Origin of the sequence: Serratia sp. (in: enterobacteria), from assembly GCF_051654945.1 — a bacterium.
Lineage (GTDB): Bacteria > Pseudomonadota > Gammaproteobacteria > Enterobacterales > Enterobacteriaceae > Chania.
In genome coordinates this window covers 171,959-284,002 of sequence record NZ_JBOFZA010000081.1, presented here as the reverse complement: position 1 = coordinate 284,002, position 112,044 = coordinate 171,959, and the positions used below count along the sequence as shown (strand labels likewise).

Below are 112,044 nucleotides of genomic sequence, written 5' to 3'. Positions count from 1 at the left end.
CAACAACTCTTCACGCGGCGGTTATTACTACTACGACAACGTGGATCGGGCCAAAACCTGGGGGATGGAGCTGACGGCCGAGTACAACGGCTGGGCCGTTTCCCCTTATCTGAGCGGCAACCTCATCCGCCGTCAGTACCAAGGCCAGTCACTCACCACCTGGGATACCGGAGAACCGGCGGTCACAGGCCGCGTGGGGGCGAAACATACGCTGATCCATAACGCGGCGAACATGACCTCAGATCTGTTTATTCGTGCGGCCTCCAAAGCCAAAGACAGCACCGGCGCAACGGAGCTGCGCTACCCTGGCTGGGCAACGCTGAACCTGGCTTTCAATACCGAGTTTGGTCCGCAGGAGCAGTATCAAGTCAATCTCGCGCTCAATAACCTGACCAATAAACGCTACCGCACGGCCCATGAATCTATCCCCGCCGCGGGCTTCAACACCGCCGTCGGCTTTGCCTGGAATTTCTGATGAAAACGCTAATCTGTGGATTACTGCTGCTGAGCTGCTCATTCGGCTCATTGGCAGCCGAACGTCTGGTGGTGGCAGGTGGTTCGATCACCGAACTGATTTATGCCATGGGTGCTGGCCAACGCGTTGTCGGGGTGGATGAAACCACCACCTTCCCAGCGGAAACCGCCGCGCTGCCGCATATCGGCTACTGGCAGCAGTTGAGCAGCGAGGGCATTTTATCGCTGCGCCCAAGCAGCTTTATCACCTGGCAGGACGCAGGCCCGCACTTCGTGCTGGATCAGCTCCGCACGCAACAGGTCAAGGTGACTACGCTGCCGCGCATCCCTGCCACCGTAGAGCAGATGTACCAAAATATTCAAACGCTGGCGACAGCCCTCAATACCGTCGAGCAAGGGGATGCTCTGGTGCAAAACCTGCGCCAGCGGCTGGATAAGGTGAAGCAAAGCGCGGCGGCCAAAGCCAGCCCGGTCAAGGCGATGTTTATTCTGTCCGCTGGCGGTGGCACACCACAGGTGGCGGGGAAAGGGAGCGTAGCCGATGCCATTATGACGCTAGCCGGGGCACGCAACGTTGCGCAGCACTCGCAGTATATGAATTACGGTGCCGAATCGCTGATCGCCACCAACCCAGAGGTGATCATCGTGACGTCACAGATGACCGAGGGGGATCTCAATCGGCTCAGTGCCATTCCCGGACTCACCCGCACCGCCGCGTGGAAAAATCAGCGCATCGTCGTCATCGATCAGGCGTTAATTCTTGGAATGGGTCCACGCGTCGCCGATGCGGTGGAGAGCCTACATCGCCAGTTCTGGCCGCAATAAAGGAACTCGAAGTCATCACTATGTTGAAAAATAACCCTGAGCTGGATTTAACCCCGCATTTTGCGCTGGCAGGCAATCAACCGTTTAAAGATCGTCGTGCCATGATGCCGTTGCGCGGCGCGATCCCGGTAGAAAAAACGCTGCTGGCACAAACCTGGCAAAACGTGATTGGTCAGGCCACGCCCCTTCGCAAGCGTCTGGTGTATCTACACATTCCATTTTGTGCCACCCACTGCACCTTCTGCGGTTTTTATCAGAACCGTTTCGAAGAAGATCACTGCACGCGCTACACCGATGCGCTGCTGCGCGAAATCGACATGGAGGCGGACAGCCCGCTGCACCAGTCTGCACCGATCCATGCCGTCTATTTTGGCGGCGGGACACCTTCGGCGCTTTCCGCACGGGATCTGGCTCGCATCATCACCGCGCTGCGCGAACGCCTGCCGCTGGCCCCGGACTGTGAAATCACCATCGAAGGACGGGTGCTGAACTTTGATGATGAGCGGATTGACGCCTGCCTGGACGCTGGGGCCAACCGCTTTTCAATCGGCATTCAGTCGTTTAACAGCAAAATTCGCAAAAAAATGGCCCGCACCTCCGACGGCGCAAGCGCCATCGCGTTTATGGAGGGCTTGGTACGCCGTGACCGCGCCGCCGTGGTCTGCGATTTACTGTTCGGCTTACCCGGCCAGGATGCCAAACTTTGGGGTGAAGATCTGGCCATTGCCCGCGATATCGGCCTGGACGGCGTCGATCTCTACGCCCTCAATCTGCTGCCGAATACGCCGCTCGGCAAGGCGGTAGAAGCTGGCCGCACCACGGTGCCCTCACCTGCCGAACGGCGCGATCTCTATTTGCAGGGCTGCGACTTTATGGATCTGGCCGGCTGGCGCTGCATCAGCAACAGCCACTGGGCGCGCACCACGCGAGAGCGCAATTTGTACAACCTGCTGATCAAGCAAGGTGCAGACTGCCTGGCCTTCGGTTCCGGCGCGGGAGGGTCGGTCAACGGCTATTCCTGGATGATCGAGCGCAATCTCACCGCCTGGCATGACGCGATCGCGACGGGCAACAAGCCGCTGATGATGATGATGCGTACCTCTGGTGGCCGCAGCCAATGGCGCCATCCGCTACAGGCTGGCGTAGAAAACGCCCGCGTACCGCTGGACGAACTGACTCCGCATGCGCAACGGCTGAAGCCGCTGCTCGCACAGTGGCATCAGGCGGGCCTGACCCGCGACGCCTCAACCTGCCTGCGCCTGACCAATGAAGGGCGCTTCTGGGCAAGCAATATTTTGCAGTCTCTTGATGAACTGCTGCAACAACTGGACCTGCCGCCGATTGCGGTAGCAACACCCTAACAGGAGTAAATGATGAGTCATGTTTCTTTAGCGGATTTTCTCGCCACCGAGCCGGATGGCACGCTGGAAGCCATCGCCGGGCAGTATCAAACCACGCTGCTGGAGGTGATTAAACATTTGCCTGACCACACCCTGGTGGCTGGCGATAAGTTTGACACCGTTTGGGATGCCGTCTGTACCTGGGGCAAAGTGACCACGTTGGTGCATACCGCCGACGTCATTCTAGAGTTTTCCGGCGAGTTGCCTTCCGGTTTCCATCGCCACGGCTACTTCAACCTGCGTGGCAAACAGGGGATGACCGGCCATATCAAAGCGGAAAACTGCACGCACATCGCCCTGGTGGAACGCAAGTTTATGGGCATGGATACCGCCTCGATCCTGTTCTGCAATCAGGCCGGCTGCGCCATGTTCAAAATTTTCCTCGGCCGTGACGAACATCGTCAGTTGCTGGCAGAACAGCTTGATGCTTTCCGCACGCTGGCCGCCGCCCTCAAGGGGGAAACAGCATGAAGCCGTGGTTGATTTTTGGTGCTGGGGGCAAGGGAGTGGGGGCGCTGACTCTGGAACTTGCGCTAGCGGAACAGCGTCCGGTAGTTGCGGTGGTACGCAACCCCGATGCCGCAGCTCGCCTACGGGAGAGAGGCGTGCTGGTTTATCTCGGCGATGCTTGTGATGCTGACGTGGTCGCGAGTGCCTGCAAAGCCGCAGGTAGCGATGCGACGATCGTTTCATCCATGGGCGGCGCACAAGATTATCTGGCCCACCGGACGGTGATTGATACCGCGGAACAATGCGGGATTTCACGTATGATCCTCGTCACTTCACTTGGCTGTGGCGATGGCTGGCTGTTCTTATCGCCTCGCGCCAAAGCGGGGTTTGGTCAGGCAGTACGTGAAAAATCGCTGGCGGAGAGTTGGTTACAGACCAGTACGCTGGATCACGCGATCCTGCGCCCAGGCGGGTTGCTGAACGGTAATGCCACCGGCAACGCACAGCGTTTCCAAGGGCAGGAAGTTCATGGCTTTGTGATGCGCGCGGACGTTGCCGCGCACGTCCAGCAACTGGCGAAGGCCCCCACGCTCGGCCAGCAGGTTTACAGCCTGGTTGAACCAGGTCTTAAGCCCGCATAATCCCTCTTGGCTTAATGCTGAATAACCTATGGCAGACAGGCTGGTTCTCTGAACAGCCTGTTACTCTATCAGGTTCAGACATCTTTAATTCTCGCCCCGCGTAAATTACGCCAGACCCTACCTGTCAAAACTGCCAGCTATACATAATTCCGCAACTTGCTATCCTGACTTTAGTTTACAGCATCTTCAAAAGACTTGGCGGAAATAAAAATGGCAGGTTTAGAAACCAAGACTGACTTTAAGTTATTTACTCACAAGAATAATGCAAGTGAGATTTTCATCAAGCATATGGATATAATTGATGAAAATAATTTCATAGTCAAGTTTCGTATTTATCACAAGCATAAGAATTATGATGATGTCACCACGACACCAGAGTTAATAAATCCGATGTACTTACTTGAATGTTGCAGACAAGCAGAAACTTATATTGTTCACAAAGCTTTCTGCCTACCAACCTCCTTTCGATTCATCCTGAAATCATGGTGGTTATCACTTATCAAGGAAAATAACGAAAAGATAAAAAAGACTAACCACGATAGTATTACCATTCACATAAAATCAGTAAGCCCTATATCTACAAGTATAAAACTACGGAGCAATAGTTATCTTTTTATTATTAAAGTCGGTGAGGTACCTATTGGTGAAGCTGGTTTTAATGTAAGTTATATTCCAGGGGAGATTTACCTTAAATTAAGAGGGGGATTATCGAGCGATAATCGCCAAAAAGAAAATGAAAGTATTGCGCTACAAGCTAAAAGCTTGGGGTATAAATCACAGATAAACGCAATGATCTATAACCCTGTTTTTGAGAACAAGATATGCCAGGCAACATTACACATCTCAGAGGATAACACCACTTACAACGATCACTACCAGGATCATGTTACTGGTATAAATCTGGTTGAAGCGACAAAACAGTTCTGCTTTTACTATCTGTCAGAGGTGATACATAGTGACATCTCCGGTTTTTCCATTACTAATTTACACACGACGTTTGAGAAATATATTGAGAATAACTTACTCACTTTCTTAGTCATAGAAAACGTTAAAAGACATGATGATGGGAGGTACGAGTTTATTGTGAGTGTAATACAAGAGGGAAAATGTAAAGCACTCTGTGTAATAAAATTAGGAGGGCTATTAAAATGAACAAAATTGCTACAGAAATCACTGGCATTCTTTATAATGAAATTGGTATTACTGCGAATGATAACGCAATGAATACATCATTTCTTGATCTTGGTTTAGATTCAATCGCCTTAATAGAATTTCAGTTCGTTGTCGCGAAACACTATGGAATTGATGAAGGCGAACTCAATTTAATCATTGAGGATTCACTGGGTGTCTTAGAGCACAGACTGCTAAAATTGGATAAAGGAATAGGCGAATGCGCAATTCCGTTGTCATAACAGGGCTAGGAACCATTGGATCCGCAGGGCTTACGGTAAGCGAAAGCTGGGAAACGTTAAAGCAAGGAAAATGCACTGCACAATATGATAAAAGGCTCGAAGGCTTGGGAGTCTCTCTCTGTTGCCCCGTTTCTGATTTTCAACCCGAAAAATTTATCAGTAAGTCAATACTATGGAGAACGGATAAATTTATACATCTGGCATTGATTGCCGCTCATCAAGCAATAACTGACTCTGGGCTTCGGCTTGCGACAACTGACAAGAGTCGCATCGGTATTGTTCTTGGTAACTCACTCGCAGGGATATCCAGTATAGAAAAGGCATACAATGACGTGGCATCTGACGGATTCGGCTCAGTTCGTGCTGCGATAATACCAGCAAGCATGGCAAATATGGCTGCAGGGCATATTGCGATTCAATACGGCATCACTGGACCAACACTAACCATTGGCAGTGCTTGTGCATCAGGAGCAGATGCGATCGGCCTGGCTAAAAAGATGATTGAAAATAATGAATGTGACATTGTGATTGCTGGTGCTAGTGAAGCCCCCATCACCTCATTGATTATTTCATCCTTTGCCAGATTAGGTGCTTTATCAACGAATAATAATCCGCTTCACGCCTCCAGACCCTTCGATCAGGAAAGGGATGGGTTTGTCATTTCAGAAGGTGCTGGCTTGCTGGTTTTAGAAAATAAAGTACATGCAGAGGCAAGAAAAGCCGAAATTTATGCCGTCGTTTCCGGTTATGGAACATCAAATGATGCCTATCATGTTACCTCTCCAGATCCACAAGGTGCAGGATTAAAGCAAGCAATTACCAAGGCATTACGAGATGCCGCCTTAAGACCAGAGGAAATCGATTGTATTAATGCTCATGGTACATCGACACCATTAAACGATCGAATAGAAAGTAACGTCATTGATGATATATTTGGTAGAAATACCAAGGTTACGTCAACGAAGGGAGCCACGGGTCATTGCCTTGCTGCAGCTGGAGCTATAGAGGCCATCTTTTCAGTTCTCACGCTTAAAAATAATTTTATTCCTGGGGTTGTTGGCTTAGAACATATTGATAGTGAAATTAAAATATCGATAGTGGAGTCCTCGGGAGTAAATATTAAAATCAATTCAGTATTAAGCAACTCCATCGGCTTTGGTGGGCAAAATTCTTCTTTGGTTTTTCAAAAATACAATAAGGAACTCATATGAGCAATTTAAAAAAGATCAAACTATTTGCAATTGATAGTGATGGCGTATTACTAAATGACACCTATAGTCCCGCGATAAAAAACTTTGTCGAAAAACATAACACTCCTTATACCGCACTGATTGAGAGGCATGTTTGGGGTTCACCACAACTTACAGCTGGCCATAATCTCGCCCTCGCATGTAAATTGCCATTTTCTGGTGAGAAGACTATCGCAGACTTTTTCGAAGAGAGAGAAAAATATCTAAAAGATCATCCTGTTGCGGTTTTGAACAATATTGAAGGAACTCTGTCAATGTTAGCTTCCACAGGGGCAAAAATTGTTAGTTATGGTGGTCGTAACAAAGAATATAGCTTTGACAAATTTCTTGGAAATTATAGAGGCTACTTTGATAAAGAGGTTCCTTATGTCGATATTAATGCCTTTAGGCCAGGAGTGCATGAGATAGTAAAAGAAATATTCAACTATAATTATGATGAGGTTGTTTTTATTGATGATATTAACCGAGTGGCCGAGGTTTGCAAAGATTTCAATGCTGGATTTATCGGTATACCCGCCAGGATGGAGCATAACTTCCAGCTGGAAGAAATGAAAAACACCGGTGTTAAATTTAGCTTCGCCAACTTTAGTGACATCAGTTTAGAAACCGTTAACCAGCTCGATGAACTCATGACACTATCGAACCATTGGGATTAATTTAATATTTGCGGCCATCAGGTAATACAGGGTTAAAATGAACAGTAAGATACTCAATTTTTTATTACCAATCATATGTGGCCTGACCGCCGCAAATATGTACTACATCCAATCACTAGTCCCTGCCCTGACCGACAATTTGAATGTAAGTTATAAATTAGCCTCAATGATTTACACCTCATCACTCATTGGCAACGCCATATCGCTAATATTTATCGCTCCATTAGGGGATTTTATTAATAGAAAATCCATGATGTGTAAACTTTATATGCTGCTGGTACTGGCAACGTTATTATTCTATTTAAGCACAAATATATATGTTCTACTGGCTATAGCTTTTTTAATTGGCATCGGGGTTTCAGTAATCCCAATAATTATATCTTACCTAAGCACGAACAAAATATCCGGTATAAATTCCATCGGGAAAATCATGGCAGGTATTTTGTTAGGCGCGCTCTTATCTCGTTTTTTTGCCAGCACATTTGAAACTTTATGGGGCTGGAAGTCCATATACCTATTCGCCGCTGTCTGCATGCTACTCTCATTATTCTTTATTTTTATTTTCCTACCCGAAGACAGTGGAATAAAACCACAAAGAGACAAGTATATTAATGTCATCAAAGGTACATTCTCCCTGCTAATTTCAGACCAAAGAATAAGGCGCTATAGTTTCCTTGGCTTTATGGTTATGGCGGTTTTTGCCTCTTTCTGGAACAACATTTCCATATATCTTTATAAAAATTTCGAAATGAATCAGTTCAATATCGGTCTGTTCTCGTTAACTGGTGTTGCAGGAGCCTCAGCAGCGCTCGGTGCAAACAAGATTTTAAAAAGTATAAATTATAATAGTAAATTACTCTGTTTCCTATTGGCACTTTCATTCCTGTTACTTTGGTTCACCTCAGCCAACCTCATCGTATTGGCTGTAGGTGCTTTATTTCTTGATGCTTTTATTCAGTTAATACACGTCAATAATCAGATTAATATGTACAAATTTTGCAAAGGCAATGAGTCACGGGCAGCAAGTTGTTACATGACATTATTTACACTCGGTGGAGCCTGCGGGGCCAAGCTCTCTTCAGTTATCTATTTGACGTATGGCTGGGAGGGTCTCTGCATGCTCTGCATGGCTATAGCAATAATTTGCTTTATACCTAAAAATAATCAGCGAGATATCTTATGACCAATACACTAGCAACATCAGAAAATCGAGAACGCTTGAATTACTACCTCTCATTAATGACCGGAGACGAAAAGCATGCTCTTTCATCTATTTCAACATTAGATGTCATATGGGTTTTATATGAAAAAATATTAAACATATCTCCTGAACAGGTGGCAAGCGATCTTCGAGACAGATTTTTTCTCTCCAAAGGACATGGTCCAATGGCCCTATATGCTGTACTCGCACTTAAAGGGTTTATTTCCCCGGATATTTTAAACACCTATGGCGAATTCAATAGCGTTTTGGGCTACCACCCAGACAGGACAAAACTCTGTTGTATTGAAATATCGAGTGGTTCGCTGGGGCATGGTTTATCTATGGCTATTGGTTCATTATTGGCATTAAAAGCAAGAATGATATATGGCCCCTCACATTGGGTTTTGTTAGGTGACGCGGAATTAGATGAGGGATCCAACCATGAAGCAATCGTGTTTGCCGGACGAAAATTTTTGAATGATCTTAATGTTGTTGTCATCGATAATGACTCTTCAACATTAGGCTGGCCGGGAGGCATCGGGAATCGATTTAAAATTGAGGGTTGGGAGGTAAGCTATGTCGATGGCCGTGATCATCAAGCGCTGTATACGGCTTTTACAAAAAAACATCCTGCTAAACCCCATGCCATCATTGCCACAGTTGAAACCAAATCAGGTCACCCCAGAAGAATTACATCAGGAGTCTCATTATGAAAAAAGTAATCACTTGGGAACAGCGCTTTGCCGATATCAATATTATGAGGCAACGCTTTGCTGTAGTAATGTCTGAATTGATTGAATCTAATTCTAATGTAGTTCTCGTTTTAGCCGATATTACAGCTGAGCGATTTCAAGATGTTTCCAATCGTTTTCCAGATAGGGTAATTAATGTCGGCATTAGAGAACAACTCATGATAGATATGGTTAGTGGGATGGCTCTGGCTGGGTTACGGCCATTTGCTCATACTTTTGCCAGCTTTTTGATTGAAAGACCCTTTGAACAAATAAAAATTGCACTAAATCATCAAAACATTGGTGCCGTACTGGTCAGTGCTGGGGGATCCTATGATCTATCGGTGGATGGCAGAACACATCAGTCACCTGCTGATGTCGCCTTATTAAGTACTTTGGCAAACTGGAATATCTACATCCCAGGACATGCAGAAGAAGCAGAACGAGCTCTCAGGACCGTCGCAGAAGGTACGGGTTGTGATTATATCCGGCTGTCGACAGAGTGCAATCATCATCCTTACTGGAAAGGAGAAAAAAGTTTTATCACATTAAAAGAAGGAGAGTTAGGAACCGTTATCGCAGTTGGCCCAGTTGCAGATAAGGTCATTGCGGCAACCAAAAACCTAAATGTCACTATTCTATATGCGCCTTTTATTCGACCATTCGATAGTGAAACACTTCTGAAAACTTTATCGCTACCCTCTATTGCCATAGTCGAGCCTTATCTAGTCGGAACGTCGAGCAACCTAATTTCAGCAGCATTGATGCATATTCCACACAGGATCCTTTCGCTTGGGGTCGGATTGGAGGAGTTGAGGAAATTTGGTACGCCTGATGAACATATTCAACATCATGGATTGGATAAGGAAAACATACAAAATAAACTCGAACAATTTTTCAATAATCACAGCAGCTAAATAGATAAACTCCGTTGTAACAGGCGGAGAAAAAACCGCTATTATATCAGCCCTAACTTTGCAGCTTTGAATATTGCGTACTTAACCGTTGAAACCTCTAGTCGGCAAAGGATATTATCGACATGAAACCTGACTGTCCTCTCGCTAATTTCAAGTGCATCACCGATAATTTCATAAGTTTTCCCTAGCTTGAGTAAATTTAGAACCTCTTTTTCTCTCAGAGTAAAATTTATCGCATCATCGTGACTATTAATAGACTCAAAAAAAGTGAGAATGTCATACTGTATTTTAATTTTATTGGCTTGAAAAAAGTCAATAAAATCTTGTTCGCAGTTATCCAGGTAGATGTTGAAAAGAACCAGGTTGGAGTTGATATTGACGATAAACGTCGCTCCCATCTTGATGCCATACTTTATTGACATGGACTGCACATGAGCCGTGTTGATATCCTTAGAGTACCAAATAAACGGTATGACCTTATCTTTTGCCTTCAGCACAATTTCGCTGTTAACATCCAGTTTATTGCACAAAAAATCTTCTTCCCATGACCTCGGCAGGTTTGAGTAGACCCTGTTATTATGAAAGGTGCTAACAACAACCACAGAGTAATAGCCAACGCCAATATCACTAACATAAGCATCAAAAAATGCCTTTATTCTTTTATGATTTAGCATATCAAATATCCATTTTAACCATAAAAAACCTAAAGGCAGTGTAAACCCTTAATGGTGCAATTGACAGAACCCCATCACTCCGCTAATGCACGCATTACCTTGATCAAATCCGCTTTGCCTTCAAAACCAATCCCCGGCAGTTCAGGCATGACGATGTGGCCGTCTTCCACCTGTACCGAGTCCGGGAAGCCACCGTAAGGCTGGAACAGATCCGGGTAGCTTTCATTGCCCCCCAACCCCAGGCCAGCGGCAATATTCAGTGACATCTGGTGACCGCCGTGCGGAATACAGCGCGAGGCAGACCAACCGAACTGCTCAAGCACCTCCAGCGTGCGCAGATATTCCACCAGCCCGTAGGAAAGCGCGCAGTCAAATTGCAGGTAGTCCCGATCGGGGCGCATGCCACCGTAACGCAGCAGATTGCGGGCATCCTGGTGGGAAAACAGGTTCTCCCCGGTCGCCATTGGCCCCGGATAAAACTCCGCCAGCGCGGCCTGTAAGGCATAATCCAACGGATCGCCCACCTCTTCATACCAGAACAGCGGATACTCCCGCAGCATCTTGGCGTAGGCAATCCCGGTCTCCAGATCAAAGCGACCATTGGCATCCACGGCTAGCCGCGCCTCGTTGCCAATCTCTTGCAATACGGCCTCAATACGACGGCGATCTTCCTCCAGCGGCGCACCACCAATTTTCATTTTCACCACGTTGTAGCCGCGATCCAGATAGCTACGCATCTCCTGACGCAGCGCAGTGAGGTCTTTACCTGGATAGTAATAACCACCGGCTGCATAGACAAACACCCGTGGATTAGCCACCGTGCCCTTCATGTCCGCTAACAGGCGAAACAACGGCTTACCGGCAATTTTAGCGGTGGCATCCCAGATGGCCATATCTAACGTCCCCACGGCTACCGAACGCTCGCCATGGCCACCGGGCTTTTCATTGACCATCATCGCCTGCCAGACCCGGTGCGGATCGAGGTTGTCGCTCCGTTGATTGAGCAAATTCTCCGGTTCCGCCTGCAAAATGCGATCGCGGAAACGCTCACGGATCAGCCCCCCTTGCCCATACCGTCCGTTGGAGTTAAAGCCATAACCCACCACCCGGCGGCCATCGACCACGACATCGGTCACGACTGCGACCAGGCTGGTGGTCATCTTACTGAAATCGATATAGGCATTTCTGATCGGCGAAGCAATCGGCTTGGTGATTTCCACAACGTCGGTGATACGCATTGTTCTCTCCAGCAATCGTTATTTAACAGCGTTGAGCTGAGTGGTATTGATGCCTTTTATGCATTTTCATGCTGCTTGTTAGCCCCGATAGTAAGCGCGTAAAATCCCACTATCCAATGCGAAATAAGGATGGCTGTAATGCACAATCGGCATAACTTGGAACTGACCTGGCTGGAGGATTGCGTGGCGCTGGCCGCTACCCTCAATTTCTCCCAGGCCGCCGTGGCACGCTATGTCACCCAACCGGCATTTAGCCGTCGCATTCAGTCGCTTGAGGAATGGGTAGGCACGCCACTTTTCGAACGCAATCGGCGAAGGGTTGCTCTTACCAAGGCCGGTGAAGTTTTTTGCCGGCAGGCTCCCGAGCTGCTCAGAACGCTGTATGCGTTAAGGAACGAAACCCTGAATGCCACCGGACAGCATCAACCAGACGTCGTATTTGCAGCCACCCACGCCCTGTCGTTCTCTTTCTTTCCGGCGCTGTTGCGGCGTAATGAAAAGATGGCCAGATCGGGTTCTTTCAGGCTGCTTTCCGATACGTTAACAGCCTGTGAGGATCTGCTGGCCCGGGGTGAGGCGCAATTTTTGCTCTGCCATTATCACCCGCAGATGCAGATGGCTCTCGCACCGGAAAAATTTGTGAGTCTCCGCCTGGGAGAAGATCGGCTATTACCTTACAGCAAGGCATTACCCGGCTCATCGGCCCCTTTGTGGGAGATTGGGCAGGGAAAAGAATTCCCGTATCTGACGTTTAGCAATGACTCTGGGCTGGGGCGAATTATCGCCAACAGCGCGGCGGTCAACCGTGCCAAACGGGGGATGGCGGTGGTTTTCACTTCGGACTTGGCCGCCACGTTACTGGCTATGGTGGCGGCTGGAGATGGCGTGGCCTGGTTGCCGCAATCTCTGGCCGAAGCCGACGTTGAGAGCGGCAAGATTGTGGTCGCAGCCGACAATCCTGGCGACCTGTGCCTGCCGATAGAAATCCGGATCTACCGGCCAGCGAGTAAAATGGCCCCCTCCGTTGAGGCGCTATGGCAGCTATTTGCCGATGACGGCAACTCCCCTCACCCTAACCCTCGCCCTGTGGGAGAGGGTTAGGGTGAGGGAAATAATTATAAATTGCTCACGCGCTTATCCTTGGGATACTTCACCGTATAGGACAGCGTGAACTTCTGGGTCTGATTGGCTGGCAGATCCACCGCCCACTGCACGTTACCAGTGTCTTTATCGTAGCTGGCACCGTCATATTTCAGCCCATCGATGGTAATTGCCGAATCACGGCTCAGCGGCATCTGCTCCATCACCACCAGCTTAATCGGCTCCTTGCGGGTGTTTTTTATGCTAGTGGCAAACGAATACTGTTGGCTGACCGAATTGCCAAAGAACTCCGCCTTAGAGGTCAGCTGTTTTTCATTTTCACGGTTAACAATAATCTTCTTATCCCGGCCCAATGACAGATCCAGCGTCTCTTTGGCCTCGGCGATATTGATATACCCCTGGCCGACAAATGAACCCTCAAAGAAAATGCTGGATTTACCCGGCAACAAATTAAGCTTTTCCCAGTCCTTTAGCTGCACCTGCAAGAAGGCATCCGGTTCGATTTTCGGCACTACCACATAGCGATAATCGCCCTGAACCTCCACGTCTTTAATGGTGACCGAATGCCCTTTACCGTCAGAGGCAATGTTATATGGCAGAGAAATGTTAAAGCGGGTATTCACGCCGCCAGCGTCGGTGACGACATAATCGGACAGCGATTTTCTAGCCCGTGGCGCTACCGCCTCATCGGCTACTGCGCCATAGGCCATCTCGGCCACGGGAGCCGGTGCGGGGGCCGTTTTTGACATGGACATCGCCATCTTGGAACTTGAGTAGTCCTGATAGAAATCGAGATACCAAGGTTGCAACTGCGGCGCCTGCGCCCCTTCGCTTGGGTTGCCGCTGGAAAGCGTCAGGTTGACCTTATCCCAGTTGATGCCGCTATTTTGAAACACGTTGGCCTTATAGCTCAGCTTGACCGGCTGGGTAATGGTGTTTACCCGCACATCATAAGTCGGCACCCAGCCTGCATCCGGGATCACATAAGACAGCTTGACGTTGCTGGTCACCGCTTTCGGGGTATAGAACTTAACCACCACCTGATTCACCGCCTGGCCGGTTTTTTCCTGCGCTTCCGCCAGTTGGCTTTTCAGCTTTTCGATATTCTTGTCAATCGCGGCGATCTTCTCTTTGATCTCAATATCCGCCAGCAACACTTCGCTCATGCGGCGGCTTACCAGCTCAAGCATCTGATTAACCTGCTCAACGGAAGCGCCCTCTTTCTCCGAGCCCAACGCCCGGTTACTTTCCAGCACCGCCAACTGCGCCTGGATCACTTCCCGCTGCACGCTCAGTTTGCTTTGCTCACGGGTTTCATCGTCGATCTGCTTGGTCAATTGCTCGACTTCAGGCGACAAATTCTCGGTAAGAAAATCGCGTTTGATGCTGAAGGATTGCACGACCACGCCGTTATCGGCATCCAGCATCAGACTTTGTTCGTTCAGGCCGCTGGCAATGTTGGTAAAGACAATTTCGCTTTCCCCCGCTGGCAACGTCACTTTGCTGCTGTTGAATAGCTCGGCACCGCGAATAAAGACCGTTACATCATTCAGCGTCACGTTTTGCGCCTGCGCCAGGCCGGAACAGGCCAACAGCACCGATGCAGCCACCAGCGTGGTATTAAATCGAGGGAAGAAGATCATCGTCATTTATCCTTAAAGAGAGGTTCCGTGCAGAATATCGACGAATTATAGCATGCAGCCTTGCGGTAAAATTTCCGAAAAGCCCCCTACGTAAGGGGGCAAACAATCCAGGTGTTACCGCAGGTTCGGCGTGGAACCGCGTGCCGCGCGCCGTTGCTTCTCCAACTGCATGGCTTGCAGATCCGCAGGCCGGATCAGGGTTAGTGCCGCTGTTGGGCACACCTCCACACAGGCTGGTCCTGCTTCGCGCCCATGGCACAGATCGCATTTGTTCGCCTGAGCGTGTTGGTATGCTACACCATCGCTGCCGTAACCCTGATTGACCACCACCTCCATCGCGCCATAAGGGCAGGCCACCATGCAGGTCTTGCAGCCAATACAACGCGACTGCATTACCTGTACGCTGCCGTTCTGGTTATGGATCGCTTCGTTCGGGCAGGCGTTCAGGCACGGGGCATTCTCACACTGGCGGCACAGCATCGGTACGCTGACGCTATGGGTCTTCATCACCCGCAAGCGGGGATTGAAGTTCGCCGCCGTCATCGGCATTGGGTTATCCCCCAGGTGCGCCATCACGCAGGCAATCTCGCAGGTGCGGCAGCCAATACACTGTTTCATATCGGCAATGACAAACTGATTCATACCGTCTCTCCTTGAGCCACGTTAGAGCACGTTGAGGTAATAACCGATGCTTTCCGCCGCCTTACGCCCTTCGGCAATGGCAGTCACGATCAGATCGGCACCGCGCACGATATCACCACCGGCGAAGATCTTGCGGTTGCTGGTTTGGTACGGATACCCCGCAACCGTCGGAGCCACCACCCGCCCTTGCCTGTCCAGCATCACGTTATGTTCCGCCAACCAGCCCATACGATGCGGACTAAAGCCAAAAGCCATAATCACCGCATCCGCCGGAATAATATGCTCGGAACCCTCAACGGCAATCGCCTGCCGCCTGCCCTGGCTGTCGGGAGCTCCCATTTCGGTTCGCCGCATCTGAATGCCACTGACCTTGCCTTCCTCATCGATCACAATGCTGAGCGGTTGCAGGTTGAACATGAATTCTGCGCCCTCTTCCCGCGCATTTTTCACTTCCTTTTTCGACCCCGGCATACTCTTTTCATCGCGCCGATAGGCACAAATCACCTGTTCTGCACCGTGACGTAATGAAGTGCGGACACAGTCCATGGCGGTATCACCGCCCCCCAACACCACCACCCGCTTGCCCGCCATATTGACGTAAGGGCTTTGCGGATTCTCGGCATAGCCCATCAGTTGTTGGGTGTTGGCGATCAGGAATGGCAAAGCATCGTAGACCCCCGGTGCATCTTCATTTTCCAGGCCGGAACGCATCGATTTATAGGTCCCGACGCCCAGGAATAGCGCGTCATAATCATTCAGCAGCGTTTCCATCGAGATATCCTTGCCAATCTCGGTGTTCAACCGGAACTCCACGCCCATATCGCTGAAGATTTCACGCCTTCTGGCCATTACATCCTTGTTCAGCTTGAATGCCGGAATGCCGAAGGTCAGCAACCCGCCAATTTCCGGATAACGATCAAACACCACCGGTTTGATGCCATTACGCACCAAAATGTCGGCACAACCCAGCCCCGCCGGGCCTGCACCAATGATGGCTACGCGCTTGCCGCTGGCTTTCACCGCCGACATATCAGGCCGCCAACCCATCTCAAAGGCCGTTTCGGTGATATAGCGCTCGATATTGCCGATGGTGACGGCTCCCCCGTGCTCGTTGAGCGTACAGGATTGTTCGCACAACCGATCCTGTGGGCACACCCGCCCACAGACTTCCGGCAGGCTGCTGGTTTGGTGCGAGAGTTCCGCCGCCTCCCAGATGCGCCCCTGACTGGCCAGCTTGATCCACTGCGGGATCTGATTATGCAGCGGGCAAGTCCAGGCACAGATACTTTGCTTGCCACAGCTCAGACAACGTTCGGCCTGCTGCTGGATCTGCTGTTCATTGAAGGGTTGGTAGATTTCGGTAAAGCTGGTTTTGCGCAGTTCGAGTGGGATTTTGCTGGCTTCCAGACGAGGCGCCCGTGGCTGCTGTAACAGATTGCGGATCGGCTTGGCTTTCTTCTGGGCTTTCGCCCCTGGGTTTTGATTCGCGGCACTGCCAAACAGTTGGCTGTGATGGTCGCGCGCCGCCGCACTTAGCCGTTTTTCTCGCTGCTGATCCAGCAACGTCTGGTTGTCCACCAGGCTCAACGCATGAGTCGGACAGGCGCGCACGCAGGCAGGATCCTGGTTCAGATCGCTGCACAGATCGCATTTTTGTGCTTCGACCTTCTGATAGCTGTCTGCCAGGCGATGGTTGGCGGGCTGCACCGTTTCGGTGACCACCGTCATCATGCCAAACGGGCAGGCAACCGCACAGGCTTTGCAGCCAATGCATTTCTCCTGGCTGACCTGGATGCTGGCATCACTCTGTTCAATGGCCCCGGTCGGGCAAACATTGGCACAGGGCGCATCTTCGCAATGGTGGCAGAACACCGCCGTATTACCATTGATGCCCTGAATAACCTTCACCCGTGGGGTGAAATACTCGCGCTTGCTTGGGTATGCCCCTTGATGATGCGCGGTCACACAGGCGACCTCGCAACTCCGGCAGCCAATGCAGGCCTCTGATTCCGCAACGATAAATTGATTCATAGGTATCCTTCCCGAGCGGGCTGGCTAAAAAAACACGCTTTCGTTGACGTTATCTCCTTATCTTGGCTGGCGTAGGCAGGTGTCAGTAAGGTTATAACCATGTAAATATAGTGGTTATATTTGATCCATTTCCATGACATTCCTCATGAAAAGGGTGTAATGCGCCAATGCCGGGCTAACAGAGTAGGATCGCTGCATGAGATAGATAAGTTCCAGTTTCGTCTATGCTTATCAAAGATGAGATTTTGCTTCCAAGGTGGGCACGATGGCAGGAAAAATCACCGGTTTGAGAAGCCGCTATCCGCTGCATATCCAGATTGCCGTACTGTTTACCCTGCTGATTATTTCCATTGGCAGCGTGATCGTGCTTTTTAGCCATAGCCAGCTCTCCAAACTGACCGAGGCCAGCACCCAGCGGCAGTATCAAAAAACCGGTGAGGCGATCGCTGCGGAGCTCAATTCCGTTACCCGCAGTATGAAAATGTCGGTGAATATGCTGGCGCAGCTCCCCATAATTGCTGCCTCTACGCTCGAGCAACGCATGGCGTTTATTGGCCCGCTGGTCGAGATCCTCAAGCAAAATGACTACGCCAACGCGGTATACAGCGCTTACCCCAACGGCGACTTTTTTATACTGCGCCGCCTCTCCCCCAGCAACCGAGCATTATTTAATGCGCCGGAAAATGCCGTATGGCTGGTGCAAAGTAACCGTTTTCTCGGCACCACGCCGGAAACCCAGGCGTTCTATCTAGATACCAATCAGCAGGTCATTATGATGAAAACCGTGCCGTTTAACGGTTTGGATCCGCGCAAACGCACTTGGTATCAGTTAGCGATAAAAAACCAGCAATTAATCACTTCCCCACTCTATACCTTCAAAGGCACTGGTGAGACCGGCTTTACCTACAGTATCCAGACTCCAGATGACCACGCGGTGATCGGTCTGGACGTTTCGCTGGCTTCACTTTCGCTGTTTCTCAAGCAGAACCTACCGCAGGGCAGCCAAGCAGCGATTATCAACTCGGCCAGCGAAACCATCGCCAGCCTGCCTGCGCAAAACCTCAAAGATCATGACGGGCTGAGCAGCATTGCACAATTTCCCGTGTTGCAAACTTTGCTAACCTCCGATAATGGCAACGGCAACCTGTTTACCGCTCAAGGGCAAAGCTGGTTTGGCGCGGTCGTCAAGCTGAAAGGGCAAAGCAGTGGTTACCAACTGGTCATTGCCACCCCCTCGGCCTATCTGACCGCCGATGCCAACGCCATCCGCAACCGCTCAACCCTGATAGCCTTCGCATTGCTGCTACTCAGCCTGCCGTTGGTCTGGTATTTCTCCCTGCGTATTTCCCGGCCGCTGATCCGCCTGCGCCAGGATGCCGACGCCATCAGTAACCTGCATTTTGATGAGCGGGCGGAAGAACGCTCGGTGATTGAAGAAGTGGATGACCTGCATAAAGCCATGTCAAAAATGAAGCTGACGCTAAAGCAGTTTATCTCGATGGGTAGCCTGTTATCCGCCAAGGATAACTTCCCGCAGCAGATGCAAGGTTTGCTCAACGAAACCAGCGAGATAGCGGCCATGAGCGGCGGCATTATTTACCTGTCAGACAAAACGCCAGGCAACTTTTCCCCCATCGCCTGCAACTGGGCCGGCAAAGAGTCAGCCAGCTCGGAGGTGGCAACATTGCAATTTGATCCACAGTATCCCAACGAGTTCTGGCAAATCCTGGAGGGGAAAACCATTGCAGGAGTCTTTACCCGCGAGAATATCCCCAGCCAGTTACTCATGTTCTGCGATCGCCATTTGCCACTGCGCTACGTGGCTGTCCCGATGCAAACGCATGATCAACGGCTGATGGGTTTCTTACTGCTGTTTAAACCTGTTGAAGCAGGCTCGGAACACGGGCAAGCCAAGATACAGCTGATTAACGCCCTGGTGGGCAGCTTATCGGTCGCGATAGAGACACAATATCTGCTGCAAGAACAAAAGACGCTGATGGGATCGTTTATTCAGTTGATCGCCGGGGCAATCGACGCCAAGAGCGCCTATACCGGCGGCCATTGCCAGCGCGTACCGGTTATCACCAAGATGCTGGCCAAGGCGGCGGTGGAGGCCAAACAGGGGCCGTTCGCCGACTTTACCCTTTCCGCCAATGAGTGGGAGGAACTGCACACCGCCTGCTGGCTGCATGACTGCGGCAAAATCACCACGCCGGAAGCTATTGTGGATAAGGCCACCAAACTGGAAATGATTTACGACCGTATCCACGAAATCCGAATGCGCTTTGAGGTGCTGAAGCTGGAGAAAGAGATTAGCTACCTGCGCCAACCTGCTGCGGAACAACAAGAGCAACAGCTACGCAATGAGTTGCAGCAGTTGGACGAGGATTTCTATTTTATTGCCCAGTGTAATATCGGTGGTGAATTCCTCTCTGACAGCGCACTTGCGCGCATTCAGCAGATCGCGCAATACCAGTGGACCCGGACTCTGGATGATACCGCAGGCATAGCCTGGGAAGAATTGGCACGCAAAAATCGCCGTCCTGCCGTCACCTTGCCCGTTCAGGAGCCGCTGCTGGCGGATAAAGAGGAACATATCATCTATCGTGATGATAAAAGCCGTCTGCCGGAAAGCTATCACTTCAAACTCAAGGAGCCGGCTTTGCTCTATAACCACGGTGAAATTTATAACCTGGGTATTCGCAGAGGCACCTTGACCGATGAGGAGCGCTATAAGATTAATGAGCACATTATGCAGACTATCATCATGCTGGAAAAACTGCCGTTCCCACGCACTATGGCTAACGTGGCGGTGATTGCCGGTGGCCATCATGAACGGATGGATGGTAAAGGCTACCCTTACCAGTTGACCCACCAGCAGATGAGCATTCCGGTGCGTATGATGGCGATCGCCGACGTGTTTGAAGCCCTGACAGCGGCCGACCGGCCTTATAAACCGGGCAAGCGGCTATCCGAATCGCTCACTATTCTGGTTAGCATGGCGAATGAAAACCATCTGGACCGTGAGCTGTTGAGGCTGTTCCTGGAAGCTGGCATTTGGCGCGACTATGCGCAGAGCTACCTGCCGGCCGACAAGATAGACGACGTTGATATTACTGCGCTGTTACACAAGCTGGCCCCATTGAATGAGACTCCGGAGCCAAGCCCCTCACCCTAGCCCTCTCCCAAGGGAGAGGGAACCGATCGAGTGTGCTTGGAATGGTAGTGATCTACTTTGGATGAGGGACGATGGAATTTGCTGATGTGGCCTCCTTACATCCAAAAGAGCAAAGACTAACAGCTCCCTCTCCCTGTGGGAGGGAACCGATCGAGTGTGCTTGGAATGATAGTGATCTACTTTGGATGAGGGACGATGGAATTTGCTGATGTGGCCTCCTTACATCCAAAAGAGCAGAGACTAACAGCTCCCTCTCCCTGTGGGAGGGGACCGATCGAGTGTGCTTGGAATGGTAGTGATCTACTTTGGATGAGGGACGATGGAATATGCTGATGTGGCCTCCTTACGTCCAAAAGAGCAGAGACTAACAGCTCCCTCTCCCTGTGGGAGAGGGTTGGGGTGAGGGGGAAAACCGTTATTTTTTCTGACGTTGCGCCTCGAACCACACGCCACACTGGGAGAAGATCAGCGTATTGCGGTCTTTCACCAACACGTTATCACCGGGAACGCCTTCACTCCCCTGATCGGTGATGCCCGGCACGCTGACATCCTGATGCTGAATAATGACTCGCTGCACCGAAGGCGTGCTGATACCTAATGTCGGGAAATCAACATACGAATTGTCACCCGAGTTGTCTTCCACAAACTCCTGCGCCTCTACCGTGGTGGTGATCGCCCCTTGGTTGATCACCTGCTGTTCATGCCAGGTAAAACCGTCTGCTTTATAGTTGATGCTATTGCCGACCAACTGCTGCGCCTGTTTTTCATCCCAGCAACCCACGGTTTGGGTAGGAATGATCTTGGTCACGCTCCAGTTGCCGATGAGCGCCGGTGGGATCGGGGCTGGAGCATTTTGTGCCGCCCAGGCAGCAGGCAACGACAGCGCTAACAGCATGGCCAATGGCACGGCTTTTTTACTCAGGGCAAGAAATTGCATTGTATGGCTCCTTAACATGCGGCAAAGTTTGCGGCCGCATTTACCGACGTACTATGACTTTACCCAAGCTATTGGACTTTGAGCAAGCAGAGTTAACGCGGAATTAACGGCCACCAACGTTGTTGATCCTCCTGCTGTTGCCACTGCGCCTCTGCGCTGAGTGCCAGACGCCGATCGTCCAGGTAACGATATTCGCGGCGAGCCTCTTCCAACAGGCTGAAATCCAACTCTGCCTGTAAAATGCCCGGTTCACGTCCCAGGCCAGCAACCTCTCGCCCCAGCGGATCGACAACCAGGCTTTCGCCAGCAAACTGCATCCCACATCCATGCCCTGCGCGGTTGGCCATCGCGACAAACATCTGATTATCCTGAGCACGGGATAACAACGCGTTACGATGTACGTGACCGTAAGGATCCATATTGCCATCGGTAACCAACAACAGGTCGCAACCCATCAGGGCCAATGCTCTTGATGCTTCGGGGAATTCGATGTCGTAACAGATCAATAAACCGATACGCCTTCCACGCCACAGGCCACATACCAGGCGATCGCCCGCTTGGGCTTCGACGCGTTCGTTGGTCCATAAGTGGCTTTTGCGATAATGCAGATAGATGCCCTGCTCCGGCGTGATCAGCACCGAGCTGTTGAACAGGTGCCCGCCATCCTGCTCAAGAAAACCCACTGCGACGGCGATACCCGCACGCTGGCTTGCTGCCGCCACCTGAGCCAATTCCGGGCCTTGCAGCTGTAACGCATAGTCCGTATGGCCATTGGGATGGGTAAAGCCGGTAAGCTGTGTTTCTGGCAACACCAGCAGGTCAGTTTGGCCACGGCAACGATCAATCTGCGCCAGCACGGCGGCCAGGTTATGGGCAATATCCCCTTCACAGCAGGTAAATTGGGCCAAGGTTATCCGCATTAATGTCTCCTTTCTCAGTCGAACAGTGTTTTTACCTGTTTTAGCCACCGGCTGGCAAGCCACTGTGAGCGGAGACAATCAATTCTACTCCTCCGGGTGATAGCCATTGAAGTAGAGATTCAGCAGCACCGCCGCCACGGAAGACAGCAAAATGCCGCTATGCAGCAACGGTTGCAGGCTCACAGGCATCTGGGTAAAGAAATCGGCCGCCACGATCGGGATCATGCCAAGCCCCAGGCTGATGGCGACAATATAGGCGTTATAGCGATTGGTATTGAAGTTGACCCTGGTCAGGATCTTGATGCCGGTCGACAGCACCATGCCAAACATCACGATACCTGCGCCCCCCAGGACAAACTGCGGGATCGAGGCCACCAGAATCGACATTTTCGGGATCAGACCGAACAACACCAGTATCAGCCCTGCCATCACGCACACCCAGCGGCTGGACACCCGGGTAACGCTGACCAGTCCGATATTCTGGGAGAACGAGGTATGCGGAAAGGTGTTGAAAATGCCACCGATAATGGTTCCCATGCCGTCTACCCGCAGCCCACGGACCACATCCTGCTTGGTGGTTGGGCGGCCAACAATTTCCCCCAGCGCCATAAACATGCCCATCGATTCAATAAACACGATCAGCATGACGATCGTCAGGGTGATAATCGAAGCCGGATCAAAGGTAGGCCAACCGAAGGCAAACGGGCGCACAATGGCAAACCACGCGGCATCATCCAGGCCAGCAAAGCTGACCTCCCCCATCAGCAGCGCCACCACAAAACCGAAGCCAATCCCCAACAGCACCGAAATATTCGAGATAAAGCCTTTGCTAAAGCGGGTGATCAACAAAATAAAAATCAGCACCAGCAGCGAGACGCCAATATAGGCTGGATTGCCGTAGTCGGCATTACCCCTGCCCCCGGCGGCCCAATCAATGCCGACCCGAACGATGCTGAGGCCAATGGAGGTGATCACAATCCCCGTCACCAACGTGGGGAACAGCGGCATCAGGCGGCCCATTAGCGGTACCAGCAACGTGGTGACAATACCGGCAGCAATGGTGGCACCAAAGATGCCGGTCAGGCCGATTGCCGGATTGGCACCGATAGCCAACATTGGCGTCACGGCGGCGAAGGTGACGGACATAATGACGGGCAAGCGGATCCCGGCAAAGCGGCCAATGCCGATGCATTGCAATAGCGTGACCACGCCACAGCAGAACAGATCGGAACTGATCAGATAGGCAATCTGTGACTTATCCAGCCCCAGGCTACCGCCGATCATCAACGGAACGGCAACCGCCCCCGCATACATCACCAGCACATGCTGTAACCCCAGGGTAAAAAGATGGGCTATCGGCAGTATCTCTTCAACTTTATCAATCGGCTTTGCGGCAGTTGCCCCCTTTTCACCGGGCAAAGTGGTATTCAAGTTGGTCATAAAACCTTACTCCTGTACGGCCTTGGTCAGGTTGTCATACCTGATGGCTACGATTCGAGGGCTCAGCCTGATAACCCCCCTGATAATGGATGTACGGCACGAGTTCGGGGCATGCATATTGTGTGCAGAGTGGGCCATTCTCGGGAAATATTACGCAGGGGATGGTGTTAAATGCGAAAACCATCACAGAAGAGGTTTTATTTATTTCGATTTTCTTAACATGATACTGGGCAAAAAATAACATTCTTCGACGGCGATAGCGGTGCGATTGATAAAATTACCAATATGATTCGTCTCAATTTGAGATTTCATCACTCACCTCAGCCGACCAAGCGCTAACAACGACATGTTGCAATTTTGGCAAGCAAAGCTCGTCGCCGCGGGCTAATCCCTTGATCGCCTGTCATTAGCAGGTTTCTACCGCCCCTCCACGGCCTACTATCAAAAATAACGAGCCGATAACCCGCATGATCGCGGTCAATAATTAGCCCGTTAATGGTTTATTTGTGAGCAATAGCTGTATATATTGCCATCACTCAGAGGGAATGAGTCAGGTGTTCCAGCCACTCCATTACAGGGATAGACGTTCAATTGCTCTTTCAGAAACCATTTATGCTTATATTTTTTGCCCTATTGCTCGCTTGCTCATCCTTTTGCATGAGCTTTTCCGCTTCAGCCTATTCCGATCTGGCCTTTTTCCGCTCATCGCTGACGCAATACCAGGTCACTCAGTCTTATGCCGACCATAACAATACTCAGGAGCTGAAAAAGATCCTGGAGCATTATGACCGCTGGGAAGGCGTTCGTTATAAATTCGGGGGCAACTCGCGCAAAGGGATCGATTGTTCTGCCTATATGCAACGCGTGTTTCAAGATGAGTTCGCCGTCCATTTGCCACGCAGTACTGGCGAACAGATGAAGCTGGGCGCACGGGTAGCCAAAAGCCAGCTACACACCGGCGATCTGGTATTTTTCAAAACCTCTTCCCATCAGCGCCACGTCGGGGTTTATATTGGCGATGGTGAGTTCGTTCACGCCTCTACCAGCCAAGGGGTGACCGTTTCCAGCCTGGATAATCAATACTGGGGTGCACGTTACGAACTGGCCCGGCGTATCAATAGCCGCGGTGCGTAAAGCTGGCCGAACCGCCGGTTTCCACACCGGCGGCCAAACAGAGGATCACACCTTTTTGCGGTTGCGGCGCATATCGATAGCCACGGCGGCCACGATAATCATCCCTTTGATAATGTCCTGAATGTACGAATCCACGCCAATAAAGGTAAAACCGCTCTTGATCAGGCCGAGGATCACCGCGCCAATCAGCGTGCCGGTAATGCGCCCCACGCCCCCCATCAGGCTGCTGCCCCCGATCACCGCTGCGGCAATGGCATCCAGCTCATACGACACCCCCATGCTCGACTGCCCGCTACTGACCCGCGCCGCCAACACTACGCCCGCCAAACCGGCTAATCCCCCCGCAATGGTGTAGACCATCACCAGATACTTATTGACGTTGATCCCGGAAACCCTGGCCGAGGTCATGTTGCCGCCGATGGCATACACGTATTTGCCATAACGGGTATGCTTCAGGGCGATATGGAAAATCACCGCCACCACGACAAAGATAATCACCGGCATGGCGCCTTGGCCAATCGAGGTAAAACCATCCGACAGGAAGCTGACCGGATTACCTTTGGTGTAATACTGTGCCAAACCACGGGCGGAAACCATCATCCCCAAGGTAGCGATAAACGGCGGAATACCGGTGCGGGTGATCAAGAAGCCGTTGATAAATCCGCAAATTACCCCGACCCCAATCCCGGCCCCGATGGGGATCGCGGCAGGCAGATCCAGCAGACCTGGATACATAGGTGAGATACTTTCCGAGGTTTGCGCCAGGCTAGCCGCCACGACCGCAGTCAGGGCAATCAACGAGCCGGAAGAGAGATCGATACCGGTGGTAATAATGACCTGGGTGACGCCAACGGCGATGATGCCGATAATCGCCACCTGCAATACGATCAGCAGCAGGCGGTTCGGGTTAAGCAGGAACGACTGATCGCGCACATACCAACCCAGTATTTCAAAAATCAGCGCAATACCGATCATGACGATAAAAATACCGGTGTCTTTTGGCAGCTTGCCGCTGAAACCGGCAAACGGCGAAGCTTTGCCTGGCTGAGTGTCCACTTTTACGTTATTCATCGTGATTTACCTTTGCGTTATTCCGAGGCCAACGCCATGATTTTTTCCTGGTCAGCTTCGGCTTTATCCAGGATCCCCGTAATGCGTCCGGCATGCATCACCATGACGCGATCGCTCATGCCAAGTATTTCCGGCAGTTCCGACGAAACCAAAATAATGGCGACGCCACGGTGCGCCAATTCGCTGATCAAACGGTATATTTCTGCCTTGGCCCCCACATCGATACCGCGCGTAGGTTCGTCCAGGATCAGGATCTTCGGTTGCGCCAATAGCCAGCGGGCAATCAAAACCTTCTGCTGATTGCCGCCGCTGAGGTTATTGATAATCTGATCCATCGTTGGGGTTTTGATATTGAGCTTGTTAATTTGGTCCATGCAGTCTTTAGCCATCTGCGCCTGGCTGACGAAACCGTTTTTGCTGGTGTAGGCGGACAAGTTGACGATGCTCATGTTCTCCACCACCGACAGCACCAGAAACAGCCCGGATTTTTTGCGATCTTCGGTCAGGAATGCCAGCCCCTGCTCGATGGCTTTGGCAGGGGAGTCTATTTTTACCGGCAAACCTTCGATATAAATCTCCCCGCCCTCGGCCGGGTGCATGCCAAACAGGCTCTCCATCACTTCGCTGCGCCCTGCTCCTACCAGCCCGGCAACTCCGAGGATCTCGCCGCGCTTAACCGCAAAAGAGATATCGTGGAACCAGCCGCTGCGCCGTAACCCGGCCACGCGCAGCACCTCTTCGCCAATATTGTTATTGAACTTGGGGAACATCTGGGTCAGCTCGCGGCCCACCATCATGGTGATCAGCGACTGTTTGGTCAGGTTCTCGGTTTTATCACTGGCGATCGAGGCACCATCGCGAAAGATGCTCACCTCATCGGTGATGGCAAAGATCTCATCCATTTTGTGGCTGATGTAGATAATGCCTTTACCCTGCTGCTTCAATTCACGAATGATCGCGAACAGATGCACCACTTCCCCTTCCGTTAATGCCGAGGTCGGTTCATCCATAATCAATACATCGGCGTTATAAGACACCGCTTTAGCAATCTCCACCATCTGTTGGTTGGCGATACTTAGCGTTCCCAGTTGGGTTTCCGGGTCTAATTTAATCTTGAGGTGCGCCAACAGCTCGCGGGTCTTACGGTTTAGCTCCTCATGATTAACGAAGCCCAGTTTGGCGGGTTCACGCCCCAGCCAGATATTTTCTGCCACCGTCATATGGGGCACCAGGTTCAGCTCCTGGTGGATCATGGAGATCCCCGAGTGCAAGGCCGCCTGCGTATCGTTAAACGTTACCGGCTGCCCTTTGACTTTGATCGTACCGCCATCGGGGCGATAAATGCCGATCAGGCATTTCATCAGCGTCGATTTACCGGCGCCGTTTTCGCCCATTAATGCATGCACACTGCCCGGTTTGATCTTGAGCGACACGTTATCCAACGCCTTAACGCCCGGGAACTGCTTGCTGATGCCTTCCGCCTCCAGCACATAAGGATACATACTGCTCACCTCCGCCAATATCCTGCTGATAGGCCCCCGGCCATGCGGCAAGGGGCTGATTGAACCTTACTTTTTATTCTTGTCGGCGAAATCCTGATAATTGGCTTTGGTGATCAGTTGGTACGGGATCATGACGCTGCTTTCGACCTTCTCACCTTTCACCAGTTGAATGGCGGCTTGTACGGTACCTTCCCCCTGGCCTTTGGCATCCTGGAAGATGCTGAGGCTTAAATCGCCTTTCTTGATAAACTCCAGGGCATCTGGCGTGCCATCAATCCCCGCTACCAGCACCCCGGTTTTCTTCGCCTGTTTCAGCGCCAGAATGGCACCAATCGCCATCTCATCATTGTTGGAGGCAATGGCATCAATCTGCTGACCGGAGAGGATCCAATCGGTGGTCACGTCTACCGCCTCTTTGCGGAAAAACTTGGCGGTTTGCTTGTCGATGATATGAATATCCGGGTATTGGGCGGCCACTTCCTCGACGCCCTTGGTACGGTCACGGGTGGCTTCACTGGAAAGCTCGCCGAGCAGGATCATCACGTTACCCTTGCCGTTCATCAGCTTGGCCAACTCTTCCATCTGTAGCTTGCCCGCCAGTTTGGAGTCTGAGCCGACATAGGCCATACCGGCGGGCAGCGTGGCCTCTGGCCGACGGTTGACGAACACCAACGGGATATTGGCGCTTTGCGCCAGCTTGATCATCGGTTTCACGCCCTGGGTATCCACCGGGTTAAGGATGATGGCGTCGACCCCTTGGCTGACAAAATTCTCGATCTGTTGGATCTGCTGCGCGATATCGCCTTTGGCATCCTCAAACTGGCCGCTGACGTTACCTTCCTGCTTCATTTTGTTTTGCATGGACTGGCGCAGGATGGTCAGGAAGTTGTCATCAAAATAGGCCATCGACACGCCGATCTTGATATCTTTGGCTAACACCGAGGCTGGCAGCATGCACATCAGTAACGAGGTGACGATCAATTTCTTCAGCTTCATGGTTGGTACCCTTTTTCGTTAGAGTGAAGAGGCCTGTTGATTTGACGGCTAATGAAAAATATTTTTTACATTCAAACAACATACCGCTGGTTAATATCGGCTTAAAACCCTGATCCAGATCGCATCTCACTCGCTAAAACAGACGGCAAGATGCTTAACCACTGTAGTAAATAAGTGATAAAACAATAGATTGACATAGCTCCATGGCGTTACCTTGTACGCCTCACCACCAGCATCAAACGTTTATTTCAAAATTTAGACTATTGAAATTTTTTAACCCAAACAAGCGAAACGTGTGTTTTGGAATGAGCAAATAACAAAAATATGACAGGGATCTAACAAATGGATGCGAAATGACCACCATTCCCCCTCACCCCAACCCTCTCCCACAGTAAAATCAGGAGTTCCATGAGCATCTGTTTAAGGGAGAGGGAGCGGGTACGGTGTTGTGGGTAGGAATGGTGTCAGTCTGTAGCACTGCTGGGGTATAAGGCAGTGCGCCGTAGTCAGGATGTTGCACATGCGGTCCCCTCGCCCTCTGGGAGAGGGTTAGGGTGAGGGGAATACTAGTTTTGTTCTGAAACCAACACCGCCAGCGTGTCCGATTCCAAGGCACGGAAGAGGTGCGGCCGGTCAGCCGGGTAGCAAATATAATCCCCGGCATGCAGTTCGGCAGGCTCTTCCACCAATCCGACCAAGGCGCGACCTTGAGTGATAATGATATGTTCCACTGAGCCAAGCGGATGCGGGTGAGAAAGACGGTCGGCTCCTGGCTGGGTCGTCAACAGATAGATATCCCGCCGAGCGCCAGGCGGGCAGGTTGCCAGCAGCACCGCCGTATAGTTAGCCACCTCCGACACCACCGCAGCCCCCTCTCCACGCCGGATCACCTGAGTTTTACTTTGCTGCGGCTCCATCAAACGCGCAAAGGGGATATCCAGCGCCACACAAAGTGCCCACAACGTTTCCAGACTTGGGTTGCCATTCCCCGCTTCGAGTTGGGAAAGCGTTGATTTGGCAATCCCGGCGCGACGGGCAATTTCTGCCAAAGAGAGGCCGGTGCGCTGGCGTTCGCGCACCAGCGCTTCCGCAATGATATTGATGGGTTGTTTCATAGGCCGCGTAACTCACCTTATAACGAACGATCGTTCGACTTGTAAATCGAGATTGAAGTGTTCATTATAATAGACCAACCGTTCGTTTTGAAAAAGATAGTGAGAAAAATAGTATGGTGATAAACCGTTTCCCGGCGCTCGATAAGGGCGTGATCAAAGGGATCGCGCTGGTCTGCCTGGCGGACGGCATCGTGGGGATCTCCTATGGATCGCTGGCGACCGGCCTGGGTTTTGAGCTCTGGGTTCCGCTGATGCTGTCGTTGCTGGTGCTGGCGGGTGCCTCCGAATTTCTGTTTATCGGCATCGTTGCCAGCGGCGGTAGCCCTTTCGCGGCGGCGGCAGCCGGTTTATTGGTGAATGCCCGCCACCTGCCGTTCGGTATGGCCGTTAAAGAGGTGATCGAACGCAGCCGCTTTAAGCTTTTGGGCTGCCACATCATGAACGACGAAAGCGTGGTGTTCGGTATTTCCCAGCCAACGCTGGCCAAGAAAAAAGCCGCTTACTGGATTTGTGGGTTGGGGATCGCTGCCTGCTGGCCGTTGGGCGTGATTATTGGCGGCACCATCGGTAGCTTTATTCCGGATATCAATACCATCGGGTTGGATGCCGTGTTTCCAACCATTTTGCTGGCCTTGATAGTCGGCTCGTTGAAAAAGCTGCGCACCAGTATCTCTGCCTGCACCGGCACTTTGGTGGCCCTGGTTAGCGTGCCCTTTGTGCCTATTGGCATGCCGGTACTGTTCTCACTGTTGGGCTTACTGATTAGAAAGCGAGAAAAATAATGGACCACCAAACACTCATCATCATCGGCATCCTGATCCTGGCCAGCGGTACCTTTGCGTTTCGTTTCGCCGGTTTCCTGCTGGGCCGCAGCCTGAGCTTTTCCGACCGGATGCAGGGCTTGCTCGCCGACTCTGCCACCACGCTGCTGCTGGCCGTAGCGGTGATCGCAACGCTGTTCGAAGGGCAACACTTTGCCGGTTATGCCCGCTTAGGCGGCGTGGCTGTCGGAGCATTATTAGCCTGGCGGAAAACGCCGTTGATCGTTGTCTTGTTGGCAGCGGCAGCAGTTACGGCGTTGCTACGGGTAGCCGGTGTGGCATAACCCACTACTGGCCGGGTATGATGGCGGCTGACAGGTATGCGGTTTCGCCGGAGACTAGGTAGACATGGATAAGCTTGGCACTGTAGCCGTAGTTGGATTATTGATACTTTCCCCCTGGACAGCGCTACAGGCCATGACGCCAGTCGGGCCGGGTTTCACTCCAGACCGGCCAGCTTCGTTGTTTAACTGCCAGGTTCCGCTGATCAAGCTGTTGGCCAGTAGCAATCAGGCAATGATCCTGGCGGAGAAAGTGCCTGCTGATAAGCTGGAGATCACTATTGAGCCACGGGATCACGGCGTGCAGGCCATCCAGTTGTTTGATAGCCGCCAGCAAGCATCGCCGGATACACCGGGAGCCGGGCACCTCGGCTGGGTCATGTACGATCCGCACAGCGGCCAACTGCTGGATAACAGCGCCGATGAGCAGCATCCGCGGCAACTCACCTTTAGCCCGCAATACGGCAAACAATATCAGCAGTGTCTGCAGAAGGAGCAACGCTGCGCGGCCATTCTGGACCAGATGAAATTAGGGGCAATCATTGCCGACTCCCCCAAATATGTCGTACGTGGTAAGGGCCGGGCGTATTTTCACGTGGCCCCCACCGAGCAATGTGTCAATGAATCCCAGTTTGTGATCCCGAATGATAAGGTACAGGTGGTGGGCTTTGCCGCGTTTGAGCCGGTCGAGGGCGAGAAAAATGATTATCTGTTGGTCGGTTATGGCAATGCCTCCGGCTGGATAAACGTTGACCGTTTGGCCCCACTCGACGAGATTTGCCAAGATGCCCAAGCCAATGCCGAAGCTATGATGGCCAAAACCGCCTCCCCTGCGGCGAAATATCTGGTGAAGAGTAAGAAACTCTACTTCTACGACTCACCAGACCCGCTCTGCCAGGATGAAGGTGGGAAATTTATTGTCAGCGGTGATAACGTTGCCGCCAAGCAGAGTCAGGCCTATCAGCAATTTTTATTCGTCAGCTATATTCACCCCAAAACCGGTGATAAAACCGAAGGCTGGCTGAAGGCCGAGGGACTGGTTGCACGCTAATTCAAGCCCGAGCGATCGCCGAAGATCAAAAAACCCACCGGGCGGTGGGTTAAATAGCGCTGTTACTGCATCATGAAGCCAGTTCAAATAAATAGAGCGTGTAATCGACCTTGCTGGCGACATTGCCTGGCGTTGCACGCCCGGTACTAGAGAAACGGGCAGTAAAGTCGGTATATACCTCACCATTCATCACCGGGACAAACGCCGAGCTCACCAGTTGAGAATTGCTGCCTGCTTGCACAATATTATTTTGCTGGTCACGCAGCTGGATCTGCACGTTACCCGCCTCCGCCATATTGATCAGGCCGCCGGTTACGGTATCCACCGTGGCCCCCCCCTCAAAAAATACCAGAGCGTGGGTATATTGCTCCGAAATGCCTACAACACGGATGTCGAAACGGGTTGCCTGGGCCGTATCGCCAGGGTTTGCCAATGCTACTTCACTGACTGCACCAAGCTGCACATAGCCATTTTGCGTCTCGCTGCCATTCACACTAACGGTGGGGCCAGCACTCCGTGGGCGAGGGATAATCAGGCCACCATCTTCAATCTCCATGGTTTGGGCAACGACTTGTCCAACAAAATTAATGGTTCCGGTAACGGTATTATTCATGATAAATATCCTTATCTAATAAGAGAGCAGAGTGGGAGCTATTTCCCACCTTATTTAATTCGCAGTGTTGGTTCTGCTTAATCAAATATTACCCACTTAATGATAAGGATTCCTTCTGTTACCGTTGTGGGGTCAACGGCAGGACGGGGATAGCGTTCACCCCGCGAATGGTGCCACGCCAAATAAAATCGGCATGATACATCCGCGTTTCACCCGGGCTTTCCAAGCCCTGCTCAGACTCCATGGATTCTTCCTTCTCCTCTTCTGCCATCAGCCACGCCACCGCATCCAGGGCAAACTGTTCCACCGGCTGGGTAAAGGTGGTGAGGTTGTAGGAAGACCAGGCTGCCTGCGGAATATCATCATAGCCCGCCACACAAAGATCCTCTGGGATGCGCAAAGCAAAGCGATGGCGGGCCTCATCCATAAAACCGCAGGCCAACAGATCGGGTCGGTTATTACGAACCTTATATGCACGCCTGGGATTGTCTGGCGGGATATTGCGTGCTGAACGAGGCTGGACGCATCCGTTTAATACCGGGGAGGCACATCTACTACACGGTGGCCCGGTGCTGGCCGTCGCCCCCGGTGCCAAGGATGAGCTGATAAGGACTGCGCGGTTGTAAGCCCGCGTTTTGTATGGGGCCGAATCAGTGTCGGCTCCATACAGCCAGGCTTTCGTTGTGATTATTCACTCAGCCTTTGTTCTTCAACATCATATTTAACTACCACATCATTCTGGTATAGCCGTTCGGAATGCAACACCACCGGATCCTGCCCTTTGGTTGAGATATCACGCCAGATCTCATTCTGCCGGTAAATACGCTGTTGCCGACGGATAAATCGGTGGGATTTTTGGTAGACATGGTATTTAACCGTACGTGGGGCTGAACACAGCAGTTCACCTTCCAACTGATGCTCTGCAACGTTGAACACCAGTTGAAAACTATCCTGAGTCGGGTTATGCAACACCAGATCGATATAGTTGTAAAAAATGGCGGCTCCTGAGCCAAAAGGCAAGATCCGCCCTTCGTCCGGGAAGGGATCAAAACTGTGGTTTGCCCGTTCGATCACTACCAGCGGTGAGTGGATCGCCATCCAGTGGATTAAATTGCTTAGCTGACAAATACCACCGCCCACGCCGCTGCGCGCTTCGCCAAACGACAGCTCCATGCCTTCAACAAAACCACGCGCGCGGGTCGGTTTCCCCACCAGCTTACAAAACGAGAAATATTCACCCGGCCTGATAACAATCCCGCTGGTTGCCTCCACCGCCAGCCGCAAATTAATCACTTTATTATGCTGCAGGCCAATATCACTATTGCCCAACTTGCGGATAAGCTTCGAGGTGTGTTTGATAAAACGGTGATCCAGCCGCTGCTGCGGCCTTTTCTCATCGGCATACCGACGTGATGACCATTGCCACGCAAGATGACGCAAAACCCGCTTTTGCCGGACTCTCAACCAATAAAGCAGCGGGTGATATGATGATAAGGGCCTGCGCATAGCGTTAATCCATTAACTATTAGAAAAAACATTTGTTGCCCAATTTGTCGGGGTCGCGCATGTTCCACCGTAGGGGCGCCCGTTGAACAGTACCGTTCAGTATACCCGATTACAGGGTAAATCACTCTGCCTGGCCGTGTAAGCCGATGAGAACAGCTCGCGCTACAAATTAGCTTAGGCCGGGCACGGCCGAACCGGAGAAGTTGATCCGTGAATTGGCTAGTCGCGCGCCACGGCACAAGGAGGAATTGATGACTATTGCAGAATATCTCGAGCAAAAAGGGTTCAAGAAAGGCATTGAGGTAGGTCTTGAGCAAGGTATTGAGCAAGGCATCGAGAAAGGTGAACACGAGGCTGCTTTAAAGATAGCGAGTTCTATGCTGCGTAATGGCTTCGAGCACGCTATGGTGATACAGCTTACTGGTCTTTCAGCAGAAGACTTGGCGCAAATCAGCCATTGAACCTTCCGCTGTGGTTGAGCCATCAGTACACTCTGGCACGGGGCAAATCACTTAACCTGGTCGTATAAGCTGGTGACAATAACTCGCGCTTCATCGACCATACCTGCTGCGTTCCCTGGCCAGCAAACCACAGCTTGGCCCTGCCCGAATTATTGATCGAGTCCATCACCTGCATCAGCTTGTCACTGCCATTCCTTGGTTGATATTCATCGAACATGTCGAGTTGTGCGATACCCTGACTGAAAAAATCTTGCAGCATCACACCGCCTTTATCGAAACGATGACCGGGTTGCCAAATGGTATCCAGACAACGCATCGCGGCAGCAATAATATCGCGGGTGTCTTGCGTTGGCGTATTCAGCTTGATGCTGGCCGAATTGCCGTAATAGGCTTCGTGAGTGGCAAACGGACTGGTTTTGATCCAGGCGCTGACGTGCCGACAATACTGCCGTTCCGCCCTGAGCTTTTCCGCCGCCCGCGTGGCGTACAGGCAGATTGCCTGATGCATATGCTCATACTCGGTGATGCGCTCGCCAAAGCTGCGGCTGCTGATGATTTGTTGCTTGGTGGGCGCAAACTCTTCCAGTTCCAGGCAAGGCTCGCCGCGCAACTCACGCACCGTGCGTTCGATCACTACGCTAAAGCGTTTACGGATCATGGTGGTGTTAGCGTCGGCCAGTTGTAGCGCCGTTTCAACTCCCATCGCGTTCAGCTTTTTGGCTATCCGTCGCCCAATGCCCCAGACCTCTTCTACCGGTACCTTATTCATCAATTTACGCTGCCGCTCCAGGCTGGAAAGATCGACCACACCGCCGGTCTGCTCCCACTTTTTAGCAGCAAAGTTTGCCAGCTTGGCTAGCGTTTTGGTCTGGGCTATACCGACGCCGATCGTTAACCTCGTATCATCGAGCACTTTGTTGCGGATCTGCCGCCCAAACAGGGTCAGATCGCCACAATCAGGCACCGAGGAGAGATCGAGAAAACTTTCATCAATGGAGTACATCTCAATACGGGGAACCAGTGCTTCCAATGCCGTCATCACCCGGGCCGACATGTCGGCATACAGCTCGTAGTTGCTGCTAAAAGCCACGCCCCCCGCACGTTCTAACTGCTGCTTGACCTTGAAATATGGCCCAGTCATCGCCATCCCCAATGCCTTAGCCTCTTGGTTACGGGCCACCACACAGCCATCGTTATTAGATAGCACCACGACCGGACGACCACGCAGATCTGGCCGCCACAACATTTCACAGCTGGCATAAAAGCTGTTCACGTCGGCCAGCGCGTACATTATTTCAACCTCGTAATGGTCGACACCACCACGCCGACAATCTCAAAATCATCGGCATCATCACGGAGCGGAATGGGCTGGTATTTAGGGTTCATGGGTTCGAGCTGCCGAACTGGCCGCAGGCAGAGCCGCTTTACGGTGAACTCCCCTGCAATGCTGGCGATCACGATGTCGCCATGATCGGCCCCAATACTGCAATCAATCACCAGCATTGAGCCATCCATAATGCCCGCCTCCAGCATGCTTTCACCAGAGGCGTAGAGAAAGTAAGTGGCGTTCGGGTGGCTGATGCAATATTCGTTGAGATCGATCCTTGCATGAACATAGTCCTGTGCCGGGCTGGGGAAGCCGGCGGGTACCCGATCGGAAAACAGCGGCAGGTACAATTTTTCTGGTGTTGAAGTGGGAGCAAAGTGTTTCATAAGGCAAACCTTGATACTGTGTTTTTATACAGTATAGATATGCTCAATGACTGGGGGAAGAACGATTTTCACTGTGAATGATATCGGTATGATCGTTAAGGAAAGAAAGTCAGGTCAGGCTGCTCCCTGCGTAGGGGCGCGGCCTGCGCCCGCATGGATCCGCTCTACAAGTATCACAATGGGGCCAGGCCCTGGAGGATCTTGCCGAAGATCAGCACCGAGCGTGCATTGAGGTGGTTCAGTCCCAGTTTCTTCAGCGCGCTCAGTTTGTGCGAGAAGATGGTTTTCACCGACAGGTTGAGTTCCTGCGAAATACAGTACGGCGTTTTGCCCGTGGCCAGCGATCCCATGATGTTCATTTCCCGTCCCGTCAGGAAGGACAGATCCTTCAGATGGGCATGGCCCGCCTCAACACATGCTGCCAGGTTGGCGAGCGGCATCTTCTTGGATAGTACTCCCTGTGACCATAGGGTAATGTTTTCCAATGTCCTTTCGGAGGCGTTATCCATCAGCAACAGTGCCCGGGCGTCATGACGGCGGGTCCAGGTTAGCAGTTGGGTCAGCGTGTCGGCCCGCTCAACCGCCAATATCAGCGTGTCGTCGCAGGTTAGTACGGGAATGGCACCGAGGCCGTCAGCCTCATCCACAGGGATGTACGCGACGTTTTTATTAAGGCTTTGGAACAGGGCCTTTACGCCCAGGAGAAAGTAACTGTCATCGCTAGCAAGGTAAATCATCAGACACATCCTGTGAGAAAAATTATCGTATTATCGCGTCAATACCCGTAACCGGGTTTGGCATGGCAGCTCATGCCTGGCAATGCGTTACAGCATTACCTGCTGGGGATACCTGACAAATTGCTGCCCGTTATCCAGGTAGCAGGTGGTCTCATTGAGGTTTTTCACTCGGGCAAACAGCGCGATTTCATTGTCGACCTGCAACTTGAACATCAGATGCCGTTTATGGGTACTCACCGTTTTCACGCTACGGTGCAGGCGGCTAGCTATCTGCGTCACGCTGTAGCCCGCATGCAACAACCCAAACACCTGAAGTTCGGCCCCGGTCAACCGGCATGTCTCTGCGGAGAACACGGGCATGGTTGACGGTTGAGCAAGCAACGGGCTGATCACCTGTTTGCCGGCCAATACCGTTTCCAGCAGTTGACTCAGTTGGGCCTGTGGCGTCTGCAACGCGAGCACCGAGATACCAGGCTGGCGAGACAGGGTAATTAACTGATACTCCGGCAGTTCCTCAGTGATGACCACCAACGGCCGGTTTCCCCGGATATGCTGCAGCCACACCAGCCAGTCAACACCGTCGGCGATGTTGCGTTCATCATCGCTGATATCACTCACTACCAGGTCAGCCTGGGTCAGCCCGGGCAGGCGGCCCATATCGCTAAAGGAGTCTGCTGTTTGAAAGGTGAAACCCGGTAACTGCTCCGTGAGAAAACGCAACAGCCCCTCGCGGGCCAGCGGGCAGGCGTGCATCACGATGCCCTGCTTGCCAGCAGTCTTGGCGTGGAGTTTCATAACCGCACCTCGTCGGCCATCAACCGGCCGCCCAGCACCTGCAACTCGCCCCGGCTGACCATGTTGAGCTTGCCGAGCAGTGCCTGCTTGTGGGCGCTGATAGTACGAATATCCTTGTGCATCAACTGGGCCACCCGGCTGACGCTCTTGCCGGCCAGCAGCGCCTGGGCCACATTGCATTCCTGATTGGTCAGCCGGACGGGGTGGCACGCCACGTTATTGGGCACCAGATAATGGGCCAGGTCGGCCTCGTCAATCAGCCCTTTGAACACGGTATTGACCCCAAAGGCCAGTAGCAAATCAACCAGATGGGGCAGGTCCTTGCGCAGGTAGGCACCGATATGCACCTTGGTATTACAGCGCATCAGGAGGGCCAATTGCTGCAGCAGCGGCAACACCTCGGTGCGGTGGCTAATGGCACTCAGCAATACCGCATCAACCCGGTGGCACTGAACACTCTCAGATAACTGGTCCGTCTCGGTAATGCGTATCAGCGAGACGCGGTCGCCCAAGGTGGTACGCAGCATCTGCTGGATACCCAGCCAGGTGATGTCGTAGGGTTCCAGCACCAGAATATTGAGCACCGGAGCCCCGGTATTCTCCGTCAGAAAAGACATAGCATCGCTCTCTTTGCGGTTTCGGTTATCCAGGATAGCGGGACCTCCCTCCCCGCTACCTGGAGTCACAGGGTTACTGATAAGTGAAGTTGACCAGCACGCTGCTGGAGACCTGCCCGGCCTGCGCACCACCTGACGGTGTATACATGCGCGCTGCCAGCGGGAAAGTGGCCGTACCGGTGAGCGTATCGACGTTGGCGGTCATGGTACTGCCGGTGGACAGTATCGCACTGTGGTCCGCGTCCTTCGCCATCTGCACGGCCATATATGGCGCGGCGGTGGCTGCCGGTTCGGTATTGGCAAACAGCGTGGCGTCGGTACCGTCCGGCGTGCCGGTGTAGGTGGCCTTGACGGACGTGGTGCCTGCCGGGCAGTTGGTCAGGTTGAGGGTAAAGCTCTTCCAGTCACCAGCCTCGTTGGCATTCTGAAAGCGGGTCCGGCCCAGCGTTCCGAGGTTGACCTCTTGCCCTGCCACCAACACCGGGTTGACGGTACAGGATGAGGCGATGACCTTGCCGGTGATGGTGACATCGGCGGCTTCCACCTTCGTGCCCGGCAGGACAGCGAGGGCGGACAGCAACATGTTGAGGACAAAAACACGTTTAAACATATTTGGCTCTCCTGCCAGGAAATGACCGAATCAGTTGTAGGTGAAGTTCATCAGGACCACGGTGCTGATGTTGCCCACGGTGGCACTGCCTGGGGTGCTGTAAGGGCGGGCTTGCAAATCGAAGGTGGCGTTTTTACTAGCATCCACGTTCACCGTCATGGTGCTGCTTTTGCCCTTGTCGGCAATGGTACCGGAGCGGTTCTGCACCTGAACGGCGACGTTGGTGGCGTAGCCAGTGCCGGTGGTATTGGCGTACTTGTTGGCGTCTGCGCCATCGGCGGTACCGTCAAAGGTGGCCTTGACCGAGGTGGTTCCGGCCGGGCAGTTGCTGAGCGTCACATCGAAGGTCTTCCAAGTGCCATAGGAGGCGGCCAGGTTCAACGTGGCGGCGGTGACGTCGGGCATGGTGACCGTGTATGCCCCGCTGTTGTCGACAGTACAGGCAGCTGCGGTAACTTTACCGTTAATGGTAATAGTAGTATCCGCAGCATGAGCAGCCATAGAACAAAAGCCTACCACCAACGCAGCAATCAGTCCTTTAGCAAATTTATTCATTTTAGTGCTCCTTTGTATGTTTGTATGCGTAATTTATGGGTTGCTAACCCATGCCAGAAAAAAAACGGATGATTTTTTAAGTCAGTTATAAACTATAGTGGCGTAGGCAATAGCATTAACAGGCCCTGCTGGAACATCCGCCGTTAACGCATAATATCTGGCTGTCATTGGGTAATTAAAAGTTCCGTTTACGTTACCAACATTTATATAAGTCGACGGAGTGATCACGTTGCCATTTTGGTCCAACAGCTGAAAGCCGACATTGTCTGCGGTGCTGCTATTGGTATTTTTGAATACCGTATTATTACTACTCGCCATGGTTCCACTGAAGGACAATGAAAGATTGACTAATGAATCGCATTGCAACGGAATAGTAAATCCTTTATCACCCGTAGTGCTATTTATGATGTTCAAATTCGCCGTTGTAGTATCCTCCAAATTTACCGGAATGTTGGATTGTGTTACAGTGCAAGCCGGTGTTGTCGGTTGGATGATTAGAGTCGTTGCCAGATATAAAATGATATCAAGCGATCCATCAACACTAATATTACCTATAACTCCCGGTCCAAAAGTTCCAGCAGACCCAGGTATCGGGCCTGTTTTCACAAATTCAATTGTCACCGTACTAGCGGCATAAGAACCCGGCCACCGCCCAGTCCAGGTTCTTGAGCTTGGCCACCAAGAGTTAGGATAACCTGGCCAATTGGCATCTAATTTTCCACGGTATGATACCCCCGGGATGGAAGTTGGGTATAAATTGCCATTGGGTGTACCAACTCCAACAATTGTTGAAGTTTTATTCCCTGACCCCTTATCACACCCCCCCGATGTAAGAGGAAATGATACCGTGGTACTTGCCAAAATCGTGTTCAGCGGTACCGCAGGAGAAATATTAACCGTTGGAATGGCAGAAGTAAGATTAAACGTTAGTGGGCAAGTGGCCTTGGCAAAGGGCGCAATCATGAGCATCAATATACCCGACAACAAATGTTTCAGAGAAATGCGTTGCTCCCATCCCCGGCTGATTTTCACCATGTATTTAATATTCACTTTCATATTTCACTTTCCTTACTGCTCAAGTGCAGTGCCTTAACGGCACTGACCATTGATATTGATGATGCCGTTCACGTTCTGCGGCAGGCTGTAATTTACGTGGCACTGTTCATCCGGCCCACTGCCCCATTGCACCTTGAGCTGGCCGCTTTGCGCCAACCCGGTCAGATACACTTGGCCGTTGTCGCCGACGATAAAGCCCTCGGCATCCTTGCTACCGTTGGCCGACACGATGGCGCCGAACGGAACCGGTTTGCCGCCTGCATATAGCAGTGTCATCAACACCCGGTTGCCCACACTGGTCTGGTAACGCGCTCTCACCACCGCACCCCGCGTTGGCACCACCGTCTGAGTGGTGATGGCCACCTCGGTGTTGTCGGCGAAGCTCTCGGTATTGAGCGTGACGTCGTTCTTGCGGTACGGGCTGGCATACGGCACCACCGCGTAACCCCGGTAATCGGTCTTCACCCCTGTCTGCCCCTGAACACCGACGCTTTTTGCCCCCGGTGCCGCCACCAGTACCATGGTTTCACCCAGCGGTTGGCCGAACGTCACGCCGTTTTCATGGGCCAGAATGCCACCCTGCACGCCGTAGTTCAGGCGCTGGCTGTTGTTGTCATACGCGTAACCCCCGTTGACTTCTCCGTAGGTCGCCCGCCAGTCGGCATTGGCACTGCCACTGTTGCCCTGACCTTTCGTGCCATACCCTTCCTGCACGCTCCAGCTCAGGTTGTTGTCGTCCAGCACCGTCCCGCCCACGCTGACGCTGTGGGTGGTGTTGCCTTTCTTGCTGCTGTTGGCCATGTAGTTGACGTAGGTCGGGTGTTTGTCCCCGAACAGTTTGGTCAACGGTACGCTCACGTTGAGAGCAAACAGCTGGTCCTTGTCGTAGATACGCCCGCGGCTGCCCGACTCGGCGGTGCCGTAGGCCACCTGCGAGTTGCGGTTGTAGGTGTAGCTCAGGCCGTAGCTGATACCGTCCCACGAGTTATTGTAACTGGCGGTGTACGACTCCATGCGCCGGTCGGTATTCCAGTAATCCTCGCGTGCCGCGGTGATACCCACGTTGCCGCCGCCCTGCCACAAATCCTGTGACAGCGTCAGCTCCGCCCGGTTACGCCGGCGTTCCTGCAACGGATAACTGTTGCCGCTGGTGTAGGTGTCCAGCACTTCCTGCATGCCCCAGTAACCGTCGGTGGCATAGCGGTAGCCCGCCACCGAGAAGTTGGTACCGGTCTGCACAAAGTTCTTGCTGTAGCGCACCCGCCAGGACTGGCCGCTCTCTTTCTGCTGGTCTTTCTGTTTCGACCAGGCCTGCGTCACGTCCAGGGATAAGGCACCAAAGTCACCCAGGTTCTTGCCGACACCCGCCGCCATGGATTGGTACTTGCTACTGAACTGGCCGCCGCCGTAAATCGTGAACCCGGCCGGCAGGCCGTAAATCACCGTGGCTTCGCTCAGCGGGGTCTTGTCCACGCTGTTGTCGTAGGAGCGGTACACCCCGGTGGTGGCCGAATATTTCAGGCGTCCTTCACGCTGCAACACCGGCAACGACGCAAATGGAATGACCAGCAGTTGTTCGCTGCCGTCGGATTCCTTGATGGTGACGTTCAGGTCACCGGAGCCGCCGGTCGGGAACATGTCGGTGATTTCAAAACTGCCCGGTGACACATAAGTCTGGTAAATCACGTAGCCGTTCTGGCGGATGGTCACCTGCGCATTGGTGCGCGCGATACCCCGCACAATTGGCGCATAGCCGCGCAGGCTTTCCGGCAGCATGTCATCATCGGAGGCCAGTTGGGCTCCACGGAACGGAATGCTGTCAAACACGTCCGCCGCGGTGGAGGTGTCCCCAGCGGTGAACTGGCCTTTCAGCGCAATGATGTCGCGTTGGGCATAGGTGTAGACCGTGTCCCACTTGTCCTGGGTCTGGCCATTCTCACCGCTGTTGCTCGAACGGTTCCAGGTGGTGTAGTTGCGCAGGCGCCACGGGCCGATGTTGATGCCGGGGCGCAGGTTGACATACTGGTTGCTGCTGTCATTGCCGCGCCCGCTCTTGGCGTAGTTGTTGGCGCCGGTGACGCTGTAGTTCAACAGCGCGGCCGTAATGCCCTCATCCCACGACTTCGGATCAACCCAGCCACGGGCGGAGTTGTTCACCGCCGACTGCGGGAAGCTCAGCAACAGTTGCTGACGGGCAAAGCGGAAATCGCTGTTGGCCTGGGGAATGGCCGCCAGGTTGGCGCAGGCGGTGCCCGGCGCCCCCATCTCCGGGAATTTCTTGGTCAGCACCCCCCAGCCGGCGAGGTCGTTGACCGGGATACAGGGCAGCAGTGTGTCGCTGCCCTTGCCGTCCTTGCCCAGACGGAATTCCACGTTGCGGGTTTCCATCCGTTCGTTGTTGAGAAACACGTCCACGCGGTAGGTGCCGGGTAACTGGCCACCCTTGTCCTCAAACGAGGTCAGGTCGACGGCTTTCTGGCCGGGGGTGCCGAGTTCAAGCAGGGCGGGGTTGAAGTAGTCCCGCGCCTGGGCTGTCATCATGGTTCCGCTCAACAGCGCCACCTGGGCGGCCACAAAACAGGCCACCCGGCTCATGCGCACTCGGGGTTTATTATTATTATTGTTCATCCTTCACTACTCCTTGCGTGCGGGGGGAATGCTCTACCCGCTCCTGAATGTCCATGCTCCGCATCAACATGCTGTTAGTGCCCCGGGGTGTGCTCGGCCCCCGTACCGCCGTAATCGCTGATCAGTTTCCAGCTCACGCCACCACTCACATTGGCAGGCACGCTAAAGGTGGCCTGGCTCATCGGCAAGACGTAGGTGATGTCCTTGACCTCACGCCCGCCCACCTTGACCTGCTGGAAGTTCATGACGAACGGCGTCGAATTGGCGACGGTCAACTGAGTGCCACTCTGTGACCAGGTCAGCTTGCCGGTGACATCTTCGGGGGTACCTTTCAGGCCCTGCGGGCGGTAAATCAGCTTGATGCGGGTCTTGACCGCAATCTGCAGGGTGTTGGCCCCTTCTTTTTTGCTACCCGCCGGGATGGACTTGACGTTCAGCCAGTAGAGCGACTCGCGGTCTTCCGGCAGGCTGCCGCCGGTGCGCACGATACGCAGCAGGTTCTGCTGGTTACCGTCGAGGCGGAACAGCGGTGGCGTGACAATAAAGGGGGCTTTCTCAGCGCCACCGTTTTGGGTCTCCGCCCAGGACTGGATGAGATAGGGGTTGGTGTCAGTGTTGGTGACGCTCAGTGAAGCCTCCTTTTTGCCACCGTCGTAAATCAAACGGGTACCGCCAACAGTCACACCGCCGACGTTGGCCGCCTGTGCGAAGGTGCTGCTCAGCAATAAAGAAAGGCAAAGGACTTTAAATCCGGTATTCATGACAATTCCGTACTCCGAAAAAAGGCGGGCCGACCGGCGTCGGCCCGTAGAGGCAGCTTCCCGACCAGGACGTGGCGAGGAAGCGACAATCGATTAGTTGTAAACGATGGTGAAGTTGCTGGTGGAGTTCGCTGGACCTGCAGTCACAGGCAGTGAAGTCGCCAGGTAACGTGCAGTGAAGTCCAGGTTGTTGGTACCAGTGGTCAACGCGTAAGCTGAAGACGCGGCGAACAATGGCACGATAACTTGGGATTTATCCATCAACTGGATACCCACGTTAGTGGCCACGCCCGTTTCCTGAGTCAGCTGCAGGATGGTGTTGTCGTTGGCGTCTGCAGTGCCATCAAACTTCACTTTTGCAGAGGAGACGCTGGATGGGCAGTTGGTCAGTGCGATGGTGAACTTGGTCGGTGCAGCAGTCAGGTTACCGGTGGTGAACGCAGAACTGGCTACGGTGCCCAGAGTAACGGTCAGCGGGTTGCTCATGTTGTTGGTTACGGTGCAAGCATCGTCAGTGATAGCACCGACGAAGTTGATTTTACCGTCAGCCGCAAAGGCAGAAGAGGACAGAGCACCGGCAACCAGAGCAGCAACAATCAGATTCTTTTTCATACGAGTATTTCCCTTTTAAGATGCCTCCAAGGCATCAAGTTTGTGTTGATGCATATGCATCGTTTCCATGTACTACTTGTGGTCGGTTTGGACTACTGCCCCCTGGGATAAACGCTCTAATCAATACGAGCGCTATTTCTGAGGAGACATTTTGTACCAAAGTGTCTACTTTAATTTTTTATTCCGAAAAAAATTAATTAACAAGAATATTTAACCAAAAAATAAAATAATTTAAGATTAAAATTCCAAAAAAAGGGTTTGACAATGAGTATCTTGATAAGAATTTTCTTTGTTTGGGCAATTTTCAAGCGAAGAAATCAAGAGGGGTAAAAACCTAAAAATGCATATCACATTGATAAGTAATGTTTTTTAATGGACACAACGAGAGTTGCAAGTGGGGATTGACTTTATTAGGAAGATTCCACAAAATAAGCGTCAGTTTGGTACAGAATGTCTACTTTTAGATATTTAATTACAAATGATTGATTACCAGATTTCTTTAAACCTCAAGGCATTTGAAGCCGTATACAACACGGTATGTTGAATGTTACGGTGCCCCAGATAGTCCTGAATCAACCGCGTATCTACCCCTTTGTCTGCTAAAGCAAAGCCACAAGCATGCCGTAACATATGCGGGTGAGCATTAACATCCAGGCCCGCAACCTCGCTAAACTGGCGCATTAACTTATAAATCCTTTGGCGTGAAATTGGGTTACCTTTTCGTGAAAGAAATAACCAGTCGCTTTCTGAATTATTATATTTACCCCGGACTGACAACCATTTTCTCAAAGCCACCACCTCTACCTGATACAAAGGATGGTTCGTTGAGAAACCATTTTTCAGTCGATGAACATAAATATTGTTTCCTTTAAGATCGACATCTGAAAGTTTCCATGAATTTATCTCACTCACTCGACACCCATGAATGAAACACATGCGAATCAAGCAATAATCACGTTCTGGATTATTACCCAGCAGCGCTGCAGATAATAATCTTTCTACTTCGGAAGGTGTAAGATGTTTTCTTTCTGACATAAAAACTCCAACGAGGTTTTAAACTCCGGCACCCGTTCCATGCAGATAACCGAATAACTATAGAATACCCGGATTGAACCGAGATTTTATCCTGATTCCTGAGGATAGACACAAGACTAGTATAGGAATAAAAACGCAGGAGACAACTATAAATGTGATCGTCTCCTCGTAGAGGGGCCTGTAGCCGTTAATCCTTGTTTCTAATAAGGGAATCTCACTCAAGTGATAAAAAATATTTAAGCCATTACTTATCATATGGTTATAAGGAAACCAAGAGAGGTTAAAAAATTAACGGCATGCTGAGAATGAGGGGAATTCTTAAATTTTGTAAAAAATCTCTATCCATTCACCATAATGATACGCTTAAAAAACGCACATCACTTAGTTACTCGTTCAGCCTTGGTGAGTGTGTTGATGATCATTTTGAGTTTCTCATCATCTTTATCTCGGCTGTGCGTATAGGCGTAGATATCTATCAACTCATTATCCAGCCAAGGTAAGGTAGCACTGCGCAAAGCAAACTTTTTCTGGATCGTAGCAGTGAAGTATTCCGGTATAATGGTTAGCATTTCGCTATCTTCCAGACAATGGAAAATATTGAGCAAAGATGATGTCACATAGCGTATTTTTCTGCTAGCTAACATTTCATGAAAAATGATGGGCCAATAAGATACTCCTTCCTTTAAAGAAACCAATGCATGCTCTTCCGCCAGCCACTGTTCCGCTGTTAATGTATCCTCTACCCTTGGATGTTCGGCATTACATAGAGCGACGAATTTTGTGCTAAACAAAGGGGTACATGTCAATGAGTTATCACTTCTGATAGGCTGTCCTATATCAATATCACACTCTCTTGAAACCAGGGTGTTAACCCGTTGTTCTTCGGTAAGAGTTTTATTGTTAAACTCGATACAAACCCCCTCCAATAGACCTCCAGCCTGTAAAACCTTATCCATCAGGAAGTACTCAATTAAGGTATTCGATCTAATCCTGACTTTCCTGACATCGAGTTTTTTCCCTTCCCCTACCGTAAGAATGCGGTTGAATTCCTTTTCAATATTTTTATATTGCGGATAAAGTTCTTGAGCTATAGGTGTAGCTTTTAGTCCCTGTGCCGTTTTTATGAACAGGGGGTCATTGTAATACTGACGGATTTTGTTTAATGAATAACTTAATGTCGGAGCTGAGATACCAAGAGCGCGTGCAGCGGCTCCCATACTTTTAGTTTCAAATACCAAAATAAGCGTTTTTATTAAGTTGTAATCAAACCTATCAACGGCACCCATATAAAACCCCCGTAATTATCAATACCTTATAAGTGTACATTATGTTTTTAAAAATGCCATTTTTAATATCTTCTATTGTCTACTTTTCCCTGGAGGGATTTAATAGCTCCAACGAAACACCTGCTGAGAAAACGAAATGTCTAATCGTAAATTTATTACTAAAGAAGAACTTGAGAAAGTGCTTAGTGCCGTCGGCAGTGGCCTGAACGCCACCCGCGATCGCTGCATCATCACCATGTGCTACATTCACGGCTTCAGGGCTTCTGAGCTCTGCAACCTGAAGATAGCCGATGTGGATAGGGAGTCTGGGATTATTCACGTCAACCGGATGAAGAACGGCCTGTCTACGGTGCACCCACTGCAACCGAGGGAGTTAGAGTGCATTGAGGATTGGATGAAGGTGCGTGGTGGCTACCTTGGCGCAGAGGATCAACCTTTCTTGTTCCTGTCGCGCTTTGGCAACGAGCTGTCGAGAAAGCAGCTGTATAAAATGATACGTATTTATGGTGAGAAGGCGGGTTTGTCCGTCCAGCTGCATCCGCACATGCTGCGCCACTCCTGTGGCTATGCGCTGGCCGATGCAGGGAAAGATACGCGACTGATCCAGGATTATCTGGGGCATAAAAACATCATGCATACCGTGCTGTACACGGCGAGTAATCCTAAACGCTTTAACAGTATCACCATCTAACTCCCCGCTTAGCTACTTGGATGCAACTGCAGGTGCATCACGGTATCCCCTCCTTAAAATAACCAGCCCTGGTTCTACCAAGGCCAGTCAGCAATCAATCAAAGACGCCATTAATTACCGAGGCGACGATCGCCGTGCTTAGGGCCACCAGCACCAAATCATTACCCGCGATACGCCATTCATAGCCAGGATACGATGGCAGTTGCCCCAACATGGAAGCTGGCACCATTTTCTTGGCGATACCAGGAGGCAGCGGTTTACCCCGTGCCAGGTTCTTGGCGATGCCAGGAGGCAAAGACTGATACCCCGTCAATCCGTAGTTGATCGCGAGGGGCCGTACACGGTCATAATTGATACTCACGGTAACCAGATCGTCATGGCCACCTTTGTCTTTTTTGCCTTTGTCTGAGTTACCATTGCCGTGATTGTCTCCATTTTTGCCTGAATTCCCATGATTGCCTGAGTTTCCATGCCCGCCCCCGTTACCATTGCCTGGGTTGGCCATAACAGAAACTGAGGATAAAGACACAACAGCAATCAACGCGAGTGCGATGACCGATCTGCGACGTTTGCACATGTTAAATGACCTTTATGAAGGGTTACATGATGAATCTAGCCCTCTGCAAGCCACCGGGCAATAAGGATCCCTCCTATAATTGGTTTTATGGTAAGTTGATTCATGCGGCGTTAGTTGACGAGGTGACTAGGTGAAAATGATTGCGGGGACTCTTTTAGTCATTCTGCTGGCAGGATGCACTTCGGTTAGCGTTTCTGGCTCCGGCGGGAGTTCGGGGCGTTCAACGGCGACGATTGGCATCGGCTCCGGTACCATCCGTTGATGTGGGGATTTGGCAGACTCATGCTTTGCCGTGCAGATCGATAATCTCATACTCCCCGCCGATGATCGGTTTGAACAAAATTTTATAGCCGTCGCTATCGAAACCCGGCGCGGCAATCATTAGCTCTTTCGCTTCATCCAGGCTATCTACAGCCCCCAGCCACAACCAGTGGTGGATAACATGGTATTGCGCCATATCGATCCCCTGCTCCCGCAAGGCTATTGGACCATGCCACGGCCAGCACACTAATCGGCTTTGCTCTAACGCTGCAATCAGGCGCTGTTGATGATCTTCCAAGCTTTCTTTACCACAGCAAGCCCCTGCACAACGCTTGAGTGCCGAACGGAAACAAGCGCGACCCCGGCTTAGCGGCTCCAGACCTAATAGCCCATAGCAAAGCTGGTGCTGATCGGCGATAGACTGCAACGCTTGCAATGCCGCCCGCCGGTTGGCGAACAGCCCAAACAAGCCAGCGTGCCGTGCAAAATCCACCTCTTTGGCGTACACCACTTGGGGTTTATCGCCACTGAGTTGCAATGCGCACAGTTGCTTGTTGCGGCGCAGGCGCTTATTGAACAGCGGCTGCTGCTGTTTGATCAGCTGTGCCTCCAGCAGCAAGGCTCCGATTTCACCCGCCGTTCTGATGAAGGTGATACGCCTCGCCTGGCGCAGCATCGCGGCTTCATCTGGGGTACGCAAATGCGAAAGCACCCGGCTGCGAATGTTGACGCTTTTGCCGATGTAGAGCGGCATGGTTTCACTCTCGCCATGGAACACATATATACCAGGTAGCGAAGGTAACCCTGCTAACCACTGGCGCAGGTGTTCGGGGTATTGGTAAATGGCTTCCGCTTCAAATTCAAGCCTTGGTGCGGCGAAACGTCTGGTCAATCACACTCTCCATACTGATTTTTTATACAGTATAGCGATGTTAGGCGAGGGTTTGAAGGGGATTGTGGTCAATACTGCATCAGCGATCGTCCCCTCACCCTAGCCCTCTCCCAAAGGGCGAGGGGACAGTATGTGCTACATGTTGATACAGTGCCTGACGACGGTTGCGGATTAGCTCCCTCTCCCTGCGGAAAGGCTCATGTTGCCTACGATCTGTTCGGGGAGAGGGTTGGGTTGAGGGGCGGTGATTTTTGCGCAACGGCTAAAATATATTACAAATCAAAAGCATAAAAAAAGACCGAGTACGATTCCTATACTCGGTCTAGGGAAAGGGCTCTTGGGAGAGAGCCGTGCGCTAAAAGTTGGCATTTATGCAAGGTTTGTTCAACCGTGCTTTCTAAGAATAGTCCAAGGTGCCAGCTTTGCCACCCCAGCGCACACAGTGATAGTTACAAACTGAAATTAGTTACCTACATCCCGTCACCAGCCGTAAACTTTTGCATAACTATCGGATGGTTAGCTGATTAGTTTGCACACAGTTTTTCTGCTCTTTCGCGGAAAGGTTGCACACTCATTTTGTGGCCGGGATTGTTGGCATCATCCAACAGGATCACATCCAGCGATTGGGCACGCTGCTGCCCCGCTTTCACCTGTGCTTCTGCCGCTTCATTGAGCGGATACTGCATCAGGGTGCTGTTATTGAGCACAAACAAGGCTTCCCCTTTGCGGCATTGCAGCGTGACTTCTTCTTTGGTGAACGCCCACTGCTTGCCGTACTCAAACTTGGTGATGTTAACCAGCTTATCCGCCGCCAACGCGCTCGTTGCCGTTGCCAACAGCGCAATACCAACAATTACAGATTTCATTTTTTTGGCCTTAAGTTGCGATTTGATACGATTTTCCCGCAAGTTGGGGGCTTCCGGCAAGGCGCAATGTCATGCCGGCGCATAGGTTGCAAATAAACTCACCAACACCAGCACCGTTGCTCCCAAAGCCACCTCAAGCCAGCAGGCGATAACCAACCCGCGCTGCGCCAGATTGGGGGTGCTGCGCATTGCAGGGACGATAACGTAACGGTTGGCCAATGCTATCATCACCATCAACGCCACCAGCCCAGCTTTAACCAGCAGCAAACGCTGATAGGCGGAGTCGAGATCGACTGGCCAGTGGCCGAGAATGATCAGGCTGTTGATAATACCGGTTACGATCACCAGCACCACGGCAACATGGCCCCAGCGGGAGAAACGAATCAAGGTGGCGATCGCATCGCTACGCCACTGCGGTTGTGGCAGGTAACGCAGGCAAAGCAGCAAAGGTAACAGGCTGCCAAACCAATAGCCTGCGGCCAACAGGTGCAGCGCATGGTTAACGCGGTGTACGATCCCCAATGCGCCCGCATGCATCGCCGCATGGCCGATAAATGCCATGTTGACCAACAGCATTACCGAGCACAGGGTCAGCGCTTGCCCCCGCTTCGTCGCGGGCAGCAGCAAGGCTAGCAATGCCAGCAGGCAAAAGCCCAGATGCCAGCGCCAGGCCTCGCCAAAGGTGGTGCCCAACACCGCCCACCAAATGCTCAATTGCCAGGTATCCGCCCAGCCGTCGCCCATCAATCCGGCCTGAATGGCCAGCATCAGCACGGCGGTAAATGCAGAGGTCCAGGTCGCAGCGAGCAGCAGCGGGCGCAAATCGCGGGTGATGATCGGGGAGAGGCGCTGTGGCGACAGAACGGCGGTGAACAGGCTGACGCCAAACATCAGCATCACCGCCGCAAAGTGCACAAAGCGACACAGGACAAACAGGGTCGCCAGAGTCATACCTTAGTTTACGGTAAAGCTGTACTGGCCTTTGGTTTTATGCCCGTCCACGGAAACCACATGCCAGCTGACCTGGTATTTGCCCGCAGCCAGTTCACCTTCAATCGGTACGTTAATCTGGGTGTTGTTGCTTGGCTCCAGATCCAGCTTGCCGGTTTTCACTTCGGCGTTATCTGGGCCGGTCACTTTGACACCGCTGAAATTAGGCTCAATGCCTTCGGAGAAATTCAGCGTCAAAACTTTTGGCGCGGAGCTAACGGTAGCGTCTGCCGCCGGAGTCTGTACTTTCAGGTGGGCATGCGCCAACGCCTGTTGTGAAGACAGGCCGACGAACAGCACGAAAACGGTAGAAAGCAGGCGGTAAGAGGAACGAATTTTAGCGATCACGGAACAGTCCTTTATCATTATAGAGAGGTGATAAGGGCCAAGACCGATTACGCGGAGCGATGTTTCCGCAGCCTCAACCCACCACAATGATTGCGCTACGGGTAAAACAGCAGAAGGAGCGGGTTAACTCACTGTTATCACTCTCTACCTTCCGGTAGCGTATCGGGCTAAATGATAACGACGGTGGATCGGCAAGTCGAGCACATCACTGATTTTTTGCGATCTGGCAGCACGTATCGCTATAACAATGGGATAAATTCAGCGCAAAAAAAACCGCGTACGATGCAAAGTACGCGGTTTTCTAGATTGATGATAAAAGCGGGTTATCAGGCCTGGCCGTTAGCGCTTTCTGCCGCAGCGCCCATTCTCTTCAGATCTTTATCAATGAAGAACAGAGCCTTGCCGCTGCTGCCCACCAGTGCCAGCTTGTCCAGCACGGATTTGAACAGCTTCTCTTCTTCGTGCTGCTCGGCAACATACCATTGCAGGAAGTTGAAGGTGGAGTAATCTTGCGTGGTCATGGCCACGTGCGCCAGTGCGTTGATCTGGCGAGTGATCAGTTGCTCATGCTCATAAGTCTGCTGGAAAACGTCAGCCAGTGATTCAAACTCTACCGGTGGCGCAGAAATGCTGCCAATCAGTGGCAATGCCCCGGTATCGCTGAGGTAGTCGAACAGACGCTGCATATGCTGCATCTCTTCACGCGAATGATCTTTGAGGAATGCGGCGGCCCCTTCGAAGCCTTTATCGCTACACCAGGCGCTCATCTGCAAATACATATTGGCAGAATAGAATTCCAGATTCAGTTGCTCATTCAGCTTGTTGGTCATTTCTTGCGTTAGCATGAGGATCCTTTTTATTTTTGCAGGTCATAAACTTAATTGAGCGCATTATGCCTTGATTAACACAAAATAAAAACAGTTGATTTACATTTATTTGTTTTATTGATAATTATCAGACGGTTAAATAATACCATGAATTTAACAATAAACTATTATAAGAATCATTTTCATCTTTGTATTTAATCAAAAAGCGAATCATTCTTATTTGATAAAATAAATAAATCACATTGAACTCGGCTATTATATAACCCTGCTAGATATAATGACTTCGGTTTGAGGCTTGCCAAGCGCGACGCAGTAGATTACCTTCTGCCCTGATTTGCTGTTGCACACTAGAGGAGAAGAGCATGGGTTACAATCTGGCAGAGCTTTCCAAAAACGAAATGGACAAGGTGAACGTTGATCTGGCCGCGTCTGGTGTGGCATTCAAGGAACGCTACAACATGCCGGTGATCCCAGAAGTGGTGGAGCGCGATCAGCCAAGGCATTTACAGGATTACTTCCGCGAGCGGGTGATGCACTACCGTGCCGAATCACACAAATTCTCTCGCCTGCCGTATGAGCCAAAAATGAAGTAATGCCCCCTCACCCAAAGGGTGAGGGGATAAAACGTGTTACGAGACTATGATGACTTACCGGCGAAACGGTCGGTAGCCAGCATCAACTGGTGCAAAATGCCCGGCTCGTCCGTTGAGTGCCCTGCCCCTTCCACAATATGCAGTTGCGCTTCTGGCCACGCCTTGGCCAGATCCCAGGCGTTTTGTACCTGACAGGCCATGTCGTAGCGCCCATGCACGATCACTCCAGGAATATGGCGGATCCGCGGAACATTGGTCAGCAGTTGGTCGTCGCTGTCGAGAAAGCCTTGATGGGTAAAATAGTGGTTTTCGATCCGGGCAAAGGCCAGCGCGAAGTCATCTTCACCAAAGGAGGCGGCCGCATCGCTTGGCAGCAGCGTCACCGTTTCCCCTTCCCACACGCTCCACAGTTTGGCAGCCTCAAGCTGGACTTGCAGATCCGGTGACGTCAGGCGTTGACGGTAGGCGGCAATGACGTCCTTGCGTTCTTCTTCCGAGAGGATAGACAGCACCCGCTCCCATTTATCCGGGAAGAAGCGAGAAGCGCCGTCTTGATAGTACCAGCTCAGTTCCTGCTTACGCAGCGTGAAGATGCCACGCAGCACTAACTCACTGACGCATTGCGGGTGCGTCTGTGCATAGGCCAGCGCCAGCGTGGAACCCCAGGAACCACCAAACACCAGCCACTTTTCCACCCCGGCCAGCACACGCAATCTTTCAATATCGGCAACCAAATGCCAGGTGGTGTTATTGTCCAGGCTGGCATGCGGTTTGGAACGGCCACAGCCCCGCTGGTCGAACAGCAACACCTTATAGCGCTGCGGATCGAACAGCTGGCGGTGATAAGGTGCGCAACCACCGCCAGGCCCGCCATGAATAAACACCGCAGGCTTACCGTTTGGATTGCCGCTCAGCTCCCAGTAGATCCGGTGCCCATCTCCAGTATCCAACCAACCGCTATCATAGGCTGCGATGGGTGGGTACAAACCTCGTAATTGTTCCATGGCGCGACGTCTCTCTGTGAGTGATACCTTCATCAAAGCCGAAGCCGCTCATCAGGTCAACGTCAAAACGCTAAAACCTCCGCCTATACCAACAAGTTAACGTGCGTTTGCTCAAAATGAAGTCGACTTGCTTTTGCGCATATGGGGTTCGCGCATTTCTTGCGCGGTTTTGGCTTCAATACTCAGCTCTGCCGTAGGGCGTAATAGCAAGCGTGGCAGGCCGATAGGCTCACCCGTTTCCAGGCAATAGCCGAAATCACCGGTTTCCAGACGTACCAGGGCGGCGGCCATTTTTGGCAGCAGACGGGTTTCACGGTCCAGTTGACGGAACAGCAGGCGCAAATCCTCTTCGCGCGCGGCTTTATCCGCTTCGTCACCACTGATGTCACCGCTGTCGATATCGCGTTTCAGCACCTCGATGTGCTGCCAGAGTTTTTGTTGCTCGTCCAATAAGCGCTGGCGGAAAAACGCCCGCTGCTCTGCATTCATGTAATCAGATTCTGGCATTGCCAGCAGTTGTTGCTGGCTCAATAATGTCAAGACTGGCATGGTGCACTCCGTGTACATAGGTTTGTTACATTATAACATTTTTAACCTATGAAAGCTTAATAATAAATAATCATTGGTTAAACAAGGTGTTGACGTTTCCATACCCTTTGCTGCTTGCTTATGTCAGCCGTTAGGAGGTTAATGGTTCGGCAAGCCACCCAACCATAGGTAACCAAGAGGCCATCATGAGTAAGGGAATGGACAGCAAGAAAAATGCGAAGAAGAAGCCGTTGAAAACCCCAGCAGAGAAAAAAGCGGAGAAACGTTCCAAAAAAGGACAGACGTCTTCATCTGGTGAGTAAATCAGCTTCTGACCGTAGTTAAACCCGCCAATGCGGGTTTTTTGTTGTCTGCGAAAAGGCAGGTTGGCATCAGCCCCTCACCTCGTTAAGCTAGGACAAGAGACTTTTACCGAGGACATCATGCTATTACGTGTAATCGATACCGAAACCTGCGGGCTGGATGGCGGCGTGGTGGAAGTCGCTTCCGTTGACCTTATCGACGGGCGCATCACCAATCCGATGAGCGATCTGGTCAGCCCGGACCGGCCGATCGGCATTGACGCCATGGCCATTCACCATATCACCGAGCAGATGGTTGAAGGCAAGCCGCGAATTGCGGTCGCGATTGGCCGCTACCAGGGCAGCCAATACTATGTCGCGCATAACGCCGCCTTTGATCGGGCCATGCTGCCGGAAATGAACGGCGCCTGGATTTGTACCGTCAAGCTGGCACGTACGCTGTATCCAGACATTAAATATGGTAATCAATACCTGCGCTATGCGCTGAACCTGGATGTACAACTGCCGCAGGACACCACGCTTTATCCACATCGCGCGTTGTACGACTGCTATGTCACTGCTGCTCTACTGCAACGCATTGTGCAGGACTCCGGCTGGACGCCCGAACAGATGCTGGCAATCACCGAGCAGCCGGTATTGTTGAAAAAGTTCAAGTTCGGTAAATACCGTGGGCAATCCATTGAGCAGGTGGCGCTGGACGATCCCGGCTACCTGCGTTGGATGCTGAAATCCATCAACGATCTCAGCCCGGACATGAAGCACACGCTGAAGTATTACCTGATAGGTTAAGCAAACGGGCAGTCTCCTGCCCGTGGTTGATTACTCAGCTAACGCCAAAATAAAGGCATATTCCAGCGCAATATCTTCGTAAGCCTTAAAGCGCCCCGACTTGCCGCCGTGGCCAGCATCCATATCGGTATACAGCAGCAGTTGGCGATCGTCGGTTTTCAGTTCGCGCAGCTTCGCCACCCACTTGGCGGGTTCCCAATATTGCACCTGCGAATCATGCAGCCCGGTAGTGACCAGCATATGCGGATAATCCTGCGCCTTCACCTGGTCGTAAGGGCTGTACTGCAAGATATAATCGTAATACGCCTTGTCGTTTGGGTTGCCCCACTCGTCGTATTCACCGGTGGTTAGCGGGATGGACTCGTCGAGCATGGTGGTGACCACGTCCACAAACGGCACCTGGGCCACTACGCCATTGAACAGCTCAGGAGCCTGGTTGACGACCGCGCCCATCAGCAAGCCACCAGCGCTGCCCCCCATGGCAAACACTCGTTTAGCATCGCCATAACCCTGCTCTACCAGCGTCCTAGTGACGTCGATAAAGTCGTTAAAGGTGTTTTGCTTGTTGAACAGCTTGCCGTCTTCGTACCAGAGTTGGCCCAGTTCGGCACCGCCGCGAATATGCGCCAGCGCGAAGACAAAACCGCGATCCAGCAGGCTGAGGCGGCTGGCACTGAATGCCGGATCCATGCTGCTGCCATAGGAGCCGTAGGCATAGACCATCAGCGGATTCGCCCCAGGCGCAAAGCGGTCGGCACGGTAAACCAGAGACACCGGCACCTCGACGCCGTCACGGGCTTTCACCCACACCCGCTCGCTACGATAATCTTCCGCCGTGAAGTTTTTCACTTCCTGCTGTTTGAGCAGTTCCCGCTCACCGGTGTCCAGATTCAGTTCATACAGCGTGGTTGGCGTCGTCATGGAAGAGTAGCCGTAACGCAGCAGTTCGGTTTCCGGATCCGGATTATAGGCCAGCCAGGTGACATAGGTCGGATCGTCGAACGCGATGCGTTTATCTTCTCCGCTCTGCCAATGGATTTGGCGCAACTGGGTCAGCCCGGCAATGCGTTCCTCCACCACCAGCCAGTCACGGAACAGGCTGAACCCTTCGAGCATGACATCGCTGCGTGGGGCAATCAGTTCCTGCCATTGGCTTTCGTCGGCCTGCTCGCTCTGATACAGGCCAAAGTTCTTGCCGTTTCTGTTGGAGCGAATGTAGAAATGTTCACGGTAGTGATCGATGGCGTATTCATGATCTTTGCGGCGCGGCACAAACATCTGCGGCTTGCTGTCCGCACTATCGGCATCCAGCAACAGGATTTCCGAGGTGGTGGTGCTGCTGAGATGGATCAGGATAAAGCGTTCGGAGGTGGTTTTTTCCAGGCTGACGTAGAAAGTGTCATCCGCCTCCTCGTAGATCAGTTCGTCCTGCTGCGGATCGCTGCCCACCACGTGACGGTAGACCTGGTACGGCAGCAACGTCTTGGCGTGTTTACGCACGTAGTAGACGGTGGCTGAATCATTCGCCCACTCAAAGTTGCCAGAGGTGTTTTCTAATACCTCGCTGCTCCAACCATCGTTGCGCAGATCCTTGAAGCGGATATCGTATTGGCGGCGCGACAGGAAATCCTCCGCCACGGCCAGGCGCTGATTATCCGGGCTGACGTCCAACCCGCCAAGGGTGTAGAACTCATGCCCTTCCGCACGCTGGTTACCATCCAGCAGAGTGTCCCATTGCTCGCTAGCCGCTGCCGGTTGGCGCACATACAACGCATATTCATTACCCGGCTCGTAACGGGTTTGATAGCGGAAACCACGCCGGATATAAGGCACGGAGTGTTCCTGCTGGGGAATACGATCGACCATCTCCTGATACAGGGTTTCGCGCAGCGCCTGCTGCGGTTTTAGCTGTGCGTCGGTATAGGCATTTTCGGCCCGCAAATAGTCCAGGACCTGAGGGTCGGTGCGTTCGTCATCGCGCAGCCAGTAATAATCATCCACACGCGTATCGCCATGGATGGTAATTGGGAAAGGACGTTTTTCTGCCTTCGGAGGTGTCATCATTGCTAAATCATCCGCTTACATAGATGAGGCAAGAGTGACACGATCTTCACAGGCTTAACAAGCCGCGAGACGATATTTTCAGATGGGATGACAGATTTCCCCTCACCCTAGCCCTCTCCCAAAGGGAGAGGGGATAGAACGTGCTACAAACTTACATTGGTGTCACGTTTCGACAGGAAAGGCTGGGTAACAATTAACGTTTGGTGAATGCAATAACAAACAGCTCGTTCAGGCCCGGGTAGATATCCTGGATCACCTGCTTCAGTTCGCTGAGCGTCATATTCTCCTGCTGCGCATGTTCATCCGTCAACTCATCCAGGCGTACCGGCGTGACCGACTTCACCTCGATATAACAGAAAAATACGCCGTCTTCGTTACGGCTGACGCGCAGCACCTCATTCGGTTGGAAGTCAGCTTCGCTGGCATCCCGAATGGTGATGGTTTTACGCCCGGCCAGAATATCTTGCTCAAAGCGGCTGAAGAAGGTTATCTCACGGGACATGCTGGATCCTTGATGTTGTGGTACCACTGCTTAAGCGGCCTGCTGCTCTTCTGGCGCAGCACCCTCTTCCGGGGCTGCGGCAGGTTTCTTGGCTTTGGCTGGTTTTTTGGCGGCTTCTTGTGGAGCACCGCCACGCAGGATCTGCGCCAACACGTCTTTATGTTCCGCCAGGAAGAAGCTCAACCCTTCACGTTGTTCTTCTTCCAGCGTGACAGGCGCTTGCTGCAACCACTCACCGAGGCTATCGGCCAGATCCAACATTTTGTCGTAGGCATCGGCTTCTTTCTTATTTGCGAAAGTCATTTTTTCCTCACCGTTTCTCACTACTACATATTTCACTTCAACAGCCATGAGCATCTTCCTCAAAGGTTATGATACTGTATTTATATACAGTATGGAGTGATTTTGGGCCATACCGCAAGCGCCCTGCCGTTTATTATTTCAACAGCCGAACTTTGCAGTTCTTGCCTTTGATCTTGCCCTGCTGAAGCTGTTGCAGCGCTTTACGCGCGCTGGCCTTGCGGATAGCCACATAGGCATGCACCGGGAACATGTCGATCTTACCGACTTCTGCCGCCGTTAGCCCAGCATCACCGGTCAATGCGCCAAGAATATCGCCAGGGCGGATTTTAGCCTTGCGACCACCGTCGATACACAAGGTAACCATTTCCGCTTCCAACGGCGCGTTAGACGCCCCGCTCAGCTCGGACACCGGTGACCATTTTGCGCGTATCGACAAGTATTCTTCGAGAGCATGCACACGCACCATTTCCTGCGGCGTACACAGGCTGATTGCCAATCCGCTCAGACCGGCACGGCCAGTACGGCCAATGCGGTGGACGTGAACCTCAGGGTCAAACGACAGCTCGTAGTTGACCACCAGCTCCAACTCTTTGATATCCAGGCCACGAGCGGCCACATCGGTGGCAACCAGTACCCGGCAGCTACGGTTGGCGAAACGGACTAGTACCTGGTCACGGTCACGCTGCTCCAGATCGCCATGCAAGGCCATGCAGCTGATGTCACGGGCTTCCAGCGCTTCATACACGCTCTGGCAATCACGCTTGGTGTTACAGAACACCACGCAGGATGCCGGCTGATAATGGCGGATAGCACTCACCAGCACCGCAGGGCGTTGATCGCGGGTCGTTTCATAGAAGCGCTGCTCGATAGAAGCCTGCTCATCGCCATCTTCCACTTCCACATTCAGTGGTTCACGTTGCACACGGGCGCTAATGCGCTCAATGCCCGCAGGATAGGTCGCAGAAAACAGCAAGGTTTGGCGCTGTGGCGGCGTATAGCTGATCACATCATCGATATCATCGGCAAAGCCCATGTCCAACATGCGGTCGGCCTCATCCAGCACCAGCACGGTCATCTCGTCCAGCACCAGGGTTTTCTTGCGCAGATGTTCCTGCACACGGCCCGGCGTGCCCACCACAATGTGCGGCGCGTGTACCAGAGAATCGAGTTGCGGCCCCACAGGTTGGCCACCGCACAGGGTCAATATTTTAATGTTCTGGGTAAAGCGGGCCAGGCGACGCAGTTCTTTGCTCACCTGATCGGCCAGCTCACGCGTCGGGCACAGAATCAGTGCCTGGGTGGCCACTTTAGCCACGTTGATTTTATCCAGCAGCCCGATACCAAATGCCGCCGTCTTACCGCTACCGGTTTTCGCTTTGGCACGTACGTCCTGCCCTTTGAGGATGGCGGGCAGCGCTGCGGCCTGTACCGGCGTCATTTCGGCATACCCCAGTTCGTTGAGGTTGGCCAACTGTTCAGCTGGCAGCGGCAGGGAAGAAAAAGAAACTGTGCTCACGGCGATAACTCTTATATAGCAAGTGGAAAGGCGGCGCTGCGGTTGGCAGGCACCGGATCAGGCGCAGATGATAACAGAGTTAGCGGGGTTTCCGGATTTTGGCGTTAAAAAAAGCGACCAAAACTTAATGCAGATCGGTAATCTCCCCTCACCCCAACCCTCTCCCACAGGGAGAGGGAGCTAGTTCGGCGCTGTGGTGAGATGTAGAGACAGTCTGTAGCAAGTTAAATAATTCCACCCGGCTGTCTACGCAATCGTTTTCGTATATACTGCGCGCTCAGTGCAGACCCGTTAATTCATTCAGATCCAGGTATCAGACTATGTTAACTATTGGAACCGCCCTGCGTCCCTCCGCCACCCGCGTTATGCTGTTAGGTTCAGGCGAATTAGGCAAAGAAGTGGCCATTGAATGCCAACGCTTAGGCTTGGAAGTGATTGCCGTCGATCGTTACGCCGACGCCCCTGCCATGCACGTTGCGCACCGCAGCCATGTCATCAATATGCTGGATGGCACCGCGCTAAAAGCGTTGATCGAACAGGAACGCCCGGATTTTATCGTGCCGGAAATCGAAGCGATCGCCACCAGCATGCTGGTTGAATTAGAGCAACAGGGCCACCACGTCGTCCCCTGCGCCGAAGCCACGCGTCTGACCATGAACCGCGAAGGCATTCGCCGCCTGGCCGCTGAAAAGCTGGAACTGCCAACCTCCAGTTACCGTTTTGCCGATAACGAACAGAGCTTCCGCCAGGCGGTGGCCGAGATTGGTTACCCGTGCATCGTCAAGCCGGTGATGAGTTCATCCGGCAAGGGACAAAGTCTGATCCGTGAAGAGCAGCAACTGAGCGCCGCCTGGGAATATGCACAGCTTGGTGGCCGCGCTGGCGGAGGCCGGGTGATTGTGGAAGGGCTGGTCAAGTTTGATTTCGAAATCACCCTGCTGACCATCAACGCCGTCGATGGCGTGCATTTCTGTGAGCCTATTGGCCACCGTCAGGAGGATGGGGATTACCGTGAATCCTGGCAGCCGCAACAGATGTCCGAACTGGCATTAAGCCGTGCTCAGGGGATCGCGGCAAAGGTGGTTAACGCGCTGGGTGGGTTTGGCCTGTTTGGCGTAGAGCTGTTCGTCTGCGGTGATGAGGTGATTTTCAGCGAGGTTTCCCCACGCCCGCACGACACCGGCATGGTCACGCTGATTTCGCAGGATCTGTCGGAGTTTGCGCTGCACGTACGGGCTTTCCTTGGGTTGCCGATTAACGCGATACGCCAATTCGGGCCTGCCGCCTCTGCGGTGATCCTGCCGGAACTGAGCAGTGACAATGTCTGCTTCAGCGGGATGGATACGGCACTACGCGGTTACAATCAGGTGCGGTTATTCGGTAAACCGAACATTGCGGGTAAACGCCGGATGGGCGTGGCACTGGCCGTGGCGCCAGAGGTGGAGCAAGCGGTAGAGCTGGCCAAACAGGCCGCCGCTGCGGTTATCGTGCAAGGGTAAAACCATTGGGGGTTCGGGATGCCGAACCCCGCCAAAGTCAGTAGTTTTCGTCGTGTTCGCTATCTTCGTCCAGATACTCGGTCGGTTCTTCCTGCTGCGGTTGTTCTTCTTCATCGTCGAACATCACGCTAACCTGGTCGCCCTGATGTTTTTCGCGGATTTCCTGCGCCACAATCGCGATGGCTTCTCCGCTGCTCATGCCCTGACTCATCAGCAGATGGATACGTTCAGCAGCTTCCTGCTGTTCTTGGTGACTCAGTGACGGCATACCTGCAAGCATGTCTTTCTCCCCGGTAAAATAGGCGTGGATTATACGCCCTAACGCCGTGGATCCCTACAGCTAGTCTGCAGGGGGGAAGTCTTGTCGCGGTGCCACTGTTTTAAACGATGCAACCACAGCATCACATGCCATGTCTGCTTGATGCCGCGCATATTGGCGAGCATTATCCGATGGATGTCACGCCGGAAGAAATCTTCGGTGATCTGCTGTTGCGCCTGCGGTTCGGGCTCACGCCGGATACTGTGGCAAATGCCTAGCGCCTCGCGCGCGATTTGCCAGTGAAAGGCCGCACAAATCGGTATCTTGCTGCTGTAGCGCTGGTTCAGCGCCGTCAGCATCTCGACGATCTTCATATAGTGGCGCTGATACTCGACGTTCGCCTGCCCGGTACGCCGACGGTTGCTGATCGAACGATCGTGTACCCGCTGGCGATAGAGCGGCTTGCTCAGGTATTTAACCCGTTGGGCATTGAACATCACCTCGGTGGTCCACGGAATATCCTGATGGTGCAGGCCCGGTTCGAAATAGAGCTGATGCTGTTTGATAAAGTCCAGGCGATACACGGCTAGCCAGACCACGTGAATAAAGCGCCTCGATTTCAACGCTGTTTCCAGCCACTGCGCACCAGAAATAACTGAGGTATCTTTTAGTCGTCCACCAGGAATAATCGGTTGCAACTCACCATTACTGGCAAAATAGCGTTCGCCGTTACATTGCATCACGTCCAATTGGTATTCTTCGGCTAATGCCAGCAGCGTTGAATACATTTTTGGATCCACTAAATCATCGGCATCGGGAAACGCGACGTACTTACCACGAGCCACGGCCAACCCGGCATTGCGAGCATTGGATACGCCAGAGTTAGGCTGATCAATGACCGAGATATGTGCGTGTTGCGCAGCATAGCGGTGGGCAATCTCTCCTGAGCCGTCGGTGGAACCATCGTTGACGATGATCACCTCCAGTTGTTGCTGCTGTTGCGCCAACAAAGATTCCAGAAAGGGAATAAACAGCTCCCCAACGTTATGCAAAGGAACAATGACGCTTAATTGTAATGACATTATCGCCCTCACAGGGTCGTGTAAATTTAACGATAACCGGGTGAAATAATTTACGTTTGTATTTATTATTTTACTTATTGAAATATCCGTCCTGAAAATAAATCCGGCGAATATATAACGCTGTTTTTAACATTTAAACTTATTGCAGAAGTTGCAAAAAATGCTCCGTTTAGCCTTCGTTTATACCCTATGGATTTCAAGTTGGCCGCTCTTGCGCATCCATGCGCTCGCGGCATTTGTACATCCTTGTACAGCACAGGCTAGGCGACAAGCTTACCCATCCCCAGGAGCTTACTTTTGGGTAAGTGACTGGGGTGGGACAAATCTGTCGGGAACAGATTTGAACGCTGTACACAGCGGCCCCGAAGGGGTGAGGCCCACGGATGGGCCGAGTAGCCGTGCAGGTAACAACGCTGCAGCTTGAAAGACGACGGGTATACTTTTCACCAGGCTATTCTGTAAGCAGCACGTCGCAGCGTAATGTGGCAGAATGGCTGCCAACACCGCTGTTTCCGTGAGTCAGGTTGATTAAATTCCATGAGTGTCACCACCCCAAACCTTAAGTCGTTGCCCTATACGCGCGAAGCCGTATTGGCGCTGTTCGCCCCGTTGGCACAACAGCCTTGGGCCATGTTGCTGCACTCAGGATTTGCCGATCACCCGCATAACCGGTTTGACATTCTGGTAGCCGAACCGCGCACCACGCTGACCACTCGCGGTAACAACACAGAGATCCAGCAAGGCGACGCTCGCCACCATTCAGCGGAAGATCCGTTTCTGCTATTGCAGCAACAGCTCGATGCCCTCAACCTGCATCCCCCACTGAACGGCGTTCTTCCCTTTCAAGGGGGAGCGCTGGGGCTATTTGGCTATGATTTGGGCCGACGTATCGAAACGTTGCCGCAACTGGCACAGGCCGACACCACGCTGCCGGACATGGCAGTGGGCATTTATGACTGGGCACTGATCGCCGATCATCAGCTACAGCGGCTAATCCTGCTCAGCTACGGAGATGTGGAACAGCGCTGGCAGTGGCTGAACCAACAACCTGTGGTGCCGCAGCCTCCCTTTACCCTGACCGGTAACTGGCAGGCCAATATGACGCGCCAACAATACGGCGAGAAATTCCGGCGTATCCAGAACTATCTGCGCAGTGGCGATTGCTATCAGATCAATTTGGCTCAGCGTTTTGCCGCCCCTTATCAAGGGGATGAATGGCAGGCATTCCAGCAGTTAAGCGCCAGCAACCGCGCGCCGTTCTCCGCGTTCCTGCGTCTGCCGGAAAACGCCGTGTTGAGCGTTTCACCGGAACGGTTCCTGTGGTTGGCCGATCGGCAGATCCAGACCCGGCCCATCAAGGGGACGTTGCCACGCCTTGGCGATGCGACGCAGGATGCCGAACAGGCCCAGAAGCTGGCCAATTCACCGAAAGATCGCGCCGAAAACCTGATGATTGTCGATCTGCTGCGCAATGACATTGGCCGGGTGGCGGAACCGGGCAGCGTCAAGGTGCCGGAGCTGTTCGTGGTTGAGCCATTCCCGGCAGTGCATCATCTGGTGAGTACCATCACCGCGATCCTGCCCGCAAGTCGCTCAGCCACCGAACTGTTACGCGCCTGTTTTCCCGGCGGCTCGATTACCGGTGCCCCCAAAGTGCGCGCGATGGAAATCATCGAAGAGCTGGAACCCCATCGCCGTAACGCCTATTGTGGCAGCATTGGCTACCTCAGCGTCTGCGGTACCATGGATACCAATATCACCATCCGCACCCTGATTGCCGAAAACGGGCGCATTACCTGTTCCGCAGGCGGCGGCATCGTTGCCGATAGCCAGGAACAGGCGGAATATCAGGAAACCTTTGACAAGGTTGGCCGCATCTTGCCACAGCTGGGGGAGTTTACCGTTTCGTGAATTATCAAGATTACCCGCCCTCATTGGCCGATTTTATCAGCCGCTTTCAGCTGCAACTGCCGCAGGCGAAGCGCATCTCCCTGAACTCGCGCCCTGCCGCCGTGCTGATCCCGATCGTTTGCCGGCCAGAACCGACCCTGCTGCTCACCCGCCGTGCCGACTCGCTGCGTAAACATGCGGGCCAAGTGGCCTTCCCCGGCGGTAAAACCGATGCTGAAGATGGCTCACCTATCATTACTGCACTGCGTGAAGCACAGGAAGAGGTGGCGATCCCACCGCAACGGGTGCACATCCTCGGTCAGTTGGCCCCGCTCGACAGCAGCACCGGTTTTCAAGTGACGCCGGTAGTTGGCCTGATCCCGGCAGATGTAGAATTTCATGCCAACGAAGGCGAGGTTGCCGAGGTGTTCGAAATACCGCTACACGAAGCGCTCCGGCTGTCACGCTATTATCCGCTGGATATTCACCGTGGTGGCCACGCACATCGGGTTTATCTTTCCTGGTATCAGAGGCAGTTCGTCTGGGGGCTGACGGCGGCCATTATTCGCCGTCTGGCACAGCAAGTGAGCATCTGAATCCAGCCATTTTAGTGACACACATCACGTTATTGCCGGGATTACCTGACGTTTTGAGTGTAAAGCGATCGCTATCACCCCCACCGCCTGATTTATCAACTACCGTTGCTGCTATCGATGTTTTAAAAAAACTGTAAACTCTCTCTTCAACCTTACGAAATACCTGTAAAATAGCTGCAACCGGAATAAACCACTAATAAAATAAGGATTACTCCGGCAGCGTTGTCAGGCAATAAAAGTCACACCACGGATTATATAATTTCATGCGAAAAGGGCCGCAAAACCCGTACGGGCCTTTTACACTATCGCAGTGCCCTGCGCGGTTTTTAACCGTTGCAGCCATAACAATATGCCTCTTTAAGGAGTTTTAGCGTGATTAGCGTTTTCGACATGTTTAAGATCGGTATCGGCCCGTCCAGCTCTCATACGGTTGGACCGATGAAAGCCGGCAAACAGTTTGTCGACGATCTGGTAAACGAAGGCAAAATGTCTTCCGTCACGCGTGTTGCCGTCGATGTTTACGGCTCACTCTCATTGACCGGTAAAGGTCACCATACCGATATCGCCATCATTCTCGGCCTGGCGGGCAATATGCCCGATACCGTCGATATCGATGGCATCCCGGGCTTTATTCGCGATGTCGAACAACGTCAACGCCTGATGTTGGCCAACGGCCTGCACGAAGTCGATTTCCCCCGCGACGGCGGCATGGTATTCCGTAGCGACAATATGCCGCTGCACGAAAACGCCATGCAGATCCATGCCTTCGCTGGCGACCAGCAGATCTACAGCAAGACCTATTACTCCATCGGTGGCGGATTTATCGTTGACGAAGAGCATTTCGGCAAAGCCGAAACTAACGAAATCTCGGTTCCCTACCCGTTCAACTCCGCAAGCGAAATGCTGGCCCACTGCAACGCCACCGGTCTTTCCCTCTCTGGGATGATCATGCAAAACGAGCTGGCATTGCACAGCAAGCAGGAGATTGAGACCTACTTTGGCAACATATGGCAAACCATGCGCGCCTGTATCGATCGCGGTTTGAACACCGAAGGCGTGCTGCCTGGCCCGCTGCGGGTTCCACGCCGCGCCTCCGCGTTGCGCCGCTTGCTGGTTTCCTCAGACAAACTGTCCAGCGATCCAATGAACGTGATCGACTGGGTCAACATGTTTGCGCTGGCGGTAAACGAAGAGAATGCCGCCGGTGGCCGTGTAGTGACCGCTCCAACCAACGGAGCCTGTGGGATCGTCCCTGCGGTATTGGCTTACTACGATCATTTCATCGAGTCCGTCAGCCCGGAAACCTATGTGCGCTACTTTATGGCATCCGGCGCGATTGGTACGCTGTATAAAATGAACGCCTCGATTTCCGGTGCCGAAGTGGGCTGCCAGGGCGAAGTGGGCGTGGCCTGTTCGATGGCCGCTGCGGGCCTGGCCGAGCTGCTTGGTGGCAGCCCTGAGCAGGTTTGCATCGCCGCTGAAATCGGCATGGAACATAACCTGGGCTTGACCTGCGATCCCGTTGCTGGTCAGGTGCAGGTTCCTTGCATCGAGCGTAACGCCATTGCCTCGGTGAAAGCGATCAACTCGGCGCGCATGGCACTGCGGCGCACCAGCGAGCCGCGCGTGTCGTTGGATAAGGTGATCGAAACCATGTACGAAACCGGTAAAGATATGAACGCCAAGTATCGCGAGACCTCTCGTGGTGGTCTGGCGATCAAGGTGCAGTGTGACTGATTAAGCCTGTCCCCCGCGCCGTCATTGGCGGGGTGAACATGCACGACCGTACGGGTGCCGCCATGCGCGCACCCGTTTTAATATCCAACTGACCACCTCCCCCTTCAGCCTATTAATCCCCCAAATCCCCCCGTCGATCGCGCCAAGTGAAATAATTTGTTGAGTTGCCATCAATTTTCCATCCGAACAGGCTAGAATTAGCCATGCATTGAATGAATGAGTTTGTGCCTGGAAGTGGCTCAGGCTGATTGACTGAACAAGGACTTACCGGATGTTGATGACCCAACTTGCCGCATCGAAATACCGCTATTACCGTTGGCTCCTCGCTGGCGCGGTTGGGTTGGCTATTTTGTTGATTTCCCTGTATACCCGCTATTATCAGGAAGTGCGCAATACCGAACAGAACCAACGGATTTTGACCAGCCGGGTGATCACCAAACTCAACGAATTGCTGCTTCCCGCACAACAACAGGCGGTGCGTACCATGTCGCTGGTCGGGCAGCCTTGTGATTCGGTGATGCCGACGTTACGCTTCCGCGCCGCGCAAAATCAGGCGCTGCGCTCGTTACTGCTGGTTCAGGACGGCACGATTTACTGCTCCAGCCTGTTTGGTCAACGCCACTATGTGTTTGGCATCCTTTTTCCCACCATGACCAACGGTGACATGCAGTTAGCGCTGCGCCCCTCGCTCACGGTGGCAAAAGGAACGCCTACGCTGGTGCTCTGGACGCCATTGCCTAACAAGAAGGACAGCGGCGTCCTGCACGTTTTCAATATCGATCTGCTGGCCAATTTTCTGCTTGAACCGCAAGAACCCTATGCTCATCGGGTAGCGCTGAACGTGGGTGCCAACAGCCTTGAGTATGGCCAGCGGGAAATTACCCTCAGCGATCCCAAGGCCGAAGGCCTGCAATACACCGCCAAGTCCGCCAAGTATCCCTTCTCCATTTCGCTGTTTGGCCCCGATGCGCGCACTTTGGCGCTGGCCGCATTACCTCGCCATATCCCTCTGGCGCTAATGCTGAGCATGCTGGCGGCCTACGTGGTCTATCTGATCACCGCCAACCGCATGAGTCTGTCTTATCATATTGGCCACGCCATTACCCATCGCGAATTTCGGGTCTATTGCCAGCCGATTATCAATAGCGATAACGGCCGCTGTGTCGGGGTCGAAACCCTGATGCGCTGGAAGAACAAACGGCAAGGCTGGATTTCACCGGACGTGTTTATCCCGCTGGCCGAACAGCACGCCCTGATCATTCCTCTGACGCGTTATCTGATGACCACGGTGGTAGAAAACCTCAACCTGTTTCCGCCTCGCCCCTCGTTCTATATCAGCATCAACGTCGCGGCAGAGCATTTCAATACCGTCAGCATCATTGATGACATCCGCCGGATCTGGCTGCCCGCCCATCCAATGCCCTCACTGATGCTGGAGCTCACCGAACGCACCGCCCTGTCGGAAATTCAATATGAGCAGATTAAGACCCTCAAAGAGATGGGGATCATGCTGGCGATAGACGATTTTGGTACCGGCCACAGTTCACTCAGTTACCTGAAAAAACTCAGCCCGGACGTGTTGAAGATCGACCGTGGCTTTACCGCCGCCATCGGCACCGACGCGGTCAATGCTACCGTAACCGACACGATCATTACGCTGGCACAGCGTCTGAAGCTTAAATTGGTGGCCGAAGGGGTAGAAACGGCGGAACAGGCTGAGTATTTGCGTTCGCGGGAGGTCAATGCCTTGCAGGGGTATTATTTCGCCAAACCGATGCCGATCAACGTGTTTCCTTTGTGGCTACAGCAGTACGAAACTCGTCAACGCGTGCTGCATCAGCAGCCACCAGCAGATAAAAAGCCGTGATGCCCCTCACCCCAACCCTCTCCCAAAGGGCGAGGGAGCTGGCCGGAGGGCTTTGTTAGCCCGTGCAACTTCGGGAAGTAGGGAGTAAAGGTATTACCCAGAAATATCAATGAACTCGATCGGTCCCCTCCCCCTGTGGGAGAGGGAGTTGGCCGGAGAGCTTTGTTAGCCCGTGCAACTTCGGGAAGTAGGGAGTAAAGGTATTACCCAGAAATACCAATGAACTCGATCGGTCCCCTCTCCCTGTGGGAGAGGGTTAGGGTGAGGGGTCGATCAGTTACTCACCTTGTTCGTGCAGTGGTTTCACCTTGGTGATACTCACCAGCTCGATGCGATAATCCGAGATCTCAAGGATTTCGAAGCGCAGGTCGTGAAGTTCGACCACGTCCCCCACCGTTGGCATCTGGCCGGAGTGAGAGAGCAGGAAGCCCGCCAGCGAGGCATAATCCTCGGTGGGGCTAACCAGATCGTCACAGTCCAATGCCTGCTCCAACGAGTGCAGGTCCGCCCCGCCTTTCACCAGCCAGCGGTCGCCATCTTCGATAATATCCGGCGTTTCATCTTCGTCCGGGAACTCACCGGCAATCGCTTCCAGCACGTCTAACGGCGTAACCAGGCCCTGCACCACACCAAACTCGTTGGTCACCATGACCAGGCGGCCCTTGGCCCGGCGCAATACCGCCAGCAGCTTGATCACGTCCATGGTTTCCGGCACCACGATAGGAGGAGTCCGCGCAGCAAACTCGGCGATGTCCACGCCCTGATCCAACGCGACCAGCAGATCCTTGGCACGCACTACGCCGATAAACTCGTCCAGCTCATAGCGGCAGACCGGGAACAGGCTATGCGGGGTATCCAGCAGCTGTTCGCGCACCTCATCACGGGAGCGTTCGCAGTCTACCCACGAAATCTCGGTGCGCGGCGTCATCACGCTGCGCAAGGTACGGGAAGCCAACGTCAGCACGCCGCTGATCATATAGCGTTCTTCCTGCGCAAAGGTTTCTTTCACTTTACGCAGGTCGTCCTCTTCCACTTGCTGCTGGGTACGCTGTTGCCCCATCAGGCGCATAATCGCTTCAGCCGTGCGCTCACGCATCGGGCGACGGGATTCGTGTTTGATATAGTTGCGCCGCGCAATCTGGTTGAACATCTCGATCAGGATCGAGAAACCAATCGCCGCATACAGATAGCCTTTCGGTATATGTACACCAAGACCTTCGGCAATCAGGCTCAGGCCGATCATCAGCAGGAAGCTCAAACAGAGCACCACGATGGTCGGATGGGCGTTCACGAAGTTGGTTAAAGGTTTCGAGGCCAGCAACATCACCGCCATCGCAATCACTACCGCTGCCATCATGATCGGCAGGTCGTTGACCATCCCGACAGCCGTGATCACCGCGTCAAGCGAGAACACCGCATCCAGGATAACAATCTGCACCACTACCGCCCAGAATTTGGCGTAGCCACGGTTGGCTCCTTCCTGGTGGGAACTTCCTTCCAGCCGTTCATGCAATTCCATAGTGGCTTTGAACAACAGGAACACCCCACCAAACAGCAGGATCAGATCGCGGCCTGAGAAAGCGAATTCCCCGATGCTGAACAGCGGTTTGGTCAGCGTCACCATCCACGAAATCACCGACAACAACCCAAGGCGCATCAGCAAAGCTAATGAAAGACCGATAATGCGCGCTTTATCGCGCTGCTTGGGTGGCAGTTTGTCAGCCAGGATGGCGATAAATACCAGGTTATCGATACCCAACACGATTTCCAGCACTACCAGGGTCAATAACCCGGCCCAAATCGAGGGGTCCATTAATAATTCCATATCAGACTCCGGAACAAAGACAGGTTGGTTGAGCGGTGCTCAGACGTGGGGAAGCAAACGCAGAGGTGGCGTTAGCGATAACAGGAAGAAAACGGGATTGCAGTACCGGGAAGCGGCCAATAGGCCGAACGAGCGTTGCAGTGCCAACAGGTGGCGGGTGAAACCTTGTAAAACAGTAACTTCGGTGACAGTCCATAGGGAGGGCTGAGGCCCTTCACTCCTTGGTAATGAAAGAAGAATGCACTCTAACAGGAAATTTTTCAGTGGAAAAGTGGCTTTGTTCACTTTCATCCTCATTCTGTCACCTCGTTGCTGTTTAATCCCGCAAACTAATCATTCGGCTTAACCGATCCACCAATAGCGGAGCAGCGTCACAAAATTTATTTTTTCACGCACTAAAATAAATAGCGTTAACGGGAATTAACGGCCACAGGTTTTTGAAACTGCGTGATAAATGTTAAGTGTGAGTTTCTTTTTTTCTACCATAATGTATTTGAACCAACGAATCTGAACCGCGGAAGTGACTGCCAGGATGGTGAAGGATAAAGACACAATCCGTGCCTTAAGTTCAACGAGGAGGTAGCGAGTGGCAATAGCTATTATCATCGGCACACACGGGACTGCAGCGGAACAACTGCTGAAAACAGCAGAAATGCTATTGGGTGAGCAAGCCAACGTCGCCTACATAGATTTCGTTCCCGGTGAAAATGCTGAAACGTTAATTGAGAAATACAATGGGAAAATCAGCGAGCTCGATACCAGCGATGGCGTCCTGTTTCTGGTAGATACCTGGGGCGGTAGTCCGTTTAATGCGGCCAGCCGTATCGCAGTAGATAAACCACACTATGAGGTTATCACCGGGGTTAACATTCCCATGCTGGTGGAAACGTTCATGGCCCGTGATGACAACCCAAGCTTCGACGAACTGGTCGCGCTGGCGTTGGAAACCGGCCGTGAAGGCGTAAAAGCGCTGAAAAAACCGGTGGAAGAGAGTGTTAAGCCCGTCGCTCCACAGAGTGTGTCCACCGCCAAAGCCGCTGCACCACAGGCGCCTCTCGGCCCCAATGACCACATGAAAATCGGCCTGGCTCGTATCGACGACCGCCTGATCCACGGCCAGGTTGCCACCCGCTGGACCAAGGAGACCAATGTCAGCCGCATCATCGTCGTCAGTGATGAAGTGGCCGCCGATCACGTCCGCAGAACCCTGTTGACTCAGGTTGCCCCTCCAGGTGTTACCGCCCACGTGGTGGATGTCGCCAAAGCGATCCGCGTCTGGAACAACCCGAAATACGCTGGCGATCGCGTGATGTTGCTGTTCACCAACCCAACCGACGTGGTGCGTCTGGTGGAAGGTGGCGTCGATATCAAATCGGTGAATATCGGTGGTATGGCGTTCCGCCAGGGTAAAACCCAGGTCAATAACGCCGTATCCGTCGATGAACAAGACATCGCAGCGTTCAAGAAGTTAAACGAACGCGGGATCGAACTTGAAGTCCGTAAGGTCTCTTCCGACAGTCAGCTAAAAATGATGGACCTGATTAACAAACTGAATTAATGGCCTGCGTCGTTAATTTTTTACTCAGAGCTCTTTGGTCATAGGAGAAGTGCAATGGAGATCACCACTCTTCAGATTGTACTGATATTTATCGTTGCCTGTATCGCCGGGATGGGTTCCATTCTGGATGAGTTTCAGTTCCACCGCCCGCTAATCGCCTGTACCTTGATTGGTCTGGTTCTCGGTGACATCAAAACCGGTATCATCATCGGCGGTACGCTGGAAATGATTGCCTTGGGTTGGATGAACATCGGGGCGGCGGTCGCACCGGATGCCGCATTGGCGTCTATCATTTCCACCATTCTGGTTATCGCCGGTGGGCAAAACATTGGTGCCGGTATTGCGCTGGCTATTCCGCTGGCAGCGGCAGGTCAGGTACTGACCATCATCGTCCGTACCATCACCGTAGCCTTCCAGCACGCGGCAGACAAAGCGGCGGAACGGGGCAGCCTGAACGGCATTACCCTGATCCACATCTCTGCCCTGCTGCTGCAAGCCATGCGTGTCGCCATTCCTGCGTTGATCGTTGCGGTCTCTGTCGGTACCGCTGGCGTCCATGCCATGCTTAACTCCATTCCGGAAGTCGTGACGGGTGGCCTGAACATCGCCGGTGGCATGATCGTGGTTGTCGGTTACGCAATGGTCATCAACATGATGCGTGCCGGATACCTGATGCCATTCTTCTACCTGGGCTTCGTTACCGCTGCCTTCACCAACTTTAACCTGGTCGCACTCGGCGTGATCGGCGTGGTGATGGCGGTGCTGTACATCCAGCTCAGCCCTAAATACAACAAGTCTCAGGTAGTTCAGGCCCCTGCCGGTGCCAACGACCTCGATAACGAATTGGACTAGGAATAGGTGAAAGAAATGGTTGATACAACGACTCAAAAGAAACTGACACCTGCCGATATTCGTGGCGTATTTATACGCTCTAACCTGTTCCAGGGTTCATGGAACTTCGAACGTATGCAGGCGCTGGGTTTTTGCTTCTCGATGGTGCCGGTGATCCGTCGCCTGTACCCGGACAACAACGACGAGCGCAAGCAGGCGATTAAACGCCACCTTGAGTTCTTCAATACCCAACCGTTCGTTGCAGCTCCAATCCTTGGCGTGACCATGGCGATGGAAGAAGAACGAGCCAACGGCGCACCGATCGACGATGCGGCCATCAACGGCATCAAAGTTGGTCTGATGGGACCATTGGCCGGCGTGGGTGACCCAATCTTCTGGGGTACCGTGCGTCCGGTATTTGCCGCACTGGGGGCCGGTATTGCCATGAGTGGCAGCCTGCTTGGCCCGCTATTGTTCTTCGTGCTGTTTAACCTGGTACGCCTGTTGGTTCGTTACTACGGCGTTGCCTACGGTTATCGCAAAGGGGTCGATATCGTTAGCGATATGGGCGGCGGCTTCCTGCAAAAACTGACGGAAGGAGCGTCCATCCTCGGCCTGTTTGTCATGGGGGCCTTGGTCAACAAGTGGACGCATGTGAATATCCCGCTGGTGGTGTCGAAAATCACCGACCAGACCGGGCAAACCCACGTCACCACGGTGCAAACCATCCTTGACCAGTTGATGCCTGGCCTGGTGCCACTGCTGCTGACCTTCGGCTGTATGTGGCTGCTGCGCAAGAAAGTCAACGCGTTGTGGATCATTATCGGCTTCTTCGCCATCGGTATCTTCGGTTACTGGATCGGTCTGTTAGGCCTGTAATAGCAATTAACAGCCGGGGGGCAACCCCCGGTTTTTTTATTTATGGAGTGGTGAGATGTCGCTGACCGATAGCGTAATCCTGATTTTTATTGTGCTGATGCTGGCTTATGCGCTGTATGACGAGTTCGGCATGAACCTGCTGAAAGGCAAAACGCTGTTAAAGGTCCAGTTAAAACGCAGTAACCGTGTGGACTGCCTGATTTTCGTCGGCCTGGTCGCTATCCTGATCTACCAAAACGTCACCAGCCAGGGAGCACCGGTAACCACCTACCTGTTAATTTCCTTAGCCTTGATGGCCTTGTATATCTCCTATATTCGCTGGCCCAAGATGTTGTTTAAAGCCACCGGTTTCTTCTATGCCAACGCGTTTATTGACTATCGGCGGATAAAAGCGATGAATTTATCCGAGGACGGTTTTCTGGTTATTGATTTAGAACAGCGCCGGTTATTGATCCAGGTTACTCACTTGGATGATCTGGAAAAAATCTATAATTTTTTCCTTGAGAATAAATGAGTTACAAAAACATCAGTGTTTATTGATTAATTTAAACTAATATATTGGATAATTAATCGGCAAGGCCGGTGTGGTTTTCGCTTATTATTTCCACACCGTTGATGCAACTATCGCCATTATTACCCTCAGTCAACGCGTTAATGAAAATAAGTCTCAATTTCACCCAATATCTCGATGAAATTAAACGTTGTCCGCAGCAAAAATATTATGGTATGGTTGCGCCGTCATTGGGGAGTAGCCGGTTTCTGGGGTGTTATAACCAGAAACGCCCGTATCAACATACTCGTTTCGTCAGCGAAACGTGGTGCGGGCAGCCTGATAGAAGTAGATAGGTTGGCGAGACCATAGGCACGTAACTCCGTCGTAAGGTTGGGGGTGGGTTGCGTGTATATGGAGCCACCCGGCCGAGACTCTTTCAATGAACCTTTCCGCAACTCTTATCCTGGCTTTTGGCATGTCTATGGACGCGTTTGCTGCGTCAATCGGCAAAGGTGCCACTCTGCATCAACCGCGTTTTCGCGAAGCTATCCGTACCGGTCTGATCTTTGGCATCATTGAAGCCATTACCCCGCTGATCGGCTGGGGGATCGGGCTGTTTGCCAGCCAATACATCATGGAATGGGACCACTGGGTCGCCTTCAGCCTGCTGTTTATTCTTGGCGCGCGGATGATCGTTGAAGGGGCCAAAAACAAACCGGAAGCAGAAAAAGTCACTCGTCACGGCTTCTGGGTGCTGGTCGCGACGGCCATTGCCACCAGCCTGGATGCGATGGCGATCGGCGTGGGTCTGGCGTTCCTGCAGGTGAATATCCTGCATACCGCGATGGCGATCGGTATGGCAACCATGATCATGGCGACGCTGGGGATGATGGTTGGCCGGTATATCGGCCCGCTGTTGGGCAAGCGTGCAGAAATTCTTGGCGGTGTGGTGTTGATTGGGATTGGCTTTAATATCCTGCTGGAGCACTTGGGCTATCTGGCATAGTTCTGTGTTACCCCCCTCACCCTAACCCTCTCCCCAAGGAGAGGGAACCGATTGTGCCACTACTTAATTCCCGCGCCAGGTTTCAGCTTTTAATGCGCTAAACCCACACCGAACCTGACAGCAACTCCGCACTGCTCCCTCGCCCTTTGGGAGAGGGTTGGGGTGAGGGGAAGCAGGTTAACCATTTCCGGCCTTTAGCCTCGGCGGTATAAGCGGATAGCGAAATCCGTCTCGCAGGCAAACGTGGCCATGTCGAGCAAACCTTGCTGCACCTCTGGCGAAGCTCGCCAGGCAAATGGCGTCATCTGCAATAGGTTGGCGGCCTGCTCCCCCGGCAGTGACATCGGATAAGCCAATTGCTCGGCCAATTCACAACTAAAGCCCGCAAGTTGCTCATCATGCTCCGCATGCAGCTGTACTTCCTGATACACCTGCTGTTTGAGCTGATAAAGATGACGCGGCCCCGGTGACACTGTCACAACCACCCCACCCGGCTTCACTACCCGCGCTAATTCTTCCGCTTTACAAGGTGCATAGATGCGTAACACAGCATCGAGCGACGCCTCGGCAAACGGCAAGCGATGGCTGGAAGCCACGCAGAAAGAGACTGCCGGGTAGCGTTTGGCCGCCGAACGGATGGCCACCTTGGCAACATCCAGGCCATACACCGCCACAGCCCGCTCCTGAGATAACCGTTCCGCCACGGCAGCCGTGTAATAGCCTTCGCCACAGCCGATATCCAGCAGCGCCCGTGCCTCATCAGACAAGGCGCCCGCTAGCAGCTCGGCCACCCGCTGTTGCAACGGCTGATAATAGCCACCATCAAGAAACGCGCGGCGGGCCTGCATCATCTCGGCACTGTCACCAGGCTGTTTCGAGCGTTTGTGCTGCACCGGCATTAAATTGACATAGCCTTCTTTGGCGCGGTCGAATTGATGGTTATTTTCGCAGCGCCATTGCTGGTTGGCGAACTCAAGCGGTTGGAAACACAGGGGGCACTGATAAGGCATGGATTGGATCCCAGAGAGACATGGCGCGGCTAGTCTAAAGAAGGCTTATCGTTGATGCAAGGCAGTAGCCATCCGATTAAAAAGCTGGTTACACTGATTACCACTCTCAGCCACAGGTAAAAATGTGTTATGACCGACTACTCCCCGCTCCTCAGTGGCGTTCCTGGCATCGCTCATGGCTTTGGCAATAAAGGTGCTCTGCTACCAACCCCGTTAGCGCCTTACCGCAGCATGCTGCCCGAGAAAAAACAGGTTCACGGCACGCGCATCGTCGATATCCATCAGCCGGGCCAACAGTGTGGCGAAGCCGACGGCTTTTTCACCCGCGAGCCGGGGATCCCGATCACGGTATTAACCGCAGACTGCCTGCCGGTGATTTTCAGCCGTAAAGACGGTAGCGCCATTGCTGCGGTACATGCAGGCTGGCGTGGCCTGTTGGATGGCATTCTGGAGCAGATGGCCCAACGTATTGGTCTTGATGACGATACCGCCAACTGGGTGGCCTCTATCGGCCCCGCAGCGGGCCCTTGCTGCTATCAGGTTAACCAGGAGCTGGTCGAGCAGTTTCAACAGAGGCTGCCCATGCCAGCAGATCTGATCAGCCCGAGTCACCGCCATCTGGATCTGGCCGCCATCGCCGTAAACAAGCTCCACGCCCTGGGATTCGCCGCGATCGATCACGCAGGCTCTTGTACCATCTGCACGCTTAACAGCGACCCACGACAGCCCCAGCGCTTTAAATACACCAGCTATCGCCGCAACAGCCATCGTCGTGAACAAGATCCCAGCCATCCGGGGATTAAAGGCCGCAATCAATATTCCGGCATCATCATCACCGGTTGATATTCGCCAGTGCCAGAGACGAAAAAACCCGCACTAAGGCGGGTTTTTTGTTCAGCTGACGCTGATTAGATTGCAGTAACGTTTACTGCAGATGGACCTTTCTGGCCATCTTGGATTTCGAACTCAACGTTCTGGCCTTCAGCCAGGGTTTTGAAGCCGTTACCCTGGATTGCAGAGAAGTGTACGAACACGTCTTTGCTGCCGTCAGCCGGGGTGATGAAACCGAAACCTTTAGACTCGTTGAACCACTTAACTTGACCTTTGATCTTTGCCATCTTGAGTATTTCCTTTGGATTGTTTAAACCGCCCGTAGGCGTTACATAGACAAACTAGAGTCGTTACTGCTTGAGGCACTAAGATAAGGATCGGCAGAGAAGCGGTATTCAACGCTAACGTCTTTACTCAGAACTTCTTTACTGAAAATGCCACACATATACAGAACTGTACCTCGTTTTACCCAAGTGCGTTATCACATACTCTGGAATCGATGGCAAGCCATTTTTAATCACTCATGGACGTGTCGCACATATTTGAAACGGTCAACAGCAAGAATAGCTTAAATAGGGCCAAAGGGGTTGAAGCCTTGGCTATTTTCTGCCTTGTAAAGACGCGACGCTGTACTCCGCGTGGCGCCTCAGTTTTAACAATTCCTTCAAGTCAGCAGCGAGCAATTTTGACAACATATAAACCCTGACCAGGGCGAAAAGCGTAAAAAATTTTGAATCTTTATGGAATTTTATATGCAACTATTGAATATCGATGACCGGAGACCAAAGCGCCAACTGATCCGACCTTTCCGCAACGAAGCCTGTCATAGCAGGAGAGTTCTACTTTTGGCTACGGCGGCAAGGCCATCTACTCCAACCATTCCCTATGAGCTCAGCAGTGCATAACCATGCAACGAGCCAAATTGTGCACCAACAATGTGCAACCAGACGAAATAGCTGCTCTGGCCATGCCCGCTTATATCCGTAGCTAAGTTAATAAGGATAAAAACAAATAACGAAAATATCACCTGATAAGCCCGTGGCTATTTCCGGCGTAGCTTAACGGAACCACCAATGCATTTTTTTCGTTACTCTTGGCGTGACGGTTTTATCCATTAACGACCCCAAGCCACACCACGCCAAGCCCCACCCGGCGCGGGCTACGCCGAATCCTCCTATACTCACTAGGAGTTAGGGATGACGTCCAGATGCCCGCCAATCTTCAACGGAGAAAAACGATGTTGCTCAACCCCGGCATCGTGGAGTGCCTGGCCAAGTTGCGCAGGCGGTTCATCCAACGACTCATCGGCTAATTCAAATACGCCCCAGTGGATAGGGATCACTCGGGGTTCATTTAACTGCTGATACAGCCTTACCGACTGCTGTGGATCCATATGCTGCTCTTGCATGAACCATCTTGGAGCATAGGCACCAATGGGCAGCGCCGCAATGTCGAACGGCCCCAGACGGGTACCGATATCAACCAATCGCTCGCTGTAGCCGCTGTCGCCAGAGAAATAAAAACGGAGCGCAGGATGATGGATCACCCAGCCACACCACAGGGAACGATTGCGATCCCACGGGGTACGCATGCTCCAGTGCCGTGCTGGCGTGGCGTGAAACGTCATCTCGTCCAGCGTCAGGCTCTCCCACCAATCCAGTTCAACCACCCGTTTGGCCGGGTAATGGCTGAACCAGCGTTTGAGGCCAAGCGGTACGATAAAAGTGGCATTGCGAAAGCGTTTGGTCAGTTCCCTGATGGTTTGACGATCCAGATGGTCATAGTGATTGTGCGATATCAGCACCACGTCCACCGCCGGTAACTGTTTTACCGTCAGTGGCGGCGGCGTCTTGCGCTGCGGGCCGTAGAAACTCACTGGCGACGCTCTTGGCGATAGCACCGGGTCGATCAGCACATGGCGGCCCCCAAGGCGCAGCAGCAACGAAGCGTGCCCCAGCCACCAAACGCGGTCCTGATCGCCGCTCAGATCGGCGGCCTGCCACCAGTTGGCGATGAAATGCTCATAGCCTGCCTGTGGCGGTTTGGGCAGCCCAAGCTGCTTGCGTTCATCTTGCCAGCGTTTCAGATCCCCGGCCTGGTGTAGCGTCGGCTCCGGGTTGCAGAATCCCTGCGGCGTATGGTGCGCTTTGCTGGCATCGTAATATTTATTGGTTATTTTCAACCCGTGTCTCCCTTTAGTACCCAAACAGCGCCGCAACGGTTATAGATTACCTACTCAATAGCTTATAGTATCGCATAGGTAAACAACTGACCTTTTTGTTGATGTTGTTGTCATAGCCAGAGTAAGAAGGCCAAGGTCGCCAAGAACCTGTTAAGCCTTTCTTAAGAACCTTGTGATTTACTTACTAGGACATTCTGAAATGGAGGAGTTATGAGCCGTACTGCATCAGGCAAGTCACGCGTTCGTATGGGCCGCTATCGCCGAGCGTTATCCGCGCAGGGGCAATACTGGAAAATGTATCTGGCCATGAAGGTGCGCCGGCTACGCGTACCGGCACCGCTATTGTTATTGGCAAGCACGCTGGCAGGTTTCTTTATGCTGGGGCTGCTGATGCTTAGCGTCGTGGTGATTGATGTTATCAGCACCCTGTTCCTGCTGTGCAGAAAGCTGCTGCGGCTGGGGCGCCATCATCAGGGCAACGCCGTCGCCCGATAACCGTCTGGAGGCGCCGCGGCGCCTCCAACGTAAACGTTAAGCCTTCTTCCCCCCCACCTTTTTGCGCCGGGTCAGCATAAACCCAACCCACAGCAGCAGTACCCATACCGGCATCAGCAGCACCGAGATGCGGATCCCTGGGCTGAAGTACATGATCACCAGGATCAATGAGAGGAATACCAGGCACAAATAGTTGCCAAACGGGTACCATAGCGCTCTGAAGCTGGTGATCACCCCTTGGCGATCCTTGGCCGCACGGAACTTCAGGTGTGCCAGACAGATCATCACCCAGTTAATCACCAGCGTAGAGACCACCAGCGCCATCAGCAGGCCAAATGCCTTGCCGGGCATAACGTAGTTAATCAACACGCCTACCGAGGTGGCTAACGCCGATAGCGCGATAGACAGCACCGGAACACCACGCTTGTTGACCTTGGTCAGCACCTTCGGCGCATTACCTTGCGTCGCCAGGCCAAACAGCATGCGGCTGTTGCAATACACACCGCTGTTGTAGACCGACAGCGCTGCCGTCAGTACCACCACGTTGAGCAAGGTCGCCACCAGGTTGCTGTCGAGCGCATGGAAAATCATCACAAATGGACTGCCCCCTTCCACCACCTTGCCCCACGGATAGAGCGACAGCAGCACCGTCAGCGAGCCGATATAGAAAATCAGGATCCGGTAGACCACCTGATTGGTGGCTTTAGGAATGCTGGTACGCGGATCGGCAGCTTCTGCTGCGGTGATGCCCACCATTTCCAAACCGCCAAATGAGAACATGATCACCGCCATCGCCATCACCAGGCCGCTGATACCGTGCGGCATAAAACCGCCCTGCTCCCACAGATTACGAATGCTGGCTTCCGGGCCACCGTTGCCGCTGGCCAACAGGTAGGCACCAAAGACAATCATCCCCAGGATCGCCGCCACCTTGATGATGGCAAACCAGAACTCGGTTTCCCCATACAGGCGCACGTTCACCAGATTGATCAGGTTAATCAGAACGAAGAACACCGCCGCCGATACCCAGGTTGGGATTTCCGGCCACCAGTAATGAATATAAATCCCTACGGCGGTCAGTTCCGCCATGCCGACCAGAATAAACATGGCCCAGTAGTTCCAACCGGACAGAAAACCGGCAAAATCTCCCCAATACTTATAGGCAAAATGGCTAAAGGAGCCGGCCACCGGCTCTTCCACCACCATCTCTCCCAGCTGGCGCATGATCAAAAAGGCAATAAAACCGCCAATGGCATAGCCCAGCAGCACCGAAGGTCCGGCCATCTGAATGGTTTGCGCAATCCCCAGGAACAGGCCGGTACCAATGGCACCCCCCAGGGCAATAAGTTGTATATGTCTATTTTTTAAACCGCGTTTTAGCGGGGTATCCTGAAGCTGACCGCCCATCTTATCCTCGTCCGGCTGAGTATCCAGGCAGCATTGCGCAAGATATCGCCAACCAATAAATAAACCTGCGGGCGTTTTAACACTTAACCTTTCAGGCATCAAGGATTAGAACCCGGCAATGATCAACCGGGCCAGAGGGTTGCAGGACATTTGCTACGCCTGTGAGTTAGGCATACCGCACAGTTTGCTGAGGTTGCGGGCGCCGATCATCAGCGTTGCCACATAGGATTGACGGCGGGTGATGACCTCCACCGCCACGCGATCGTTTTGATATTTTATCAGGTAGGTTGAGGGCCAACCTTGGCGGTGCAGCCCGTAGCTTTTGGCATGACAGTCGATCGCCGCATGCGCGATCACTAAATGAGAGAGATTGGTATCACCTTTGATAATGCGCTTCATAAAACAGTCTCCGTCAGCGACAGGTCCATTGTCAGAATAAGGCGGTGTCTCATCATTACAGGGCAACTACATTATCGACTAACTTTCACATTATTGCGCTTGCTGACTTAACAAAAAACAGATCATTGCGGCACGCAGCGGGCTGTGACTGTCGGCTTGCCACTCCCCTTGCTGGGTGATCATGCTGGCTTGCCACTGTGGCTGATTACCGGTTTCGGGGGCATTAAGGCTGATTTTATTGGCGCAGATAATTGGCCAGGCATCGGAAGGGTTCTTACAGTAATCTTTCCCTTTCACGCCGCCGTAAGGGTACCATTTGTCCGGATTTTCCCCGGTGATTAACGCAATGCTGCGGTTTACTTCGGCGTCGCTTTCTTCGTACCATCTAATCATTGCTGATTTCCATCTTTCGTAGAGTTGGCGCTACATTACGACGCCAATACGACAGATTTATGACAGCCTGCGCACCTAAAATATTATTTTTACTTACGGAATAACGGACGATGTTACTCAGCCTCAACCACCTCACGCTCGCGGTAAGCGACGTAGATCGCAGTTTTCGCTTTTACGTGGATACGCTGGGATTTATTCCCCAGGCGCGCTGGCAACAAGGTGCCTATCTGACACTAGGCGAACTGTGGCTCTGTCTGTCGCTGGATGAAGCCCGACAAAAGCAGACGTTGTGCGACTACACGCATTACGCTTTTAGCGTGACTGGCGAAAATTTTGCTCACGTGGTGGCACGTTTACGTAATCAAGGCGTGCTGGAATGGAAGAGCAATAGCAGTGAAGGGGAATCATTCTACTTTCTCGATCCCGATCGGCACGCACTGGAAATTCACTGTGGCGATCTGGCGAGCCGGTTGGCAGCCTGCCGAGAGAAGCCCTATCAGGGCATGGTGTTTTACTGATGCGGAATGGTGAGAAGGTGATCCGGTTAAAACTGAAACTGAGATAACCGACGTGTCCTTTACCTTCTCACCAAATGAGATGCGTGATTAACGCTCTGGGATAAACCCTTTATAACTCAACGCCGGGCTAAGGTCATCATCATAGTCGTCAACCGATGCCTTGTCCCCTTTAGCGGCTTGCACCAGCGTTTTTAGCAGTGCCGTTTGCTGGCGTTGTTGCTCGGCGATGTCTTGCAACAGCTGGATTTGTTCGTTGGCACGCACGCTGGCGCGATTAACCAGGAACCAGACCCACAGGCCAAGCAATACGGCCAGCGCCACGGCGGCGATGGAAATCAGGCCAGACGGGCCATAAGCGAAATCAAACATGAACAACCCTATCTACTCAACTGCCTCAACCAGGCCGATATACTAACATTCTCGCCAGGGACAGGGGCAAGTTTGCGAAAAATTGTTATTTCGCCATGTTACCAGGGAACATAACGTGTGATAGAGCAAAGGCCCAGTGTAAATTGCCCACCTTGATCGCAATAGCTGTCCAGGGCAAGCAGATAGAACAGCACACAGGCAACCAGCGTCACCGCTATCACCAGCAATTTTTTACGCCCCAAAGCTTAGCAGCCTCATGATTATCTAGTTAACCTAATCACCATGCTAACATAGCTAACTTAAACGAAGTTTAACCAGCCGTTTAGATCTCCCCTCCCCTTAGCCTGACGAAGATATGCCCCAGCTACTCGCGGTTAAACTTCATCTCAATCAGCGCAATCGCTTTTTCAATCGCCCGCTTGGTGATCGGATCGGCGCCGGCCGGGTGGCTGGCAAAATCGATATTTTTGAGCTGGCTGGCCATCTTGTCCCGTACTTCCGTTGGGGCGATCACGTCGATGACATCCAGGATCTGCTTGATAACCAGTTGGCAGGCAACCAGATCGGAGACCAGTTCCTGATCGTTGCTCAGTGCGTTAGACATACTTTTTCCCCTGTTGAGTTAAACGCGGCAAAGAATACCACGCCGTTTTGCATTTTACCGCAGGCGTTCCGCCCTGAATTTTCAGCAGTAATACGCATGCCTTGCAAAAACCACTGGCAGAAATGTGGCCTATACTAGGCAGTGCCTCATACTCAACAGGAGAGCAGTCATGGCGAATCATAATGTGAAATCTTGGGCGACAGTGCGTGAAACCTCGGTAGAAATTGCCGAAGCGATCTTTGAGCTGGCCGGTAACGACGAGACATTAGCGCAAAAAATCTGGGAAGAAGGCAGCGATGAAGTGCTGCCGCTGGCGTTCAGTAAAACCGCAGCGGATCAGCTGTACTGGGGCGAAGAAACCATCGAGCGCAAGAACGTTTAACGCTGGTAATCTCCCCTCACCCCAAACCTCTCCCACAGGGAGAGGTTTGGGGTATCACTCGGCGATAAAGCGCTCAAGGCGATGGCGCAACTGGCTATTTTCCCTGCGCAGCTGTTCAATCTCATCGAGAAGCGTCAACGCCACCGCAATCCCGGGCCAATCCAGCGCCAGTTCACGTTGCAGACGCTGGGCGCGATTAAACGCCGCCACCGCCCCATCATCAAACAACCAATTCTCCGCACTCGGGTCACGGGGCTGGATCACTCCCAACCCCACTACTTCGACCAACTCGGTTTCGGTTACGCCGGTATGCAGGCAAAACTCGGTAATGGTGAGGGTTATCTGTAGTTTGGCCATTATGCTTTGCTCCATTGCGTACGAGGATCGAAGGCCTGATTAGCCTCGGCCAGTCGTTGCCAGAGTGCGGCGCTTTCTTCATCGGGTTTGGCCGGCATAACGATCTTGATCACCGCATACAGATTGCCGGTTTCTTTCTTGCTGACCAGCCCTTTGCCTTTGAGGCGTAACCGCTGCCCGGTCTGGCTCCCTGCGGGGATCGTCAGCAGGATGTTATCAGCCAGTGTGGGCAGCGACACCTTGGTTCCCAATGCCGCCTCCCAGGGAGCCAAAGGCAGAACGATCTCCAGATCGTGCCCGATCACCTCAAACAACGGGTGCGGTGCCAACTGAATAATCAGGTACAGATCCCCATTAGCCCCACCGGCCCTACCTGGCACCCCTTGGCCCTTAACGCGGATCCGTTCCCCATCCGCCACGCCCGCAGGGATTTTCACGTTAAGCGTTTTGCCGATCTCTTTCTCTGTCTGACCAAAAGCGTTGTACACCGGCACCTTATAGCTCAGGGTACGGGTCTGCTCAGCCAGGGTTTCTTCCAGGAACAGCGCCACGCCGATCTCAACGTCCTGCCCACGGGCGGCACGAGGTTGGCGAGCCCCGCCACGCTGGCCAAACATTGAGGAAAAGATGTCGGAGAAATCTTCAGCATTGCCATACTCGGCACGCCTGCTCTGGCGCCCGAAATTGGGATCGTTACGATGCTGACGCATCTCATCATATTCGGCCCGGCGCTCGCTGTCTTTCAGCACTTCATAGGCTTCTGCCACTTCTTTAAAGCGCGTTTCGGCATCGGCTTCGGTGCTGACATCGGGGTGATATTTGCGTGCCAGGCGGCGATAGGCAGTTTTGATGGCTTTGATATCATCAGAGGGTTTAACCTCTAGAATGGCGTAGTAATCCTTGATTTCCATAATGCTATGGTCTCTTTACTGTGGCCGGAAAATGAGGTGTGAAGGTATAGCAGATAGGCTCATTGTAGCCCTATCGTTCGATGAGTAAAGTCTGGTTTATGATGAGAAAGGCAGAAGATGCGGTACTGGGGAAGTAATGATGACGTGCCCGATGTCTGAGCCCGTCATCAATGGTAAGTGCTAATGCGAGTTAACATTGCTGGTTCCGGTTGCTAGCCAGTTTCACGGTTCTTCACCTCCCACGCCTTGCGTGTTATTGACCATCATCACTGGCATTGCCAGAAAAGCGGCGACGCCCACGATCACAAAAAGAGTAATAATCACTGTCATTAACATGCGATCACCCCATCAACGTGGCGTTGTTACGGCTGACTCTCTATTTTTGGTTAATTACATTGCTGGCCTGAGCTACCTGCATCTACGGTAGCGGGCAATTTCAGATTAGCTGGTTTTTCCGAATGCTGGCAAGTCCCACGTTAAGGCTTTTTTCTGCCGGAGGTTGAGGCGGCCCGCCGTTTGGCGGTTACACGGCTGGACCGACCTCCGTTTAGTTAATCAGAACCAGGGGAATTGGCCCATGACGTTATGATAAAACAGCATACGCCCGACAATTTCCCCCGACACCAATGCAACCCCGGCGATCACCGCCACCGATGGGGCCAGACGCGTGCGCAGGCTAAGGGCCGAGAACAACACACCGCCCACCAATAGGCTGCCAACCAGTTGCCACCAAAGCATGATCCCCTGAGCGCTGGCTCCAGCAATCTGGTAGCGCCCCACCAGCGTTGCCAGTAGCAGTAGGCAGCCCACGAGTAGACCATAGCGAACAGTCCGCGGCACAGACAAGCCGCAGCAGCTCAGATAGATCCCCAAGGTGGCGAACCCCAGCAGCAACGCGGTGCTCAGAAACGCCAACTGGGTCAGTGGCGTATGCCACAGCGGATGACTGGCCATTTGGTAGTAGATTTGAGCCGAAACCAGAATAGCGGCAATCCCCAACGCTGAAGTCACCATCCCCAATGTGGTCACCCAGGCCCGCTTCTGTGGGCGCAGCCAGCACGTTGCCAACAGCAGGAACAGGCTGATATTCACCAGGATAAAGGCAATCACCTCACGGCTTAACCAGGAGTGCGGCAGGCCCAGCACGGCACGATAAGCGCCGAACGGGCTCCCCAGGTGTAGCAGTGACAAACTGGAGCCTACCACCTCCACCAGCCACAATCCCAGAACCAGATATTTCAGTTGCCCAACGGACAGTTGGGCTGCTGGGCGCAGCTGATAGAGCGTCAAGGCGATAATCCCACCGATACCCCATTGGCACAGCACGGTAAAAAACACCAACGGCAGTTCATATTCGTTCATGGCAACACCTTCTTATTTGTCCGCTGGAATAATGACCACGTTCGGCCCGCTGATGCGATGGTCCGGCATGTGATATCGCGCCTCCACCACTGCCCAATCCGTCGTGTGGATCTTCCTTAACTCCTCGATCTCACCAAACTTCAGGACGCCCGCAGGGCAAGACGCCACGCAACGTGGCGGCAACCCTTCATCCAGACGCTCGGCACACATATTGCACTTGCTGGTTTTACCTTCCTGAGGATCAAAGACCGGAGCGTTATACGGACACGCCATGATGCACATCCGGCAGCCGATGCACTTTTCATGATCCTGCACCACAATCCCATCCGGGCGCTTGTGATAGGTATCTGCCGGGCACACCTTCATGCATTGCGGATCGTCACAATGGTTGCAGGACATTGAGATAAACCCTTCCGAATTCGGGCCATCCGTCTCATACTCCCGCACCCGCCGCCAAAGCACGCCGGGAGGGGTCTGATTCTCTGACTTGCAGGCCATCGAGCAGGTTTTACAGCCGTAACAACGTTTAATATCTATCAGAAAGCCATATTGTTTAGTCATGGATTATCCCTCCGCCCGCACATCAACCAGCGTGCTGTTACAGCAATGCCCGGTACCCAATGCCTCAACGGCATCATTGGTGACGTGGCTGCTGCTTCCTCCTTGCTGTTCCCACCAGCCGTTATCCAGGGAAACCACGCCTCGTTTGATATGCGTAGTCACCACGGCGATCGCCCGGTGTTCTCCTCGCTGGTTAAAGACGATAGCCCAATCGCCGTGTTTGATCTGGCGCTGTTGCGCGTCCTGTGGATGGATCATCACGTTAGGCTTATTGCGCTGTACCTCAAGGATCCACTCATTCATGCCGTGGCTGGAGTGGATACTGCGGGCCAGCTTGCGCTGCACCGCCATCAGCGGGTATTTGGCCGCCAATTCCGGTGAACCTTTCGGGGATTCATTGACCCGCAGATAAGTCACTACCGGTGAAAATTCTTTCTTTTGCCACTCTTCAATAAAGAAATGTGCTTTGCGGGTAGGCGTGCGGAATACCCCGTTTTCAAACGGGATCCAATCACCGCTGACTGGCAGCACCGGCCCTTTCTTAAGCTGTTCCAAGGTGATCCCTGAGCCTTGCAGGCAAGCGTTGATGTAATGCTCTATCGGCTGGTTAAACACCTCGCCAAAGCCAAAGCGCTCCGCCAGACGAGCAAAGATCCAATAATCCGGCTTGGCTTCACCCGGCGGTTCCACCGCCTGCTCCATCAGTTGCACATAGTGGCTGCGCACGCCCGCCATCAGGCTGACGTCTTCAAAAATGGTCGTCACCGGCAGCACCAGATCGGCATACAGCGCGGTAGAGCTCATCAGGTTATCGGCCACTACCACAAAGGGAACCTTTTCCAAGGCCTTTCTGACCATGTTGGTATTGGGCAACTGGGTCATGACGCCCATGGTCATAATCCACCAGAACTTGATCGGATAAGGGCGATCGTTGACGACCCACTCCCCCACTTTGGCTACCGGTATCGGGGTGATTTTTTTCACCGTGGCCGGTGGCGCAATGATCGGGCTGAACTTCGCCATCTGACGCGCACCGCCTGCATCACAGATCCCGGCACCACGTTTGCCGATATTGCCGGTCAGCAATGCCAGATAGAATTGACTGGCCGCAACGTAGGTGCCAAATTCGGTACGCTGGGCGCCCGACATATTCTGCACAATCATCGCCGGAGCGGTCGTGCCATAGTCACGGGCCAAACGTAATATCGTGTGGGCAGGAATTTCGGTTTCGGCAGCAACGCGGTCAAGCGTCCAGGGAGCGGCCTGTTGGTAGATGGTTTCGAAAACCGTGCGATAGCCGCTGTTGGCAGGCAACTGGCTTTGGAACAACGCAGGGGTGATCCCCGCCTTGTCATGCCGTACCAGGCTCTGGCTGGTGCAGTCGTAGACCAGATAGCTTTCAGTATCGGTAGCGTCTTCGCGCAACAACCGATCTTTGGCATCCACCAGGTATACCGCGCCAGTATGCTGGCGCAGGAAATCCGCATCAATATACTGTTCTTCGATGATGATCTTGATCATGCCGAGCGCTAAAGCCGTGTCCGTGCCTGGAACGATTGGGATCCATTCATCGGCTTTGGCGGCAGTCTCATTAAAACGGGGATCGATGACAACGATGCGAGCGCCCTGCTCTTGCGCACGCAGGTAGTTTTTAAAATACGCCTGCATGGTCACTGCCGGGTTATTACCCCAGCAGATAATCAACCGGCTATCGGCAATGGTGTCACGGGTATCGGCATAGCGTAACCCCACCATCGGCATCATCGCCGCGGTGACTGCAGAGCAACACAGCGATCCCGCCTGTTTCACCGAGCCGCCCAGATAGTCGAAGAACGCCTTGCCCATATCGTTCTTTATCGAGTCCATGTTGCCAGCATGGGTAGAGAGCAGCAGCCCTTCGTTACCCTGTTCCTTGATAGTGGTGCGGATATTCTTCTCGATTAAATCCAGCGCCTGCTGCCAGCTGATAGGCTCGAATTTGCCCTCACCTTTTTTGCCTACCCGCAGCAAAGGCGTAGTGATCCGCTGTTGGTGATAAACCCATTTGGTTCGGCTGATCCCCCGCAGGCAGCACTTCACGTTGAAGCCTTCGGTCGCCTCAATTTTCATCAGCTTTTTCTGGTAGACGTAAGCCGTCAGGTTGCAGTGCAGGCACTCCATCGCGCAGGTTGAACGGAAGGTCTGATAGTCCGTCAGCTTAAGGTGGATACGCCGTAACGGTTCTTTTTGATCGGATGTTAAGGAAAAGGCGCAGGGTGATAGTGAAGCCAGACCAATAACGCCTAGCCCTTTCAGCAACGTACGCCGTTTAAGTCGGAGTGAAGAAAGTTCATTCATAGTTTTTTTCTCGGTAAGATCACTTCCTGGTGTTCACTATAAATAAACTTAGTTAACTCATAGTATATTGAAGCAGATCAATCCACCTCAAAATAGTTAGTCACCGCGCGCTGAAAACTTTCTTGTGGCGGATGTCTGCTCCTGGTTAACGGGGCAATAGCCGTCTTAAACTGGTAAAGTGATCGGATCGAAGTCATTGCGAGTCAAGGTAAGCAGAATGTCGGAAGTTCAAGGCGTAAATTCGGTCGATATTGCGGTGTCGGTATTAGAGAGTGTCACTGCACTGGGGGGAAATGCCCGCGCGTCGGAGATCGCCAAACACAGTGGGCTATCGAAAAGCCGGTTGCATAAATATCTGGTATCGCTGTGCCGTAGCCAGATGTTGTATCAGGAGCAGGAGACCAGCCGTTACTCTCTAGGCAGCAAGCTGTTGGCGCTAGCCGCAGCGGCGGGTAAACAGCAGACGTTGGCGACGATTATCAATCATGCGCTGTGCGAGTTGCGCGATGAGCTTAACTACTCCACTGGCTGGGCGATACGCCAAGGGAGTAACATCCTGCTGACGCGCTACAACCGCAGCCATAAAAATATCGATATCGATTACCTCGAAAACACCCTCATCCCGATGAATGCCAGTGCGGCGGGCTATGCCTACCAGGCGTTTGATAGCTCGATTACGCCGCAGCTCGAGGCAAAAGAGCTCGAAAAGATCCGCCAACAGGGCTATGCGGTACGTTACAATGTTACCGAAGGCATCCCCGGCGCGCGCGCGATTGCCTGCCCGATTTTCAGCCAGGATAACGTCCTGTTGGGGATGGCAATCACCATGGGGTTTATTCCAGACGACGCGGCGGAAATAGTCCGCCTTGCGGGCCGCCTGCTGGCGAAGGTCAAAACGATCCCGCTTTAACCTGCACGAAGGTGACAACCCCGGGCCTGTAAGGTACGCTAAGTGGGCCTGCCGTCAGCTCTGCGCTGCGGTTAAACGACAAAATCTATTGGGTAAATTTATTGATACAAGAACATCACCTTTCACTAGTCTGCGCACTCAGTAAATGGGTCGAAACCCACCTTGGACGAGTGATCCACCTTGAAGAGTTAGCCGAGTATTCCGGCTATTCACTGTGGCATATGCAGAAGCTGTTCAAAGAAGCGACGGGGATCTCGCTGGGCAAGTATATCCGCGAGCGCCGCCTTGCCGGAGCGGTGTATCAGCTACGCAGTAGCGAGGCTTCCATTTTCGATATTGCCCTGGACTTTGGTTTCGGTTCCCAATCACACTTCACCTACATGTTCAGAAAGCGTTTCAACATCACGCCCTATGACTTCCGCCAGGATCTGAGTGTCGACCTGCATATCGAGCCTCCGCTGCATATTATTCACCAGAAGATGGCCTGAGCCTGGCTCGGGCCGTCCAATCAAGTCAAGATAGCCGTCAGCGATTAATCCTCATCACCAGGCTTTGTTTGGCCCGATGGCCAAAAAGAAAACGGCCCCAGAGAGGAGCCGTCGGCGGTGTATGTTAGCTACAGCATAAGAGCTGTTGATTAGTCATCCTGCGTCACTTGAGCGCGACTACTATGAGTACAGCAATGGAAACCCAAAATACCGCCGTTGCGATCACAACATGGGATAATCTTGCATGGGAGAGTAATTGACTCATAACCACCTCACTGACTTCGACAATATAACTAACAGAAAACTCTTAACAGATTAATCTCAGCTTAGCAGGGCTTGGTTATTTACGATAGCCCGCTTTAAGGGGTAAACAACAATATTTGATTAACATCACAAATACATTCATGAAATACATTCACGTTAATCATTGCTGGTGACTTAAATATAATTAAAGTGAATTTATTTAATTTTGCTTACCAACAAAAAGCACGGTTCGACCTCCTCGATCATCCTGAGCAAAGCGGAACAAAAACGCCACACCCCTTGCTACACCTGGCTTGTAGCGATGTCACCGTGGCCGATAAAACACTATCAACGTTCGTCATCCTATTTAAAAGCACGCTGCCGGCTATTAATTAGCCAGCACCTTTATGAATGATTAAATCGAGGCTACCGCTGTTAAGTCAGGCATTCGGTAAAAATTTTTCATCGTCGCAACACAGGGGCAGGCCAAACTTCAGCCACCTTTGATATAACAACTTTTGGTATCAATCTCTTGATTGGTATGCCGCAGATCGGATAAATACGTGATACCAAACAAGATCGACACGACCAGTAACACCGAGACCAATAAGGCAATGACCGCGATAAGCTTGGTTTCATCATGCGGATTGTGTTCCATTTTATCTCCTGAAAACAGTAAGTTACTCCCACCCACTGTGTGATCGTCAACGTAAAAATGATCAATATGCAGCAACCGTCGTCAAGGTTGTGAAGAGCAGTTGCGCATCATCCATGGTTTTCCTGGTATTGCTCGTCTAGCGGGGCGTTCACACCCTCTATCTCTTATCGCATGCCATACCACCCCGAGGTTCAAAGCACCAAACCTCATGCCTAAGCGGTAGTCAAATTTAACACAGGCGATAACTAAGACTTTTCTTGCATGCAGACGCTAACAATTTTCTGCAACAGGGTCAAGACTCTCAGGGTAACCAGGGCTGGAAACATTCATTGGCTTTATCTAATTGAGATACAGGAACTTGAGGGGGTAGAACAGACGCAGTATGCAAATTGGTTGGGGAGTTTCGCACAGCGCCAGGATGGAACAACGGCCCATGCAGTCTGAAACCCGAGCAAGCTCGGGCTTCGATGGCCTAGATTGGCAAAATCATTGTGGGATGCGCAACACCTGACCCGGATAGATTTTATCCGGATGGCTTAGCATCGGTTTGTTGGCTTCAAAAATCTTATTGTACAGGTTGGCATTGCCATACATCGCTTTGGCAACGGCGCTCAGCGTATCGCCCTTCTTGACGGTATAAAAACGGCTTTCCGCCTCCGGTTGCGCTACCGCAACATTGTCTTCCACGCCGCTGATACCTGCCACGTTCCCTACGGCCACCAGGATCTTTTCTTTCAGTTCCTGGCTGAGACCCTCCCCGGTGACCACCGCCTTGCCATCAACGACCTGAACATCAACCTTATCCGTATCCGGCAGGCCGCTGTTATCGAGGTGCGCTTTCAGCTTGGCGCTTTGATCCGCAGCATTACCGCTCACCGTATCCCACAGTTTTTCGCCAGCTTCTTTCACGAAGTTAAACAATCCCATATTCGCTCCCGTTAATGTTTGGTAGTTAAGAACTTTTTAAAAACTCATTAAGCTTAGCAGTGCGGCGCGGAACTGCAATGCTCTTCAGGATGATTAAACGCTGCCATAATTCTGAAAATACCGTTTTTGTCTGGTCGAATGTTATTTTTTTGTATGAATTAGCTGAATTCAGCCCGGTTTTACCTACAATGATGGGTAGAGTCTTAATGGAGACGTGTTGAGTTATGTATGCTTTGGTGATGTTCGTTTGTTATCTGGATGGCGGCTGTGCCGATATCGTTGTCGACGTGCTGCGTGATGAGCATCAGTGCCTGGTCGCGATGAAAGAACAACGGTTACGTCATGCCGGCTGTTTTCCGATCGAGGACTTTATCGACGGCTTCTGGCTGCCTGCCAGCGAGTATGCCCCTTTTTGAACAAACACTGCATTGATTAGCCGAGCATGCGGCACCTCTACGATAAATTCAGCAGTCTTGCCACGATGTTGTCGAACTGAAAAAGGCAGAGCTTGCGCTCTGCCTTTTGGACCACGTTCCGACACAGGAATGAGGTAATGAGTAACGCTTAGAAACGGTAGGTCAAGCTGGCTGCCACGACGTTGTCAGTGTTCAGACCCAGCGGGTTGTTGTCATTCAACTGGTTGATTTTGTAATCAACATAGGTGTACATGTTTTTGTTGAAGTAGTATGTCGCACCGATATCGATATATTTCACCAGATCGGCATCGCCGATGCTCTCAATGTCTTTACCCTTGGACTGCAGGTAGGCAATGGATGGACGCAGGCCATTTTCGAACTGATATTGCGCAACCACTTCAAAGTTTTGCGTCTTGTTGGCAAAGCCAGCAGTACCGCTAACGTTGATTGGGGTCATGTTGCGGGTTTCAGCATACATGGCAGCCAAATACACCTGGTTGGCATCATACTTAAGCGCGGTGGTCCAGGCCGTAGCGCTGTCACCTTTGCCGTAAGTAGCGGCTTTCTGAGCCTGTGTGCGGTTAGAATCAGAGAAAGCTGCCGCAGCACCAATGCCGGTACCACCGATGTCCTGATAATCCACAGACATACCATAGCCGTCACCGTTCTGCTTGTGGATGTTACTGCGGTCATTCTCGTTCTTGCCCTGATACTGCAATGCGATATTCAGACCTTCCACCAGACCGAAGAAGCTGCGGTTACGGTAGGTAGCCAGACCGGTTGAACGGCCATTCATGAAGTTATCAGTGTAGGTATAGGTGTCACCGCCAAACTCTGGCAGCATATCGGTATAGGATTCTGCGTCGTAAACCACACCGTAGTTACGGCCGTAGTCAAAGGAACCGTAGTCGGCGAATTTCAGACCGGCGAAGCCCAGACGAGTTTTAGTTCCTTCGGTCCCTGCTGACTCGGCGTGGTTGGCCTGGACGTTGTATTCCCACTGGCCATAACCGGTCAGCTCACTATTAATCTGCGTTTCGCCTTTAAAACCGAAACGAACATAAGTGGCATCACCGTCGGCAGACTTGTTATCGCTGAACAGATGTTTGGCGTTAACGCGGCCATACAGGTCAAGTTTGTTGCCATCTTTGTTGTAGATTTCGGCCGCATTGGCCATCGTGGCGACGGTGGCAAGAACAACCGCCAGGGCTACTACACTGCGTTTCATCATTTATTTTCCTAGATTTTTATTAAAAGCTGCCCGTCACGCCCAATTTATGCTTTGGGCTGTGATTTTTATCATTTTGTTTTTTATCAACGCCCCGTAATAAAGCGCCATGTGACAGTAGCATCATGAATAAAAACTTAAAATAAAAAAGTTCATGAAACAGTGCGTATAAAGCATGTTTATTTGTAAGCAAATATTACAATCAAGATAATTTCTAATATTATGATTTAAATAGAAATTTAACGCATAAGGGATATTAAAGTCATCACGCCGCACCAAAAAGGTGCAGACACATTTCACTTTGTGTGATTTACCTACGGTTTCCAATAACCACAAAATTAGCCTGCTAAGCAATAGCGTTACTTATTTCACACTTTTAACTGATATAAATCCGAATAGCTGAATTTATGCAAATAGATCTATCTTTAATTCAGTTTTTACCCATTGTTCGCCCTGACAGAGGCCAAAGCGTCACAGGACAAATCCCCTATCAACTGGGGAAAAATTTGCGCTATTTTGGTACAGGAGAGAAGAAGTCGCCACAGGTCACAGACCTATGGCGTAACTAACGAAGGGAAATTAAAACAGGGTACTGCGCGGTACTTCGGTCAGCATCATGCCCGCACGCAATCCTAACGCGACCTTGGGATTGGGAAACAGGATCCACTCGTTATCATGCTGTACCCGATAGCTTTCCCCTGGTTGCTCATATACTAAGGTGCCCTGCGGCAGAGCGGTGAAATTGGCGGTGTCGTCACTCAAATAAAGCTTGAATGACTCACTGCGTTTGACCAAGGAACGCTCGACACGGAATACCCGTATCGGAATCGGCCCCCGTAAAGGCAAAGGCTGCCCACTGACCAGAGCCTGCAATGCGTGATTGATAGCGGAAAACTGGTGCAGATCGTTGCTGCCAAAGGGGCGCGCCTTGCCCAACTCGAGGGTGCAGCTTGCTGCCCGTGCATATTCGCAGGAGTAGTAGCTGAACGTGCCGCCAGGCGCCTGATGGATCACTAGCGCATCCAATTCGGCCGCATCCAGCAACGTCAACATCTCGGGGCTGTAGCTCTCTGGTTGATAAGGCAAAAGACCAAAACGTGGCAACAGCGAGCCACGGATCGCCGTATGCAGATCGAAATGAAAGCGGGTGGCATGCTCTTGGGCAAAAAAATCACTGACTACTTGCTCCAACTGCTGCGCCCGTGCCGTTTCGCCACAGGGTGCAAACTGCTGATAGCGCCCGCCAAACATACGGTTCATGTCGCTTGTCAGATAGCGTTGATTGGCACGCATCGCCGGTGGATTACCCAACACCACCAGCAGGCGCACCGCCAATGGTCTTGCGCCGGTGAGTATCTCGGTTACCAACTGGTCCAGTAATTCGATAGGGGCCGTTTCATTGCCATGTATACCCGCAGAAAGCACCACCGCTTGCCGATAGCCTTGCAGCGGGCAGATCTCCAACAGCCCTTCCCCCAGCCACCGCCAGCGCAATGTGGCTGTCTCACCATCGATATTGACAGGTGTCGTTCCGGCCAGCGTCAAAGCCAACAAATTTTGCATCATCGCCTCCGGTTACTGTTGGAACGGGTAAACATTACCCAACCCAAGGATCGAGGTCAGAGCATCCAGCGCCGCACGTCCTTCATGCAACAATTGTGGATCTGCCAGATCGCCCTGTACCAGGCGATCGCGATAATAGCGGTCTACCCAGTCATTCAGGGTAGCGAACAGCGTATCGTTCATCATTACCCGTGGGTTAACCGCTCTCAGCTCAGCATCGTTCAGCGCCACGCGTAACCGCAGGCAAGCCGGGCCGCCGCCGTTGCGCATACTTTCGCGCAGGTCGAACACCTTGATCTCCTCGATTGGACCACCGTTGGTCACCATCTCTGACAGATAGTGCCAAACCCCCGGATGCTGGCGGGACTCTTGCGGCACGACGATCATCATCTTGCCGTTGGGTTTGCTCAGGATCTGGCTGTTGAACAGGTAGGTCGCCACCGCATCCCCCACGCTGACGCTGGAAGTGGGCACTTCTATCGCCACCAGTTCCGTTTCCAGCAAGGCCATCTTGCGGCGCAGTTGATCCAGCCCATGCTGTTGATGCAAAAACGCCTGCTGGTGATGGAACAACACCTGCTGATTGCTGACGGCAATCACGTCATTGTGAAAAACGCCCTGGTCGATCACCGCCGGGTTCTGTTGCAGAAATACCGTTTGTTGCTCGTGTAACTGATGCAAACGTGCGATTGCCTCACTGGCCTCGCGTGTCTGGCGAGCCGGGTAACGGGTGGGAGCACTTTCCCCACCGAACTCCTGCTTGCCATACACAAATACCTGTACTCCGGGCTTGGCATAGTCACCGCCAAGACGGTTATGGTTGGCAGCCCCCTCATCCCCGAAGAGTGCCACCGGCGGTAAGGCAGCGTGGTGAGTAAAATATTGCTCATCACGGAAGATGGCACGCAGCACGCAGGAGGTGGTTTCTGCCTCGATCGCGCGATGGAATTTGTTATTCAGGTTGGCAGCGGTGAAATGCACTTTGCCATCCTGACTGTCTGCCGAAGGCGAAACCGTCGCGGCATTAGCTGTCCACATGGATGAGGCCGAACTGAGAGCCGAGAGCAAGTGCGGTGAGGTACGCATCGCCTCTTTCAGCACGTTCTCGTCGCTACCGCTAAAGCCCAGTTTGCGCAGCGTCGGGAGATGAGGCCGTTCCTGCGGCGGCAATACGCCCTGCTGGAAGCCCATATCCGCCAGCGCCTTCATTTTCAACAGCCCCTGCTTTGCCGCCAGCTTGGGATTCGACACGCTGTTGCGATGCTGCGTCGAGGCTTCATTGCCAAACGACAGCCCGGCATAGTGATGCGTCAAACCCACCAACCCATCGAAATTGACTTCATATCCGGACATTTTTCTCTCCTGTAGCTTGATGCCTGCCACTTTGGTGCAAGCCCCCTCACCCTAACCCTCTCCCCAAGGAGAGGGGATTGTACGTGCCACAACTTACGTTCTGCGCCTGCTATGGCTACTGGGGGGATAAAAAACGGCGCTACATAATTATCTCTGCATCCGACCACAACAGCGTTCTGGCCCCCTCGCCCTGCGGGTTGAGGGGCAGGCAGATCAATTAAATATCAGGCCCGGTGACAGGCTGGTAGGCAGCGTCAGGCTGGCACTCTCCAGAGAAGCCATCGGCCATGCGCAGTAATCCGCCGCATAGAACGCACTTGGCCGATGGTTGCCCGAAGCCCCCACGCCACCAAAAGGTGCCGCACTGGAGGCACCGGTCAACGGTTTGTTCCAGTTGACGATACCGGCTCGTGCCTCCAGCAGCAGCCGTTCGAACTGCTCCCGCTGCGGGGAAACCAGCCCAACGGACAAGCCATAGCGCGTGTTATTGGCCATGCGCAGCGCCTGTTCAAAATCGTCGTAGCGAATGATAGTGGTCAGCGGACCAAAATATTCTTCATCGGGTACTCCCGCCACGCCGGTCACATCAATAATGCCCGGGCTTAATAGGGCACTGCCGCTCTCTAACGATTTCATGGTCAGCAAAGCCTTGCCGCCCAGTGCCAACAGATGGTGCTGAGCTGCCAGCATGTTTTCTGCCGCTGCGGAGGAAATCACCCCGCCCATAAACGGCTGTGGCTCAGCATCCCAGCGGCCAATGCGCAGCGCCGCAGCCACCTGGACCAGGCGGGCAATAAAGGCATCGCCCTGCGGTCCGTTTTTCACCAAAATACGGCGGGCACAGGTACAACGCTGGCCGGCAGAGATAAATGCCGATTGAATGGCCAGATTCACCGCCGCGTCACAATCTTCCGCCTGTTCAACGATCAACGCGTTGTTGCCCCCCATCTCCAGCGCCAGGATTTTTTCTGGCTGGCCGGCCAGTTGGCGATGCAAGTGGTAACCGGTGCCAGCACTACCGGTAAACAGCAGCCCGTCGATATCGGTACAGCTTGCCAACGCCTCGCCAGTTTCACGCCCGCCCTGTACCAGATTGATCACCCCAGCCGGTAGTCCCGCTTGCAACCACAGCTGCAACGTCACCTCCGCCGTCAGCGGCGTCAGTTCGCTGGGTTTGAACACCACACAGTTACCCGCCAGCAGCGCCGGGACGATATGCCCATTCGGTAAATGACCGGGGAAGTTATACGGACCAAACACTGCCAGCACGCCGTGTGGCCGGTGGCGTAGCACCGAAGCGCCGTCGGCCATCGCGGTTTCCGTCACTCCGGTACGCGCCTGATAGGCTTGTAGCGAAATGCCCACCTTGCCAATCATCGCCTGGACTTCGGTCAAGGTTTCCCAGCGTGGTTTACTGGTTTCACGGCTGATAGTCTCGGCCAGATGCTGTTTATGCTCCTCCAGCAACGCCGCAAAGCGCTTTACCAACTCCTCGCGCTGGGCAAACGGCGTGCGTGCCCAGGCAGGGAAAGCCTCACGGGCAGCGGCACAGGCTAAAGCCACGTCGTCAGCGTTAGCCGCATTGGCTTGCCACAGCGGCAGGTTATCCAGCGGATCGGTTTTGCTGAACTCTGCGCCCCGGCCTGCCAGCCAGACGCCATTAATTAACAATGCAGGATGCGACATTACACTTTCTCCTGAGCTATAAGCTTGATGACCCGCACCGGGCTACCCTGTTCGACGCCCAGCGCCGCCGCCGTCTCGGCATTGATACGCAGGCGATCGTCATGCAGTTGGGCATGTACCAGCAGGGCGCGATAATGTTGATAGTTATCGTTAGCCACCAGATATACCGGGGCTTCACTGTTCACCTGCGCGTCATCCAGCACCACTTTGACCAGTTTGCTGCGCTTCACCGCGCGGATCTCGTCGATCTCGGCTTCCAGCGTCGGGCCGCCGTCAAAGATATCGACGTAGCCCTGATAGCGTAGCCCTTCGGCCTCCAGCAGCTTGCGCGCCGGTGCGGTTTGCGGATGAACTTCGCCAATCACTTTCTGCGCATCTTCGGCCAGAAAGTCGACGTACAGCGGGTGTTTCGGCATCAGTTCGGCGATAAACGCCTTTTGCCCGGTCCCGCTGAGATAGTCCGCCTTGGCGAACTCGATAGAAAAGAAGTGACGACCGACGCTCTCCCAGAAGGGGGAACGGCCATTCTCATCGGAGTAACCGCGCATTTCCGCAATCACCTTGCGGGAGAATTGGTTGCGGAACGCGGCCATAAACAGGAAGCGTACCTTCGACAACAGCTTACCGTTCTCGCCATGGCGGTAGTCCGGATCGAGGAACAGCGTGCAGAGCTCCGAATGGCCGGTATGATCGTTACTCAAAAACAGCGTTGGCACCGACTTATAGACGTTAAGCTGTTTTGAGGCATGCACCTGGGTACCCACGCGGAAGCTGTACCAAGGCTCGGTCAGCCCGACCGCCACTTCGATGGCGCTGACGCCAACCACGCGCTGCCGTTCGGTATCCTCCATGACAAACAGATAACAGCGATCGCTTTGGGGAAGTTCGCCCTGCCAGGTTTTTAACGCCCGCTCAATACGTGCCGACAGCGTGTCTTCATTCTGCGGCAAAGAGGTGAGGCCAATACCGGATTTACCGGCGAGCGCCAGCAGGTCAGCCAGGTCACGGCGCTCTATGGGGCGGATAATCATCATAATGCGAACCTCGGAAGTCACCGGCTGCGCACCAGGCGCAGCCGTCTTGATTAGCTGCAAATCCGCGCCACGGCACGCGCGAACCGCGCCAGCCCCTCTTTCACATCCTGCTGCGGGATGATCAGCGAAGGCGTAAAGCGCACCACGTCCGGCCCGGCGATCAGGGCTATCACCCCCTCCTCGTTGGCCAGTTGGGTGAGTTGCTTGGCTCTACCGGCATATTCCGGGTTCAGCACGCAGCCAATCAACAGCCCCGCCCCGCGGATTTCGCTAAAGATCGGATGCTGTAGGTTGATTTGCGTCAGCCCTTCGATAAACCACTCAAGGCGTTGCTTCACCCCATTGAGCACTTCCGGTGTGTTAATCAGCGAGAACACTACCCCAGCCACCGCCGTCGCCAGCGGGTTGCCGCCGTAGGTCGTGCCATGCGTGCCAACGCCCAGGGTTTTCGCCAGCTTGTCGGTAGTGATCATTGCACCAATCGGGAAACCGCCCCCCAAGGCTTTGGCGGTGGTTAATACATCCGGCACTACCCCGTAATTCATATAGGCATACAGCGATCCGGTACGGCCTACGCCGGTTTGCACCTCATCAAAGATCAGCAGTGCACCATGGCGATCGCACAGTTCACGCAGCCCTTGCAGGAACTCAGGTTGTGCTGGTACCACCCCCCCTTCACCCTGAATAGGCTCAACGATCACCGCACAGGTGCGCTCGTTAATCACCTGCGCAGCCGCCGCCAGATCGTTAAACGGCGTATGGGTAATGCCACCAGGCAGTGGCGCAAAATCCTGAGAATATTTTGGCTGGCCACCGGCAGTCACGGTAAACAGGGTGCGACCATGGAACGCATTATTGAAGGCGACGATCTGATTCTTTTCGCCGTTGCCGTTATCCAGCGCATATTTTCGTGCCAGCTTCAGCGCAGCCTCGTTGGCTTCCGCGCCGGAGTTGCAGAAAAATACCTTGTCGGCAAAGGTGGCATCGATCAACTGCTTGGCCAGGCGTAATACCGGCTCGTTGGTATAGCCATTGCCCAGATGCCAAAGTTTGCCCGCCTGTTCGACCAGCGCCGCCAACACCTGCGGATGGGCGTGGCCCAAGGCGTTAACGGCAATGCCTCCGGCGAAATCGATATAGGATTTCCCCTGCTGATCCCAGACCTGTGAGCCTTCTCCACGCACCAAAATAAAGTCCGCAGGGGCGTAGACCGGGATCATCCAGTCGTCGAAAGACTGGCGGGTAACTGCGATTGGCTGTTCCATAATGACCTCATAACGTCAGCAAAGGCTGAATTTTGGCGGTAAGGACCGCGTTAGGGCCGCAAGGCCGACGAAAAAGCAAATTAACCCGGTTATCCGGTGTATTTTCTGGCCGACGATAATGCTGCTGAGCATCGGCCATTCAGATACAAACCTGTTACATAAAATCGGTTATTCGCTATTAATGCCGCATTTAGCGCCGCTAAGCGGGGAATAAATGTTAATGAGTAGTTAAAATAGCGCCCATTTGATAAATAGTGTAGAGCAGCTATCGTGCCATAACGGGGTTTTTAGCGGATTTGGTTATTTTTTTCGTTAAAACAAGGAGTTATATTGCATAAATATTCAATAATTATGCATTTGTAATGAAAGGGCGCAAAAATAGAGCCTAAAATCATCGGCGACCACGAAATCCTATTCAATCGCAAAATTCTTGCGATTATCTGATCCTGCTCGCAAAAATAATTGCGCCAAATCGGCAGCTCTGCACCTTTTCGCACCAATATCGTGCATCTTGACCTCATTTAGTGCAGTAAAAAATGGCAGGCTGCGCTGAAGTCCCTTCACCCCAGCCCTCTTCCCAAAAAGGAGAGGGGGCCAACTCGGTGTTGCTTGCTAGTACAGTGTCAATCTGTGCCTCAGACAGTCCCCTTGCCCTTTGGGCGAGGGGTAACGGCAATTACAGACTACACTTCTAAGCTATCCCCATTTTCCGAGTTCCCTCCTCAACCTTAAGGATCCCATCATGAGCAAAAAAACCTTTGATCCCACCCAGCCCGCTGCGGTTAAAGACGTCGCGGCCTTTCTGGCAGAGCTAAATGCCAGCGGTGGCAAACCAATGGAGCAGATGAAACCAAAGGAGGCACGCAAGGTGTTGGAAGGCGCACAGCACAGTGTGGAAGTAGTGCAACATGAGGTTGAGATTGAAGAGAAGACCATCCACGTCGCCGGTCAGGACATCCTGCTGCATATCGTGCGGCCACCACGGGTGAAAGAGAAATTGCCAGTATTCATGTTCTTCCACGGCGGCGGCTGGGTATTAGGTGACTTCCCTACCCACGAAAGACTGGTGCGCGATCTGGTTTACAGCTCTGGTGCCGTAGCGGTGTTTGTCAATTATACGCCGTCGCCAGAAGCCCAGTATCCCACCGCCATCGAACAAGCCTATGCGGCCACGGAATGGGTGGCAGAGTTCGGTGACAAGATCAACGTCGACGGCAGCCGGCTGGCGGTGGTAGGCAACAGCGTTGGCGGTAATATGGCAACGGTAGTCAGCCTGATGGCTAAAGATCGCGGCACTCCGGCGCTGCGCTGCCAAATCCTGCTATGGCCGGTCACCCACGCCAGTTTTGATCGCGATTCCTATCATCAATTTGCTGAAGGCCATTTTTTAACCCGTAATATGATGAAGTGGTTCTGGGACAACTACACCACTGACAAGGCCCAACGTAAGGAGATCTACGCCTCGCCGCTCAATGCAACATTAGAACAGTTGAAAGGGTTGCCCCCAGCGCTGATACAGACCGCCGAACTGGACGTGCTGCGGGATGAAGGGGAAGCCTACGCCCGCCTCCTCAATGCTGCTGGCGTTGAGGTAACCGCCACCCGCTACAATGGATTGATCCACGATTACGGTCTGCTAAACCCGATTGCTCAGGTGCCAGCAGTACATTCGGCAATTCATCAGGCCGGGCGGGCGCTGAAACATTATCTGGCTTAGTTCAGGCTGCGGATCAGCCTGGCCAAGGTCTTGATAGCGCTTTCCAGCCTGTCGCTCCACTCAAAAGAGGCGTTCAGGCGGAAACAGTGGTTGAAACGATCGCCGGTGGTGAACATTCGCCCCGGCGCAATACTGATCCCCTCTGCCAGCGCGCGTTGGTAGAGTTCCATCGAGGACTGTGTCGCCTCCAGCTCCAACCACAGAAAATAGCCGCCGTCCGGCTGGCTGATCTTCACCGTCGGCGGGAAATGGTGGGCAATGGACTGATGCATGGCGCTTTGACGCTGGGCCAATAAACGCCGCAGGCGACGCAGGTGGGTATCATAGCCGCCATGCAGCAGATAATCGGCGATCGCCATCTGGGTCGGCACGCTGGTCGAAACGGTACTCATCAACTGCAAGCGCTGGATCTGTGGCGCATAACGCCCTGCCGCCACCCAACCCACGCGGAACCCCGGAGCCAGACATTTTGAGAACGACGAGCAGTGCAAAATCTGCCCGCCCTGATCCAGAGCCTTGGCAGGTAATGGCCGCTCGGCGCTGAAATAAAGTTCGCCGTAGACATCATCTTCCAGCAACGAGATCTGATGCTCACGCAGCATCGTCACCAGCCGTTGCTTATTATCGTCCGACATGCTGGAACCCTGCGGGTTCTGAAAATGGGTCATCAGCCAGCAGGCTTTAATCGGATACTGCTCAATCGCCTGCTGCAACGAATCCAGATCGATCCCATGCTGTGGATGGGTAGCGATCGCCACCGCCTTCAGCTTCAGCCGCTCCAGTGCCTGTAATGCGCCGTAAAAGGCTGGCGATTCAATTGCCACCGTGTCCCCCGGCTGCGTGACCGCTTGCAGACTCAGGCTTAACGACTCCATCGCCCCGGCGGTGATCACGATTTCATCGGGGGCAACCTGCATCCCGCTCAGCGCATACCGTTGGGCAATATGACGGCGCAGGGCGTCATTGCCCGGCGGCAGATTGGCAAGCGAACTGTGAGGCGTGAACTTGCGGGCCACGCTGCTCAGCGCCCTGGCCAGCTTGGGTTGCATAAACAGGGTTGCGTCCGGGAAGGCCGAACCGAACGGGACAATGTCCGGATCCTTACAGGCTTGCAGCACGTCAAAGATAAAGGCGTTGATATCTACCTGTTCGCTCACCAACAGTTTTTCACCCCGGACAGGCTGGGGTAATGCCTGTGAACGGGCCGCGACATAGTAACCAGACTGTGGCCGTGCCACGATCCAGCCCTGGCTTTCCAGTAGCTGGTAGGACTGCACCACCGTCATCAGGCTCAGCCCGGCACGTTTGCCGCTTTCCCGCAGCGAAGGCAGTTTATCTCCGGCACGCCATACGCGGTTCTGGATCTGTTCGCGGATCTGCTGGGCGAGCTGTTCATATCTGGTCATACAAATCCAACTGTTATAGTTAAAAGTGAAATAACTGTCACTGTTATCGTTACTCTACTCCATGCTCTACTTAGCGCAAGTTTTAATAAGCAAGCTAGCGCTTTCCTAAGAGGCCGATTTATGAACAAATCAAGGAGGCTCCATGTTCGGACTTGATGCATTGGAGCTGGCACGGATCCAGTTCGCCTTTACCGTTTCCTTCCATATTATCTTCCCGGCCATCACCATCGGCATGGCCAGCTATCTGGCCGTGCTCGAAGGTCTATGGCTGAAAACACGCAATCAGGCTTACCGGGATCTGTACCACTTCTGGTCGAAAATCTTCGCCGTTAACTTCGGCATGGGCGTGGTTTCCGGCCTGGTGATGGCCTATCAGTTCGGCACCAACTGGAGCTTTTTCTCCGAGTTTGCCGGCAGCATCACCGGCCCGTTGCTGACCTATGAAGTCCTGACCGCCTTCTTCCTCGAGGCCGGTTTCCTGGGCGTGATGCTGTTTGGCTGGAATCGTGTCGGCCCCGGCCTGCACTTCTTCGCCACCTGTATGGTAGCACTCGGCACGCTGATCTCCACCTTCTGGATCCTGGCTTCCAACAGTTGGATGCAGACTCCGCAGGGGCACGAGATCATCAACGGCGTGGTGGTGCCGGTTGACTGGTTTAAAGTGATCTTCAACCCGTCATTCCCTTACCGTCTGCTGCATATGACCACCGCCGCGTTCCTGTCGTCAGCCTTCTTTATCGGTGCTTCGGCGGCCTGGCATCTGCTGCGGGGCCGTGATACGCCAGCGATGCGTAAAATGCTGTCGATGGCGATGTGGATGGCACTGATCGTCGCCCCTATCCAGGCGGTGATCGGCGATGCGCACGGTCTCAATACGCTGAAATACCAACCGGCCAAAATCGCCGCCATCGAAGGCCATTGGGAAAACCCACCGGGAGAGGCGACACCGCTGATCCTGTTCGGCTGGCCGGATATGGAGCGTGAAGAAACCCGCTTCAAGCTGGAAATCCCTTACCTCGGCAGCCTGATCCTCACCCACAGCCTCACGCAGCAGGTTCCGGCGTTGAAATCCTTCCCACCGGAAGATCGCCCTAACTCCACCGTAGTGTTCTGGTCGTTCCGTATCATGGTGGCGCTGGGCATGCTGATGATCCTGGCTGGCGTCTGGAGCCTGTGGCTACGCTGGCGCGGTGGGCTGTATCAGTCCAAACCCTTCCTGTACTTCATTTTGTGGATGGGGCCATCGGGGCTGATTGCCTTGCTGGCGGGCTGGTTCACCACCGAGATTGGCCGCCAGCCGTGGGTCGTTTATGGGCTGCAACGCACCTCTGATGCCGTCTCTGCCCACGGCGACATCCATATGAGTGTCAGCCTGCTGGCCTTTATCGTCGTCTATTGCTCGGTGTTTGGTGTGGGTTACTCCTACATGATGCGCCTGATCCGCAAAGGCCCACAGGCCCATGAGGGTGACGAGCCAAGCGGCCATGGCACACCGGCACGTCCGCTCTCTGCGGTACACGAAACTTTGGACGACAGGAGCTGAACATGGGTATCGATCTTCCGCTGATTTGGTTTGTGATCATCGTGTTCAGCACCATGATGTACGTGGTAATGGACGGCTTTGATCTGGGTATCGGCATTCTGTTCCCGTGGGTGAAAGACAGCCACGATCGCGATGTGATGATGAATACCGTAGCACCGGTATGGGACGGCAACGAAACCTGGCTGGTGCTAGGCGGGGCCGCCCTGTTTGGCGCATTCCCACTGGCGTATGCGGTGATCCTGGACGCGTTGGCCATTCCCCTGACACTGATGCTGTTTGGCCTGATCTTCCGCGGTGTTGCCTTTGAGTTCCGCTTCAAGGCCAAGGAAGAAAAACGCCATATCTGGGATAAGGCGTTTATCGGTGGTTCAATCCTGGCGACCTTCTGCCAGGGCGTGGTCGTCGGGGCAATTATCGACGGTTTCCCGGTAGAAGGCCGCGCCTATGTTGGTGGCCCCTTCGACTGGTTTACACCGTTTGCCCTGTTCTGCGGTTTGGGGCTGGTGGTGACCTATGCGCTGCTCGGCTGCACCTGGTTGGTCATGAAGACCGCCGGAAGCCTGCAAGCACGTATGCATCGGCTGACCACGCCGCTATTGGTCAGCCTGCTGCTGATCCTGCTGGCCGTCAGCGTATGGACGCCGATCGCTCACCCTGAGATTGCAACCCGCTGGTTCAGCCTGCCGAATCTGTTCTGGCTGCTGCCAGTGCCGCTGTTGGTGCTGCTCAGCGCCTGGGGGATCTGGCACGGCGTACGCCACGATGCTCATTACTCGCCGTTCCTGCTGACGCTGTTGCTGGTGTTCCTGGGGCTGAGCGGGCTGGGCATCAGCATCTGGCCGCTGCTGATCCCACCGGCCATCACCCTGTGGCAGGCCGCCGCACCGCTACAGAGCCTGGGCTTTATGCTGGTGGGCGCACTGTTTATTATTCCAATTATTTTGGTCTACACCTTCTGGAGCTACTACGTGTTCCGCGGCAAGGTGAGCCATGAGGATGGGTATCACTGATGGACAAAACGATGAATGAGAAAACCGCCACCATACCCTGGTGGAAACGCGTCGGCTGGTTGGTGGTGATCTGGAGTGCCAGCGTGCTCGGGCTGTTTTTGGTCGCCTCGCTATTCCGCCTGCTGATGACCGCCGCCGGGATGAAGCCGGAATAGCTTTAGCGCTTCCCCATCGCCCCTAAAAAACGCTGTTGCATCTGCAACAGCGTTTTCAGATCCAGACACTGATAATCCAGGCCGTATTGAGCAGCCACCTCGGCAATAATCTTCGCCAGCGCCGGATAATGCCGATGGCTCCAATGTGGGAACAGATGATGGGTCAGATGCAGGTTGGCACCGCCCAACCAGTAGCCAACCCATTGCGGAGTAGCCTGCCAGTCGAAGGTGGTGGAAAACAGATGTTGATACCAGCCATGCACCATCTTGCCCTGCTCGGGAGCCTGATAGAAATTGGCCTTGGCCCAGTGGGTGCCAACAATCAACATCACAAACACCAACGACGACAGCATCTGACTCAGCAGATAGGTCAGCCAGATTGCCGTGGCGCTGATGCTTGGGGGCAGCAGCCATAACGGGATGGCTAACGCCAGCGTGAAGTGCGCCAGCTTGCTCAGCAAAAAAACGCTCCAGCCTGGTTTCCCCTGCAACATCATCTTGGGCGTCATGCGCGTTTTACCGGCCCGATCCAACCAGTCAAACAGCCAGATGTAATACGGGAAGGTCAACGCGGCCACTATCGGCCAATAGTATTGCTGCATACGCATGAAGGTTTTACGCTGCTGGAACGGCGTTTGCCGCAGCACGCCGTTCGGTTCAATATCCGGATCGTAGCCTTCGATATTGTTGTAGGCGTGATGGAAGATGACGTGGCGCACTCGCCAACAGTCCGCATCCAACCCTAACGGAATGCTGACGACAAAGTTAAGCCAGTGGTTCAGCCGCGCCCGTTTGAAAAAAGCGTTGTGCGAAGCGTCGTGTACCACGTTCACCGTCAGCATCATGGCACAGAAAATAAAGCCGACGTAGCAGCCAAAATAGGCCCAGGCGTTTTGCTGCTGCAAACTGGCAGCGTAGAAGCCCGCGCACAGCAGGATCAGCAACAACACCTTGGCAAACATCCCGCGGTCGGCAAAGCGATGATCGCCCCGCTCTGCCAGATAAGCCTGGCTGCCGCGCATCAGCGCCAGATGAATGTCGCGATTCTCCCGTTGGAACGCCAAGGGCCGCAGCGGCGTGGTGTCTGGCATCTTCATTGCGGTTGCTGCCCCATCGCGCGCAAGAAGCGTTGCTGCTGTTGCAACAGTTCCCGATAGCCGATACAGCGATAATCCATGCCATAGCGTGGCGCGAGTTCGGCCAGGATGGCGGCCAGCGCCGGGTAGTGACGGTGGTTCCAGCCGGGGAACAGGTGATGGGTAAGATGATAATTCAGCCCACCGGTCAGATGGTGTAGCCAGTGTGGCGAGGTTACCCAGTCGCAGGCGGTGGCAAAGTTATGCCGATACCAGCCCTGCGGCATTTGACTGCCTTCTGGCACCGCGTAAAACTCGGCCTGCGCCCAGTGGGTTCCCAGTAGTAAGAACACCACCAGCAGCGAGGCCAGCATCTGGCTCAACAGATAGGCGAGCAATACCGTTTGCCAACCGATGCCGTGTTGCTGGCAAACCACCAGGGGAATAACCAGCACCACTAAAATGTGGCACAATTTGCTGGCAATAAACACTGCCCAGCCCTGGCGCCCGGCCAGCACGCCATCGGCCGCCAACGGGGTTTTGCCAAGCCGGTCTGACCAATCAAACACCAGCGCAATATAGGGCAGCGACAAGGCAGCGATCAGCGGCCAGTAAAGGTGCTGATACCGCATGTGCGCTCGCCATTGCTGGAACGGCGTCTGGCGGAAAAAGCCGTTCTCCTCGGTATCCAGATCGTAATGTTCAACGTTGGCATACACATGGTGATAGCTGACGTGTCTGGTCCGCCAATAGTCGGGATCGACCCCCAGCGGGATGGTAACCAGCCGCCCCGCCAGGCGATTCACCCAGGGTGTGCGGGCAAACGCATTGTGTGAAGCATCATGATTGACGTTGACGTTCAGCAACATGCCCATCATGACAAAAGCGAAATAGCACAGCATAAACGCCATCCCCTGCTGCTGCATCAGGCTGAGCAGGTAGAACCCCACGCACAGCAACAGTAGGACAATCGCCTTGAACCAACGGGTTGCATCGGCAAAGCGGTGATCGTTACGTCCGCTCAGATAGGCATGAGCCCGACGTTTCAATTCACGATGAAATGCCTGCTCCCCATCCGCAGGGAAAGAGAGTGGCGGCAGTGAATCAGCCATGTGCAGTATCCTTCTGGCGTCCCCAGCCAGCGGCCACCGCACAGCCATGCAGCGCAATGCCGCAGGCCATCAGCCACCAATAAGGCTGGTGCCAACCCAGCGCCACCAGTAACAGCAGCGGAGCGGCCAACGCCACCAGCAGCCAGACCTTTACGCCCCAGCTACGGCCTTCGGCAAGCCCACCCAACGCCACCACCCCTATCGCCAACAGCATAAACAGCGCCGCCTGTTCGCCGGTCAGGCCGTTGTAGCCGTAACCAAAGCGGTAAACGTAGCCCAGCACCAGGGCGAACAGCAGTAATGCCCCGCTCACCATGCACCAGGCAGAACTGCGGAAATGGGCGCTACTGGCGGAAGGTTTGAACGGCAGTTTGAAATAGCGCAAAAACGGCAGGTTACTGGCCCAGAACGGGTTAACCGAAGACTTGTCCCCGCGTACGCCGTAGGCGAAAGGCCCGGTCGGCAGCGACGGCCCAAAGGTGCCGAACAGCTTGTCCCAGAAGATGAAGCTGCCGCCAAAATTACGGTTGGAGTAGGCCAAATCGTTCACGTGATGCACCCGATGGTGTGCCGGAGTGACGAAGATTTTCTCCAGCCAACCCAGCTTGGGGGTCAGCGCGTTATGGTTAAACAATTGAATGCTGTAATGCAGAATTGAGACGGTGATAAACACCGCAAGCGGCACACCGGCCAACGCCAACAGCATAAAGAACGGGATCGAGGTCAACGACGAATACCACGAGTTACGCACGCCCAGCGACAGATTGAAGTGCTCGCCCTGATGATGCACCACATGTACCGCCCACAGCAGGCGGAAACGGTGATGCAACCGGTGCAACCAGTAGAAGCCAAAGTCCCACGCCAGCAGGGTAAACAGCCACACCAGCGCCACCGGCCAACTGTCTACCAGGCCCAGGCTGTAATGAGTGACCACATAGCCATAGCAGAAGATCTCCAGCCCGCGGAACAGCCACAGCATGATATGCCCGGAGTTGAGGTTGAAGATCACATCATGCCAATCAACGCTGCCGCGGTTGCGCTTTTGCAGCCACAGGGCTTCGCCCAGCACCACGCACAGCATAAAGACTATCGGTATCACCAGATCGGTCATTGTCGTTCTCCCTGACGAAAATCACTGACAATCCATCGAACCTGCTGGCAGGCATAGCCTACGGCCATGGCCAACAACGCCCCACTGAGCAAATCTACCAACAGGTGGCGGCGTAGTTGCAGGATCGAGAAGGCAATCGCCAGGCCCCAAATCGACAACAGTATGCTACGCCATTTTTTCCGGCTATCCGCCACGGCCCATACCGCCAACGCCGTCAAGGCTATATGCAATGAGGGTAGACAGTTTTGTTTTGAATCAATCCCGATCAATGCTGACAGCATCGTTGAGCTCAGCGAATTGCCCTGATCGACCGGGTAGTCCATCGTCGTCGGCCACAGCAGATAGATGGCTCCTGCAACCAGAGCGGCTAGCTGCATCGAGCTTCTCAGCCATTTGATCCGGCTTAGCGGGCACAGCAGATAGCACAGCGGAACGATGAGGAAAAAAGATAAATACAGCCAGATGGCATGTGGGCTGAAGGGGATGGCACGATCCAGCCAACTCGGCGTCAGTTGATAACCGGCCCCTTGCCAACGATCGGTGCTGTTATAAATCAGGCCGACAAAGCCCCAGCCCAGCAGCATTTGCCATAGCCGATAGAGCACCTCTTTCATGGTGCCTCCGGCAACCGCACGATGCGTCGGCGTTTGGCATCAAACTGCGGCATGATGCTCTGTGCAGTGAGCTGCCACTCCAGTTGCTGTACATCAATACCCTGCTGAGTAAACAGCGTCATCAACTGCTGCTGGCAATGCTCCAGCTCTGTTGGGCTACAGTCAGCCATCAGGTGCAGCCGTTGGCCCGCCAATTGGGTCAGGCGATAATCCGCCACGGCGGGCAATGCGTTGGCAATCACTCGGCGGCACAGGTCGGCAAAGACTCTCTGCGCCGTTCCCTGCAATCCGGGTAACAGCAGTTGATCGTCACAGCGCCCTTCAATCCGCTCCAATGCCATACTGGCCTGGCCGCAAGGGCAAGGCTCCGCGCGTCGCACCAGAATATCATCCAGCCGATAACGCACGATCGGCTGCGTACGGCGGGTAAAATCGGTGATCATCGGGGTAAAGCGCTGCTCGTCGATCCACTGTGGTTCCACATGAATAAACTCTTCGTTCAGATGCAAGGTGCCGTGGCGACAAGTTGCAGCCAGAAAGCCTTCGGTAGCCTGATAAACTTCGCCCACCTCGGCAAACACCCGCTTTAGCCGTTGGCGATCCTGCGGTTCCAGCACCTCGGCCACCGAGATCACTTTTTTCACCCGTAGTTGCAACTCTCCCCGCTCAACCGCGCTGGCCAAGGCGCACAACACCTGCGCAGGCGCGACCACGATGGTGGGTTGCTCTCGTTCAATCTGCGGCAAGTGTTCGGCAAAAGGCGTAAACAGATCGTAAAACGTCAGGCTCAGCCAGCGGTTGTTGACGCTGTGGTACAGGTTATTGTCCGCACGTAAAAACAGCGCAACCCGTTCACCGGCAAATACCCCTTGTGGCAGCATTTTTGCCAGCATGCCGCCAGCCCAGATCTGCTGCTCCTGTGGGCTGACCACAAACACGCCGCGGCGCCCGGAAGTACCGGTCGACAGGCCAACGCTGTATTTGCCCACTTTGGGGGTAAAATCGCGATCGTTTTCGCTGCGCCGGGCACAGGCCAACAGCGTTTCCAGCTGCAACCCGGCGGTGTTCATCCGATCAAAATGCGTCATCATGATCGCT

The 112,044-nt window shown here is 53.2% G+C and carries 114 protein-coding genes, 3 pseudogenes and 1 riboswitch (2 of these 118 only partly in view); of the genes and pseudogenes, 45 read left to right on the top strand and 72 right to left on the bottom strand.

Annotated elements, in window-relative coordinates; all coding sequences use genetic code 11:
* From ACRDCA_RS17740 to ACRDCA_RS17685, 12 genes are all read left to right on the top strand, one after another.
* On the top strand, positions 1–475 hold the 3' end of the coding sequence (locus ACRDCA_RS17740; protein WP_438690723.1) for a TonB-dependent receptor plug domain-containing protein. 1,664 nt of this gene lie to the left of the window's left edge; the window shows 475 of its 2,139 coding nt (coding positions 1,665–2,139); its start codon lies beyond the left edge, outside the window; its stop codon occupies positions 473–475.
* Entirely contained in the window at positions 475–1,299 is an 825-nt protein-coding gene (locus ACRDCA_RS17735; protein WP_438690722.1) for a heme/hemin ABC transporter substrate-binding protein, read from the top strand. Before ACRDCA_RS17740 ends, ACRDCA_RS17735 begins: the two co-directional genes overlap by 1 nt.
* Before the next feature lie 20 nt (positions 1,300–1,319).
* Positions 1,320–2,660 carry a heme anaerobic degradation radical SAM methyltransferase ChuW/HutW gene (gene hutW, locus ACRDCA_RS17730; RefSeq protein ID WP_438690721.1) on the top strand — a complete coding sequence of 447 codons (1,341 nt, stop codon included), beginning with the start codon at positions 1,320–1,322 and terminating at the stop codon, positions 2,658–2,660.
* Between the two features lie 12 nt (positions 2,661–2,672).
* Positions 2,673–3,170, top strand: coding sequence for a heme utilization cystosolic carrier protein HutX (hutX, locus tag ACRDCA_RS17725; protein ID WP_438691000.1), 498 nt, complete (start codon positions 2,673–2,675; stop codon positions 3,168–3,170).
* Positions 3,167–3,790: an anaerobilin reductase gene (gene chuY, locus ACRDCA_RS17720; RefSeq protein ID WP_438690720.1), complete on the top strand. Its 624-nt coding sequence runs from the start codon at positions 3,167–3,169 to the stop codon at positions 3,788–3,790. The genes hutX and chuY overlap by 4 nt, the downstream gene beginning before the upstream one ends.
* A 210-nt stretch (positions 3,791–4,000) precedes the next feature.
* Positions 4,001–4,942, top strand: coding sequence for an AfsA-related hotdog domain-containing protein (locus tag ACRDCA_RS17715; protein ID WP_438690719.1), 942 nt, complete (start codon positions 4,001–4,003; stop codon positions 4,940–4,942).
* Positions 4,939–5,202 (top strand): acyl carrier protein, encoded by a 264-nt coding sequence (locus tag ACRDCA_RS17710; RefSeq protein ID WP_438690718.1) that lies wholly within the window; start codon positions 4,939–4,941, stop codon positions 5,200–5,202. Before ACRDCA_RS17715 ends, ACRDCA_RS17710 begins: the two co-directional genes overlap by 4 nt.
* Positions 5,181–6,413, top strand: a complete 1,233-nt coding sequence (locus ACRDCA_RS17705; protein WP_438690717.1) for a beta-ketoacyl-[acyl-carrier-protein] synthase family protein — start codon at positions 5,181–5,183, stop codon at positions 6,411–6,413. Before ACRDCA_RS17710 ends, ACRDCA_RS17705 begins: the two co-directional genes overlap by 22 nt.
* The gene (locus ACRDCA_RS17700) at positions 6,410–7,108 is read left to right on the top strand and encodes an HAD family hydrolase (protein ID WP_438690716.1); all 699 of its coding nucleotides are present in this window, start codon (positions 6,410–6,412) and stop codon (positions 7,106–7,108) included. The genes ACRDCA_RS17705 and ACRDCA_RS17700 overlap by 4 nt, the downstream gene beginning before the upstream one ends.
* A gap of 37 nt (positions 7,109–7,145) precedes the next feature.
* Positions 7,146–8,291, top strand: a complete 1,146-nt coding sequence (locus ACRDCA_RS17695; protein ID WP_438690715.1) for an MFS transporter — start codon at positions 7,146–7,148, stop codon at positions 8,289–8,291.
* Entirely contained in the window at positions 8,288–9,022 is a 735-nt protein-coding gene (locus tag ACRDCA_RS17690; RefSeq protein WP_438690714.1) for a transketolase, read from the top strand. The genes ACRDCA_RS17695 and ACRDCA_RS17690 overlap by 4 nt, the downstream gene beginning before the upstream one ends.
* A complete protein-coding gene (locus ACRDCA_RS17685) occupies positions 9,019–9,957 on the top strand; it encodes a transketolase family protein (protein ID WP_438690713.1) in 939 nt (312 codons plus the stop codon). Before ACRDCA_RS17690 ends, ACRDCA_RS17685 begins: the two co-directional genes overlap by 4 nt.
* A 41-nt stretch (positions 9,958–9,998) precedes the next feature.
* Here ACRDCA_RS17685 and ACRDCA_RS17680 read toward each other — a convergent pair whose 3' ends face one another.
* Positions 9,999–10,631 (bottom strand): LuxR C-terminal-related transcriptional regulator, encoded by a 633-nt coding sequence (locus ACRDCA_RS17680; protein ID WP_438690712.1) that lies wholly within the window; start codon positions 10,629–10,631, stop codon positions 9,999–10,001.
* A gap of 74 nt (positions 10,632–10,705) precedes the next feature.
* Complete coding sequence (locus ACRDCA_RS17675) at positions 10,706–11,869, bottom strand: mandelate racemase/muconate lactonizing enzyme family protein (protein ID WP_438690711.1); 1,164 nt, start codon at positions 11,867–11,869, stop codon at positions 10,706–10,708.
* Between the two features lie 138 nt (positions 11,870–12,007).
* On the opposite strand from ACRDCA_RS17675, the gene ACRDCA_RS17670 reads away from it, so the two are divergent.
* Positions 12,008–12,970, top strand: coding sequence for a LysR substrate-binding domain-containing protein (locus ACRDCA_RS17670; RefSeq protein WP_438690710.1), 963 nt, complete (start codon positions 12,008–12,010; stop codon positions 12,968–12,970).
* Between the two features lie 14 nt (positions 12,971–12,984).
* Here ACRDCA_RS17670 and ACRDCA_RS17665 read toward each other — a convergent pair whose 3' ends face one another.
* The 3 genes from ACRDCA_RS17665 to aegA form a co-directional block, all read right to left on the bottom strand.
* Positions 12,985–14,613 (bottom strand): mucoidy inhibitor MuiA family protein, encoded by a 1,629-nt coding sequence (locus ACRDCA_RS17665; protein ID WP_438690709.1) that lies wholly within the window; start codon positions 14,611–14,613, stop codon positions 12,985–12,987.
* A 114-nt stretch (positions 14,614–14,727) separates the two neighbouring features.
* A complete protein-coding gene (locus tag ACRDCA_RS17660) occupies positions 14,728–15,255 on the bottom strand; it encodes a 4Fe-4S dicluster domain-containing protein (protein ID WP_438690708.1) in 528 nt (175 codons plus the stop codon).
* Between the two features lie 21 nt (positions 15,256–15,276).
* Positions 15,277–17,286 (bottom strand): formate-dependent uric acid utilization protein AegA, encoded by a 2,010-nt coding sequence (gene aegA / locus ACRDCA_RS17655; protein WP_438690707.1) that lies wholly within the window; start codon positions 17,284–17,286, stop codon positions 15,277–15,279.
* A 265-nt stretch (positions 17,287–17,551) separates the two neighbouring features.
* Between aegA and ACRDCA_RS17650 the strand changes: the two genes are divergently transcribed.
* Positions 17,552–20,464: an HD domain-containing phosphohydrolase gene (locus ACRDCA_RS17650; protein ID WP_438690706.1), complete on the top strand. Its 2,913-nt coding sequence runs from the start codon at positions 17,552–17,554 to the stop codon at positions 20,462–20,464.
* 415 nt (positions 20,465–20,879) lie between these two features.
* Here ACRDCA_RS17650 and ACRDCA_RS17645 read toward each other — a convergent pair whose 3' ends face one another.
* From ACRDCA_RS17645 to ACRDCA_RS17635, 3 genes and pseudogenes are all read right to left on the bottom strand, one after another.
* Positions 20,880–21,401 (bottom strand): hypothetical protein, encoded by a 522-nt coding sequence (locus ACRDCA_RS17645; RefSeq protein WP_438690705.1) that lies wholly within the window; start codon positions 21,399–21,401, stop codon positions 20,880–20,882.
* Positions 21,402–21,493: 92 nt separating this feature from the next.
* Positions 21,494–22,321 carry a carbon-nitrogen hydrolase family protein gene (locus tag ACRDCA_RS17640; RefSeq protein ID WP_438690704.1) on the bottom strand — a complete coding sequence of 276 codons (828 nt, stop codon included), beginning with the start codon at positions 22,319–22,321 and terminating at the stop codon, positions 21,494–21,496.
* A gap of 99 nt (positions 22,322–22,420) precedes the next feature.
* Positions 22,421–23,761: pseudogene (locus tag ACRDCA_RS17635) on the bottom strand (nucleobase:cation symporter-2 family protein); the annotation flags it as partial.
* Between the two features lie 612 nt (positions 23,762–24,373).
* Here ACRDCA_RS17635 and ACRDCA_RS17630 point away from each other — a divergent pair.
* A complete protein-coding gene (locus ACRDCA_RS17630) occupies positions 24,374–24,895 on the top strand; it encodes an NlpC/P60 family protein (protein WP_438690703.1) in 522 nt (173 codons plus the stop codon).
* A gap of 45 nt (positions 24,896–24,940) precedes the next feature.
* Here ACRDCA_RS17630 and ACRDCA_RS17625 read toward each other — a convergent pair whose 3' ends face one another.
* From ACRDCA_RS17625 to ACRDCA_RS17610, 4 genes are all read right to left on the bottom strand, one after another.
* Positions 24,941–25,966, bottom strand: coding sequence for an ABC transporter permease (locus ACRDCA_RS17625; protein ID WP_438690702.1), 1,026 nt, complete (start codon positions 25,964–25,966; stop codon positions 24,941–24,943).
* A gap of 17 nt (positions 25,967–25,983) precedes the next feature.
* The gene (locus tag ACRDCA_RS17620) at positions 25,984–27,468 is read right to left on the bottom strand and encodes a sugar ABC transporter ATP-binding protein (RefSeq protein WP_438690999.1); all 1,485 of its coding nucleotides are present in this window, start codon (positions 27,466–27,468) and stop codon (positions 25,984–25,986) included.
* 66 nt (positions 27,469–27,534) lie between these two features.
* A complete protein-coding gene (locus ACRDCA_RS17615) occupies positions 27,535–28,464 on the bottom strand; it encodes a sugar ABC transporter substrate-binding protein (RefSeq protein ID WP_438690701.1) in 930 nt (309 codons plus the stop codon).
* A 566-nt stretch (positions 28,465–29,030) separates the two neighbouring features.
* Complete coding sequence (locus tag ACRDCA_RS17610) at positions 29,031–29,579, bottom strand: helix-turn-helix domain-containing protein (protein WP_438690700.1); 549 nt, start codon at positions 29,577–29,579, stop codon at positions 29,031–29,033.
* A gap of 113 nt (positions 29,580–29,692) precedes the next feature.
* Between ACRDCA_RS17610 and ACRDCA_RS17605 the strand changes: the two genes are divergently transcribed.
* The 3 genes from ACRDCA_RS17605 (at position 29,693) to ACRDCA_RS17595 (ending at position 31,732) form a co-directional block, all read left to right on the top strand.
* On the top strand, positions 29,693–30,361 hold the full coding sequence (locus ACRDCA_RS17605; RefSeq protein WP_438690699.1) for an AzlC family ABC transporter permease: 669 nt from the start codon (positions 29,693–29,695) through the stop codon (positions 30,359–30,361).
* Complete coding sequence (locus tag ACRDCA_RS17600; protein ID WP_438690698.1) at positions 30,361–30,684, top strand: AzlD domain-containing protein; 324 nt, start codon at positions 30,361–30,363, stop codon at positions 30,682–30,684. Before ACRDCA_RS17605 ends, ACRDCA_RS17600 begins: the two co-directional genes overlap by 1 nt.
* Before the next feature lie 64 nt (positions 30,685–30,748).
* A complete protein-coding gene (locus ACRDCA_RS17595; protein WP_438690697.1) occupies positions 30,749–31,732 on the top strand; it encodes a hypothetical protein in 984 nt (327 codons plus the stop codon).
* A gap of 70 nt (positions 31,733–31,802) precedes the next feature.
* Here the strand turns inward: ACRDCA_RS17595 and ACRDCA_RS17590 are convergent, their stop codons facing one another.
* Complete coding sequence (locus ACRDCA_RS17590) at positions 31,803–32,345, bottom strand: fimbrial protein (protein ID WP_438690696.1); 543 nt, start codon at positions 32,343–32,345, stop codon at positions 31,803–31,805.
* A 118-nt stretch (positions 32,346–32,463) separates the two neighbouring features.
* Positions 32,464–32,793, bottom strand: a pseudogene (locus ACRDCA_RS17585) (substrate-binding domain-containing protein); the annotation flags it as partial.
* Positions 32,794–32,795: 2 nt separating this feature from the next.
* Between ACRDCA_RS17585 and ACRDCA_RS17580 the strand changes: the two are divergent.
* Positions 32,796–32,971 (top strand): annotated as a pseudogene (locus tag ACRDCA_RS17580) (inositol monophosphatase family protein); the annotation flags it as partial.
* A 61-nt stretch (positions 32,972–33,032) separates the two neighbouring features.
* Here the strand turns inward: ACRDCA_RS17580 and ACRDCA_RS17575 are convergent.
* The gene (locus tag ACRDCA_RS17575; protein WP_438690695.1) at positions 33,033–33,785 is read right to left on the bottom strand and encodes a VanW family protein; all 753 of its coding nucleotides are present in this window, start codon (positions 33,783–33,785) and stop codon (positions 33,033–33,035) included.
* Positions 33,786–34,102: 317 nt separating this feature from the next.
* Between ACRDCA_RS17575 and ACRDCA_RS17570 the strand changes: the two genes are divergently transcribed.
* Positions 34,103–34,312 (top strand): hypothetical protein, encoded by a 210-nt coding sequence (locus ACRDCA_RS17570; protein ID WP_438690694.1) that lies wholly within the window; start codon positions 34,103–34,105, stop codon positions 34,310–34,312.
* A gap of 22 nt (positions 34,313–34,334) precedes the next feature.
* Here ACRDCA_RS17570 and umuC read toward each other — a convergent pair whose 3' ends face one another.
* The 13 genes from umuC to ACRDCA_RS17505 form a co-directional block, all read right to left on the bottom strand.
* Positions 34,335–35,603 carry a translesion error-prone DNA polymerase V subunit UmuC gene (gene umuC / locus ACRDCA_RS17565; RefSeq protein WP_438690693.1) on the bottom strand — a complete coding sequence of 423 codons (1,269 nt, stop codon included), beginning with the start codon at positions 35,601–35,603 and terminating at the stop codon, positions 34,335–34,337.
* Positions 35,603–36,025 (bottom strand): translesion error-prone DNA polymerase V autoproteolytic subunit, encoded by a 423-nt coding sequence (umuD, locus tag ACRDCA_RS17560; RefSeq protein ID WP_438690692.1) that lies wholly within the window; start codon positions 36,023–36,025, stop codon positions 35,603–35,605. Before umuD ends, umuC begins: the two co-directional genes overlap by 1 nt.
* 173 nt (positions 36,026–36,198) lie before the next feature.
* Positions 36,199–36,762, bottom strand: coding sequence for a helix-turn-helix transcriptional regulator (locus ACRDCA_RS17555; protein WP_438690691.1), 564 nt, complete (start codon positions 36,760–36,762; stop codon positions 36,199–36,201).
* A gap of 87 nt (positions 36,763–36,849) precedes the next feature.
* Positions 36,850–37,557, bottom strand: a complete 708-nt coding sequence (locus tag ACRDCA_RS17550) for a LuxR C-terminal-related transcriptional regulator (protein WP_438690690.1) — start codon at positions 37,555–37,557, stop codon at positions 36,850–36,852.
* Entirely contained in the window at positions 37,554–38,174 is a 621-nt protein-coding gene (locus ACRDCA_RS17545) for a helix-turn-helix transcriptional regulator (RefSeq protein ID WP_438690689.1), read from the bottom strand. Before ACRDCA_RS17545 ends, ACRDCA_RS17550 begins: the two co-directional genes overlap by 4 nt.
* 73 nt (positions 38,175–38,247) lie before the next feature.
* Positions 38,248–38,784, bottom strand: coding sequence for a fimbrial protein (locus ACRDCA_RS17540; RefSeq protein WP_438690688.1), 537 nt, complete (start codon positions 38,782–38,784; stop codon positions 38,248–38,250).
* Between the two features lie 30 nt (positions 38,785–38,814).
* Positions 38,815–39,339, bottom strand: a complete 525-nt coding sequence (locus tag ACRDCA_RS17535) for a fimbrial protein (RefSeq protein WP_438690687.1) — start codon at positions 39,337–39,339, stop codon at positions 38,815–38,817.
* Positions 39,340–39,420: 81 nt separating this feature from the next.
* Positions 39,421–40,395 (bottom strand): fimbrial protein, encoded by a 975-nt coding sequence (locus ACRDCA_RS17530; protein ID WP_438690686.1) that lies wholly within the window; start codon positions 40,393–40,395, stop codon positions 39,421–39,423.
* A gap of 33 nt (positions 40,396–40,428) precedes the next feature.
* Positions 40,429–43,023 (bottom strand): fimbria/pilus outer membrane usher protein, encoded by a 2,595-nt coding sequence (locus ACRDCA_RS17525; RefSeq protein WP_438690685.1) that lies wholly within the window; start codon positions 43,021–43,023, stop codon positions 40,429–40,431.
* 74 nt (positions 43,024–43,097) lie between these two features.
* Positions 43,098–43,784, bottom strand: a complete 687-nt coding sequence (locus tag ACRDCA_RS17520) for a fimbrial biogenesis chaperone (RefSeq protein WP_438690684.1) — start codon at positions 43,782–43,784, stop codon at positions 43,098–43,100.
* Between the two features lie 93 nt (positions 43,785–43,877).
* Complete coding sequence (locus ACRDCA_RS17515) at positions 43,878–44,396, bottom strand: fimbrial protein (protein WP_438690683.1); 519 nt, start codon at positions 44,394–44,396, stop codon at positions 43,878–43,880.
* Between the two features lie 486 nt (positions 44,397–44,882).
* Entirely contained in the window at positions 44,883–45,431 is a 549-nt protein-coding gene (locus tag ACRDCA_RS17510; RefSeq protein ID WP_438690682.1) for a tyrosine-type DNA invertase, read from the bottom strand.
* 377 nt (positions 45,432–45,808) lie between these two features.
* Positions 45,809–46,717, bottom strand: coding sequence for a LysR family transcriptional regulator (locus ACRDCA_RS17505; RefSeq protein WP_438690681.1), 909 nt, complete (start codon positions 46,715–46,717; stop codon positions 45,809–45,811).
* Between the two features lie 136 nt (positions 46,718–46,853).
* Here ACRDCA_RS17505 and ACRDCA_RS17500 point away from each other — a divergent pair, with 136 nt between their 5' ends.
* On the top strand, positions 46,854–47,408 hold the full coding sequence (locus ACRDCA_RS17500; RefSeq protein ID WP_438690680.1) for a tyrosine-type DNA invertase: 555 nt from the start codon (positions 46,854–46,856) through the stop codon (positions 47,406–47,408).
* A 94-nt stretch (positions 47,409–47,502) separates the two neighbouring features.
* Here ACRDCA_RS17500 and ACRDCA_RS17495 read toward each other — a convergent pair whose 3' ends face one another.
* Positions 47,503–47,985: an anti-virulence regulator CigR family protein gene (locus ACRDCA_RS17495; RefSeq protein ID WP_438690679.1), complete on the bottom strand. Its 483-nt coding sequence runs from the start codon at positions 47,983–47,985 to the stop codon at positions 47,503–47,505.
* Between the two features lie 130 nt (positions 47,986–48,115).
* Between ACRDCA_RS17495 and ACRDCA_RS17490 the strand changes: the two genes are divergently transcribed.
* Positions 48,116–48,247: a hypothetical protein gene (locus tag ACRDCA_RS17490; RefSeq protein ID WP_438690678.1), complete on the top strand. Its 132-nt coding sequence runs from the start codon at positions 48,116–48,118 to the stop codon at positions 48,245–48,247.
* 18 nt (positions 48,248–48,265) lie between these two features.
* On the opposite strand, the gene cho is transcribed toward ACRDCA_RS17490, so the two are convergent.
* The 5 genes from cho to ftnA form a co-directional block, all read right to left on the bottom strand.
* Positions 48,266–49,138 carry an excinuclease Cho gene (cho, locus tag ACRDCA_RS17485; RefSeq protein WP_438690677.1) on the bottom strand — a complete coding sequence of 291 codons (873 nt, stop codon included), beginning with the start codon at positions 49,136–49,138 and terminating at the stop codon, positions 48,266–48,268.
* 524 nt (positions 49,139–49,662) lie between these two features.
* Positions 49,663–50,004, bottom strand: a complete 342-nt coding sequence (locus tag ACRDCA_RS17480; protein WP_438690676.1) for a YebY family protein — start codon at positions 50,002–50,004, stop codon at positions 49,663–49,665.
* Positions 50,005–50,073: 69 nt separating this feature from the next.
* Entirely contained in the window at positions 50,074–50,955 is an 882-nt protein-coding gene (gene copD / locus ACRDCA_RS17475; RefSeq protein WP_438690675.1) for a copper homeostasis membrane protein CopD, read from the bottom strand.
* A 3-nt stretch (positions 50,956–50,958) separates the two neighbouring features.
* Positions 50,959–51,360, bottom strand: a complete 402-nt coding sequence (gene yobA, locus ACRDCA_RS17470) for a CopC domain-containing protein YobA (RefSeq protein WP_438690674.1) — start codon at positions 51,358–51,360, stop codon at positions 50,959–50,961.
* 308 nt (positions 51,361–51,668) lie between these two features.
* Positions 51,669–52,187, bottom strand: coding sequence for a non-heme ferritin (gene ftnA, locus ACRDCA_RS17465; RefSeq protein WP_025120143.1), 519 nt, complete (start codon positions 52,185–52,187; stop codon positions 51,669–51,671).
* Between the two features lie 344 nt (positions 52,188–52,531).
* Between ftnA and ACRDCA_RS17460 the strand changes: the two genes are divergently transcribed.
* Positions 52,532–52,762 carry a DNA polymerase III subunit theta gene (locus ACRDCA_RS17460; RefSeq protein ID WP_438690673.1) on the top strand — a complete coding sequence of 77 codons (231 nt, stop codon included), beginning with the start codon at positions 52,532–52,534 and terminating at the stop codon, positions 52,760–52,762.
* Positions 52,763–52,806: 44 nt separating this feature from the next.
* On the opposite strand, the gene pip is transcribed toward ACRDCA_RS17460, so the two are convergent.
* Complete coding sequence (gene pip / locus ACRDCA_RS17455) at positions 52,807–53,766, bottom strand: prolyl aminopeptidase (RefSeq protein WP_438690672.1); 960 nt, start codon at positions 53,764–53,766, stop codon at positions 52,807–52,809.
* Positions 53,767–53,877: 111 nt separating this feature from the next.
* Entirely contained in the window at positions 53,878–54,315 is a 438-nt protein-coding gene (locus tag ACRDCA_RS17450; RefSeq protein ID WP_438690671.1) for a TraR/DksA C4-type zinc finger protein, read from the bottom strand.
* A 422-nt stretch (positions 54,316–54,737) separates the two neighbouring features.
* Between ACRDCA_RS17450 and exoX the strand changes: the two genes are divergently transcribed.
* Positions 54,738–55,406, top strand: coding sequence for an exodeoxyribonuclease X (gene exoX / locus ACRDCA_RS17445; protein WP_438690670.1), 669 nt, complete (start codon positions 54,738–54,740; stop codon positions 55,404–55,406).
* Positions 55,407–55,436: 30 nt separating this feature from the next.
* Here exoX and ACRDCA_RS17440 read toward each other — a convergent pair whose 3' ends face one another.
* The 4 genes from ACRDCA_RS17440 to dbpA all read right to left on the bottom strand — a co-directional run bounded on the left by ACRDCA_RS17440 (position 55,437) and on the right by dbpA (position 59,791).
* On the bottom strand, positions 55,437–57,470 hold the full coding sequence (locus ACRDCA_RS17440) for a S9 family peptidase (RefSeq protein ID WP_438690669.1): 2,034 nt from the start codon (positions 57,468–57,470) through the stop codon (positions 55,437–55,439).
* A gap of 193 nt (positions 57,471–57,663) precedes the next feature.
* Positions 57,664–57,972, bottom strand: a complete 309-nt coding sequence (gene yqfB, locus ACRDCA_RS17435) for a N(4)-acetylcytidine aminohydrolase (RefSeq protein ID WP_025121904.1) — start codon at positions 57,970–57,972, stop codon at positions 57,664–57,666.
* 30 nt (positions 57,973–58,002) lie between these two features.
* Complete coding sequence (locus ACRDCA_RS17430) at positions 58,003–58,323, bottom strand: YebG family protein (protein WP_438690668.1); 321 nt, start codon at positions 58,321–58,323, stop codon at positions 58,003–58,005.
* Between the two features lie 85 nt (positions 58,324–58,408).
* Positions 58,409–59,791, bottom strand: coding sequence for an ATP-dependent RNA helicase DbpA (gene dbpA / locus ACRDCA_RS17425; RefSeq protein WP_438690667.1), 1,383 nt, complete (start codon positions 59,789–59,791; stop codon positions 58,409–58,411).
* A gap of 320 nt (positions 59,792–60,111) precedes the next feature.
* Between dbpA and purT the strand changes: the two genes are divergently transcribed.
* On the top strand, positions 60,112–61,290 hold the full coding sequence (purT, locus tag ACRDCA_RS17420) for a formate-dependent phosphoribosylglycinamide formyltransferase (RefSeq protein WP_438690666.1): 1,179 nt from the start codon (positions 60,112–60,114) through the stop codon (positions 61,288–61,290).
* A gap of 37 nt (positions 61,291–61,327) precedes the next feature.
* Here the strand turns inward: purT and ACRDCA_RS17415 are convergent, their stop codons facing one another.
* Complete coding sequence (locus tag ACRDCA_RS17415) at positions 61,328–61,570, bottom strand: YoaH family protein (protein WP_438690665.1); 243 nt, start codon at positions 61,568–61,570, stop codon at positions 61,328–61,330.
* Positions 61,571–61,608: 38 nt separating this feature from the next.
* Positions 61,609–62,631: a glycosyltransferase gene (locus ACRDCA_RS17410; RefSeq protein WP_438690664.1), complete on the bottom strand. Its 1,023-nt coding sequence runs from the start codon at positions 62,629–62,631 to the stop codon at positions 61,609–61,611.
* A 537-nt stretch (positions 62,632–63,168) separates the two neighbouring features.
* Here ACRDCA_RS17410 and pabB point away from each other — a divergent pair.
* From pabB to ACRDCA_RS17390, 4 genes are all read left to right on the top strand, one after another.
* Positions 63,169–64,542 carry an aminodeoxychorismate synthase component 1 gene (pabB, locus tag ACRDCA_RS17405; protein WP_438690663.1) on the top strand — a complete coding sequence of 458 codons (1,374 nt, stop codon included), beginning with the start codon at positions 63,169–63,171 and terminating at the stop codon, positions 64,540–64,542.
* Positions 64,539–65,117, top strand: a complete 579-nt coding sequence (locus ACRDCA_RS17400; protein WP_438690662.1) for a CoA pyrophosphatase — start codon at positions 64,539–64,541, stop codon at positions 65,115–65,117. Before pabB ends, ACRDCA_RS17400 begins: the two co-directional genes overlap by 4 nt.
* Positions 65,118–65,489: 372 nt before the next feature.
* On the top strand, positions 65,490–66,854 hold the full coding sequence (gene sdaA / locus ACRDCA_RS17395) for an L-serine ammonia-lyase (protein WP_438690661.1): 1,365 nt from the start codon (positions 65,490–65,492) through the stop codon (positions 66,852–66,854).
* A 271-nt stretch (positions 66,855–67,125) separates the two neighbouring features.
* Positions 67,126–68,721 (top strand): EAL domain-containing protein, encoded by a 1,596-nt coding sequence (locus tag ACRDCA_RS17390; RefSeq protein WP_438690660.1) that lies wholly within the window; start codon positions 67,126–67,128, stop codon positions 68,719–68,721.
* A gap of 277 nt (positions 68,722–68,998) precedes the next feature.
* Here the strand turns inward: ACRDCA_RS17390 and ACRDCA_RS17385 are convergent, their stop codons facing one another.
* Positions 68,999–70,546: a TerC family protein gene (locus ACRDCA_RS17385; protein WP_438690659.1), complete on the bottom strand. Its 1,548-nt coding sequence runs from the start codon at positions 70,544–70,546 to the stop codon at positions 68,999–69,001.
* A 586-nt stretch (positions 70,547–71,132) separates the two neighbouring features.
* On the opposite strand from ACRDCA_RS17385, the gene manX reads away from it, so the two are divergent.
* From manX to mntP, 5 genes are all read left to right on the top strand, one after another.
* Positions 71,133–72,104 (top strand): PTS mannose transporter subunit IIAB, encoded by a 972-nt coding sequence (manX, locus tag ACRDCA_RS17380; RefSeq protein ID WP_438690658.1) that lies wholly within the window; start codon positions 71,133–71,135, stop codon positions 72,102–72,104.
* 54 nt (positions 72,105–72,158) lie between these two features.
* Entirely contained in the window at positions 72,159–72,956 is a 798-nt protein-coding gene (locus ACRDCA_RS17375; RefSeq protein WP_438690657.1) for a PTS mannose/fructose/sorbose transporter subunit IIC, read from the top strand.
* A 15-nt stretch (positions 72,957–72,971) separates the two neighbouring features.
* Complete coding sequence (locus ACRDCA_RS17370; RefSeq protein WP_438690656.1) at positions 72,972–73,814, top strand: PTS mannose transporter subunit IID; 843 nt, start codon at positions 72,972–72,974, stop codon at positions 73,812–73,814.
* 55 nt (positions 73,815–73,869) lie between these two features.
* Positions 73,870–74,328 (top strand): DUF986 family protein, encoded by a 459-nt coding sequence (locus ACRDCA_RS17365; RefSeq protein WP_438690655.1) that lies wholly within the window; start codon positions 73,870–73,872, stop codon positions 74,326–74,328.
* A gap of 217 nt (positions 74,329–74,545) precedes the next feature.
* Positions 74,546–74,735: riboswitch (yybP-ykoY riboswitch) on the top strand.
* Between the two features lie 11 nt (positions 74,736–74,746).
* Entirely contained in the window at positions 74,747–75,313 is a 567-nt protein-coding gene (gene mntP / locus ACRDCA_RS17360; RefSeq protein WP_438690654.1) for a manganese efflux pump MntP, read from the top strand.
* Positions 75,314–75,507: 194 nt separating this feature from the next.
* On the opposite strand, the gene rlmA is transcribed toward mntP, so the two are convergent.
* Positions 75,508–76,323: a 23S rRNA (guanine(745)-N(1))-methyltransferase gene (gene rlmA, locus ACRDCA_RS17355; protein ID WP_438690653.1), complete on the bottom strand. Its 816-nt coding sequence runs from the start codon at positions 76,321–76,323 to the stop codon at positions 75,508–75,510.
* Positions 76,324–76,452: 129 nt separating this feature from the next.
* Here rlmA and pgeF point away from each other — a divergent pair, with 129 nt between their 5' ends.
* Positions 76,453–77,166, top strand: coding sequence for a peptidoglycan editing factor PgeF (pgeF, locus tag ACRDCA_RS17350; RefSeq protein ID WP_438690652.1), 714 nt, complete (start codon positions 76,453–76,455; stop codon positions 77,164–77,166).
* 65 nt (positions 77,167–77,231) lie between these two features.
* Here pgeF and cspE read toward each other — a convergent pair whose 3' ends face one another.
* The 3 genes from cspE to ACRDCA_RS17335 all read right to left on the bottom strand — a co-directional run bounded on the left by cspE (position 77,232) and on the right by ACRDCA_RS17335 (position 79,336).
* A complete protein-coding gene (gene cspE / locus ACRDCA_RS17345; RefSeq protein ID WP_002221949.1) occupies positions 77,232–77,441 on the bottom strand; it encodes a transcription antiterminator/RNA stability regulator CspE in 210 nt (69 codons plus the stop codon).
* A gap of 41 nt (positions 77,442–77,482) precedes the next feature.
* A complete protein-coding gene (locus ACRDCA_RS17340) occupies positions 77,483–77,599 on the bottom strand; it encodes a DUF2627 domain-containing protein (RefSeq protein ID WP_002211058.1) in 117 nt (38 codons plus the stop codon).
* A 738-nt stretch (positions 77,600–78,337) separates the two neighbouring features.
* Positions 78,338–79,336, bottom strand: coding sequence for an MBL fold metallo-hydrolase (locus tag ACRDCA_RS17335; protein WP_438690651.1), 999 nt, complete (start codon positions 79,334–79,336; stop codon positions 78,338–78,340).
* Positions 79,337–79,546: 210 nt separating this feature from the next.
* Between ACRDCA_RS17335 and ACRDCA_RS17330 the strand changes: the two genes are divergently transcribed.
* Positions 79,547–79,831: a hypothetical protein gene (locus tag ACRDCA_RS17330; protein ID WP_438690650.1), complete on the top strand. Its 285-nt coding sequence runs from the start codon at positions 79,547–79,549 to the stop codon at positions 79,829–79,831.
* Positions 79,832–79,867: 36 nt separating this feature from the next.
* Here ACRDCA_RS17330 and ACRDCA_RS17325 read toward each other — a convergent pair whose 3' ends face one another.
* From ACRDCA_RS17325 to ACRDCA_RS17315, 3 genes are all read right to left on the bottom strand, one after another.
* On the bottom strand, positions 79,868–81,238 hold the full coding sequence (locus tag ACRDCA_RS17325; protein WP_438690649.1) for an amino acid permease: 1,371 nt from the start codon (positions 81,236–81,238) through the stop codon (positions 79,868–79,870).
* A 153-nt stretch (positions 81,239–81,391) separates the two neighbouring features.
* A complete protein-coding gene (locus ACRDCA_RS17320; RefSeq protein ID WP_025121883.1) occupies positions 81,392–81,637 on the bottom strand; it encodes a DUF4060 family protein in 246 nt (81 codons plus the stop codon).
* Positions 81,638–81,727: 90 nt separating this feature from the next.
* Positions 81,728–82,030, bottom strand: a complete 303-nt coding sequence (locus tag ACRDCA_RS17315; protein WP_438690648.1) for a phage protein NinX family protein — start codon at positions 82,028–82,030, stop codon at positions 81,728–81,730.
* A gap of 110 nt (positions 82,031–82,140) precedes the next feature.
* Between ACRDCA_RS17315 and fos the strand changes: the two genes are divergently transcribed.
* Entirely contained in the window at positions 82,141–82,548 is a 408-nt protein-coding gene (gene fos, locus ACRDCA_RS17310; RefSeq protein ID WP_438690647.1) for a fosfomycin resistance glutathione transferase, read from the top strand.
* Positions 82,549–82,635: 87 nt separating this feature from the next.
* Here fos and ACRDCA_RS17305 read toward each other — a convergent pair whose 3' ends face one another.
* From ACRDCA_RS17305 to ACRDCA_RS17295, 3 genes are all read right to left on the bottom strand, one after another.
* A complete protein-coding gene (locus tag ACRDCA_RS17305) occupies positions 82,636–82,917 on the bottom strand; it encodes a YebO family protein (protein WP_438690646.1) in 282 nt (93 codons plus the stop codon).
* A gap of 98 nt (positions 82,918–83,015) precedes the next feature.
* Complete coding sequence (locus tag ACRDCA_RS17300; RefSeq protein WP_438690998.1) at positions 83,016–83,111, bottom strand: PhoP/PhoQ regulator MgrB; 96 nt, start codon at positions 83,109–83,111, stop codon at positions 83,016–83,018.
* A gap of 170 nt (positions 83,112–83,281) precedes the next feature.
* Positions 83,282–83,521: a DUF2766 family protein gene (locus ACRDCA_RS17295; RefSeq protein ID WP_025121878.1), complete on the bottom strand. Its 240-nt coding sequence runs from the start codon at positions 83,519–83,521 to the stop codon at positions 83,282–83,284.
* Positions 83,522–83,690: 169 nt separating this feature from the next.
* Here ACRDCA_RS17295 and ACRDCA_RS17290 point away from each other — a divergent pair, with 169 nt between their 5' ends.
* Positions 83,691–83,903: a YccJ family protein gene (locus tag ACRDCA_RS17290; protein WP_438690645.1), complete on the top strand. Its 213-nt coding sequence runs from the start codon at positions 83,691–83,693 to the stop codon at positions 83,901–83,903.
* Between the two features lie 54 nt (positions 83,904–83,957).
* Here ACRDCA_RS17290 and cbpM read toward each other — a convergent pair whose 3' ends face one another.
* From cbpM to ACRDCA_RS17265, 5 genes are all read right to left on the bottom strand, one after another.
* Positions 83,958–84,260, bottom strand: coding sequence for a chaperone modulator CbpM (cbpM, locus tag ACRDCA_RS17285; protein ID WP_438690644.1), 303 nt, complete (start codon positions 84,258–84,260; stop codon positions 83,958–83,960).
* The gene (cbpA, locus tag ACRDCA_RS17280) at positions 84,260–85,171 is read right to left on the bottom strand and encodes a curved DNA-binding protein (protein WP_438690643.1); all 912 of its coding nucleotides are present in this window, start codon (positions 85,169–85,171) and stop codon (positions 84,260–84,262) included. The genes cbpM and cbpA overlap by 1 nt, the downstream gene beginning before the upstream one ends.
* A 555-nt stretch (positions 85,172–85,726) precedes the next feature.
* Entirely contained in the window at positions 85,727–86,533 is an 807-nt protein-coding gene (locus ACRDCA_RS17275; protein WP_438690642.1) for a dimethyl sulfoxide reductase anchor subunit family protein, read from the bottom strand.
* Between the two features lie 12 nt (positions 86,534–86,545).
* Complete coding sequence (locus ACRDCA_RS17270) at positions 86,546–87,094, bottom strand: 4Fe-4S dicluster domain-containing protein (RefSeq protein WP_025123628.1); 549 nt, start codon at positions 87,092–87,094, stop codon at positions 86,546–86,548.
* 3 nt (positions 87,095–87,097) lie between these two features.
* Entirely contained in the window at positions 87,098–89,431 is a 2,334-nt protein-coding gene (locus ACRDCA_RS17265; protein ID WP_438690641.1) for a molybdopterin-containing oxidoreductase family protein, read from the bottom strand.
* A 217-nt stretch (positions 89,432–89,648) separates the two neighbouring features.
* Here ACRDCA_RS17265 and ACRDCA_RS17260 point away from each other — a divergent pair, with 217 nt between their 5' ends.
* Both ACRDCA_RS17260 and ACRDCA_RS17255 read left to right on the top strand, forming a co-directional pair.
* Complete coding sequence (locus tag ACRDCA_RS17260) at positions 89,649–90,341, top strand: IclR family transcriptional regulator (RefSeq protein WP_438690640.1); 693 nt, start codon at positions 89,649–89,651, stop codon at positions 90,339–90,341.
* Positions 90,342–90,442: 101 nt separating this feature from the next.
* Entirely contained in the window at positions 90,443–90,829 is a 387-nt protein-coding gene (locus ACRDCA_RS17255) for a helix-turn-helix domain-containing protein (protein ID WP_438690639.1), read from the top strand.
* Between the two features lie 736 nt (positions 90,830–91,565).
* Here ACRDCA_RS17255 and ACRDCA_RS17250 read toward each other — a convergent pair.
* Both ACRDCA_RS17250 and lysM read right to left on the bottom strand, forming a co-directional pair.
* Positions 91,566–91,730: a hypothetical protein gene (locus tag ACRDCA_RS17250; protein WP_198530719.1), complete on the bottom strand. Its 165-nt coding sequence runs from the start codon at positions 91,728–91,730 to the stop codon at positions 91,566–91,568.
* A gap of 486 nt (positions 91,731–92,216) precedes the next feature.
* The gene (gene lysM / locus ACRDCA_RS17245) at positions 92,217–92,657 is read right to left on the bottom strand and encodes a peptidoglycan-binding protein LysM (protein ID WP_438690638.1); all 441 of its coding nucleotides are present in this window, start codon (positions 92,655–92,657) and stop codon (positions 92,217–92,219) included.
* Between the two features lie 224 nt (positions 92,658–92,881).
* On the opposite strand from lysM, the gene ACRDCA_RS17240 reads away from it, so the two are divergent.
* Positions 92,882–93,073 (top strand): YebW family protein, encoded by a 192-nt coding sequence (locus ACRDCA_RS17240; RefSeq protein WP_021181014.1) that lies wholly within the window; start codon positions 92,882–92,884, stop codon positions 93,071–93,073.
* A 148-nt stretch (positions 93,074–93,221) separates the two neighbouring features.
* On the opposite strand, the gene ompC is transcribed toward ACRDCA_RS17240, so the two are convergent.
* The 6 genes from ompC to ACRDCA_RS17210 form a co-directional block, all read right to left on the bottom strand.
* Entirely contained in the window at positions 93,222–94,304 is a 1,083-nt protein-coding gene (gene ompC, locus ACRDCA_RS17235; protein WP_438690637.1) for a porin OmpC, read from the bottom strand.
* Positions 94,305–94,880: 576 nt separating this feature from the next.
* Positions 94,881–95,864 (bottom strand): succinylglutamate desuccinylase, encoded by a 984-nt coding sequence (gene astE, locus ACRDCA_RS17230; protein ID WP_438690997.1) that lies wholly within the window; start codon positions 95,862–95,864, stop codon positions 94,881–94,883.
* A 12-nt stretch (positions 95,865–95,876) separates the two neighbouring features.
* Positions 95,877–97,217 (bottom strand): N-succinylarginine dihydrolase, encoded by a 1,341-nt coding sequence (gene astB, locus ACRDCA_RS17225; RefSeq protein WP_438690636.1) that lies wholly within the window; start codon positions 97,215–97,217, stop codon positions 95,877–95,879.
* A 213-nt stretch (positions 97,218–97,430) separates the two neighbouring features.
* Entirely contained in the window at positions 97,431–98,903 is a 1,473-nt protein-coding gene (gene astD, locus ACRDCA_RS17220; RefSeq protein ID WP_438690635.1) for a succinylglutamate-semialdehyde dehydrogenase, read from the bottom strand.
* Positions 98,903–99,937 carry an arginine N-succinyltransferase gene (gene astA, locus ACRDCA_RS17215; protein WP_438690634.1) on the bottom strand — a complete coding sequence of 345 codons (1,035 nt, stop codon included), beginning with the start codon at positions 99,935–99,937 and terminating at the stop codon, positions 98,903–98,905. The genes astD and astA overlap by 1 nt, the downstream gene beginning before the upstream one ends.
* A gap of 50 nt (positions 99,938–99,987) precedes the next feature.
* A complete protein-coding gene (locus ACRDCA_RS17210; RefSeq protein WP_438690633.1) occupies positions 99,988–101,202 on the bottom strand; it encodes an aspartate aminotransferase family protein in 1,215 nt (404 codons plus the stop codon).
* A gap of 742 nt (positions 101,203–101,944) precedes the next feature.
* Between ACRDCA_RS17210 and ACRDCA_RS17205 the strand changes: the two genes are divergently transcribed.
* Positions 101,945–102,919, top strand: a complete 975-nt coding sequence (locus ACRDCA_RS17205) for an alpha/beta hydrolase (protein ID WP_438690632.1) — start codon at positions 101,945–101,947, stop codon at positions 102,917–102,919.
* On the opposite strand, the gene ACRDCA_RS17200 is transcribed toward ACRDCA_RS17205, so the two are convergent.
* Positions 102,916–104,325, bottom strand: a complete 1,410-nt coding sequence (locus ACRDCA_RS17200) for a PLP-dependent aminotransferase family protein (RefSeq protein WP_438690631.1) — start codon at positions 104,323–104,325, stop codon at positions 102,916–102,918. The two genes, ACRDCA_RS17205 and ACRDCA_RS17200, sit on opposite strands and share 4 nt — an antisense overlap.
* 142 nt (positions 104,326–104,467) lie before the next feature.
* Here ACRDCA_RS17200 and ACRDCA_RS17195 point away from each other — a divergent pair, with 142 nt between their 5' ends.
* Genes ACRDCA_RS17195 through ACRDCA_RS17185 form a run of 3 tightly spaced genes read left to right on the top strand, consistent with a single transcriptional unit; the run spans position 104,468 to position 107,033 of the window.
* A complete protein-coding gene (locus ACRDCA_RS17195) occupies positions 104,468–105,868 on the top strand; it encodes a cytochrome ubiquinol oxidase subunit I (protein WP_438690630.1) in 1,401 nt (466 codons plus the stop codon).
* Between the two features lie 2 nt (positions 105,869–105,870).
* On the top strand, positions 105,871–106,878 hold the full coding sequence (gene cydB, locus ACRDCA_RS17190; RefSeq protein WP_438690629.1) for a cytochrome d ubiquinol oxidase subunit II: 1,008 nt from the start codon (positions 105,871–105,873) through the stop codon (positions 106,876–106,878).
* Between the two features lie 11 nt (positions 106,879–106,889).
* Positions 106,890–107,033, top strand: coding sequence for a DUF2474 domain-containing protein (locus tag ACRDCA_RS17185; RefSeq protein WP_438690628.1), 144 nt, complete (start codon positions 106,890–106,892; stop codon positions 107,031–107,033).
* A gap of 2 nt (positions 107,034–107,035) precedes the next feature.
* Here the strand turns inward: ACRDCA_RS17185 and ACRDCA_RS17180 are convergent, their stop codons facing one another.
* The 5 genes in view from ACRDCA_RS17180 to ACRDCA_RS17160 are tightly spaced (at most 2 nt apart) and all read right to left on the bottom strand, a layout consistent with a single transcriptional unit that may run on beyond the window.
* Positions 107,036–108,124, bottom strand: a complete 1,089-nt coding sequence (locus ACRDCA_RS17180; RefSeq protein ID WP_438690996.1) for a fatty acid desaturase family protein — start codon at positions 108,122–108,124, stop codon at positions 107,036–107,038.
* Between the two features lie 2 nt (positions 108,125–108,126).
* Positions 108,127–109,221 carry a fatty acid desaturase family protein gene (locus ACRDCA_RS17175; protein ID WP_438690627.1) on the bottom strand — a complete coding sequence of 365 codons (1,095 nt, stop codon included), beginning with the start codon at positions 109,219–109,221 and terminating at the stop codon, positions 108,127–108,129.
* Positions 109,214–110,332, bottom strand: coding sequence for a sterol desaturase family protein (locus ACRDCA_RS17170; RefSeq protein WP_438690626.1), 1,119 nt, complete (start codon positions 110,330–110,332; stop codon positions 109,214–109,216). Before ACRDCA_RS17170 ends, ACRDCA_RS17175 begins: the two co-directional genes overlap by 8 nt.
* A complete protein-coding gene (locus ACRDCA_RS17165; protein WP_438690625.1) occupies positions 110,329–110,946 on the bottom strand; it encodes a phosphatase PAP2 family protein in 618 nt (205 codons plus the stop codon). Before ACRDCA_RS17165 ends, ACRDCA_RS17170 begins: the two co-directional genes overlap by 4 nt.
* Positions 110,943–112,044: the 3' portion of a F390 synthetase-related protein gene (locus tag ACRDCA_RS17160; RefSeq protein ID WP_438690624.1), read on the bottom strand. 185 nt of this gene lie beyond the right edge of the window; 1,102 of the gene's 1,287 nt are visible here — the last part of the coding sequence; the start codon falls outside the window, past its right edge; its stop codon occupies positions 110,943–110,945. The genes ACRDCA_RS17165 and ACRDCA_RS17160 overlap by 4 nt, the downstream gene beginning before the upstream one ends.

What these genes read in the sequence shown, in the direction of transcription:
- ACRDCA_RS17500 (WP_438690680.1), top strand. Translation starts at nt 46,854, where the DNA reads ATGTCTAATCGTAAATTTATTACTAAAGAAGAACTTGAGAAAGTGCTT.
- ACRDCA_RS17685 (WP_438690713.1), top strand. Translation starts at nt 9,019, where the DNA reads ATGAAAAAAGTAATCACTTGGGAACAGCGCTTTGCCGATATCAATATT.
- ACRDCA_RS17610 (WP_438690700.1), bottom strand. Translation starts at nt 29,579, where the DNA reads ATGAAACAACCCATCAATATCATTGCGGAAGCGCTGGTGCGCGAACGC.
- ACRDCA_RS17275 (WP_438690642.1), bottom strand. Translation starts at nt 86,533, where the DNA reads ATGAACGAATATGAACTGCCGTTGGTGTTTTTTACCGTGCTGTGCCAA.
- astB (WP_438690636.1), bottom strand. Translation starts at nt 97,217, where the DNA reads ATGTCCGGATATGAAGTCAATTTCGATGGGTTGGTGGGTTTGACGCAT.
- ACRDCA_RS17515 (WP_438690683.1), bottom strand. Translation starts at nt 44,396, where the DNA reads ATGAAAAAGAATCTGATTGTTGCTGCTCTGGTTGCCGGTGCTCTGTCC.
- ACRDCA_RS17555 (WP_438690691.1), bottom strand. Translation starts at nt 36,762, where the DNA reads ATGATTTACCTTGCTAGCGATGACAGTTACTTTCTCCTGGGCGTAAAG.
- ACRDCA_RS17375 (WP_438690657.1), top strand. Translation starts at nt 72,159, where the DNA reads ATGGAGATCACCACTCTTCAGATTGTACTGATATTTATCGTTGCCTGT.
- ACRDCA_RS17680 (WP_438690712.1), bottom strand. Translation starts at nt 10,631, where the DNA reads ATGCTAAATCATAAAAGAATAAAGGCATTTTTTGATGCTTATGTTAGT.
- ACRDCA_RS17540 (WP_438690688.1), bottom strand. Translation starts at nt 38,784, where the DNA reads ATGTTTAAACGTGTTTTTGTCCTCAACATGTTGCTGTCCGCCCTCGCT.
- ACRDCA_RS17210 (WP_438690633.1), bottom strand. Translation starts at nt 101,202, where the DNA reads ATGGAACAGCCAATCGCAGTTACCCGCCAGTCTTTCGACGACTGGATG.
- ACRDCA_RS17325 (WP_438690649.1), bottom strand. Translation starts at nt 81,238, where the DNA reads ATGGGCGGTCAGCTTCAGGATACCCCGCTAAAACGCGGTTTAAAAAAT.
- astE (WP_438690997.1), bottom strand. Translation starts at nt 95,864, where the DNA reads ATGCAAAATTTGTTGGCTTTGACGCTGGCCGGAACGACACCTGTCAAT.
- astD (WP_438690635.1), bottom strand. Translation starts at nt 98,903, where the DNA reads ATGTCGCATCCTGCATTGTTAATTAATGGCGTCTGGCTGGCAGGCCGG.
- ACRDCA_RS17670 (WP_438690710.1), top strand. Translation starts at nt 12,008, where the DNA reads ATGCACAATCGGCATAACTTGGAACTGACCTGGCTGGAGGATTGCGTG.
- ACRDCA_RS17545 (WP_438690689.1), bottom strand. Translation starts at nt 38,174, where the DNA reads ATGTCTTTTCTGACGGAGAATACCGGGGCTCCGGTGCTCAATATTCTG.
- ACRDCA_RS17595 (WP_438690697.1), top strand. Translation starts at nt 30,749, where the DNA reads ATGGATAAGCTTGGCACTGTAGCCGTAGTTGGATTATTGATACTTTCC.
- cydB (WP_438690629.1), top strand. Translation starts at nt 105,871, where the DNA reads ATGGGTATCGATCTTCCGCTGATTTGGTTTGTGATCATCGTGTTCAGC.
- ACRDCA_RS17330 (WP_438690650.1), top strand. Translation starts at nt 79,547, where the DNA reads ATGAGCCGTACTGCATCAGGCAAGTCACGCGTTCGTATGGGCCGCTAT.
- ACRDCA_RS17605 (WP_438690699.1), top strand. Translation starts at nt 29,693, where the DNA reads ATGGTGATAAACCGTTTCCCGGCGCTCGATAAGGGCGTGATCAAAGGG.
- hutW (WP_438690721.1), top strand. Translation starts at nt 1,320, where the DNA reads ATGTTGAAAAATAACCCTGAGCTGGATTTAACCCCGCATTTTGCGCTG.
- hutX (WP_438691000.1), top strand. Translation starts at nt 2,673, where the DNA reads ATGAGTCATGTTTCTTTAGCGGATTTTCTCGCCACCGAGCCGGATGGC.
- ACRDCA_RS17460 (WP_438690673.1), top strand. Translation starts at nt 52,532, where the DNA reads ATGGGTTACAATCTGGCAGAGCTTTCCAAAAACGAAATGGACAAGGTG.
- ACRDCA_RS17700 (WP_438690716.1), top strand. Translation starts at nt 6,410, where the DNA reads ATGAGCAATTTAAAAAAGATCAAACTATTTGCAATTGATAGTGATGGC.
- ACRDCA_RS17305 (WP_438690646.1), bottom strand. Translation starts at nt 82,917, where the DNA reads ATGTTTGATTTCGCTTATGGCCCGTCTGGCCTGATTTCCATCGCCGCC.
- ACRDCA_RS17625 (WP_438690702.1), bottom strand. Translation starts at nt 25,966, where the DNA reads ATGAATAACGTAAAAGTGGACACTCAGCCAGGCAAAGCTTCGCCGTTT.
- ACRDCA_RS17295 (WP_025121878.1), bottom strand. Translation starts at nt 83,521, where the DNA reads ATGTCTAACGCACTGAGCAACGATCAGGAACTGGTCTCCGATCTGGTT.
- ACRDCA_RS17645 (WP_438690705.1), bottom strand. Translation starts at nt 21,401, where the DNA reads ATGCAATTTCTTGCCCTGAGTAAAAAAGCCGTGCCATTGGCCATGCTG.
- ACRDCA_RS17410 (WP_438690664.1), bottom strand. Translation starts at nt 62,631, where the DNA reads ATGTCATTACAATTAAGCGTCATTGTTCCTTTGCATAACGTTGGGGAG.
- ACRDCA_RS17200 (WP_438690631.1), bottom strand. Translation starts at nt 104,325, where the DNA reads ATGACCAGATATGAACAGCTCGCCCAGCAGATCCGCGAACAGATCCAG.
- yqfB (WP_025121904.1), bottom strand. Translation starts at nt 57,972, where the DNA reads ATGTCCCGTGAGATAACCTTCTTCAGCCGCTTTGAGCAAGATATTCTG.
- ACRDCA_RS17570 (WP_438690694.1), top strand. Translation starts at nt 34,103, where the DNA reads ATGACTATTGCAGAATATCTCGAGCAAAAAGGGTTCAAGAAAGGCATT.
- ACRDCA_RS17165 (WP_438690625.1), bottom strand. Translation starts at nt 110,946, where the DNA reads ATGAAAGAGGTGCTCTATCGGCTATGGCAAATGCTGCTGGGCTGGGGC.
- ACRDCA_RS17510 (WP_438690682.1), bottom strand. Translation starts at nt 45,431, where the DNA reads ATGTCAGAAAGAAAACATCTTACACCTTCCGAAGTAGAAAGATTATTA.
- ACRDCA_RS17250 (WP_198530719.1), bottom strand. Translation starts at nt 91,730, where the DNA reads ATGGAACACAATCCGCATGATGAAACCAAGCTTATCGCGGTCATTGCC.
- lysM (WP_438690638.1), bottom strand. Translation starts at nt 92,657, where the DNA reads ATGGGATTGTTTAACTTCGTGAAAGAAGCTGGCGAAAAACTGTGGGAT.
- ACRDCA_RS17270 (WP_025123628.1), bottom strand. Translation starts at nt 87,094, where the DNA reads ATGACTAAACAATATGGCTTTCTGATAGATATTAAACGTTGTTACGGC.
- ACRDCA_RS17525 (WP_438690685.1), bottom strand. Translation starts at nt 43,023, where the DNA reads ATGAACAATAATAATAATAAACCCCGAGTGCGCATGAGCCGGGTGGCC.
- ACRDCA_RS17650 (WP_438690706.1), top strand. Translation starts at nt 17,552, where the DNA reads ATGGCAGGAAAAATCACCGGTTTGAGAAGCCGCTATCCGCTGCATATC.
- ACRDCA_RS17180 (WP_438690996.1), bottom strand. Translation starts at nt 108,124, where the DNA reads ATGCCAGACACCACGCCGCTGCGGCCCTTGGCGTTCCAACGGGAGAAT.
- umuC (WP_438690693.1), bottom strand. Translation starts at nt 35,603, where the DNA reads ATGTACGCGCTGGCCGACGTGAACAGCTTTTATGCCAGCTGTGAAATG.
- purT (WP_438690666.1), top strand. Translation starts at nt 60,112, where the DNA reads ATGTTAACTATTGGAACCGCCCTGCGTCCCTCCGCCACCCGCGTTATG.
- ACRDCA_RS17185 (WP_438690628.1), top strand. Translation starts at nt 106,890, where the DNA reads ATGAATGAGAAAACCGCCACCATACCCTGGTGGAAACGCGTCGGCTGG.
- pabB (WP_438690663.1), top strand. Translation starts at nt 63,169, where the DNA reads ATGAGTGTCACCACCCCAAACCTTAAGTCGTTGCCCTATACGCGCGAA.
- ACRDCA_RS17660 (WP_438690708.1), bottom strand. Translation starts at nt 15,255, where the DNA reads ATGAATCAGTTTGTCATTGCCGATATGAAACAGTGTATTGGCTGCCGC.
- ACRDCA_RS17715 (WP_438690719.1), top strand. Translation starts at nt 4,001, where the DNA reads ATGGCAGGTTTAGAAACCAAGACTGACTTTAAGTTATTTACTCACAAG.
- ACRDCA_RS17600 (WP_438690698.1), top strand. Translation starts at nt 30,361, where the DNA reads ATGGACCACCAAACACTCATCATCATCGGCATCCTGATCCTGGCCAGC.
- umuD (WP_438690692.1), bottom strand. Translation starts at nt 36,025, where the DNA reads ATGAAACACTTTGCTCCCACTTCAACACCAGAAAAATTGTACCTGCCG.
- ACRDCA_RS17195 (WP_438690630.1), top strand. Translation starts at nt 104,468, where the DNA reads ATGTTCGGACTTGATGCATTGGAGCTGGCACGGATCCAGTTCGCCTTT.
- ompC (WP_438690637.1), bottom strand. Translation starts at nt 94,304, where the DNA reads ATGATGAAACGCAGTGTAGTAGCCCTGGCGGTTGTTCTTGCCACCGTC.
- chuY (WP_438690720.1), top strand. Translation starts at nt 3,167, where the DNA reads ATGAAGCCGTGGTTGATTTTTGGTGCTGGGGGCAAGGGAGTGGGGGCG.
- ACRDCA_RS17385 (WP_438690659.1), bottom strand. Translation starts at nt 70,546, where the DNA reads ATGGAATTATTAATGGACCCCTCGATTTGGGCCGGGTTATTGACCCTG.
- ACRDCA_RS17640 (WP_438690704.1), bottom strand. Translation starts at nt 22,321, where the DNA reads ATGCGGATAACCTTGGCCCAATTTACCTGCTGTGAAGGGGATATTGCC.
- ACRDCA_RS17705 (WP_438690717.1), top strand. Translation starts at nt 5,181, where the DNA reads ATGCGCAATTCCGTTGTCATAACAGGGCTAGGAACCATTGGATCCGCA.
- ACRDCA_RS17505 (WP_438690681.1), bottom strand. Translation starts at nt 46,717, where the DNA reads ATGGGTGCCGTTGATAGGTTTGATTACAACTTAATAAAAACGCTTATT.
- ACRDCA_RS17675 (WP_438690711.1), bottom strand. Translation starts at nt 11,869, where the DNA reads ATGCGTATCACCGACGTTGTGGAAATCACCAAGCCGATTGCTTCGCCG.
- ACRDCA_RS17320 (WP_025121883.1), bottom strand. Translation starts at nt 81,637, where the DNA reads ATGAAGCGCATTATCAAAGGTGATACCAATCTCTCTCATTTAGTGATC.
- ACRDCA_RS17590 (WP_438690696.1), bottom strand. Translation starts at nt 32,345, where the DNA reads ATGAATAATACCGTTACCGGAACCATTAATTTTGTTGGACAAGTCGTT.
- ACRDCA_RS17205 (WP_438690632.1), top strand. Translation starts at nt 101,945, where the DNA reads ATGAGCAAAAAAACCTTTGATCCCACCCAGCCCGCTGCGGTTAAAGAC.
- ACRDCA_RS17615 (WP_438690701.1), bottom strand. Translation starts at nt 28,464, where the DNA reads ATGAAGCTGAAGAAATTGATCGTCACCTCGTTACTGATGTGCATGCTG.
- ACRDCA_RS17260 (WP_438690640.1), top strand. Translation starts at nt 89,649, where the DNA reads ATGTCGGAAGTTCAAGGCGTAAATTCGGTCGATATTGCGGTGTCGGTA.
- ACRDCA_RS17175 (WP_438690627.1), bottom strand. Translation starts at nt 109,221, where the DNA reads ATGGCTGATTCACTGCCGCCACTCTCTTTCCCTGCGGATGGGGAGCAG.
- ACRDCA_RS17530 (WP_438690686.1), bottom strand. Translation starts at nt 40,395, where the DNA reads ATGAAAGTGAATATTAAATACATGGTGAAAATCAGCCGGGGATGGGAG.
- ftnA (WP_025120143.1), bottom strand. Translation starts at nt 52,187, where the DNA reads ATGCTAACGCAAGAAATGACCAACAAGCTGAATGAGCAACTGAATCTG.
- ACRDCA_RS17520 (WP_438690684.1), bottom strand. Translation starts at nt 43,784, where the DNA reads ATGAATACCGGATTTAAAGTCCTTTGCCTTTCTTTATTGCTGAGCAGC.
- ACRDCA_RS17620 (WP_438690999.1), bottom strand. Translation starts at nt 27,468, where the DNA reads ATGTATCCTTATGTGCTGGAGGCGGAAGGCATCAGCAAGCAGTTCCCG.
- astA (WP_438690634.1), bottom strand. Translation starts at nt 99,937, where the DNA reads ATGATGATTATCCGCCCCATAGAGCGCCGTGACCTGGCTGACCTGCTG.
- ACRDCA_RS17340 (WP_002211058.1), bottom strand. Translation starts at nt 77,599, where the DNA reads ATGTGTGGCATTTTCAGTAAAGAAGTTCTGAGTAAAGACGTTAGCGTT.
- ACRDCA_RS17365 (WP_438690655.1), top strand. Translation starts at nt 73,870, where the DNA reads ATGTCGCTGACCGATAGCGTAATCCTGATTTTTATTGTGCTGATGCTG.
- ACRDCA_RS17265 (WP_438690641.1), bottom strand. Translation starts at nt 89,431, where the DNA reads ATGAATGAACTTTCTTCACTCCGACTTAAACGGCGTACGTTGCTGAAA.
- ACRDCA_RS17710 (WP_438690718.1), top strand. Translation starts at nt 4,939, where the DNA reads ATGAACAAAATTGCTACAGAAATCACTGGCATTCTTTATAATGAAATT.
- ACRDCA_RS17170 (WP_438690626.1), bottom strand. Translation starts at nt 110,332, where the DNA reads ATGACCGATCTGGTGATACCGATAGTCTTTATGCTGTGCGTGGTGCTG.
- ACRDCA_RS17735 (WP_438690722.1), top strand. Translation starts at nt 475, where the DNA reads ATGAAAACGCTAATCTGTGGATTACTGCTGCTGAGCTGCTCATTCGGC.
- yobA (WP_438690674.1), bottom strand. Translation starts at nt 51,360, where the DNA reads ATGATAAAGGACTGTTCCGTGATCGCTAAAATTCGTTCCTCTTACCGC.
- ACRDCA_RS17315 (WP_438690648.1), bottom strand. Translation starts at nt 82,030, where the DNA reads ATGATTAGATGGTACGAAGAAAGCGACGCCGAAGTAAACCGCAGCATT.
- aegA (WP_438690707.1), bottom strand. Translation starts at nt 17,286, where the DNA reads ATGAATCAATTTATCGTTGCGGAATCAGAGGCCTGCATTGGCTGCCGG.
- ACRDCA_RS17415 (WP_438690665.1), bottom strand. Translation starts at nt 61,570, where the DNA reads ATGCTTGCAGGTATGCCGTCACTGAGTCACCAAGAACAGCAGGAAGCT.
- exoX (WP_438690670.1), top strand. Translation starts at nt 54,738, where the DNA reads ATGCTATTACGTGTAATCGATACCGAAACCTGCGGGCTGGATGGCGGC.
- ACRDCA_RS17495 (WP_438690679.1), bottom strand. Translation starts at nt 47,985, where the DNA reads ATGTGCAAACGTCGCAGATCGGTCATCGCACTCGCGTTGATTGCTGTT.
- ACRDCA_RS17240 (WP_021181014.1), top strand. Translation starts at nt 92,882, where the DNA reads ATGTATGCTTTGGTGATGTTCGTTTGTTATCTGGATGGCGGCTGTGCC.
- mntP (WP_438690654.1), top strand. Translation starts at nt 74,747, where the DNA reads ATGAACCTTTCCGCAACTCTTATCCTGGCTTTTGGCATGTCTATGGAC.
- ACRDCA_RS17535 (WP_438690687.1), bottom strand. Translation starts at nt 39,339, where the DNA reads ATGAATAAATTTGCTAAAGGACTGATTGCTGCGTTGGTGGTAGGCTTT.
- ACRDCA_RS17690 (WP_438690714.1), top strand. Translation starts at nt 8,288, where the DNA reads ATGACCAATACACTAGCAACATCAGAAAATCGAGAACGCTTGAATTAC.
- ACRDCA_RS17370 (WP_438690656.1), top strand. Translation starts at nt 72,972, where the DNA reads ATGGTTGATACAACGACTCAAAAGAAACTGACACCTGCCGATATTCGT.
- pgeF (WP_438690652.1), top strand. Translation starts at nt 76,453, where the DNA reads ATGACCGACTACTCCCCGCTCCTCAGTGGCGTTCCTGGCATCGCTCAT.
- ACRDCA_RS17290 (WP_438690645.1), top strand. Translation starts at nt 83,691, where the DNA reads ATGGCGAATCATAATGTGAAATCTTGGGCGACAGTGCGTGAAACCTCG.
- rlmA (WP_438690653.1), bottom strand. Translation starts at nt 76,323, where the DNA reads ATGCCTTATCAGTGCCCCCTGTGTTTCCAACCGCTTGAGTTCGCCAAC.
- ACRDCA_RS17480 (WP_438690676.1), bottom strand. Translation starts at nt 50,004, where the DNA reads ATGAAATCTGTAATTGTTGGTATTGCGCTGTTGGCAACGGCAACGAGC.
- ACRDCA_RS17430 (WP_438690668.1), bottom strand. Translation starts at nt 58,323, where the DNA reads ATGGCTGTTGAAGTGAAATATGTAGTAGTGAGAAACGGTGAGGAAAAA.
- cbpM (WP_438690644.1), bottom strand. Translation starts at nt 84,260, where the DNA reads ATGGCCAAACTACAGATAACCCTCACCATTACCGAGTTTTGCCTGCAT.
- ACRDCA_RS17450 (WP_438690671.1), bottom strand. Translation starts at nt 54,315, where the DNA reads ATGCCAGTCTTGACATTATTGAGCCAGCAACAACTGCTGGCAATGCCA.
- fos (WP_438690647.1), top strand. Translation starts at nt 82,141, where the DNA reads ATGTTACTCAGCCTCAACCACCTCACGCTCGCGGTAAGCGACGTAGAT.
- cspE (WP_002221949.1), bottom strand. Translation starts at nt 77,441, where the DNA reads ATGGCAAAGATCAAAGGTCAAGTTAAGTGGTTCAACGAGTCTAAAGGT.
- ACRDCA_RS17665 (WP_438690709.1), bottom strand. Translation starts at nt 14,613, where the DNA reads ATGATCTTCTTCCCTCGATTTAATACCACGCTGGTGGCTGCATCGGTG.
- ACRDCA_RS17695 (WP_438690715.1), top strand. Translation starts at nt 7,146, where the DNA reads ATGAACAGTAAGATACTCAATTTTTTATTACCAATCATATGTGGCCTG.
- ACRDCA_RS17630 (WP_438690703.1), top strand. Translation starts at nt 24,374, where the DNA reads ATGCTTATATTTTTTGCCCTATTGCTCGCTTGCTCATCCTTTTGCATG.
- cbpA (WP_438690643.1), bottom strand. Translation starts at nt 85,171, where the DNA reads ATGGAAATCAAGGATTACTACGCCATTCTAGAGGTTAAACCCTCTGAT.
- pip (WP_438690672.1), bottom strand. Translation starts at nt 53,766, where the DNA reads ATGGAACAATTACGAGGTTTGTACCCACCCATCGCAGCCTATGATAGC.
- copD (WP_438690675.1), bottom strand. Translation starts at nt 50,955, where the DNA reads ATGACTCTGGCGACCCTGTTTGTCCTGTGTCGCTTTGTGCACTTTGCG.
- ACRDCA_RS17440 (WP_438690669.1), bottom strand. Translation starts at nt 57,470, where the DNA reads ATGATGACACCTCCGAAGGCAGAAAAACGTCCTTTCCCAATTACCATC.
- ACRDCA_RS17550 (WP_438690690.1), bottom strand. Translation starts at nt 37,557, where the DNA reads ATGAAACTCCACGCCAAGACTGCTGGCAAGCAGGGCATCGTGATGCAC.
- ACRDCA_RS17390 (WP_438690660.1), top strand. Translation starts at nt 67,126, where the DNA reads ATGTTGATGACCCAACTTGCCGCATCGAAATACCGCTATTACCGTTGG.